We start from the raw sequence: 95,123 nt of genomic DNA on the forward strand, positions 1-95,123 counted from the left end.
CTCTGTGGTGAATATTATTTTATCTTTACGCATAAAAAAACGGCCTCAAAAGAGGCCATTTTTAAAAGGTGAGCAGGATAAGCTACTCACCTACCATGTTGAACTTTTAGTTCGTTCGCGAACAATTCTTTACGAAGCTCGAAGCTTATATTCTGTCGTTAAGTGCAGCAACTATTGGTGATGCATCTAAACCATTCTCAGAAGCCCAAGCTAATACTGTTTTGCCGTCACTTTCTGGTGAGCTTAAGTCACCTTTAGGCATTTTCTTGACCATCAAGGTACCTGTTTCAACTGCGCCGTTAAGCATAGCTGTACGAATAAGGCTGTTACCACCACAAGAAACACCTGTGTAGTAATCTTTAAGTTTAAGTCTAAAGTCAGACTGAACACGTTTCATTTTTTTACGCAGTTCGCCTTTGTCATCTGCTTTAACAATAGTACAGATGTTTTGTAATGCTTCGCCTACATCAGCTTGAGCATTGCCCGCTGTTAATAAAGAGATAGTAGCGATAGCGATAGAAGTTTTAACTATTTTCAACATGGTTAAGTTCCTCGGTTGTTATTGTTTTTTGCAGCCGTTGCTGCGTTTTGATGTAGCTATTAAAAACTATTTGAATTGATTAAAAAATCTGCAAGGTGATACTTAGGTATGGAAAGTGATAACTTTGTGGTTGTTATTCACAGTATTTAGAGGTTAAGCATTTGAATTTAATGTGTTTTTATCATCTCCCATCCTGGTTTTTAAAATGAAATCCCTAGGGAAAAAATGGAGAAATAGCCCAAACTTTATTGCTTATAAAAACCTGAGCTAGGTATATGGAGTCAGTTTAGCTACATTTCCTAACCGGTGCGGTTTTATCAAAAAAGATTGATATCTCGGCTACAGTGACCCCGAATTTTTTCATATAAGAGCGATTCATCATGCGGTTTTTGTCCATTAGAAACATCCAGTCGTCGACAAACAGGTCATATTCTGTGTCATCAACCGGCACGCGCAAGGTGTATTGCCAGTTAAAGGCAGTACCTTGTGAGCCGCCTTTAGCTTGCCCGATAACATCTGCTGCTCCACCTGTAACACTGCCATCGTCGGCAATTTGTAAATCCCAGATACGGATTTGTTGTTCACCATCATGGTAATAAAAAGTTTCGTGTAATTGACCTTGATTGCCTTGCCAGGTACCTACTATATCTACGCAAAAGCGTCTAGTTAGTTTGTTTGAGTAGTCTTGTACTATGCCCCATGCAGTAACTTCTCCATCAAAATAGCGGGGTAAATCGAATTCAGGTGTGGTGTTTTCATAGTCATCTAGCGAACTGCTACATGACAAAATAAAAGGGGTCATCAGCACTAAGAGCCAATATTTAATTATCGTCATTTGTTTAATCCTATGAGTTTGTTGCGCACTTTGGGATAACTGGCCTTTTCGTCTAACCAAATGCGTAAAAAGCTTGAGCCAAAATTTTTGTCAGTAATTTTGCCTATTGTTTTGCCATTAAAGAAAAATTCGCTGTGTTGGTTTTTACTAACATTTAGTAGAAGGGAATCGCCTTTTTTGATATTTGGGAATATCTCTGTCAGTAGGGGGATCCATGGGGTCCATGTTTCTTGTTTAATGCCTAATTTTTGCCACTCTTCTAAGGTTCTTGCAATTAAATCTTCTGAATCAATATCTCTTAAGTAATCGATTCTTAACACTTGTGGAAATAGCTCCGCTTGGTACTCGCCTGTTTGGTTATATAAACTGGCGTTGTAGATATCCCAAAACACAACTTGTAGTTTGGCTTCACCTACTTTTTTTAACTCAAAAAGTGGATTGGCCATGGCAACCCCTGAAAAAGCTACAGTGTTTAATACAACTAAAAGCCAAAAAATGTTGGATTTAGGAGATAGATATTGCATGTTATTCCCAATCTCTAACGACTAATATTGTTTGTGAATGCAGGTTTGCTGATCACCAATTGCACAGTGCTGATGGTGCGCTCTAAAAAGCCGCCTTCGCAGTAACTAAAGTAATAACGCCACATATTCATAAAACGATCGTCGTAACCGTCTTTAGCCAAGGGCTCTTTATTTTCGAGTAGTTTGTGATGCCAATCTTTTAGTGTACGAGCGTAATCAAGCCCGATATCGTGAAGATCGCGGATCATCAAGTCTGTATGTTTTCTCAAATGTTGATTAATTAACAGCTGTGAAGGTAAGAAACCACCAGGAAAAATATGCTTCTGAATGAAGTCGACACTTTTACTGTAGCTGTCTAAACGGTGGTCGCTGATAGTGATCGCTTGCAATACCATCAAACCTTGGTCTTTTAACAGGCTCGAACATTTTTTAAAGAAAGTAGGTAGGTACTCTTTACCTACGGCTTCAATCATTTCAATAGACACTAACTTGTCATACTTTCCTTCGAGTAATCTGTAGTCTTCTTTCAACAGAGTGATCCTGTCTTGTAAACCTTCTTTATTGATTAAATTTTCAGTGTATTGATGTTGTTCTTCTGAAATGGTTGTGGTGGTGACTTTACAGCCATAATTTTTAGCTGCAAATATGGCCAAACCGCCCCAGCCAGTGCCTATTTCGATTAAATGGTCTTCAGGGACCAATTGCAACTTGTCACAAATTGCCCGTAGTTTTGTGGTCTGAGCTTGAGCCAGAGTGCTGTCTTGTGATGGGTAGATAGCCGCAGAATACATCATGCTGTCATCAAGAAATCGGCTATAGAGTTTGTTGCCTAAGTCGTAATGGGCAGCAATGTTTTTCTTTGAACCTGTTGTCGAGTTTTTGTTAGCAAGGTGGCTAATTTTACGAATTGGGAAAGATAACCACTGCATTTTGGCCTCCCAACTATCGAGCAAAGGTAAGTTGCGCGCGAAAACTCGAATGACGTTGGTTAAATTTGGAGTAGTCCATAGGCCTTCTGAAAATGTTTCGCCCGAGGCTATGCTGCCACCAAACAATAAACTTTGGTAAACACTTAAACATTGGATATCAATTTCAGCATGTAAGTCAGAGTCTTTTTGGCCAAAGGTATCCACCAAAACGCCTTGTTCTTTAATCACCATCTGACCTTGTGGCAAGCTGGCAAACACTTTGAGCATAATGGTTCTGCACAGCTTGTGCTGCCACGATAAGCTTGAAGACTCAACTAATATTTGTTCTACGTTTGGCATAGTTATTTTTTACCTTGTACTGAGTGGGAATAAAAAGGCACGCCTTTTATAAATAATTTGAGGGCTTGCCAATAAATACCAAAGACGGTTTTTAACGTCATGCTAGGAATACTAAGTAATACGTTAAAAAGGCTTTTTGAGTTCAGTTCAACTCGTGACAAATTAAGACTAGCAACAAAATGTTTGACGTCTTTGTGGCAAGAAAGAGTGAGTTTTAGTGAGTCATCTGGTTGTGAAATTTTCCACTTATACTGCATATCCATTGGATTAAACGGTGATACATGTAAGGCTTTCGCAGAATCATCTTGTTTGGCTAAATCAACCAAATAACAATGCCTTTCATTCCAAGGTGTATTGCTCACTTCAGCTAATAAGTGACTAAAAGTACCATCATCTTGCTGTAAATAATAAAAATTGACTGGACTAAAGTACAAACCAAAAGTCCGTGTTTGTCCGAGTAAATAAACGCTACCTGTGAGTGGCTCTTGTGCCAGTTCTGACATTTTATGGAGTACTGATTGTTTCAAAGGTATAGCGGCATTACCTAAGTAATCGCTGCGTTTAAAGCGTATTGGCGCCCATGATTTAGATGAAAATCCTTTAACTTGGGTTTCAATTAAATCTATTTCATCAAGGTTTAACCAGAGTAAAAATATCTGATAACTAAAGGCATGTTTTTTAGGTACCAATCGACTGTGAAATACACTTCCTTTATATATAGCGCTTAACATTAGAGCTGCTCGCCAAATGACTTACACACATCTAAAGCACTGCGAACGCCATCTTCGTGGAAACCGTTGTACCAATATGCGCCGCAAAAATGCATCCCTTGTTTGCCTGATATTTCTGCCCATCTTGCTTGGGCTGCAATAGTCTGATGATTAAACTGTGGGTGCGCATATTGGTAGCTGCCGAGTATTTTTGCTGGATCAATATCTTTAGTGTTGTTTAAGGTCACGCAGAAGGTTGTTGTAGATTCTATGTTTTGCAGAATGTTCATGTTGTAGGTTAATACTGCTGGAGCTTGAGATTCACCTTCATGGCCTTTTATCAGATAATTCCAACTTGCCCAGGCCAGTTTTCTGACAGGTAAAACGCTGTCATCAGTATGCAGAACCACTTCATTTTTAGCATAAGGCATGTCCCCTAAAATTTCTGACTGGCTTGAGCTTGGTGTGGCAAGTAAGGCTAAGGCTTGGTTACTATGACAAGCAAAAATAACCTCATCGAACAGATACTCGGTTCCGTCTTGTAAAAGAACTAACTTCTGCTTATCGCTTTCTATTACTGATTTTACTGGGCTATTAAGCTTTATATTATTTTCAAAACCAGCAATAAGAGGTTTAATGTATTCTCTAGAACCACCAATAATGGAGCGCCACTGGGGCCTGTCTGTGATATTAAGTAGTCCATGATTATTGAAAAAGCGCAGAAAAAATGTAAAAGGAAAGGCTTTGATATCCTCTAAACTAGTCGACCAAATAGCGGCACACATGGGCAAAATATAGTTGTAGGTGAAGTCGTCACTGAATTGATGTTGAATTAGAAACTCATGTAATGTTTTTTTGCCATAATCAGTTTTCTCAGTTGCTGCTTTTTTACATATTTTATTAAATTTCAGAATGTCTCTTACTATTCGCCAAAATTTTGGACGAAATACATTTCGCCTTTGAGCAAATAGGCTATTAAGTGTATTACCGTTGTATTCTAGGTTTTGTGAAAGGTTTTTAACGCTAAAGCTCATTTCGGTAGCTTGAGATGGCACCCCAATTTTGTTCATTAATTTAATAAAGTTTGGATAGGTCCAATCATTAAAAACAATAAAGCCCGTGTCTATTGCATAGTGTTTGCCGCTCACTTCCACATCTTTAGTAGCGGTATGGCCACCAATATAGTTATTTGCTTCAAAAATAGTCAGGTCATGATGCTGGTGGAGTAGATGTCCACAAGTAAGCCCTGAAATTCCTGAACCTATTATTGCAATCTTTTTACCCATGTTTGTCCTGTAATTTATTCTGTAGTGGGTCAACGCATTTTAAATACGCTGCGCAATGACGACTCATTTTCTGATGATAATAGATACCTAAATTAGCAAACTAGAGATCACTTAATAGCTGAATTTTATTTTTTATTTTCGATCTAAAACTGATAATCAGAAGTATTAACAACCATTGAACACACAGAACACACAAAGTTAGCCTTTATATGAACTCTTATTTCGAGACCCCTTTATTTCCGCTGTCGGCACATTTATTGCCAGGTGGAAGAATGTTATTGAGAATATTCGAACCTAGATACGTGCGTATGGTGAAAGAAGCATGTGCGGCTGAAACGGGGTTTGGGATGTGTATGTTGAATGCCCAAGGAGACAAAGAGCAAAACCAGCATATATATTCTATAGGCACTTACGTAAAGGTAATAGATTTTGATTTGTTGGATGATGGCTTCTTAGGCGTCATTGTTGAGGGACAAAAATGTTTTGAAATTATGTCTATAACCACCGAAACTGATGAGTTAAGGATAGGTAAATGTATTTGGTTAGCAGAATGGTCTACGCAGTCTACAGAGCAATCCATTGCGCCAATTGATGAAAGGTTAATGGATGTTTTTGATAAGTATCCAGAACTACAAAGCTTATACCAAAATCCCAAATTTAATGATCCCATATGGGTGATTTATCGCTGGTTGGAATTATTACCAGTTGATGCTGAGAAAAAACAACAATTTTTGCAACAAAAAGACTGTGTGAAAGCTTTAGATTTTCTGACACAATTGGTTGAGTGATCCTTTAACCAATCAAACTAGTATTACTTACTATTGTCAATTTTTCGATGGTGTAAGCAAATGTTAGTTGGAATATCTCTGGAAACGAAGCAAATTAATTCCATTAAACCAATAGAATGTGCTGAAGAAATGTCTGGATATTTACGTATAGTAGCGAGTGATCGTTGTAAGCTGTCGTTTTCCAAGATCTTTAGTTACTTTGCACCCCGTTTACGTTCATATGCGCTAAAACAAATGGGTAACGAAGCCCTTGCAATGGAGCTAGTGCAAGACACTATGTCTAATGTATGGCAAAAATCTCATCTGTTTAACTCTGAAAAAGGCTCGCCTTCTACTTGGATTTTCACTATCGCAAGAAATCTTCGATTCGATATGCTCAGGAAGCAGAGAAATCGCAAGGAAGATGTGTGCTCAGATGACCTTTGGCCTATTTTGTGTGAACAAACGCCAGACGCAAATGAGGTATCTTTAGATCATCAAGTGACTATGGATGAGATTGGGGTATTACTTGATACCTTGCCTGAAAAACAAAAGTTGGTGATTGAAGCGATTTATATAGACGGTAAATCCCAGCAAGAAGTTGCGGACGAATTCGATATTCCACTAGGAACAGTAAAATCTAGAACCAGACTTGCATTACAACGTTTAAAAGAGATGTTAAAAGACGATGATTAGTTTTCACCCCAAATACACAGATTTACAAGCATTTTCGGCAGGTAACTGTAATACCGCCATGGCTTTGATGATTTCTGCCCACCTTGATATGTGCCAGCAATGTCATCATGACTGTATTGATATTCAATCTGAATTAGCAGCTGATTTATTTTCTTTGTCGACACCCACTGCTCCTTTAGATAGCCAATATCTTGCTATGATGTCAAATATTACAGATTTACCTGTTGCTAAGTCTATAGTAAATGAGGCCATTAATACCTCGATTGAACTTGATGGCAAGTATTTTGAATTGCCTAGAGTTTTAAGACGGCATGTTAAAAATACTGGTAATTGGTCACGCTTGCTCGGTAAAGTGTGGCAAGCGCCGGTGGAATTAGGCGATATTGGTAAAGCTAATTTTATCTATATGGAAAAGGGTGGTCGTGTACCAGAGCATACCCATAGAGGTTCTGAGATGACTTTAGTGGTTGATGGTCAATACAACGATGGTATTGCAGAATACGACTGTGGTGATTTCACTATTATGAATAACCAACATAAACATTTACCTCACTCTGAGGCAGACGATGGTTGTTTAGTTTTTACTATAGTTGATCAACCGCTACATTTTACCGCGGGAATTGCTCGATTGTTAAATCCCTTTAGCCATTTATTTTTTAAGTAAAGTTATTTCAATCCAAAAAAAAAACGCGCTGAAAGCGCGTTTTTTTATGTTTTGAGCTTATTAACTAATAAAACTGCTTTCTGGATAATTCAGTTTAAGAGTTCTCATTGCATTGTTTTTTAAGTCATCTAGCTTAAGTTGATCGTAACATTCAACCATAATTTCTAGCGCTTCTTGCACATGGCTAGTATCCGGATAATGCTCAATCACAAACCTGCCACGATTAGCTGCTGCGACATAAGCATCGCGTCGCATATAATAACGGGCAATGGAAATTTCGTATTTCGCTAATCGACTTTTGATATGCAACATACGCTTTTGCGCATCTGCTGCGTATTTGCTATTTGGGTATTTCTCAATCAAACGCCTAAAATCGTTAAATGCTTGACGAGAGTTAGTAGGATCTCGGTCAGACCTGTCAATACCTACTAATTCTTGGAACAGGTTACTATCCACTTCCATATTAGTGAGACCACGCATATATATTGCGTAGTCAACATCTGAGTGGTTAGGATTGAGTCGAGTGAATCGGTCAATAGTGGCCAAAGCCTGATCTGTTTTACCCGTTTTATAATAACCGTATATAAGGTCTAATTGGACTTGATTTGACAAAGGTCCAAACGGATAACGTGAATCCAATGCACTTAAGGTTTCAGTTGCTGCGTTAAAGTTTCCAAGACGCATTTTTTCTTTTGCGTCGTCATATAGACTTTGGGCACTTCTGTTGCGTAGGACTAAATCGACATCTTCGTCCTCTGGGGCTGATGAACATCCAGCCACAACAACTAAAACACTGCTTAATATAATATTTCTAAGGTTGATTTTACTGATCATATGCTCTTATTTACTCTCATTTCTAATTCGATTGATGATGCATGATTCATTAGGGGTAAAAATCCGTTAGAATAGTGTTTTACCAAATCGATAACTGCAGCGCATTCTACCCTAGCAAATTGGGCTATGCACATATAAATCGTTACGAAACACATTCAGGATGTTTAATGCATGTCTACCGCACATGAAAAAATACAATTACAGGCAAATGTGCCTGAAAACTTATTTGGCAAACGATTGGATCAAGCTTTGGCCGAAATGTTCCCTGATTATTCAAGATCACGCATAAAAGAATGGATTTTGGCTGATTATGTCAAAGTAGATGGGCAAATTTTAAACAGACCTAGAGAAAAGCTGCTAGGTGAAGAGCTTATTGAGATTGATGCTCAAATTGAAATGCAAGTTCAACATAAAGGCCAAGATATTGATTTAAACATTGTGTTTGAAGATGAACATATCTTGGTGATTAACAAACCCATGAATTTAGTGGTGCATCCTGGAGCTGGCAACAGCGACGGTACTGTTTTGAATGCTTTACTCAATCATGCACCGGAAATTGTTAACGTACCACGTGCTGGCATAGTTCATAGACTGGATAAAGATACGACTGGCTTAATGGTGGTCGCGAAAACAATTCCTGCACAAACCCATTTAGTCGAACAACTGCAGGCCAGAGAAATTAGCAGAGAATATGAGGCCGTGGTTGTAGGTACTATGGTAGCGGGTGGCACGGTTGATGAACCTATTGGCCGTCATCCTACCAAACGCACTAGTATGGCCGTGCGTGAGTCAGGCAAACCTGCCATGACTCATTATCGGGTAAAAGAAAAGTTTCGTGCTCACACCTATATTAGATTAAAGCTGGAATCTGGGCGTACTCATCAAATTCGCGTACATATGTCGCATCTGCGTTATCCATTAGTGGGTGATCAGGCTTATGGCGGGCGCCCAAGACCACCAAAAGCTTGTAATGAAAATATGGTGAACATGTTAAGAATGTTCCGCCGCCAAGCTCTGCATGCTATCCAACTTGAATTGACTCACCCTGTGACGGGAGAATGGTTAAGCTGGCAGGCGCCTCTACCGAAAGATTTTGTGGAACTTTTAGAAGTATTGAGAGAAGACAAATCTGAGCACGGCAGCGGAGAAGTGTAAACTTGCTGCAGCAGAATTATATTCAAGCTGCTTGGCCAGCACCTAAAAATGTCAAAGCCTTTACTAGTTGCAGAAGTGGAGGTTTTAGTCAGCCACCCTACGAATCGTTTAATTTGGCACAACACGTTGGCGACGATCAAGATTTAGTTAATAAAAATCGTCAACTGTTGCCTAATTATCAGAACTTTACCTGGTTAAATCAAACCCACAGTAATATCTGTGTAGATTTAGGACAGAGCGGCAAAGTTACGGATGGGGCACTTCAAGGTGATGCTTGTTTTTCTTCCATAAAAAATCAAGTTTGTGCTGTCATGACTGCAGATTGTTTGCCGATTTTGTTTTGCGATCAGCAAGGTACTTGTGTTGCGGCAGTGCATGCTGGTTGGCGTGGATTAGCGAACGGCGTGATAGAAAATACCGTGTCGAATATGCCGGTTAATTCAAAGTCGCTTATGGCTTGGATGGGGCCGGCTATTAGCCAAAGACATTTTGAAGTCGGAAAAGAGATAAAAGAAACCTTTATTGATTACCCACAAGCTTTTAGTCGCAATAACAAAATGCCTGAAAACAAATATTTTGCTGACCTGTATGCCATAGCTAAGCAGAAAATGATGACTTTAGGGATCTCTCAGGTTTTTGGTGGCGACTATTGTACTTATCAACAGTCTGAGTTGTTTTTCTCCCATCGCCGAGCCACACATCAATCCTCATCAGAGGCAAATCATATAGCCACAACGGGCAGAATAGTCAGTGCTATTTATCTTGTTTGATATTTGTCACTTAAATTTGATCTTCATCATTAAATTTCATTAGTCATCAGTTATTAATACTAATCATTAACTTTTGGTTTATATACGGGGTTTAGTTTGCTTGAGATTATATCCATACAAAATGTAATGTCTTTCTTCAGCAGACTTGATTAGTACGTAAATTGTACCCATAACCAAACTATCAAAACCTCAGTGGAGTAATTTTATGCGCTTAGATAGTTTTACCAGTAAATTTCAGACGGCTCTGTCCGAAGCCCAATCTTTGGCATTGGGACGTGACCATCAATACATAGAACCTGTACATGTAATGACAGCCTTGCTTAATCAGCAAGGCGGCTCAGTTCGCCCGTTATTTGATAATGCCAATATCAACGTTAATAGTTTACGTTCTGCCTTGTCAAACGCTGTGGACAAACTGCCTCGGGTTGAAGGGACAGGTGGAGATGTGCAACTGGGGAAAAGTACCGTTGTATTGCTTAATTTATGCGACAAAATTGCACAAAAGCGTAAAGATGATTACATCACTTCAGAAATATTTGTTTTGGCAGCTTTACAAGATAAAGGCAGTTTAGGAGAGTTACTTAAGCTATCCGGTGCTAATCAAGAAAATATTGAAAAAGCCATTGAGAAAATGCGTGGTGGTCAAAAAGTCACGGATCCTAATGCAGAAGATGTGCGTCAAGCACTCGACAAATTCACAACTGACTTAACTGAGCGAGCCGAGCAAGGAAAGTTAGATCCTGTTATTGGTAGAGACGATGAAATACGTCGTACTATTCAAGTATTACAGCGTCGCACTAAAAATAACCCAGTACTCATTGGTGAGCCAGGCGTAGGTAAAACGGCTATTGCTGAAGGCTTAGCTCAGCGCATTATAAACGGCGAAGTGCCTGAAGGATTAAAAAATAAGCGTGTGTTGTCCCTTGATATGGGCTCATTGATAGCAGGTGCAAAATTTCGTGGTGAGTTTGAAGAACGTTTAAAAGCCGTGCTAAATGAACTCAGCAAGGAAGAAGGTCGAGTCATTTTATTCATCGATGAATTGCACACTATGGTTGGTGCTGGCAAAGGTGAGGGGGCTATGGATGCAGGCAACATGCTTAAGCCGGCCTTGGCTAGAGGAGAGTTACATTGTGTAGGTGCGACCACCTTAAATGAATATCGCCAGTATATTGAGAAAGATGCAGCACTGGAGCGTCGCTTTCAAAAAGTATTAGTAGAAGAACCTAGTGTGGAAGATACCATTGCCATATTACGGGGTTTAAAAGAACGCTATGAATTACATCACTCAGTTGAGATCACCGATCCGGCAATTGTAGCCGCGGCATCTTTATCCCACAGATATATTAGTGATAGGCAACTACCTGATAAAGCTATTGATCTTATTGACGAAGCGGCATCGAGTATTCGATTGCAAATGGACTCAAAACCTGAAGATATGGATAAGCTTGAACGGCGGATCATTCAGCTTAAACTCGAAGAGCAAGCTCTCGCTAAAGAAAAGGATGAGGCGAGTCACAAACGTTTGGAAATCATCGAATTAGAGCGTGAGCAAGCTGAACATAAATTTTCAGAGTTTGAAAAAATCTGGGTAGCAGAAAAGCAAGCTATGCAAGGAACACAGACAATTCGTTCTGAACTCGAACAAGCTAAATTAGATTTGGAAATTGCCCGAAGAGCCTCTGATTTAAGCCGCATGTCTGAATTACAATATGGCAGAATTCCTGAGCTTGAGGCTAAATTAGAATTAGCTACTGAGTCTGAAACTCAAGAAACTACCTTACTGAAAAATAAGGTGACCGAGAGTGAGATTGCCGATGTTCTGTCTCGCTGGACAGGTATACCTGTATCCAAAATGCTTGAAGGCGAAAAAGCGAAATTACTATCAATGGAAAAGGCTTTGCATAAGCGTGTAGTCGGGCAGAGTGAAGCGGTCACTGCAGTATCCAATGCTATTCGTCGCTCACGAGCTGGTCTATCAGATCCTAACCGTCCTATTGGTTCTTTTTTATTTTTAGGTCCAACAGGTGTCGGTAAAACAGAGCTTTGCAAAACCTTGGCTGGATTCTTGTTTGATACTGAAGATGCCATGATCCGTATCGATATGTCGGAATTTATGGAAAAACACTCAGTGGCTCGTATGGTTGGAGCGCCTCCTGGGTATGTGGGTTATGAAGAAGGTGGGTATTTAACCGAAGCTGTTAGACGTAAACCTTATTCAGTCATTTTGCTCGATGAGGTTGAAAAAGCTCATCCAGACGTTTTTAATGTTTTACTGCAGGTTCTCGATGACGGCAGGTTAACTGATGGTCAAGGTCGCACTGTCGACTTTAAGAATACAGTGATCATTATGACCTCAAACCTTGGTTCAGATATTATCCAAGAGGTCAGCGGTGAAAGTAATTATCAACAAATGAAAAGTTTAGTGATGACAGCTGTCAATGACCATTTCAGACCTGAATTTCTTAATCGAGTGGATGATATTGTTGTTTTCCATCCTCTTGGTAAAGAACAGATCACTGCTATAGCTAAGATCCAGCTAAGATCTTTGAAAGAACGCTTGGCAGACAAAGGTTATAAATTGGAATTGAGTCCTGCTGCCTTGGAAAAAATCGCAGATGCAGGTTTTGATCCTGTTTACGGTGCAAGACCCTTAAAACGGGCTATTCAAACAGAAATTGAAAACCCATTAGCTCAAAAAATACTATCTGGGGATCTGGCAAAAGATGGAACAATAAAGATTGATCTGAATAACGATGTGCTGACTATTCAATAAAAAACACTTTTAAAGTTTCACTTCAATTAACATTGGATAATGATCTGAAGGTAAGCGACCGTTTAACGAGTCGCTTACCACTCCAAGTCTCTTTACTTAGAATTCGTGGCTAACAAAATATAATCAATAGGATATTGGGCATTGATATCAAAAGCTGTAAAGGTGAATGCTAGCCTTTAGTTACCCACTAGTTACCCCGAGATCTGGTTATTTAATTACTTGTTCAAGTGTATGCGTGGCTTGCGGCGCGACTTCTTGCCACTGAGTCACGGCTGTTTCCACACATAACATCGTCAGGTAGCTGTCATCTGCCATATCGTCCATGCTGCTGGATTTATCTTGCCAAGGGTTCCATACCACTATGCTGTCATGACCTGAAGATAGTATCCTAGTTTTAATCTGCTTATCGATGATGCTGAGGGTTTTAGGCTGCTCAATATGTACTCTGTCTGTTTCTTCGCTGAAGCAATATGGTTGCGGGGTATCAAACATTTGCAGACTACGAGTTTTATCAGAATATTGCTTAGACAAACCTAACAATTCGCAGTGTTTGATATCAGCAATGGCAAAATAACTATGTAACGCGCAATTAAAAGTGAAAGGTGTATTGCCAAGGTTACTGGTAAGTAATTGAATTCTTAACTGCTGTCCAACATGTACCACTAAAGTAAGTTGTGCGTTACCTTCAAATCCTTCACCTGCAGTTGTTTGCGGTTTGAGGGTTATGGTGGTGCCTGTATCTGATTCTTCGGTATTGAGGATATCCCAGTTTTGTGCACGCACGTAGCCGTGAGCTGGTAAGTCAGTATTGCCTGAATGGCCGCCAAACCAAGGCCAGCAGATAGGTATGCCTCCTCGAATTGGCTTTTTTCCATCGAATAAAGCGTTTTGACTTACCCATAAGCGTTCTCTACCATCATATTTGGGCTTGAAGCTTAAAATATGCCCTCCAAATAAAGATATTTCAGCGCTGGCAAAGGCATTATCAATGTGCAATAGCTGGATATTATCTCGTGTAATAATCTTTGTTGAATCAGTCAGTAACATGTGAACTCTTAATAAGGGCGATAGATCAAAAAAAGGCGACTTAGATAGTCGCCTTTTTAACATATTTTAGTAGTCAAATTACATCTCTAATGAATGTAAATTAGCTAGAATATTTATTTGCTGATGTGGGCAACCAAATCTAATACTTTATTTGAGTAACCGATTTCGTTGTCGTACCAAGAAACCAGTTTCACAAATGTATCAGTTAAAGCGATACCGGCTGTGGCATCAAATATTGAAGTGCGAACATCACCAATAAAGTCTTGTGAAACTACTGCATCTTCGGTGTAACCCATTATGCCTTTCATATCACCTTCTGAAGCGGCTTTCATGGCTGCACAAATTTCTGCGTAGCTAGCGGGTTTCGCTAGATTAACCGTCAAATCAACTACTGATACGTCAGCAGTGGGTACGCGGAATGCCATGCCCGTTAACTTACCGTTTAATGCTGGGATAACTTTACCAACTGCTTTAGCGGCACCTGTTGATGATGGGATGATGTTTTGAGAAGCACCACGACCACCGCGCCAATCTTTGTGAGATGGACCATCTACTGTTTTTTGGGTTGCAGTGGTGGCATGAACTGTCGTCATCAATCCATCAACAATACCGAAGTTATCGTTAAGTACTTTCGCTAAAGGCGCTAAGCAGTTAGTGGTACATGATGCGTTAGATACAATATCTTGACCAGCATACTCATTGTGGTTAACACCCATAACAAACATAGGCGTTGCATCTTTAGATGGAGCAGAAAGTACTACCTTCTTGGCGCCAGCTTCAATATGTTTACGTGCTGTTTCGTCAGTCAAAAATAAACCAGTAGATTCAACCACTACATCTGCACCAATTGCATCCCAAGCTAAATCTGCTGGATTACGTTCGGCAGTCACTCGTATAGTTTTACCATTGACTATTAGTTGACCGTCAGTGACTTCAACCGTACCTTTAAATCTACCATGAGTAGAGTCATACTTAAGCATGTACGCCATGTAGTCTACATCTAATAGATCGTTAATACCGACTACTTCAATGTCGTTACGTTCACATGCTGCACGGAATACAAATCGACCTATTCGGCCAAAGCCATTGATACCTACTTTAATTGTCATGTCTTAATCCCCTATGCTTTTTTTAAACCAATTATTCAAATAAGTTTATTACGAAAGGTGATAACACCCTTCTGAAATATAATTACAAAATTATGGACTAAATCGCCGAATAAGGCAAAATATTCACGGAAATATGTTATTTAATTACAATATGGTCATTGCAAACGTATTCATAGCCACCAATGATAGGTTTTCGCTGATAATGAATTGTAGGTCAATACGTTCTAGTAAGGCGATATACCATTGTTAAATATCACTCCTTAATTCAAGGTAAACATAAAAGGCCAATGGGCCCTAGTCAAATAGCACAGCACAGGAATTAAATTTTAATGACAACTTCGTTACTCGAGCAGTTAGTGGAATATCGTGGTATTGAATCTAACTACAACGATGCTTGGGGCCACCCAACAACCATTGATCCTGCAACAAAAAGTAAATTGTTGGCAGCTATGGGTTATCAGGTTAATGATCCCGATTTGTTACTGCAACAAGTTCAGGAGCAGAGTAACAAGACTTGGTTATCGGTGTTAAATCCTGTGCAGGTTTTACGTATTAAAGAGCAGTCGCAAATTACGGTTCGTCTTCCCATTGAGCTTGTGACAGATGAGTATGTAGCTAAGATTGATACTGAGCTAGGAGAAGCACTAGAGCATCGTTTTGTACCTATAGATGGTCAATTGATTAATGTAGTGCATATTGAAGATATTGAGTTTCAAGAATATCTAATCGATATTCCCCTTGAGTTGCCTTTGGGATATCACACTTTATCTTTGGTGATAGATGACGATGTGTTGGGCAGTATGCGGCTGATTATCGCGCCTACTTCTTGCTTCAACCCTAAGGCACTGACTGAAGGTCAAAAAGTGTGGGGATTAAGTGTTCAGCTATATTGTTTACGTAGTGACAATAATTGGGGAGTAGGGGATTTTACAGACTTATCATTTCTTGTGGAAAAGTTGGCGAAACAAGGGGCGCAATTTGTTGGCCTAAATCCAATTCATGCTCTGTACCCAGCTAACGCCAATTCCTGTAGTCCATATGGACCATCGTCTCGTCGCTGGTTAAACTTTATTTATATCGATGTCACTGCCCTTGATGGCTATCAACAAGCAAGCACCCAAGCTGTGGTCAAAGATGTCGAGTTTCAGCAAAAATTACAGCGGGCTAGGGCCACAGATTTAGTCGATTATGAGCTTGTGACTGAATTAAAGTTACGAGCGTTAGAAGAAGTTTTTGAATATCAAAATAGCCAATATCTAACTAAAAATACTAAATTGAACAAAGCTTTTAAGGCCTTTGTCGCTGAAGGTGGTGATAGTTTGCAGACTTTGGCTGTATACGATGCATTGCAAGAGAGCTTAGCCGCACAAGGAAAAGACTCTTGGGGTTGGCCTGTGTTTCCGCCGGAATTATCAGACTTTCATAATCCAGCAGTCAAAATATTTACAAAAAAACATGCCAAACGAGTGAAGTTTTTCTTATGGCTGCAATGGCATGCAGCGTTACAGCTTGAATTGGCGAATCAAGTCGCACAAAAAAATGAGATGTTAATTGGTTTGTACCGCGACCTTGCCGTCGGAGTCAGTGAAGGTAGTGCGGAAATTTGGGGCAATAAAGACTTATATTGTACTGACGCTAGTGTAGGCGCACCCCCAGATATTTTAGGGCCGTTAGGGCAAAATTGGGGATTGCCCCCTATGGATCCAGAAAAACTTTATGAACAACAATATCAACCTATTATTGAATTGTTCGATGCCAATATGCGAGCCACTGGTGCGCTGCGTATTGATCATGTTATGGCGTTATTGAGATTGTGGTGGGTGGCAAAGGGTGACGATGCTAAAGAAGGTGGATACGTATATTATCCGGTAGATGATTTATTAGCCATTTTGGCTTTGGAAAGTCATAGGCATCAAAGTTTGGTCATTGGTGAAGACTTAGGTACTGTACCCGATGAGATCAGAATTAAATTAGCAGACAATGGCGTGTATTCTTATCGGGTGTTCTTTTTTGAACAGGCAAAAGATGGTGGGTTTTTCTCACCAGCCCATTACCCTGAACAATCTATGTCTACCCTTACCACTCACGACATGCCTACTTTGACCGGTTATTGGCATTGCGATGATTTAGCTTTAGGTAAAGAATTAGGGGTGTATCCTACTGAAGAAATTTTAAGTACTTTATATACCAGTAGACATGAGAATAAGCAGGCGATTTTAGATACTTTACATGGTCATCATTCGGTCAATGACGAAGTTGGCCGTGATGTGCATAATGTGGCTATGAGCAAAGCGTTAAATTTTGGCATGCAGCTACATATGGCTGGTGGTTCAAGTGCATTGCTCAGTTTACAATTAGAAGATTGGTTAGAAATGGATAAACCAGTTAATATTCCAGGTACGTTTAATGAATACCCCAATTGGCGACGCAAATTAACGCGCAATTTACAGGATATTTTTGATGACAATTCATTAAATCATCTTGCGGCTAATTTAACAGAGGCACGAAAACACGCCTCGAAGTAAAATAGACAGTGGCTCACTTATTCAGTGAGCCCCCTACTAAGGCGAAAAAATGCAGCTCGAACAAACACTAAAACAAGCTAAATGTACTTTTCCTTTTGCTCATCTGGGCGCGCAATTTCAGCTCTCAAACTCTATTCTTACTGTTACAACTTGGTTGCCTAATGCTGATAAAGTCAAAGTAATTGACTTAGCATCGGGAAAGCCAATTGGCAGTTTAAAAAAAGTAGCTGACAGTCATTTATTTCGCGGTGAGTTTAAAGTTAAACAAGCACCGCTAGTTTATGCCTTTGAAGTGGGCAATAAACAGGGGCAATATCAAGTTATTGACCCTTATCAGTTTCAAGATCAGGCTTATCACGCGGTGCATTTTATTGATCACAGTGCGCAAAATGTTTATCAACAACTCGGTGCACAACTAGTTGATCTCGATCTGGGTTTAGATGCACCTATTCAAGCTACACGTTTTGCAGTGTTTGCCCCCAATGCCAGTGCCGTTTCCTTAATTGGTGAGTTTAATTACTGGGATGGTTCGTGTTTACCCATGCAAAAAACCGATATAGGTTATTGGGTATTAGTTGTACCTGGTATTGAAGCTGGGGCTAAATACAAATACCAAATTAAAGATGCGGCAGGTAATGAGTTACCTCACAAGGCAGACCCTGTGGGCTTCTACGCTGAGCAATATCCTTCACACACTTCTGTGGTGTACGATCACGAACAATATCAATGGCAAGATAAAACATGGCTTAAAAAAGCCAATAAAGATAAATACCATCAGCCCATGAGTATTTATGAATTGCACTTAGGTTCATGGAAACGCCCAAGTCATGAATCAGGTGACAGGTACTTAAGTTACCGAGAGTTAGCCGAGAGTTTAATTCCATATATTAAAGACATGGGTTATACCCATATTGAACTGTTACCTGTTTCTGAATTTCCTTTTGATGGCTCCTGGGGTTATCAGCCAGTGGGATTGTTTGCACCTACTAGTCGTTTTGGTTCGCCAGATGATTTTAAGTTTTTTGTCGATCAGTGTCATCAGAATGATATAGCCGTCATCATTGACTGGGTGCCTGCGCATTTCCCCGAAGACGGCCACGGTTTGGCTAGGTTTGACGGCACTCACGTTTACGAATACGAAGATCCGCGCAAAGGTTGGCATCCAGATTGGAATTCGTGCATTTACGATTTCGGCAAGGATACTGTGCGGCAGTTTTTGGTCGCCAATGCGTTATTTTGGGTCGATAAATACCATATTGATGGTTTACGAGTCGATGCTGTGGCATCCATGTTGTATTTGGATTATTCCCGAGAAGAAGGCGAGTGGATCCCTAATGTAGATGGCGGTAATCACAATTACGAAGCTATAAGTTTGCTGCAATGGATGAACACAGAAGTATACCAAAAATTCCCCTATGCAATGACAATAGCTGAAGAGTCTACTTCGTTCCCTAAAGTTTCCCGTCCCGTGTCTGAAGGTGGTTTGGGCTTTGGCTTTAAATGGAACATGGGTTGGATGCACGACTCGTTGCATTATATTGCTAAAGATCCGTCTTATCGTCGTTATCACCATAATGAAATTACCTTTTCTATGGTATATGCCTTTGACGAAAATTTTGTGTTGCCTATTTCCCATGACGAAGTGGTGCACGGCAAAGGTTCGTTGCTTCGCAAAATGCCAGGGGATGAATGGCAACAAGCGGCTAACCTTCGGGCTTATGCTGGTTTTATGTATGCCCATCCGGGTAAAAAACTTAATTTTATGGGTAATGAAATTGGTCAAGCGGCAGAATGGAATCATGACAGCTCGATTAATTGGCATTTGCTTGAGTACCCAAAACATCAAGGTATTCAAAACCTATTTCGTGACCTAAATAAGGCATATAGCAAATATCCGGCGTTATATGAATTAGATCACAGTCATGAAGGGTTTGAATGGATTGACCATGGCAATGCCGAACAAAGTATTTTGTCGGTGTTGCGCAAGTCCAGTGGTGCAAAACAGAAAATTTATGTGCTGATTAATTTTACACCTGTGCCTTATGAAAACTTCAAGTTAGGGGTACAGGATGAAGGTGCTTATCAGCTGATTTTGAACTCAGACGATAAAAAGTATTGGGGTAGCGGCTACAAAACCAATAAAAAGATGCTAGCAGTCTCAGAGCCTTGGAATGAGCAGCCATATTCTGTCACCGTTAATCTGCCTCCATTGGCAAGTTTATTTATTTTATTTAAAGGCTGAAAGATGTCCAATTTTCAAGTTTCAGCAGGGCAACCACATCCACTAGGTGCCACTATGGGGGACAATACATGTAATTTTGCGGTGCATTGTCCTAGTGCCGATGGTGTTGAATTATGTTTATTTGATAAAAACACAGAAGAACAGCTGGAAGTCATTTTGATGCCAGCAAAAACAGGAAAAATTTGGCATTGCCAGCTTGATAATATTCAGGCTGGGCAGTTGTATGGGTACAGAGTGATTGGAGAAAACCATGCTCATATGGGGCTGAAATTTGATCACCAAAAGTTACTTATCGATCCCTATGCAAAAGCGTTGAGTAGGCCCGCTGTGTGGAATAAAACACAGTACCAAGGTGATAGCCAATTTATGATCCCTAAGGGCATAGTTCAAAATCCTAAATCTAATATACAACAAAGCGAAAAACCGCAAACGCCTCTTGATCAAACTGTCATTTACGAAGCCCATGTTAAAGGCTTAACGCAACTGCACCCTGATGTACCGGAACAATACAAAGGCAAATTTTTAGGTGTTTGCCAACCAGCCATTGTGAACCATTTAAAAGCTTTAGGTATCAGCGCTATTCAGCTAATGCCTGTGGCTGCCTTTATGCCAGAACCTTATATTACCAATAAAGGACTGACAAATTATTGGGGTTACAATCCGATTAATTACTTTTGTCCAGATCCTAGATATGTAGTTGACGATGCAGTAACTGAATTTAAAACTATGGTAAATACTTTGCATAAAGCCGGTATTGAAGTGATTTTGGACGTGGTATTTAATCATACCGCGGAAGGAGGAAGTGACGGTCAAACTCTATCATTTAAGGGCTTTGATAATTCTTCCTGTTATTTGTTTGATCGCAATGAATATGGTGCAGTTGATTATAATAAATATGTGAATAATTCCGGCTGTGGCAATAGTGTCAATACTGCTTTTCCTTATGTGCTGAAAATGGTCATGGATGCATTGCGTTATTGGACAACAGAAATGGGCGTGGATGGTTTTCGTTTTGACCTAGCAGCCAGTTTAGGTCGTGACCCTTATGAGTTTTCATCATTGTCTGGATTTTTCCGAACTATTCGTCAAGATCCCGTGTTGATCAAGACCAAATTAATTGCTGAACCTTGGGACATAGGTCATGGTGGTTATCGACTTGGGCAATTTCCATCAAATTGGTTAGAGTGCAATGATAAATATCGAGACACTGTACGCGCATATTGGCGTGGCGATAAAGGTCTTGTCAGTGATTTTGCGACTCGGTTATTAGGTTCACGTGATGTGTTCCCTAAAGAGGATCGTTCTATTCTCACTTCAGTCAATAATATCAGTTATCACGACGGTTTTACCTTACACGATCTTGTCAGTTACGCTGAAAAGCATAACGAAGCGAATGGTGAACAAAACCGCGATGGTCATGGGCATAATTTGTCGGCGAATTATGGTGTTGAAGGCGTGACCAAAGATGTAAAGATACTCGCCATGCGAGAACGCCAAAAACGCAATCTTTTTGCCACTTTAATGTTGTCCCAAGGGATCCCTCATGTGCTTGGTGGCGATGAGCTCAGTCGCACTCAACAGGGCAACAACAATGCTTATTGTCAAGACAATGAAATAAACTGGCTTGATTGGACATTAAACCAACCTAAACAAGACTTCTTAACGTTTTGCCAACATGCGATCGCACTGCGTAAAAGTAGTGAAATTCTCAATCATCTTAATTTAAAAGATGACAACTATTCGTTAGGCCACAATGTTGAAAAAATTAATTGGTACCGACCAGATGGCGAGCGCAAGCTAGAAGACGATTGGCAAAATCACAATAATCAATCTTTTGCTGTGGAATTATGCGGGCCAATTAACGAAAGTAAATCACACCACGAACATTGGTTGTTGGTATTTAATGCCAGCAAACAGGATGTACGTTTTCATTTACCCGACTTAGGAGTTAACACGGGCTGGCAAATCATGCTGGATACACGGTATGCGCGATGGGCTGATCAACCTGATGTGACCATCAAACACGTGCATATGCAGGCATTTAGCAGTATCTGCGTGTTTAAGTGCTCGGTTGATGATTGATAAAGAATAAATAACATTAAACATTTGCAGGGACATGGAGAATATGTCGCTTTCAACAACATCTGTTTGTTCGTCCAGCTCACCAATAATTATGTACTCAGACTATTGATTAATACAAATAGCATGCAATAAGTTTGGAAATAGTATGGAAAACTTACTTTTGGTTGGGGTGGATTAAATGCTATTACTCAGTGGTTTTCAAAATTGATGCTGATAAATGCTAGTTTTGGCAATTATTGATGTTTTTTAAGTGAAAGTTAATTTCATGATTACACTAGAAAAAGTCCTAGTTTCTAGTTAAAAACGCAAATTTTTAAAATTAAGCGTCTCCCTCCTAGATTTATTCTCAATAATGAAGATTAATTACCTAAAAATGGAGCCTTTAGTGACTATTTTTAGGTAATTGGTAATTTTTCAACAATTTGGTTCTTTGTCATTCCTTGATTAGAATGCCCGCGAATTTGGTATGACTATCGGGAATTAGGCAACAGTTTATGAATCAGCAGTTAGAGCAAGAACTCAGTAGTAGTTGGCAAGAAAGGCAAGAGTACGCGGAACAAATGCAGCCGGTATTGGGCAAACTTTATCGTAACCGTGCCATTGAAATTTCGGTTTATGGTCGACCTCTACTCGGGGCCAGTGCCATTGAAATCATTAAAGCTCATCGTACTGTTAGGTTAAAAGAACAAAGCAAACTTAGATTAAGAGAGAGCTGGCCGTTGTTACAAGTTCTCAACGAAATGGAGTTGGCTCCAGCCCAAATTGATTTGGGAAAATTGGCTTACGCTTATCACTATGACCCTTCGTTTAAAACACAAACAATTGAAGATTATTTATCTGAGCAACTCAAAAGTATTGTTAATGTTAAAGATCATCAGGCGCCACAAGATGTGGTGTTATATGGTTTTGGGCGTATCGGTAGACTGTTAGCTAGGCTGTTGATAGAAAGACAAGGTACCAATAACAAATTACGCTTAAAAGCGATAGTCGTGCGCGGTGGTAAAGAAGGTGATTTAGAAAAACGTGCCAGTTTATTAAGGCGTGATTCGGTGCATGGACCATTTAATGGCAGCATAACCATAGACTTAGAAAAAAATGCTATCAAGGCTAATGGCTCTTATATCCAAGTTATTTATGCCAATAGTCCAGCTGAGGTAGATTACAGCCAATATGGGATTGAACAGGCAATAGTAGTAGACAACACTGGAATGTGGCGTGATGAAGCAGGGCTTGGCCAACATTTACAGTCTAAAGGTGTTAAAAAGGTATTGTTAACTGCACCTGGAAAAGGCGATATTAAGAATATTGTATACGGGGTAAATGACAATGACATATTGTCGTCAGATTTGATCTTGTCTGCGGCCAGTTGTACCACTAACGCCATCACACCTGTTCTCAAAGCGCTAGATGAAAAATATGTGATTGAAAGTGGCCATGTTGAAACCGTGCACTCCTATACCAATGATCAAAACTTGATTGATAATTTTCATAAGGGTGATCGTAGAGGGCGCAGTGCCCCGTTAAATATGGTGATTACAGAAACAGGCGCTGCTACCGCAGTGGCTAAAGCTTATCCAAAATTAGAGGGTAAATTAACTGGTAGCTCTATTCGAGTGCCAACACCCAACGTTTCTTTAGCCATATTAAACTTACATTTAGGTGAGTCCACAGATAAAATAGCGCTCAATGAATATTTACGGGATATTGCTTTATTTTCGCCGCTGCAACATCAAATTAATTTCACTGCTTCAAAAGAAATTGTATCTACTGACTTAGTGGGGACTCGTGCACCTTCGGTTGTTGATTCCCAAGCGACAATAGTGGCAGGGAAGAGAGCTACTTTATATGTTTGGTATGACAATGAATTTGGCTACAGTTGTCAGGTGATGAAAGTGCTGCAACATATGGCAGGTTTAGTGTATCCCACCTTGCCAGAGTCTTTGCCAAGCAAAATATAATGTTTGTGCAATTATTTGAAAATTAATGTAATACAATCCCGCTTCGGCGGGTTTTTATTACCAAGCACAAAAAGATGTTAATAAGTGTCGTTATTAAGAGTACTTATATTTGAATAAATTACTTAACAAAGTTAAACAAATCAAATGGCATATTTGGCTAAGAGATCTTGGCATACTAGGTGCGATATTTGTTGCAATAAGTGTCTGGCAATCACGTGATATGCTCGATATTGATAGCCATCTGCTGCTCAAAGATCAATTACTGGTGAGTATGGATGGGCAGACTAATACAATATTAAAAGCTGACAAACCTACTCTGATTTATTTTTTTGCTCCTTGGTGCAAAATTTGTTCTCTTAGTATCGGTAATCTTGAGTATCTAGATACCAACAAATTAAATATTGTAAGAATTGCATTAGATTATACAAATGTAGAAGAAGTCCAAGATTTTGCTGATAAACACAATATTTCAAGTCAAATATTGTTGGGTCACAAAGGAATAAAACAACAATTTAAAATTCAAGGTTACCCGACCTACTATATTCTGGATCAACAGCAAAAAGTGCTGGCAAAGTCATATGGCTATTCAACTGCGTTAGGCCTAAAACTAAGGCAGGTTTTTTCAGGATAAACCTTTATCTCTAGTCCTTTTTTGATAGTGATTGTGATAAATTACTGCAGTAAAATTTCCATGGGAACAAAACGTGAGAATCAGTAGCAATTTTGATAGCGGAAATATCCAAATTATCCGTGCAGACGATCCATTAAATATTCAACTTAGTATCCGTAAAGATAACCAATCTGATTTTTATCAGTGGTTTCACTTTAAACTTGAAACTCAAAGTTTTGTTTCTCATCAAATAGCTATCACCGATCTTGAAAAATCTGCTTATCCTGGTGGATGGCAGAACTATGGAGCTGTTGCATCATATGACAGACAAGAGTGGTTTCGAGTAGATTGCGAATTTGATGGTGATACCTTAACCATTCAGCATACGCCTGAATTTGAAAATATCTATTACGCCTATTTTGCTCCATATAGTTATGAACGGCATTTAGACTTACTCAGTTGGGCGCAAAATTCCTCTGCTTGTCGTCAGGAGTATTTAGGAGAAACCTTAGACGGACGGGATATGTCTTTGCTGGTTGTGGGTGAACCCGAAGAAGGCAAAAAAGTGATTTGGGTAACCGCTCGCCAACATCCCGGCGAAACTATGGCCGAGTGGCTCATTGAAGGATTTTTGGAGCGTCTATTAGACGAAGACGATGGATTATCCAGACAATTATTAGATAAAGTCGTTTTTTACATTGTACCCAACATGAATCCAGATGGTTCGGTGCGAGGACATTTACGTACTAATGCCAAAGGTGTGAACTTAAACCGCGAATGGCAAGCCCCCAGTATGGAAAACAGCCCTGAAGTGTATTTAGTAAAACAAAAAATGTTAGACACAGGTGTAGACATGTTTTTGGATGTACATGGGGATGAGGCATTACCTTATAATTTTGTTGCTGGCTGCGAAGGTAATCCTAATTACAATCAACGTTTAAAAGAACTTGAAGATAAGTTCAAAGCTGCATTTATGGTAGCCACTCCAGAATTTCAAGACGAATATGGTTACGATAAAGATGAGCCAGGTAAGAGTAATTTAACAGTTGCAACCAATGCGGTAGGGCATCAATTTGATTGTTTGGCTTACACCTTGGAAATGCCATTTAAAGATAATATTGATTTACCAGACTCTGTTTATGGATGGTCACCAGCTCGCTGTAAGCAACTGGGTGATGATGTATTGATTGCCATGCGCGCAGTAGTTGATATTCTTCGCTAGTAAAAAAAATGTATAAAAAAATAATTATAATAAAACAACTAAAAATTAAGGGGAAAACCGTTGGAAGCTTTTCATAATTTACTGAAATCTATGGATGGCATGTTGGGGGGCGCTTGGTGGTTCCCATACGTGTTATTGGGTACAGGCTTATTTTTTACAATCTACTTAAAATTTCCTCAAGTGCGTTATTTCAAACACGCTTGGAAGGTAGTGACAGGTAAATATGATAAAGCCGACGCACCTGGTGATACCTCACATTTTAGAGCCTTAACTACTGCGCTTTCAGGCACTGTTGGTACAGGTAATATTGGTGGCGTAGCCTTTGCTCTGTTTTTAGGCGGGCCTGCAGCTTTGTTTTGGATGTGGGCAACGGCATTTTTTGGTATGACAACTAAGTTTGTTGAGGTGACGCTGTCACACAAATACCGTGATAAAACCCCAGATGGCACTATGGCTGGTGGCCCCATGTATTACATGGACAAACGTTTGAATATGAAATGGTTAGCCGTTGCTTTTGCGGTTGCCACTGTTATTAGTTCTTTTGGAACAGGTAACCTTCCACAAAGTAATAGTATTGCTACGAGTATTGAATCTACCTTTGGTTTTGATCCTCTAGTCGTAGGTAGTATTCTTGGAATACTTTTGGCATTGGTTATCTTAGGTGGTATCACACGTATTGCGGCTGTTACGTCAAAAATAGTGCCGCTAATGGCCTTAATCTATATTGTTGGTGCCTTTACTGTCATATTTGCCAATTTGGAAAACGTTGGGCCCGCTTTTGTTTCAGTGTTTGCTGATGTGTTTACTGGTTCAGCTGCTACTGGTGGATTTTTAGGTGCAACTATCGCTTACGCCTTTAACCGCGGTGTTAACAGAGGCCTGTTTTCAAACGAAGCCGGGCAGGGTTCTGCCCCTATCGCTCACGCTGCTGCTAAAACTGATGAGCCTGTCGCTGAGGGCATGGTGTCTATTCTTGAGCCGTTCATCGATACCATTCTTATTTGTACTGTCACTGGTTTGGTTATCCTTTCTTCTGGTGTCTGGAAAGAAAAACATCTTAATACCTTCGATCGTACTGATATGTACATATTAGCGGGTGATTATGTTGAATCTGACCCTGCAGATAAACAAACTCTTTTTGCCTATATTAATGGTATTGAAGGTCATGGCGTCAGTGATTTTAATGGTGAGATACAAGTCGTTAATGGCAAGGCTGTGAGTAAAGGTTTTACGATTTTTAATGCGCGCTCCTTTGCAGATAATGTGGTTTTCTCACTAGGGGAACCAGAGGACAACTACACAGGTACATTAAAAGTGGTAGATGGTAACCTACTCAAAGATAGCATTATCGTAAGAGGTGAGTCGTTAATTCATTCCGCGAGTCTTACCGCCCTAGCTTTCACTAAAGGTTTCTTAGGGGAATCCGGCAAATATATAGTATCCATAGGATTATTATTGTTCGCGTTTTCTACTGCGATCGCATGGTCGTATTATGGTGATAGAGCCATGACATATTTGTTTGGTCCGCGCTCAGTAATGCCTTATCGCGTAGTTTACGTTGCTGGCTTTGTATGGGCCGCAGTATCAGATACCACACTTGTATGGACCTTGTCTGCGGTGGCTATAGTGGTGATGACCTTGCCTAACTTGTTTGGTATTTTCTTACTACGTAAAGAAATGAAAGATTCAGTTGCAGAATACTGGACCAAGTTTAATAAAGAAAACAAATAACCTTTGATGGTTTGTGACAGGCGCGGCTAGTAGCCGCGCTTTTCTATTTTGTCCCTATGTTGGATATCAAAGATTGGAGAAAAATATATGGCATTGATAGATTGCCCTAGCTGTAATAAAAAAATATCGGATAAAGCTCAAAGTTGTCAGCACTGCGGTTTTGCCTTAGGCGAAGCTGATGCTGAAGACATCGCCCGTAAACTAAGCTTAAATAAGTATTTGAAAAACCAAAGGATCCAAACCCAATCCATGGTCGCTATGTTGTTATTTGTAGCGGGTTTTGGTTTTATGTATTGGGGTGGGGCAACACCAGGCGATTTACAACATAATCTTGCTATAGGTTTGGCGATAGTTGGCTTTGTTTGGTACATAGTGAACCGTGTGCGTTTGATACTTTTAAAAAGGTCTGATTAAAAAATGGATAGTACTGCGTTATTAACCTCGATGTCTGAGCCCGTTTATCAGAAATTGCTACAAGCAGTAGAAACAGGTAAATGGTTAGACGGTTCGCCGCTAACAGAACAGCAACGAGAAACGTCTATGCAAGCGGTGATGTATTATCAAGCCAAAGTATTAAAGTCTGACCAACACATGACAGTCGGTGCTGACGGTGAAATTGTAGAAAGAAGCCGAGAGTCATTGCAGCAAGAGCTGAAACAAAATTCTAATAACATTCAAACAATAGCGCGGTTTAAACAGGATGATCTTTAAGCACCTTTTTCGTTCCAAACATCAAAATCCTGATCCTCAGGTACGTATTCAAGCAATAGAAAACCTGAATCACCAAGATCCACAACAAAAATCTGTTTTGCATGAACTGGCTTTTAACGACTCCGATGTGGGCGTTAGTTTGGCTGCCTTGCAGAAACTCGACAGTTTTGTGCTTTGGTACAAAATGTCTGAGATTGCAAAAAACGATAGAGTGCAGAAAAAATCACAACAATTTGTTGAAAACACTTTGTTAGATGAGCAAAACCCAGCGTTAACTGTGCAAGAAAAACGTAAGTTTATTCTTGAAACTCGTGACATACGCTTAATCGAAAAACTGCTTGGGCAGCAATGGATACAAAAAGACACCGAACTTGCGATGATGTTGCTGCAAAAAGCTGACAAGCCGCAATTACAAGAAAAACTCTTGATTGATACCCAAAATGAAAGTCTTCAGACTGCCATTTTGCAAACCCTAACAGATACTGCTGCGACCCGTAAATTACTTAATAAAATACAAAAAAAGACATCTTCAAGTGGTTTGAAAGACTTAGCTAGTGAAACGCTTCAAGGCTGGTTGACGGCGGAACAAGCGCCAATTGAAGTTGAACAACAAGTAAAAATGGTGTTGTCTCGCATGTTGGCTCTGAAAGATCAAAGCGATTTATTACGTATTCAACAACAGCAAAAAGAATTAATACTTCAGTACAATCAAATTGCAGAGCGCTTTGTTTGTTTGCCTGAACTTAAACGCATCGAAATTGAACAAAAATATAGCGATATTTGCGTACGTGTTGAACGCACTATCGCGTTATTAACACCACAATGGCAAGCGCAGCAAGCCGAATTGGCGTTAAGCCAAAATATGCAAACCTTGCTGCTTGAGGTTGAGCAAAGCTTGGCTGAATTATCTATACAACTAAGCACACGCATCAGTGAAATTAGTTCATCAGAGGTGGAAACTTTTGTTATCAGGATCAATCAGCACATTGAGAACTTGCAAAGTCTGACCAACCAATTACCCGCCTCTAACCAAACTGCCCACAGACGTTTAGAACAAACAAATAATCAGTTGTTGTCTAGTTTAAATACTTTAACAAACCTTCCAGAATTCCAACAAGCCATTCAACTTGGACAGGCATTGTTAGAAAAATTTGCTAGTTTGGCACTACCAGATGATGCTAGCCAAATTGAAGCCGCAGAAGAGTATCTCAGGGAACAAAAACAACTATGGCGAAATACAGTTGCCAGCTATCAGGCGCATATCCCAGCTACCTTGTCACAGCAGTGGAATGAACGTTTAAAAGGTTGGCATCAGGCAATAAAAGTTTTAAAAAACCAATTAGATGCTGAGCTTTCTCGTTGTAGAAACAAGTTAAAGGCCGTTGAAAGCCTGATTAACCAAGGTAAGTTTAAAGCGGCAATGATGTTGTATCAAAAGGTACAAAAATGGTTCGATGTATTACCTGAGAAACAACAAGGGCAATTAGAACGCACTTTTGTTTCCGTAAAAGAACAAATTGAAAACCTAAAAGACTGGCAAGATTACATTGCAGCTCCTCGTAAACCGGCGCTGCTAAACGAAGTAGAGGCGTTAATCGCTCAGCCTTTAGAAATTGAAGCTCAATCTACAGCTATTAAGTCTTTGCGTTATCAATGGAATAGTTTGGGTAAAATAGACTCTGAGTCTGACCAAGCCTTAAATGAAGCCTTTGAAATAGCCATAGAAAAAGCCTTTGCGCCATGCCGTGAATTTTACGATCAACAACAACAGCAACGTGAACAAAACATGTTGGCTAAGCAACAACTTTTGGCTGAAATTCAAACCTTAGGTGAACAACAAGTAGGTGTTACCGAGCTCGCTAAAGCCTTAAGAAGTGTGCAGCAAAAATGGAAAAATATTGGTGAAGTCGACTTTAAGCAGCGCAATGCGTTATACGATAGTTATCAAAAATTGCTTAATCCACTTAGAGACAAAATATCAGCGTTTTATCAAGACAATGCTGAGCAAAAGCAGGCACTGCTAACAAAAGCGGAAAAACTCTCAGAGTTAGAGTCTGTGGATGAGGCCATAGAACAAGCTAAGAAACTACAGCAGACCTGGAAAACTATCGAGCATGCTGGCAAAAAAGCTGAAGCAAAATTATGGCCAGCATTCAGAAAGGCCAATGATAGTCTGTTTGCCAAAAAATCTGCGGTAAATCAACAACAGATATCCGAACTTAAAGAACAAGTCGCATTAGTCAAAGAACAAGTGACACAGTTCGAAACTTCATTTAATAATGTCGATGATAAAGCTAACCTGCAAAGTGTTATGCAAGATAAACAAGGTGTTATAGATGCAATTAATACTTTGCCTACTCGCGAACGTAGGGCGCTAGAACAAAGAGTACAAAGTGTTGTTGAACAACAGCAAATAAAGTTGGGCGAACTTGCAAAAGCAGCTAAAAGTCAAACCTACTTAGATTTGTTCAGTGCCTTAAAAGAGTGGCAAACGGATAACGAAATACCCGCAAGTGCGACTAGTTTAAACAAACAATGGCAACAATGTTTTCGTGAGTTAGTTGCAGATACCGACCGCCATGATTTAACCATTAAGATGGAAATAGTGGCGCAACAAGATTCTCCTAAAAAAGACTCAGCAAAACGTCAATCTATTCAAATGCAATTGATGGCGCAGAAGTTACAATCTGGAGACAGTCTAGACTTACTGACTTTGCTTAAAGATTGGATTAGAGCAGGTGCCTTAAGTAAAAGCGACATTACTTTGCTGAAGCGAATTGAACCACTGTTTGTGGGTTGAGTTATGAAAGATAAAAGTACATTAATACGCCTAAATAAATTTATCAGCGACTCAGGTTTTAGCTCGCGCCGAGAAGCTGACAAATTAATAGAGCAACAAAGAGTTAGGATCAACGACAGTATCCCAGAATTAGGTACTAAGGTGGCGCCTGGTGATGTGGTGACCGTTGATGGCCAGCTTATTCAAGCCAGTGCAACGGATAAAGCAGATAGGGTGTATATCGCTTATCACAAGCCCGTAGGTATCACTTGTACCACTGAGTTACATATCAAAGGCAATATTGTTGATGCCATAGGCCATAAAGAAAGAATTTTCCCAATAGGTCGTTTAGATAAACCTTCTGAAGGTTTGATTTTTTTGACCAGTGATGGCGATATAGTTAACAAAATTCTAAGGGCTGAAAACGCCCACGATAAAGAGTATGTAGTGACAGTAGATAGGCCGCTAACGGAGCGTTTTATCCAAAAAATGGGCAATGGTGTGCCTATTTTAAACACTGTCACTAAAGCTTGTGAAGTGACCATGCAAAGTAAAATGGTGTTTCGTATAGTGTTGACCCAAGGCTTAAACCGCCAAATCCGCCGGATGTGTGAATATTTAGGCTATGAGGTAGTCAAGCTTAAACGTACTCGCATTATGTCGGTGCGTTTGGCTGGATTGAAAGTAGGGCAGTGGCGAGATTTAACTGCTGCTGAGATGGATGAGATTAATGGGGCGGTAGAAGGGTCTTCTAAAACGGATATTTAATTTTACTGCACTGGCGCTTATTGCCATCTCGATAACAGCTCCTGCGTTATTCTACCTTCCGACATCCATGTCGGTCGCAGGCAGGTTTCTCACAGAATCCCTGGGTTACGACTTACTTTTTGTCAAAGTCGGCAAAAATCATTAATAAATAATAGTTGCAGTATTTTCTTTAGAAAGGCATTAAAAGTGTTCGTAGTGCTGGTTTCAGCGCCAACAAAATAGTGTCTTTTTGAAGTTCGGGGTATAAAGTCGTTCGTAGCAATAAGCCGCCGAACATTGCAAAAAGAACATTGATACGGCCATCTAATTCTTTATCAGTTACATCTTTAATTAAGCTGCGTTCGCCAGTTAATAGTCGGCGCATTTTATCTCTGGCATGGGTATCTGATTGTTGCAATAAAAAGGCAACTTTTGGGTTGCGGGCTGCTTCGGCCAACATCTCTAGTTGTAGTGCTCCTTGTTCTTTGTCCATACTGTGTTCCACACCTTCATCGGCGCCTTCGGTCATCACGGACACCAAATCATCAGGGTGATCTTCAAATTGTTGAAATATCGAAAACATTTCTTCCATATCGCGCTCAATAATAGCTTCGATTATGGCTTCTTTGCTGGCGAAGTAATTGTAGATATGACCTGCGCTCATTTCTGCGGTTTTTGAAATCTCTGCCATTCCGGCGCCATGATACCCTTTACGGCGAAAGCAATCGGCGGCAGCAATCAGAATTTGTCCTCGTCTTGCCTCTGCTAACGCTGGATCAGCATGCCGTTTGGTTATTTTTTCTGCCATTTGATACTCCTTCTCTATAAATTCAGACTGTTGGACTCTATTCAGCTGGGTTTATAGAGTTCTGCCAACCGCCGCCGAGTACTTTATACAAACTAATTTTGCTAGCAAGTACTAATTTCTGACCATTAATGAGTTGCTGCTGCGCAGTATAGGAGTTTCGTTGGGCATCCAATACCTGTAAAAAACTGTCAGCTCCCTGTTTAAAGCGTTGTTCCGATAAATAGAAACTCTGCTGGTTACTGTCGACCAATTCATGTTGTGCCAGTAATTGATTAACATAACCTTGGCGATCGGCCAGACTATCCGATACTTCGCGGAAAGCTTGTTGGATTTTTTGTTGATAACTTGCCAAGGCCATTTGTTGTTGGGCATTAGCAACATCCACGTTGGCCTGTGTGCGGCCCATATTAAAAATGGGTAGGTAAATGGACGGCATTAAGCTCCAACTGCCTGAACCACCTTTAAATAAATTATCTAGTTCAGAGGATGCTGTGCCTGCATTGGCGGTTAAACTGATGCTTGGGAAATATGCAGCTTTGGCAATGCCAATGTTAGCATTAGCCCCTAACAAGTCATGCTCAGCAGCTTTGATATCTGGCCTTTGCTGTAACAAATCAGATGGCAAGCCAACGGGGACTTCAGGTAAATTCAACAACGTTTCTATTGGCTGGTCGGGCAACAAGTCTGCAGAAACCGGCATTCCAACCAGTAAATCTAAGGCATTTTTATCCCGTTGCAACACACGGTTATACCTAGCAACATCAATCTTAGCGGAAGCTACCGTACTCTTAAGTTGCTGCAAGGTTAACGCTGAGGCAGCACCTAAGTTATAGCTCTGTTCAATTAAGGATAAGCTTTGACGCTGGCTGTGTAGCGTATCCTTGGCTAGTGCAAGTAATTGCTGATCGGCAGCATAGGCCAACCAAGCATTGGCTAGCTCAGCTACCAAGCTTATCTGGCTACTACGCTGTGCTTGTTCCGTTGAAAAAAGCTGTTGTAGGGCCTGTTCAGACTGGTTACTTACTTTGCTCCATAAATCCAGTTCGTAGGAGGTGATCCCAACAGTTGCGCTGTATTGCTGATTAATTTGTACATTGCCTGAGCCACTTAAGTCAGCGGGCAAACGTTGTCTACTACCAGCAGCATTTAGTGCAAGTTCTGGGTACAAGCCTGAATCTTCAATTTGGTATAAAGCTCGCACCCGTTGCACGTTAAGTGCCGCAATTTGCATGTCCTTATTGTGTTCCAAACTTTGCTGGATCAATTGTATTAGTTTGTTGTTGGCGAAAAACTGCTGCCAAGGCAATTCTGCGGCGCTACTTTGAGTATTTTCCGATAGGGATGATTGAGTATAAGTATCGGGTACAGGTAGTTCAATCGTCTGTTGTTGTGGTGCTAATTGGCAACCACTTAAGGTTATAGCCGTCATACAGCTCAGAGTGATAGTTATCTGTTTCATTGGGCATTCTCCCCAGTGGTACCTGGTTTAGTCGGGAAAACGCGTTTTACTAATACAAAAAATAAGGGGACAAATAGTATCGCTAAAATAGAGGAGGCTAGCGTTCCACCAATCACTGCGATACCTAAGGCATTCTGGGCACCAGAACCTGCACTAGAAGCAAGAGCCAGTGGTAATACCCCACAAATAAAGGCCATGGATGTCATTAAAATAGGACGTAAACGTAAACGAACCGCTTCAATAGTGGCATCGACTAACTCCACTCCTTGTTCCATTCTGTTGATGGCAAATTCAACCAACAAAATAGAGTTTTTCGAGGCTAAACCTATGGTGGTGAGCAAAGCAACCTGCAGATAAATATCATTAGATAAATTAGCAAACCATGCAGCCATGACGGCACCGACTACCCCTAAAGGCACAATTAGCATAACCGCTGTTGGCACCGACCAGCTTTCATACAAGGCTGCCAAACACAGAAAAACCACCAATAGAGATAAGGAATAGAGTAATGGTGCCTGACCACCGCTGGCGCGTTCCTGGTAGGATAGGCCTGTCCATTCGAAGGCAACTCCCGCTGGTAATTGTTTAACTAAACGTTCCATTTCGTCCATGGCTTGGCCAGTACTGTATCCTGGTGCAGATGAGCCTTGAATTTCCATAGAAGAAAATCCGTTATAACGTTCTAGTCGAGGTGAACCATAAACCCAGTGTGAGCTGGCAAAGGCTGCAAATGGCACCATTTCACCATTGCTGTTACGCACATACCACTTGTTTAAGTCTTCCGGCACCATGCGGCTACTAGCAATGCCTTGCATGTAGACTTTTTTCACACGGCCACGATCAATAAAGTCATTGACGTAACTGCTTCCCCAAGCGGTAGACAAAGTGTTGTTAATGTCAGCCTGACTGACGCCAAATGCAGCAGCTTTAGCCAAGTCAATATCCAAGGATAATTCTGGCATATCATCTTGTCCATTGGGGCGTACACCGGCCAATATTGGACTTGCTCCGGCAAGGCCTAAAAGCATATTTCGCGCTTGCCCCAATTGTTCATGACCCAGGCCAGCTCTGTCTTGCAGGAACATGGTAAAACCATTGGCTACGCCTAACTCAGATACTGCTGGTGGTGCAAAGGCAAAAACAAAGGCTTCTTTGATCGTGGAGAAAAAGCCCATGGACTTGTTCGCGACGGCAACTACTGATAAATCTTCACTTTGGCGAAGATCCCAATGTTTTAAGCTTACAAATCCTAATGCAGCATTTTGTCCAGAACCGGCAAAACTGAAACCAGTGACGGTAAAGATAGAATTAACCGCTTCAGATTGGTCTTGTAAATAATGGTTTTCCATTTTTTTCACAACTTCTAGTGTTTCCCCAGTCGTTGAACCGGCTGGCAAAATCACTTGATTAAGCAAGATACCTTGATCTTCATCTGGTAAAAAAGCCGAGGGCAATTGGCTAAAAATAAACACCATGCCAGCAATCACTAGGACGTAACACAACAAATAACGTTTACTTTGTTTGATCATTCGGCTTGCAAAGCTTTGTGTTCCTTTGTTGGTACGCTCAAAACCACGGTTAAAACCAGAAAAGAACTTACCTATTAAAGAAGTATTGTTATGCACATGACTGGGTTTTAATAAGGTGGCACATAGTGCTGGAGTCAAAATCAAAGCAACTAATACAGATAATCCCATTGCCGAAACCAAGGTAACTGAGAACTGTTGATATATGACGCCGGTTGAGCCTCCAAGGAAAGCCATAGGTACAAATACGGCCGATAACACCATGGCAATACCCACCAAAGCACCTTTGATTTGATCCATTGATTTTCGGGTTGCTTCAAGAGGAGATAATTTTTCTTCGGTCATCACCCGTTCAACGTTCTCAACCACCACTATCGCATCATCTACCAACAAACCTATGGCCAATACCATGGCAAACATTGTTAAAGTGTTAATGGAATAACCAAAGGCCGACAATATTGCAAAGGTTCCTAGTAATACTACTGGCACGGCAATAGTAGGTATTAAAGTAGCGCGGAAGTTCTGTAAAAATAAATACATGACTAGAAATACCAAACCGACAGCTTCAATTAGGGTACTGACCACTTTTTCAATCGACAGTTTCACAAAGGGAGTGGTGTCATAAGGCACTACCGATTTTAATCCTTCAGGGAAGAGCGGTTCTAAGTCGGCTAAGGCTTTTTTTACACCGGCGGCAGTGTCTAGAGCATTAGCACCACTGGCCAGTTTTACCGCCAGGCCCGAGGCGGGCTTGCCGTTAAAGCGAGCAACTACGCCATAGTTTTCACCGCCAAGTTCAACCTTAGCGACATCCTCTAAACGTACAACTGAACCATTTATATTGGTTTTAACCAGAATGGCACGAAACTGCTCGGCAGTTTGTAAACGACTTTGGGCTGTAATAGTAGCGTTTAATTGCTGACCCTCTAAGGCTGGCATGCCACCCAATTGACCGGCCGATACTTGGGCATTTTGAGCGGTAATGGCCGCGCTGATGTCAGAGGGCATCAAATTGTAGTTCTGCAACTTTGCTGGGTCGAGCCAAATACGCATGGCATATTGGGAACCAAACAACTGCACTTCACCCACACCATTGACGCGAGACACATTGTCTACAACGCTAGATGCAACATAGTCACCGATATCGATGTCATTCATGCTGCCGTCTTCAGAAACAAAACCAACAACTAACAAAAAATTGTTAGAAGATTTAGCTACTGATACTCCCAGACGTTGTACTTCTTGTGGTAATAATGGCGTTGCAGATGCTAGTTTATTTTGCACCTGAACCTGAGCTATATCAGGGTTGGTGTCAGCACTGAAGGTTAAAGTAAGCAGCATTGCTCCATTTGATTCGGATGTGGATGACATATAAATCAGGCCATCTAAACCTTTCATTTTTTGTTCAATAACTTGGGTAACAGTATCCTCCAACGTGCGGGCTGATGCACCCGGATAGTTAGCACTGACACTAATAGCAGGTGGCGCAATAGAAGGGTACTGAGCTACGGGCAAGCTGTTAATCGCCAATACACCGGCTAGCATAACTACAATGGCCAGCACCCAGGCAAAAATGGGGCGATCAATAAAATATCGTGACATGAGAATTCTCCGTTTGGTGGCTGTTAGTAGGCTTTAGCAGTAGCTGATTCTGCAGGTACTGCTTGAACTGACGCACCAGGATGTATTTTTTGTAAACCTTCGATTATCACTTGGTCTCCATGAGACAAGCCTTTTTCAACTAACCAGTTGGCACCAATGGTGCGTTCGGCCTGTAAAATCCGAGTTTCGACTTTGCCATCTTTGTTGACAACCATAGTAGTTGCTTGGCCTTTATTATTATGACTAACACCACGCTGTGGCGCTAAAATAGCATCGGTTTTTACCCCTTCTACTATGACTGCTCGAACATACATGCCCGGCAACAATAATTTTTCAGGATTAGCAAATTGCGCCCTTAACGTTACCGAACCAGTACCGGGTTCAACTGTCACTTCAGAGAATTGCAATGTGCCTTTATGTGAATATACCGAACCGTTTTCTAATTTTAATTCAACTTCCGTTTGAACACTTTCATCTGAGCTAATAGCACCTGATTTCAGGGCTAATTTTAATGCCAACAACTCTGAACTGGATTGCACTAAGTCAACATAGATAGGATCCAATTGAGTCACAGTTGCAAGTGGAGTGGTTTGATTGGCGCCCACTAACGCGCCTACTGTCACGCTAGACTTGCTGATCTGACCATTAATCGGTGCTGACACTTTGCTGTAATTCAGATTTATCTGCGCTGTTTTCAACTGTGCTTTGGCAGTTAATAAGTCTGCTTGTGCTTCTTTAAAAGATGCTGCGGCTTCATCAAAATCTTGTTGGCTCACAGCGTTAATCTTTAACAGCTCTGTATAACGAGTGTTTTTGGCATTTTTGCTAGCAATGCTGGCGTGGGCTTTAGCTACCGCTGCTTCAGCACTGGCAACATTTGCTTCAAAGGTAGCGGGATCGATTTGATATAACGTCTGACCAGCTTTTACTTCACTGCCTTCAACAAATAGACGTGACTGAATAATCCCGCTGACTTGTGGCCGGATTTCAGCGATTTGTGATGCAGCTATACGGCCAGGTAATTCTTTGGTCAAGGTCACAGTTTGTTCTTTCATAGTGACAACACCCACTGGCATGGCCTGTGTAGTAGGAGCAGCACTTTGTTGAGGCTCCCCACAACCTGATAAAGCGACTGAAACTGCCAAAGCAGAAAATATGATACTGAAACGTGACATTGATGTACTCTTTATTTGGAATGAACGATCATTCTAAACTAAATTTTTGGTTGTTCAATAATTATTTTTATCAATCTAGTTTGATGTTACAGGGATGTTGCGCTTTTATTAATGGCCTGTGAGGGAGATGATGGAAATGAGTTGTTGATAAATAACATAAAGTACTGCTGGGTTTAGTTGTGAGCGAACGTTCTATTTTCGTGCTGTTGGTGATCCATCTGAACGCTAGTTGTTTTTATATTCTGCAATGAGGGAATAGTAGATGTTGGTTTAGTTGGAAGGGAAAGTTAACCCGCTCTGATAAAAGTAGCGCAAGGCTATTTTAAGGTGATTGTTATACCAATCCGCATAAATAAGTGACCTCTCAGCGAGATTTTAAAAGGGCTTAATCAAGGCGCTTGAATGAAGTAATAGTTATTCTATTGCGAATTCGAGCAACGCAGAGTAAGCCCTTTTAAAACTCGCCCTAAAGGGAAAGCACCAGCCATTCTTGCACTTCGTTCTCACTATTTGAAAGGGCTTGCCATTCCTGCATAGTGACGCCTTGTGCAAAAATGGCTGGTGATTTCTGAGTGGGCACTTCTTTATACGGAATGGTATTGTTGATGAATGTGAATAATAAGGTGATGGAGGGTGTGCTAACTCAAGAATACAAATATTAAGCACCTATAGTGTCTTTGAAATACTTGTTTTGCGGGGTTAAACGTTGGGCCGTGGCGGGATTTAACTGCTGCGGAAATGGATGAGACTAATGGGGCGGTAGAGGGGCTGGTAAAACGGCGGTTTAGGCGCTCTTCTATAATGCGCTGGCGCTTACTGCCATCCGTGGCAGGTTTCTCTCAGAGTCCCTTCTGTGCGACTTACTTTTTTTATTAAATGCATCCTTGCACTTAACCTTTCAGGCCAGCTAAAGCTGTTCCATATTTATCCCAAAATATGGTCAGCAGGCAAAAAAAATAAGCATAAAATTGTCGGGAATCATTTTGAACATCCGAGGGATGGCCCGTAGGGTAAAATACAAGGACGTATTTCATAAAAAAGCCCGCTCGCCAAATTATGTTCTTCATCCAATTATTTTTAATATTTAGCATTCTTTCGAAACCAGTTTCATACACTTTAAGTTAGTCAATTACACGTCCATGATGATCATCACCCAATCTCGACTTCCATGTCGAGCTGTTCAACTGGGCGAAGCTGTGCTTCTAAAAATTCCAGTTTCACCCTACTAAATACCAAAAATAATTGGCGAACATACATGAGAGGGTAGAGTAAAAGACAAAAGCATAGGCTACGTCTATTTTAATCTTTAGCGGCTTCGCTACTGCTTTCTTAAATACCCTATGTATTGTAATAACTTAACCTCTATGCCTAAATAGGCTTGAATTTATACACGACAAAACCCAGAGTTTATACAGGTGCTTTTGAGTCTAATTAACATTGCTATATTTTTAAATGGAATTTATGAAATCTGATAAACCTGTAGATCAAAAAATTAGTGAACCGTGGTATTTTATGGGAGTTACGTTAATCTCCGGTTTTTGTTTATATCTAGCATTTAAATCAATTTCCTCCGGAGAAATGTTTTTAAGGTACTGGGGGGACATTACTAGTGAAAGCCATCCAGCCCTATTTTATTTAGGTATAATATTTGAATTATCTCTATCTTTGTTTTTAATTCGGGGATATGTAAAGTCAAAATATAATAAGCATTTCAAGCAGGACTGCTAACAGTTTTCTCGGTTCCACTAAACGCTTACAAAGGTTAAAAGATACAAGGTATTGGATTGGCTGATTATTAGACATTTTCTTTTTGGCTGAATTACCGTCCAGAACCCAAATACTGCCCAGCAAATGCCATGAACTTCTTCACTGCCGGTCGGCTATAGCTTTCTTTCGAAGCAACTAACCAGAGTTTATGCTTAAGCTTTTCATGTCTAAAGCATTCCACAAGATCAGGTGTGGCATCGCCCGTTGCGCATGGCAGTAAACCAAGTGCATCTCCTGACTGCAGTGCCGCCGCCATGCTAGGAACCGCATTCACATAATAAAGCACCTTAGACTTATCAAGTTTTTCGTTTAACCAGCGAACTGCCTTCATAACTTGAGCTATGTCATCTGAGTACGCAAGAAAATTATGGCCATTTGCCTCGCTTAGACTACCCGGTTTACCATATTTGAGGACGTAGGCCTCGCTACAATAAACAGCAAGGGGAATTTGCGCTATTCGCTTTGTCACAAGTGTATCGCCACTGATTTCATCTAACGGGCGCAGAGCAAGATCAGAATTACCAATTTCAAGTAGTGGCTGGTTCTTGCTCCAAGCGATGTCTATTTGTAGTTCAAAATGTACATTGGGGTTGAGTTCTCGAAATGCGGACACCAGTTTTACTCCAAAATGGTGCATTGCCACAGCATTACCGGAGAAACGGATCACACCTTGGTCGTTACGGGTTAATTGCTGAGCAGAGTTGAGAACGTTTACCGCAGCGTTTTGCATTTGTTTCATTTCTTCAAGCAGAGCAATACCGCTAAAAGTTAATTTATATCCTCGGTTGCTACGTTCGAATAATTCTAACTTCAAAACATGCTCGAGGGCTTCTATTCGCCTGGCAACAGTCGTTTGATTGATCCCAATAACATTTGCTGCAGCTAGCGTAGAGCCTTCTTCTGCAACGGCTAGAAAGACACGAATATCATTCCAATTGAACATGTTTATGTCGCCAAATTCACTCTGCATAATTGCAGAGTGATGCATTATATTTAATCATTTTCACCTAATATGCAATCAGCTAACCTAGATTTCTAATTGCAAAAAAAGGAAACTGACTGATGAGTTTTTTACCTCAAAAAATACGTGATATTCAAAATCATCATCTCGACAGTACAATTTGGGACGAGTTTGAGTTTCGCGATGACGACATCATCATCGCAACTTACGCTAAATCCGGAACAACCTGGATGCAGCAAATAGTAAGTCAGTTAATCTTCAATGGTGAAGAAGGCTTACCCGTTTCAGAAATGAGTCCTTGGGTCGACTTGCGGATCCCACCTAAGGAAGTAAAGCTTCCAATAATTGAGCAACAAACACATCGCAGATTTCTCAAAACACATCTGCCAATAGATGCCCTTGTGTTCTCGGAAAAAGCAAAATATATCTACGTAGTTCGCGATGGTCGTGATGTTGTTTGGTCACTTTACAATCACCACACCAATGCCAACAACGTTTGGTACGATGCGCTAAACAACACGCCGGGGCGAGTTGGGCCAGAAATTGGTCAACCAGATAGTGATCCATTGGTGTATTTTGAGAATTGGCTAGTTAACGATGGAGCACCATTTTGGTCCTACTGGGAAAATGTCCGAACATGGTGGGAAGCAAGAAATTTACCAAACGTAATGCTGATGCACTTCGCTGATCTCAAAGCCGATATTGAAGGCCAAATTCGTAAAATAGCTGACTTTTTGGATATTCAAATCAATGAAGACACAATCGGCGATATAGTGAAACATTGTTCCTTTGATTATATGAAGGCCCATGCAGACCAATCCGCACCGCTGGGCGGGGCTTTTTGGGACGGCGGCGCTAAGACCTTTATCCACAAAGGACTAAACGGACGATGGAAAAAAGATATGCCAAAACATTTGAGTGAGCAGTACGAACAGGCCGCGTTATCGCAACTTGGTAGTGGTTGTTCTACTTGGCTAAAAACTGGAAGTTTATGACTACAAGGAGGATTACCAGATTTAAAACCGCCAAAAGTTGCTTTGCCTAGACTGTAGTGAAAGTCTAGGCTAATGCAGTTTTTGTATCCTGCGTCACTCAATAATTAACCAAATGGATTGTCAATGTTATGACTAGGTTGGGTAAACCATCGCGGACCTTGCTCTGTTATATAAAAGTGATCTTCCAGTCTTACCCCAAATTCTCCAGGTATGCAGATCATGGGTTCATTGCTAAAGCACATACCTGCTTCTAAGGGCTGTAAATTTCCGCCTACTAAATATGGCCACTCATGGATGTCCATGCCGATACCATGCCCTGTTCTGTGGGGTAGGCCGGGAATGGCATAACCAGGGCCGAGGCCATTAGCTTCGAGAGATTGGCGAGCTGCGTTGTCCACGTCCTCACAAGTCACTCCTAACTGTGCTGCGTTAAACGCTGCAGCTTGTGCTTGTTTCTCATATTGCCAAACTTCACGTTGACGTTGACTTGCTTGGCCGTAAACATAAGTACGAGTAATGTCTGAAGTGTAGCCTTGTAGTTTACAGCCAGTGTCTACCAGTACCATGTCGCCGTCTTGCAGCAGTTGAGGATTTTTAACTCCGTGTGGGTAAGCGGTAGCTTCGCCAAACAGTACTATGCAGAAGTACGAGCCGGATGCGCCAACTTTTTGATGGGCTTGGTTGATAAATTGTGCAACTTCTAGCGTGCTTATTCCAGCATATAGGATGCTAGCAACAGCTTTATGCACCTCCAATGTCATGTCCATAGCGCGCTGGATCAGTGTCAACTCATGAGGCGATTTAGTCATGCGGCAATGGGCTGTGACGGCTTTGCCGTTTACTATGGTATGGCCACTTTGCAGTTGATTAATACCGTCAAAGATAAAAAATGGCGAGCTTTCATCCATGGCAATTTTCGCGTGAGTTGTTATTTGTAGCTGTGCTAAAACCTTAATGAACAATTCATAGGGGCATTCATGCTCATGCCAACCATGTACGGGCCCAGTAACTGACATATACTCTTGTAAAGTGGCAATTTCAAATATTGGTACTAAGTATTGCACCTCTCCATAAGCGGGTAATATCGCGCCTACTAATCTTTCGCTGGCGCCCCAATGGGTGCCCGTAAAATATGCCAAATTAGTGCCTGCGTTTAGGTAGATTGCGGCAATTTCATGCTGCTGCATATAGGTTTGTGCCTTGACTAACCTAGCGCGGTATTCTGCTTCTTCAATGGCTGACACATCAGCAGTCATATTGTGTAATGAGTCCAGAGCTTGTTGCGGTGTTTTACCACCTATAACGTGAGTATTCATATTTTATTACCTTGAAATGTAAGTAGTACCTGTGCCTAATTAAAACGGCTGATACTAAAGGGACTTAAGTCGATGCTAGTGGACTCGCCTGCTAATTGCTGGGCGATCAACTTGCCAGTGATTGCCGCTTGGGTCAGGCCTAGGTGTTGATGGCCAAAGGCAAAATACAGATGTTTATGCCGTGGAGCTTCGCCTAAAACAGGCAGAGAATCAGGCAGAGAAGGGCGACAACCCATCCACCGTATTGGATCCTTGCCCACGCTTAAACCACTGTCTGGCAGTAATTTTTGAGCCTGGGCGAGCAAGGAGTCGGCTCGGCGAGGATCCATTGGCGCATCTAGGCCGGCAAATTCCACCGTACCGGCCAAGCGCAAACCACTTTGCATTGGGGTCATAATAAACTTTCGTTCCGCCGAGGCTACGGGGCGGCTAAGAGTATCTAGATTGCTTAGCATCAAATGGTAGCCGCGCTCTGTGTCTAAGGGCAGCTTATATTTCAGGGGCGTGAGTAGTGCCTTGGACCAGGCGCCAGTGGCGATTATGACTTTGGCATAGTTGTAACAACCTCGCCGTTGTTGTAATTCCACCCCACTAACATGAGGATTAATGAGCTCAACCTGGTCCTTTACTAAAGTGCCGCCTCGCATAAAAAAGTACTCGGCAAGGCGCTGGCAAAATTGCTCTGGATCGATAGTGTGAGCTACATCCTCAAAGTAAAAAGATGAGCTCACCTGTTTACATAATTTTGGTTCAAGAGCCAAGGTTTGTTGGTTATCCAACCACTGAAGGTTGACCCCTTCAGCCTTAAAGGCTTCATATTGTTGTTGGATCTGTTTTCGCTTTGTGCGTTCAAAGGTTAATAAGCTGCCATGTTTGAGCAGCATATTTTGCAAACCAGCTGCCTTTAAAAGTGGATGGTAGGCGTCAAGAGCCGCGGCATTTAATAGTTTTAAGGCGGCTTTGTGGGCATCGAATTTACCGTTACGCATGTTTAATACAAAACGACTGAACCAGGGCAGGGCTTTGATTAAATAAGTTGGGCGGATCTTAAAGGGGCCGCTTGGATCCAGTAACATCTTCGGCAGTTGCGGCAACAGGTTTTTATCGGCCAAAGGAAAGATCTGCTCGGTGGCAAAGTGTCCGGCATTGCCTTTGGAACACTGCTGAGCCACGCCATTAGGGTCAATAAGCTCAACATTATAACCCTTTCGCTGCAAATATAAGGCACAACACACCCCCACAATGCCGGCCCCGATAACCGCAATTTTTTGTCCTGTATTTATCTGTGACAATGTCATAACCCTAAAATAATATATTGAATATTGTATACAATAACTGTTAGGATGCAAACATACAGTCACAATAATTTAACAAAAGAAGAACAACCATGACGATCAATTGGAAAGGGGTTTATCCCGCGGTTACCACCCAGTTTAACCCCGACGATTCTATAGACTTCGAATCAACCCAGCGTATGTTGGATAGTCTTATTCAAGAGGGAGTACATGGCATCATAGTCAACGGTACTGTAGGTGAAAATTGCTCCCTAACACAACACGAAAAACGGGCGGTGATGCAGTCAGCTAAAGACGTGGTAAATGGCCGTGTGCCATTACTAAGTGGAGTTGCTGAGACCAGCACAGCTATGGCCATTGAATACTGTAGAGATGCCGAGAAGCAAGGTATAGATGGACTAATGGTGCTGCCGGGTATGGTATATCGTTCAACCGAGCGCGAGGCTATTAACCATTATCAATTGGTTGCCAGAAGCACCTCATTACCAATCATGATCTACAATAATCCGGTAACTTATGGTGTAGATGTGTCTATTGAGGCCATGGGGCAACTGGCCAATGAAAAGAATATTGTGGCGATAAAAGAGTCCACCACCGACACTCGTCGCATTACTGAATTACATAACGCCTTTGAAGAACGTTTTGCAGTGTTTTGTGGGGTGGATGACATCGCTCTGGAGAGCCTTATGTTGGGAGCAATTGGGTGGATTTCGGGGTTAACCAACGTTTTCCCTCGTGAGTCAGTCGCTATATATAATTTAGCTAAGCAAGGTCGTTATCAAGAAGCATTGCAAATCTGGCGTTGGTTTTTACCGCTGTTACGTCTGGATACCATCCCTACACTAGTGCAATGTATTAAGTATGCCGAGCAATTATCTGGTCGTGGCAGTGAGAAAGTACGTGCACCTAGAATGATGTTAACTGACGCAGAAAAGCAAGGGGTACGCAGCTTATACGAGCAGGCATGTGCTACTCGAATCGATCTCAACAAATATAATCTGGATTGAAGCCATGCTCAGAGGCACTTTTTTTTGCATTGATGCCCACACTTGTGGCAATCCCGTCAGGCTGATAACTAGTGGACACCCTGTACTGCAGGGCAATAACATGAGTGAAAAACGTCAGGATTTTTTGCTACATCATGATTGGATCCGCAAAGCCTTGATGTTTGAACCTCGTGGCCATGACATGATGTCGGGGGCGTTTTTATACCCACCCATTGATGCAGCGGCTGACGGGGCAATATTGTTTGTAGAAACCTCAGGTTGTTTACCCATGTGTGGTCACGGCACTATTGGTGTTGTTACAGCGGCTTTGGAAGCGGGGTTTATACACCCCAAACGTCCTGGCTCTCTATTGTTGGACGTGCCTGCTGGGCAAATTAAAATCGACTATGTTATGGAGCAGGGCAAGGTGTTGTGGGTGAAAATCTATAACGTGGCTTCCTATCTGGCATATGAAGATATTATCGTAACTGTACCAGGCTTAGGTGAACTACAAGTGGATATTGCCTATGGCGGCAATTTTTACATTATTGTTGAGCCCCAGATCAACTTCCCTGGAATACAGCACTGGTCTGCAGCGCAAATACTTCATTACAGCCCCCTGGTTCGCTCCTTGATTAATGAGAAAGTTGAGCCTATTCATCCGCAAGATCCTACCGTCAGGGGGGCTTCTCATTTGTTATGGACGGGCAGTGCTAAAAATGCGGATTCAGATGGGGCCAACGCCGTATTTTATGGTGACAAAGCAATAGACCGTTCACCTTGCGGTACCGGCACCAGTGCCAGAATGGCGCAATTGTTTGCCAAAGGGCAGTTGGCTTTACAACAAGACTTTGTCAATGAGAGTTACATAGGCAGTCAGTTTGTTGGACGAGCCGAGTCGGTCTGTCAAGTGGGCAATATAAGCGGTATTTTACCCAGCATTAAAGGTTGGGCCAGAGTAACCGGGCAAAACTGCATAAGGGTCGATGATGACGACCCTTATGCTTTCGGATTTCAAGTGATATAGGATACTTTATGCATAATTCAGGTAAAAGTTTGGTCGCAGGACAGTGGCTTGGTGGTGACGAACAAGGGTGTTTCTATAGTTTTTTTCCTGCTTCAAATGGGTTAGGGGACCAGCCTATATACGCGGTTACACCGGCACAAGTGACCGCGGCAGGCGAGGCTGCAGACGAGGCCTTTAAACAGTATCGGCAAACCAGCGCCAAACAGCGGGCTGAGTTTCTCGTATGTATCGGCGAACAAATAATGGAGCTGGGTGATGAGTTATTAAATGTTACTCACCTAGAGACAGGTTTGCCAATGGCGCGTTTACAAGGGGAAAGAAGCCGTACCGTAAACCAGTTAAAAGCTTTCGCCGATGGTCTATTGAAACCTTTATATGAGCCAATTGAAGAGTCTGCGCAGCCAGAGCGTTTACCCCTGCCTAAACCGGCAACTCGTTTGAGTTCTCTACCTCTTGGACCTGTTGCGGTGTTTGGTGCATCCAATTTTCCCTATGCCTTTTCAACACTAGGAGGGGATACCGCCTCAGCTCTGTCAGCTGGTTGTCCGGTGATTGTCAAAGGCCATCCAGCCCACCCACTTACCAGTGAGATGATGGCTATGGCCATGGAAAAGGCGATTAAACTCTGTCACATGCCAGTTGCTGTGTTTTCCTTGTTGCAAAGTAACAATCCCTCTATAAGCCATGCGTTAGTTGGCCATCCACTCGTAAAGGCCGTAGGTTTTACCGGCTCTTATCAAGTGGCCTCACAACTACAACAGACCATCTATCAGCGCGAAGAAGTGATCCCTTTTTATGGGGAGTTAGGCAGTATAAACCCACAAATTGTGCTGCCAGAAAAGGTTCAACAAGATGGGCCTGAACTGGCACAGCAATTATGTCAGGCTCTATTAATGGGCAATGGACAGTTTTGTACCAGTCCGGGCCTGTGGATAGTACCTTCTCCTGGCACTGAGTTTGTTCATAGCGCACGGGACTTTTTACAACAACAAGGTTCAGATTCAGTGTTAACTCCAGGCATAGCTAATAGTTATGTCTGCGCCGTGGAGGCTTTGGCGATCAATTCACACCTTAAAGATTTGGCCAGCAGCAAGGTGCAACAGGACTTCCATGTACCGGCCCGGCTGTTTCAGCTTAATGCTGCAGATTTTATTAAAAATAAGCAGTTGCATCAGGAAATTTTTGGACCTTGTGCTCTGATTGTCACCTATGATGATCAAAACGAACTGCTAAGTTTGGTGAATTCCTTAAGTGGTCAGCTTACCGCCAGTATTCATGGCACAAACTCTGAGTTGGCAAGCGCTGCAGAATTGGTCGAGAATTTACGATATAAAGTGGGCCGTTTGATTTTTAATCAGATGCCAACGGGTGTTGAGGTGTGTGCCTCAATGAATCACGGTGGGCCTTATCCTGCATCGACAGATGTACGTTCCACTTCTGTAGGTCTGATGGCCATGCAACGTTTCCTTCGACCTATTTGTTATCAAAATTTGCCCGTAGAGCTGTCTGATATTTAAGAAAAAGAATAGAGAAGCTTCTTAGTCATTAATCCCTAGTTGATACTGCTTATTATTGATAAATAAGCAGTGTTTACCGAATTCGCTAAATAGACCTAGTCTCAATTAGGGCTAGAGTTGTGCTTGGATAAAGATATAATGCATACAAAATGCAATTTTATAATCAAGAGCACAGCTTTAAATAGGAACGTTTGAATGGCGATAGTACATAAGACCCGCACCCAATTAGTAGTAGAAGCAATACGTGAAAAAATACTTAGTGGAGAAATAAAAGCGGGTGAAGCGCTGCGACAAGCGGCTTTGGCAGAAGACTTAAATGTCAGTCGCATCCCAGTGCGCGAAGCCTTGTTACAATTAGAAGCAGAAGGTTTAGTGAATTTTGAGGCTCATAAAGGAGCAACTGCATCTGAAGTTTCTTCCAAACAAGTAGATGAAGTGTTTGAATTGCGCGCTCTATTGGAAGCGGAGTTGTTAAAGTATTCTATGAATAACTTAAGCGACGCTGATTTTGCAAGGGCTGAGGAAGTGTTGCTCAAACTCAATGCTGCTGTGGAAGCCGGTGATTCAATGGCCACTACTGGCGAGCTCAATACTCAGTTCCATAATATGCTCTACTGCCGTGCTAATCGGCCGCACACAGCTGACCTAGTTTCTACCCTGAATAAAGTCTCCAATCGTTATGTACGGATGCACATTATGTTAAGCAGCGGCTTTAAAAGAGCACCTTTTGAGCATGGTGAACTGCTGACCTTGTGTCGGCAGGGAAAAATAAAGCCAGCCTGTGATTTTTTGAAAAAACACATACTTGGCGCTAAAGATGATGTGAAAAACTTGTTAATTAAAATGGAAAACGAACAAGCGTTAATCGACTGATATCCTCATTTTCATCTGCTAGCTTCTGTGCTGGCAGATGCCAAAACACCTGCTTTGCCTATTTTTACTAACATTTAAAAATGCATTTTCCTATTAGGCCCCCTACATTTTCCTATTAGGTCCCCTATAGGAGAAATTGTTTCCTTATACGCATAGAGTCAGGAGCGATAGCATATCTTTTGGTAAAACCTTTCCTTTTTCTACGTAGTAAAAACTAACTTATGTTAATATATTGTATACAATATATTGCATATATTATATTTCATGTTCTATTATCTTCATGTGTCGTACAAACAACTAACTATTAATTCTAATTACGGCACTAAAACGGGGAAATAAAGAACAATGAAAAATAATAATTTTAAAAAGACACTGATCGCTGGCTCCTTGCTAGCGGCATTATATGTAACGCCCACTCTGGCAGCTGACAACTTTAGCGGGTCTATCAAAGGGCATGTAATAGCCGGAGCGAATGCCACAGTCACTATTAAACATAATGAGAAAGGTATTGTCCGTACTGTAACTGCAGATGACAAAGGGGAGTATTCTCTACGCAAACTGCCAGTAGGTGAATATACCCTGACCATTAGTAAGCTTGGTTTTGAACCTGAGATAATTGAAAATTTATTGGTGACTTTGGGCGGTCAAGAATTATCAAGTCAATTACGTACTGGTTCAGATGTGGAAGTCATTTCAGTAACTGGAACTAGGCAAGCTCTAGTCGACATGTCAACGTCTACTTCTGGCATCGTAATTACGGCGCAAGATATGGCTCGTCTTCCTATTGATACAAGTTTTAATAGCGTTGTTTTACTGGCTCCAAGTGCCAATGCAACCTCTGGTAGTAACTTTGGCCGTTCGCCAAATATTGGCGGCTCTTCGTCAGCAGAAAATGGTTATTACCTTAACGGTGTTAACATTACCAATATTAGAACCGGCCTTGGTGTAGTTGATATACCTTTTGCAGCGGTTAACCAGACGGCAGTACTAACAGGAGGTATTGCACCTGAATTTGGTAATGCATTGGGTGGTATTGTAAATGCAGTAACAAAATCGGGTACCAATGAATTTGAGTTTGGTGTGTTGTTGCGCCACGACAATGAAAGTTTGCGCTCTCGCCACAATGATATATTGAACCGTGACGGTAGTGTTAGTAATAACTTATCGGGTGATAAAAGTGATTTTACGCGTGTGTCACTCACCGCAAGCGGCCCCATTATTAAAGATACTTTATTTTTCTATGCCATGTATGCACCACAAGAAGACAGTTATTGGAATGCGGGAACATCAACCGTTAGTGTGGGTAAAGAAACGTCTGACCGTTATATGGGAAAGGTAGACTGGTACATTAACGACGAACATTCATTAGAATTTACTTATATTAACTTTGAAAATGAAGACGAGTGGGATACCCACGCCTATGATATAGATAAACATCAAAAACTTGCTCAAACAGGTAAAGGTAAAGCAACAGATGGTGGTTCAGTTGCGGGTATTAAATATACAGGGCTATTGTCTGATAATGTGTCACTGGACGTTATAGCTGGACGCGTTACCGAAATAGATGAGAGCGATGCCGATAACGATTTACCAGGTGTATGGAGTCGTTGGGGCAGCAAAACAGGTCAGTCTATTAGCCAACATAGCTCTAGTACCGTTACCGACAGTGAGTTTACCCGCGACCAGTTACGTGCTGACCTAATGTGGGACCTAGATGAACACCAACTTAAATTCGGTTTTGACTTTTATGATACTCATGTGGACTACACCAGCATTCAAAATGGTACTGGCGAAGGAGGCACTGGATCAAGAGGTTGGTGGGATTTACTGGTCGCTACAGAGGGGAACGCTGCAGTAGTAGGCGTGGACGCAGGTGAAAATTATATTAAACAACGTATCCGTAACGATTTTTCTGATTCTCATGTTAAGTCTCAGGCGTTTTATGTGCAAGATAGTTGGCAGGCAACTGATAACTTGGTGCTAAATCTGGGCGTAAGGCTTGAAAACTTTTCTAATGAACTTTCAACTGGCTCAGCTTACGCCGAAGTGAAAAATCAAATTGCTCCTCGATTACAGGCTATGTATGATTTGACAGGCGATGGTTCAAGCAAAGTATTTGCTACATTTGGACGTTATTTTCAACCGATTTCAGCTAACATGAATATCACTCAGGGTGGCTCACGTCACGATGAACACTGGTATTTTGCTGCAGATCAAGTCGATGCTGATGGTCAGGCGGTTTTAGGTGCTGATGGTTCGCCAAGTCGAGGTGCACAAACAGGATATTTGTTGGCCCAAGACAGTGCTTTAGTTTCCCCCACTTCTGTTGCTCATAACGATCTAGACGCGATGTATAGTGATGAAATTACTTTAGGATTTGAAACTGAAGTTTTCGATGGTGATATGAAAGCCAGTGTACGTTTGATCCACCGTGAGCTTAAAAGCTCTATTGAGGATGCAGATTTAGGTCAGGTAATAGGCGACTGGTACGAAGCTCAGGGCTTGTCTAGAGGTGGTTCATGGGTTGTCTTTAATCCAGGTGAGGGGTTAAATGTCAAAGGTGACTTTAACAGCGATGGAAATGTTGATCATATTGTTTTGTCAGCCGAAGAAATGGGAATGCCTGAACCAAAACGTGAATATGCAGCGATGGAATTTACCCTTAAAGGTAAGGCTACAGAAGATCTGTTTATTGACGCTACTTATACCTGGTCTCATTTATGGGGAAATACCGCAGGTTTGGTTAATCAAAATGATAACCAAGCTGATCCTGGTTGGACAGTGTCTTATGACTATGCGGGATTACAAGATCATGCAACAGGAAATCTGCCAAGTGATCGCCGTCATGTATTTAAGTTAAATGGCTATTATAACCTTACAGATGATCTAGTCTTGGGCTTAGTATCATCTATGTCAACGGGTACACCAATTAACTATATGGGAATTCATCCTGGAGGTGTAGATTCTTGTGCGCCAGGTAAACCTTGGGCCGATTGCCCAAGCCGCACAGAAAGAGGAAATGGTAGTGCTTTCTACGATGAAGATGGCAATCCAAGACCTCGTGGTAGTGCAGGAACAACCGAGTTCTTTACCAATATGGATATGTCACTTACCTACACCATGGAAATGAACGGTAATCCTTTGCAGTTCAAAGGCATTGTTTATAATCTTTTCAATAGTGACACAGCAGTGGGCGTAAACCACACCGGAACTATAGGTGACGGCACAGTCCACAATCCAAATTGGAGACGTGCTACTTCACTTCAGTCACATCGTTACGTGTCTTTAAGTGTTTCTTATCAGTTTTAAGTCTCTACAGTTTAAGAGGGTAAACAGAATAATGTTAAAAGTGACTTGTTAGGGATAATACCGCTTAGTTAAGCTGTCATATTGGAAATACGCTAAGTGGCATTTGACAGGCCTTTACAATCTCATAAAATCCGATGATCTAGGTTATCGGATTTTTTTTTGTAACTTTCAAAGCTTGGAAAGTTGAGTGTTTATAAAATTAGTGTCTCCTCGATTAATTTGACATAACATTTTATTGGAATGTTCATTTTCTCTTGCAACCATTCACTTTTAGCCTGCATATCGGCACTATTTATCAAGGGTATGCCGTCTTTAAATGCGAGTACTATGGTATTTCCACTTTCGACTTTGAAACTCAGAAGTTGCTTTTCAAATTCGAATTCGAGTAATTCATTTATTTCTGCAGTTGAGTTAATGACCGAATTCCAGATGTTGAGAACGAGGATCCCCTGTTTGTTGAGTGCATTTTTACAGTTACGCAAGTAGGATGATGTGACTTGTTTGGGTTCCATGCCTTGTGAGTTGTATAGATCTGAAAAGATAATATCGCTTTTTATTTTGGTTTTTTTTATATAGTTAGCTGCATCGTCTATATGAATAAATAAGTGGTCAGTGTCGGGTAGGTAAAAATGTTCTTTGGCAACATTTGTCACAGCTTCGCGGTATTCAATTGCATGTACGTCCAACTCAGGAAAACTACTGAGCAGGTTCTTGACCATCGAACCTGCACCAAGTCCCATTATGGTTGCAGTGTTAATCTGTGGGATAAAAAGTAAAGCTGTCATCATGGCCTGGGTGTATCCAAGATGTAATCCATTAATGTCATTTAGTTTCATGCTACTTTGATAAATTTTTCCATCAAAGCTAAGGATCCGGCTGGTTCTTGTTTGGTAAACATATATTGGGCCGTGTTCATCTTTCGTTGATGAGATACAACTTCCTTTGATATCCATGTTATTTTAAATCCTCCAAATAAGTACATCTAACATGCAGTGCATCATAACAGTAGAAAATGATCAGCTGAGAGATTGTTATGATTAATTGATTTTTATCTGCACTTTGATCTTTCCTCTGTGTTCTCCGTGATCTCTGTGGTTCAAAATCTTTTTCTTTTAGCTTTTCACTATTTACTGCCTTATTTTGTATATACCAAAACAGCCATTGTAATTGTCGTAATAGAAAGTGAAAAAAGATTGGTGAAAACTGCAATTTTTTGGCGAAAATACCTGACTTAAAATTACACTGCTTACACTATCTATTTGAAATAATTGAATTTTAATTCTGGAACAGTCTTTGCTGTATATGTTTATTCCAACTAGATTTTAACTAAAGTTGGTATCAATTGAGTATTAATTATGTTTGCTTTCTTATGTGGTTTAGTGGTTTTTTTCTTCTGGATAATTCCCATTTTGGCTATTGGTGTTTCTGATCGCACTAGTGGTGGTGAAAAATTAGCATGGCTGCTAGCCGTCATCTTTGTGTCTTGGTTTGCATGGGTTTTTTACTTGCTTTTAGCACCTTTGAAATCCCGCCGTTATAGTGCTTAGTTAATAATCAATCGCGTAAAATTTGTGGGGCGATTTATCAAACAAATATGTTTGTTAGTACAAGGTAGGAATAGATTCGTTATGAAAAATTTAACAATGTTTGTATCAGTATTTTTATCAATGTCATCACTCGCTAATGAAATACCTTTGGTGGAAAAAATGACAGCGCTTGATACAGTGCTTTTTGAAACATTTAATCATTGCCAAGACCCCAAAGAATTGGAAAAACATGCCAGCTATTTTTCTGCTGATGTGGAGTTTTACCATGATAGTGGCGGTGTAACCTGGGATCGTGAGGCTATGATCTCCAATACTCAAAAAAATGTATGTGGTAACTATACTCGTAAACTTGTTGCAGGCTCCTTAAAAGTCCACCCGATTAAAGACTTTGGAGCAATCACTGAAGGGGTACATATTTTTTGCCAGAATAAATCCCAAATATGCGAAGGCAAAGCTGATTTTGTCATGGTGTGGCGTAATACAGATAATAAATGGGAAATTACTCGAGTATTAAGTTACGGACATCGTGAAAATAATGAGTAAGATATAAGATTACAACTCAGTTAAAACTTGGGATACCTCATGGATATAGACGAAGAAAAAATTGATGACGCTGCTTTAGCGATACTTTCAATTAGCATGGATAAAAACCGTAGTGCTTGGAAGCAGGTAGATTGGAGCATTACAAATAGACTTTACGAAAAAGGTTTTATTCATAACCCAGTAGGCACCACTAAATCTATTACTTTTACACAAGAAGGCGAAGCAAAAGCAGCAGAACTGTTTAAAACTCTTTTTTGTAAAAGCAGCCAAAGTTAAAGATAATCTAATCAAACATCACTCTGGGTACAAAGGAATTAAATTTATGGGTTATCTGGTACTTTTCCCCTTTTTGTTTTTTACCTTCACAGTATACGCAATGGAAGGTGAGGAGCTGACAGCAGAATTTACTTCTAAGATTTCAGCTTTAGAAAATAACAGTGGTGGACGGCTTGGTGTCTCGGTTATTTCCGCTAATGGAAGCGCACTTTATACATATCGAGAAAATGAGCGATTTGCGATGTGTAGTACCTTTAAAGCTTTATTAGGGGCTGCTATTTTGTCAAAAGTGGATAGCAATCTTGAGTCACTAGATAGAGCAATACCATATACAACAAAAGATATACTGGACTATGCCCCTATAACAAAACGTAATCTAAGTGTAGGGCGTATGACGGTATCCGAATTGAGCGCTGCATCTATACAGTACAGCGATAATACAGCGGCTAACTTACTACTTGATGCAATAGGTGGCCCGCAAGCACTTACAAGCTATCTACGTTCCATTGGCGATAACCAAACTCGCCTAGATCGAAACGAACCATCATTGAATACTAATATAACGGGGGATTTACGTGATACCAGTACTCCAAATGCTATGGCTGAAACCCTCCATAAAGTTATGTTCGGTGATGATCTTTCGCCCGCCTCTAAAGAACAACTCAAGGCATGGATGTTTGGCAATACAACAGGGGCCAATAAACTAAAAGCAGGTTTTAATAAATTTTGGATCGTTGGTGATAAGACAGGAAGTTGTGGAAATGGCGCCAGCAATGACGTTGCTATTGTATATCCAAGAGGAACCGAAGCATTCATTATTAGCGTGTTTTATACAGGTTCCAGCGCTTCTAATGATATAAAAAATGCTGTTATTGCTGACGTTGCTCAAATTACTTCGAGTGCATTATTAAATAATCACTGAGTGCTCACTTATCAATACTGATTAGCCTGATGGTTAAGACGTGCCGCTTTCCTTACAATAATAGCGGTGCTGGACGGTGTGGCTTATCCGGAGCTCAGGTTGAATAGTATTAAATCTTCACACAGGCAAAAATTGCGTTACCTGAGTTGTTCTCATAAGGCATGATCCTTTCATAGTCATGTTCAAAAATATGTATTTCAAAGTATGGTTTTAATATTTCTATTAAATGATTAAAACTGAACGCCACCATTGCATGTTCGTCATGCCATATTTGGGTTTCTTCAGAGCTATCTTCTGTAGTTCTTTTTTCGATACTGAGTTTCAGAGACTGTTTATCGCCATTGCCAGAGTAATGCCAGCCAGAACTGAAAGTGAACAAATTATCTTGTTGTTTAGCTGTGTGTTTTACAAATAGTGCGTTGCTGATTTTTGTTTTGTCGACCACGTTAAAGCAGAACATTCCATTGGTATTTAATGCACTATGAACGCTAGATATACAGCTTTTGAGTTTTTCAATACCATCGTTGTAATGTATGGAATACAAGAAACAAGTGATTAAATCTACTGGCTCAGTTAGGCTGAATTCACTCATGTTTGCCAAAGAAAATTGCGCTTCTGGACAACGTGCTTTGGCTATGTCGAGCATGGGCTGATTAATATCAAGTCCATTACTGAGGAAGCCAAAGTCGATAAAATGGCGAACATGTGGACCCGTTCCACAAGCAACATCAAGATGGGTATTTCCATGGTTACCAAAAATCTGCTGCAGCCGTCGAATGTGCTGGCTTTGAGCGTGGTAGTCGATATCCACACACATTAAGTCGTAATAGCCTGAAAGGTCTTTATATAGTGCGTTTGTAGACATGTTTGCCTAGTTGTTTAGGTGAACTATTTTGGGAGGCGCATCATAAACTAAGCAGTAGATCTAGCAATCTATTTTCTATCTAAACGTTTAATGAATATATTCTTGACGTATGACTCTGTTGCTTCCAGTATCATTCACAATCTAACATTAGTTTTAAATCACTCAATAGGTATTAGATATGAATATAGAAATTAGTCTACTTGATGGACAGAAACTACAAGCAAACCTTGGCCAGCATCAGATCATCAGTGATCAGAGCATCTCAGCGGGAGGTGAAGAGTCATACCCAGAACCTTTTGATTATTTTCTGGCAAGTATGCCCTTGTGTGCAGGTTTTTATATTCGTAAGTTTTGTGATTCCAGAGGTATCAGTACTGAAGGTATAAAGCTTACTCAAGAACATGCCACTATAGGCGAGGATAAATATCACAAACGTTTCTCTATTTCAGTGACATTGCCACAGGGATTTCCTGACAAGTATAAAAAAGCATTACTGGCTGCTGCCAATACTTGTACTGTCAAAAAAGTGATCCAAGCCATGCCTGAATTTGATATTCAAATTGCTGACTAGTTTGCTGAACGATTAAGATTTTTCCTAGGTAAATTGGATTGCTAATCTAATGTACTTAGGATACTTAAAACTTGTAGCTTTAAAGCCCGTAAGAATACTTCAGTAAGCTTAATACAATAGTCGAATAACACAGCGATATGGGTAAACCAAACTTGATAAAGTGTTTAAATCTATAGTTGCTGGCACTGAATACTAATAGATTGGTTTGGTAGCCATAAGGTGAGATAAAGCTGGCGCTGGCGGCGAAGGCAACCGCTAATGCGAAAGGCATAATTGGAACGCCTAGGGTTTGCACCAGTCCATAGGCTAATGGGAACATTAACGCAGCTGCAGCGTTATTAGTGACTAGCTCGGTGAGTATTAAAGTTAGAACATAGACCAATACTAGTGCCCATATGGGGCTGACACTACTGGCCCATGGGCCAATCAATTGCATAATCTGGGTTATTACTCCTGACTTTTCAAGGGCGGTAGCTAGGCTTAGAGCGCCGACTATCACCACTATTAGATTAATCGGGATATTGCGCTTAATTTCGTTGTTTGAAGTCACCCCACCTATAACCAGTATGGCCATAAAAAACAGTAAACCCGTGGTAAGGTTTAAAACTGAAGTTGCAGCTAAGGCTATTGTGAGTAAAAATCCACCTAGTGTGAGCCATTCTTGAAGACGACTCAGTTTTGTTTCCACCTTTTTTTCCGACAGAATAAAAAAGTTTTTGGTGAGGTTATGCCTCTGCATAAAGTCTGGGCCAGTAGCCAGTAATAAAAAATCCCCTGACTGCAGCTTTATTTCGCCTAGTTTGCCAGATAATGATTCTCCGTCGCGTCTTATGGCCACTACAGCGGCATCAAATAGCGCTCTAAAGCCTAGGGCTTTGAGGGATTTTCCGATGATTTGTGCACGATTTGAAATAATCACTTCAGTAAGGTTTTCGCGCAACAGACCATTGGACTCAGCAAAGAGTTTTAAACCTTTAATATGGCTTAAGTTGCCAACATGTTGAATATTGCCAGAAAATATTAATTTATCGCCAGATTGAATAACTACTTCGGGGGTAACTGGGGTGATAAGTTTTCCGTCACGAGCGATTTCAATTAAAAATAATTCAGGTAAATTTCTGAGATGATTTTCTTCGACACTTTTACCAATTAACTCACAGTCTTGTTCCACGTCAGCTTCGATAAAGTAGCTTTTATATTCAGTGTTTTTATTGGCAATTGCTGGCAATAAAGGGGTCATCAAAAACATCAATAAACCACAACTTAAACCAGCCACTAGGCCGTAGAGTGTAAAATCCCAAAAATTGAAACCCGGATGACCATGTTCAATTAAAAAGCTATCAACAATTAAGTTGGTTGACGTACCGATTAAGGTAACTGTGCCGCCTAAAATCGCTGAATATGACAAGGGGATCAGTAATCGCGAGGCATGGTGATATTGATTTTGTTTCACCGGACCAATCAAACTTGCCACTACTGCTGTGTTATTCAAAAGCGCAGAAGAGAAAAAAGTTAAACCAAATAACCGCCAATAACTAGCGTTAAAACTTGCGGTGACTAATGTTCTGCCTAAACGTTTGATTAATGCAGTTTTATCTACGGCTGAACTAACTAACAGTAGTAATACAAGAGTGATTAAACCTTGGTTGGTGAAGTTGTTAAAAACGTCACCAATCACCAGCTGCTGGCTAGCGATCAAGGCTAAAAGAGAGCTTGAAAAAATGAAAGACGGGCGCTTGTCAGTGACAACAAGCGCCAAAATAGTACCGGCAAAAATAGCTAAAACCAGATACTGATTAATGTCCATATTTTGTTATTCTTTCTAGTTGATTACAGTTTACGAATATCAGTGGCATTCCAATGAGGGAAATGTTTTCTAACTAAGTCATTAAACTCTAATTCAAATTCAGAAAATTTGCCTGCACCAGTATCTTCAGCTACGTCTATGATCATGCCAGCACCCACAGTCCCATTAGTAACCCTATCAATGATGATAAAGGCACCTGTGGCACGGTTTTTCTTGTAGGGGTCGCAAGCAACTGGTTGAGTTAACTTGATTTTGCCTACAGCGATTTCATTTAGCGCCAGACGTACAGTATCTTTATGTTCTAAAGAGTTCACATCAATTTGATATTCCACATCTGTGATACTACCTGGGACAAATTTAGTCGCAAACTTAAAACCATATTGCTTATTAGGCATCATTGGCTCTTCATCCATCCACACTAAATTTGTTCTATAAGTGTTGCTATGCAAAGGTAGGTTGTCACTTTTAACTATCATGTCGCCACGAGAAATATCAATTTCATCTTCTAATGTGATAGTGGTAGTAAGAGGTGCAAAGGCAATCTCTTGCTCACCCTCAAAATTAACTAAGGCTTTAACTCTAGACTGCTTACCCGAGGGTAGGGCAGTAATCTTATCGCCTGGCTTTATCTGACCAGATACCACTGTACCTGCAAAACCTCGGAAGTTTAGATTGGGTCGGGTGACGTATTGCACTGGGAAACGGAAATCGTCTGCGTTGATATCATCATTAATTTCTACGTTTTCTAGCATAGTCATCAAAGTTTCACCCTTATACCAAGGTGTGTTTTCGCTAACGTTGACGACATTGTCACCATCTAAGGCCGACAAGGGGATAAACTGAATATCTGGAATTTCTAATTGTTTAGAAAATTCTAAATATTCTGCTTTTATTTCTTCGTAAACTGTTTCGCTATAGTCTTTTAAGTCCATTTTGTTAACCGCAACTATCACGTGTTTGATGCCTAACAAAGACACTAAAAATGAATGACGACGGGTTTGGGTCTTGACCCCCGCGCGAGCATCAATAAGTATGATGGCTACATCACAATTAGACGCACCTGTCACCATATTGCGGGTGTATTGCTCGTGTCCGGGAGTATCAGCGATGATAAATTTACGTTTGTCTGTGGAGTAATAACGGTAGGCCACATCGATTGTGATGCCTTGCTCTCGTTCAGATTGTAAACCATCTACTAATAATGCCAAATCCACTTTGTCGCCAGTAGTACCGCTTTTTTTACTGTCTTTGGTGATAGCGGCAAGTTGATCTTCAAAAATCATTTTTGAGTCGTGTAACAAACGGCCTATTAAGGTGCTTTTACCGTCATCAACGCTGCCACAGGTTAAAAATCGCAACATGTCTTTCTTTTCATGTTGATCTAGATAGCCCAAAATATCGGACTGTAATAATGTATTTTCGCTATTCATAATTAGCAACTCACCAAAAAATAAGGATTTAAAACGGATTCTTTTTGATTGTATCTAAGAGGTGCAGCATCTGCTTTTAGCGCATCAGTTGCATCTTCAATGATTGTTACCTTGCCGCCCGCGGCTTCTACGACAGCTTGCGCAGCGCCGGTATCCCATTCACATGTTGGGCCTAAGCGTGGATAAAGATGCGCGGCACCTTCTGCGACTAGACATAACTTAAGTGAGCTACCCATAGCAACCAACTCAGTTTCGCCTTCTAAGGAGTCAAGTAAGGCTTGTATCTCCGGGCTTTGATGGGAGCGGCTACCCACTATTTTCCAGGTTTCGCCTTTTATCCTAGCTTTGGGAGTGATATCTGCTTTTTTACCTGCAGTGATCTTAAACGCCCCTTTACCTAAAACGCCTACATAGGTTTGTGCTAAAACGGGGGCATACACCACACCAAAAACTGGTACGCCGTCTTTAATTAGTGCGATATTTACTGTGAATTCACCGTTTTTCTTAATGAATTCTTTGGTACCGTCAAGGGGGTCAACTAACCAATAGGTATCCCAGCTGTTACGTTCTTGCCATGAAATATCTGCGGACTCTTCAGACAAAATAGGAAAATCAGACACTTTGCTTAAGCCATCTACAATACAATTGTGGGCAGCTAAATCGGCTTCAGTTAGAGGGCTTGCATCTGACTTTTCATAGATAGCAAAATCCTTCTGATAGATATCCATGATTTTATCACCCGCTAGGTGACTGATATCGATGATACTTTGAATAAGTTGTTCGGTTAACATTAAGCCACAATTCCTTTTTGTTTTAATAAATCAAAAAGGTGTTCTGCAGACTGTTCAGCCGTTTGCCCTGAAAATGCTAAAGTGATTTCTGCATTTTCTGGTGCTTCGTAAGGTGAATCTATACCAGTAAAGTCTTTAATGTCGCCTTGCCTGGCTTTTTGATATAGCCCTTTAGGATCTCGTTTTTCACATTCTTCTATAGGTGTATCAACAAATATTTCGACAAATTCGCCATCTGCTAATAAATTACGGCAAAAGTCTCTTTCAGTTTTAAAAGGTGAGATAAAAGCTGTTAGCACTATTATGCCTGCATCAACAAAGAGTTTAGATACTTCACCAATACGTCTGATGTTTTCGACTCTGTCTTTATCACTAAAGGTTAAATCACCACATAAGCCATGACGCACGTTATCGCCATCTAACAAATAAGTATGTTTGCCGTGCTCAGCTAATTTTTTTTCTAACAAATTCGCAATAGTAGATTTACCTGAACCGCTCAAGCCGGTTAGCCATAACACACAAGATTTCTGCTTTTTTGCTTCAGCCCTGCGAGCTTTATCCACATCATGCTGATGCCACACTATATTAGTCGCCATTAGAAATACCCCTCCATTTTTTTCTTCTCCATTGAGCCTGAAGAATCATGGTCAATGACTCTGCCTTGGCGCTCTGAAGTTTTGGTCAATAACATTTCTTGAATAACTTCTGGCAAAGTAGCGGCTGTTGACTCTACTGCGCCGGTTAGTGGGTAACACCCTAAGGTTCTAAAACGCACTGAACGCATTTCAGGTGTTTCGCCTTCTTCCAATGGCATACGGTCATCGTCGACCATAAAGAACACGCCGTCGCGTTTAACCACAGGGCGGGGTTTGGCTAAATACAGTGATGGAATTTCGATGTTTTCCATATAAATATATTGCCAAATATCTAGCTCAGTCCAGTTGGACATTGGGAATACACGAATACTCTCGCCTTTATTAATTTGTGCGTTGTAGACGTTCCATAATTCAGGACGTTGATTTTTAGGATCCCATCTGTGATTTTCGTCACGGAAAGAATAAACCCGTTCTTTGGCCCGAGATTTTTCTTCGTCACGCCTTGCTCCACCAAAAGCTGCATCGAATTTATAGTGATTCAGTGCTTGTTTTAAGCCTTGGGTTTTCATGATGTCTGTATGTTTAGAGCTACCATGACTGAATGGCCCAACATTCATTTTTAAACCTTCAGGGTTAATATGTACCAGCAGATTAAGATCATGTTTTTTGGCCATCTCATCCCGAAATGTAATCATTTCATGGAATTTCCAAGTGGTATCTACGTGTAACAATGGAAAAGGAATTTTACCTGGAGCAAAGGCTTTACGTGCTAGATGTAATAACACTGAAGAATCTTTACCGACAGAATACAGCATCACTGGGTTGTCGAATTCAGCCGCCACTTCACGGAAAATATGAATGCTTTCCGCTTCAAGTTGTTTTAAGTGGGACACAGTAGGGATCGAGTTAGACATGGCTTTCTCACGCAAAGTTGGTTGTTTATATTAAATAGTTCTATACCTAGAACAATAACAAAAATCGACTGTGAGCTGTATTCTTATTTGTGCTATCACAGTCTTAAATGACCTGAAGAAACACATAATATCATTAAGCATCAATATTCGTCCTCTCAGCGAGATTTATAGATGCGTAATCTTGGCATTTGAATGCGCTAATATGGTTCTATTTCAAATTCACGCAACGCAGAGTGGGTTTCTTTAAACCTCGTCCTTTGGAAAAGTTGCAACCGATTGTGTACTGCGCTGTCGCTACTTGAAAGGGGAATGCCATTCAAGTAACGACGCCTAGTCCAAATCCGCTTAGGACTTTCTGAGTGCGCTATTATTTATGCTGATTGGTATAGGCAACTAATCAAGTTGCTTTAATGAAAGTTGCACTCTGTCGAATGTGTCTGTTACTAGTTTATCATCTTGGGTACCCAATAAACTGACAACAATAATGGTAATGCTAGAAACCAAGAAGCCCGGGACAATTTCGTAAATCCAAACATTCAACAATTGGCCGTTTATGGTGATAGGGGCGTAAATCCAAACTAATACCGTAATTGCCCCTGACAACATGCCTAATATTGCAGCTAATTTTGTCATTTTTTTCCAGACTAAGCTGATCAGCACCAAAGGACCAAAAGCAGCGCCAAATCCAGCCCAAGCATTACTCACTAAGTCAAGAATAGTGCTTTCACGATCATAGGCTAAGTAAATGGCGACTAACGCCACTAATACCACTGATACTCTTCCAGCTGTGACTAATTCTTTCTGACTGGCATCCTTACGTAAAAATGCTTGATAAAAATCACCTGTCAAAGAGCTTGAAGTGACCAAAAGTTGTGAAGAAATAGTACTCATAATTGCCGCTAAAATAGCACCCAATAAAAAACCACTAATTAAAGGATGAAAAAGTATTTGTGACAGGTAAATAAAGATGGTTTCTGGATCTTGCATATTACCTTGGTTTTTTGTCACGTAGGCAAGACCCAATATTCCGGTGGCAAGAGCACCAGTAATAGAGACCAACATCCAACTAATACCTATTCTGCGAGCCATTTTGATATCTTTTACTGAACGGATCGCCATAAAACGTACAATGATATGGGGTTGACCAAAATAACCTAAGCCCCAAGACAATAACGATATTATGCCAATAACCGACATGGTTTCCCCAGTGGAAGCGTTAACAAAAAAATCTAGATAATCCCCATCATAGGTCGCCAGTTGCGTAGCCGCACCGCTGAAGCCACCTAGGTCAAATAACACCACTACTGGCACTAGTATCAAAGATACAAACATAATACAGCCTTGCACAAAGTCAGTAATACTGACCGCCATAAAGCCACCTAGTAGGGTATAGGCGACTACCACTCCAGCTGTAACATACAAGCCCATTTCATAACTTAAGCCAAATGAAGATTCAAATAATTTACCACCGGCTACTACGCCAGACGAAGTATACAAGGTGAAAAAAATCACAATCACAACAGAAGAAATCAGCCTTAAGCTATGGCTGGTATCATTAAAGCGATTTGCAAAATAATCAGGGATCGTCAGCGCATTTTTTGCCAGTTCGGTATAAACACGTAGACGAGGAGCAACCCATAAATAATTTAGATAAGCTCCAATTGCTAAACCTACAGCAATCCAAGCACTCGAAAGCCCAGATACATACATAGCACCAGGTAAGCCCATTAACATCCAACCGCTCATGTCCGACGCACCAGCAGAAAGGGCTGTGACCTTAGGGCTTAAGCTTCGACCACCCAACATATAACCTTCAACGTCAGTGCTGGATTGTTTAAACGAATACAAACCAATGCCTAGCATGACCAAAAAATATAGGCCAAGGGATACAAAAGTGTAGGGGTCCATTGAAGTTTCCTTTGAAGTGGGGGAAATTAAGTATGACTTTTTTTATGTTATCATAGGCTAACACTGTCTGACTAATTCACCACTAATATCAAGTGCTTGTATGTATCATAAAACCTTTGAAGAACTCACTAAAGATGAACTCTATGCCTTGGCAAAGCTGCGTCAGCAGGTATTTATTGTTGAACAAAATAGTATTTATTGTGACCTTGACGATTGTGATCAAGAGGCAATACATTACATGGAATGTGATCCACAAGACCGCTTAATAGCCTATGCCCGATATAGAAAGGTCTCACAACTCGATGAAGTTAAAATAGAACGAGTGGTGTTGGCTGCGCAGGCTAGGGGGCTTGGCTTGGGTAAATCTTTGATTGTCACTATGCTTCAGGATATTCAGCTTGAATACCCAGTAGCGAAAATCACTTTGTCTTCACAAATTGATGCCAGTGAGTTTTATCAGCGATTGGGATTTGTTGAGTTTGGTGAGGTGTATGATGATGGTGGGATCATGCATGTTGGGATGGTTTATATGCCCTAGCGGGCACCATGCATCTATGCGCTGTCGCTTATCGCCATCCTTGGCTTTTTTCACACAGCCTGAGCGATGAGCGGTCATACGATTAATACCTGCTGACTGTTTCAAAAACTGAATAAGCGGATGGTGACATCCACCTGTATATACCCGTCATTCCCGCGAAGGCGGGAACCTCCAACAACATCTGTGGATGGTAATAAAGTATCTTATTTCCAAAGTTAAAATTGATTGAAATACACTAATATCATACTGTTTTTAAACGATTAAAATTGGCTGCACGGTAAATGTTAGTGGGTTCCCTCCTCCGAGGGAATGACGTGTAATATCTTCAATATCTGCGCCGTCAGCGAGGTGTAATATCTTAAAAATCCTCACCGTCTGTTTACTGCTAATTGGGATCGTTCACTGCGCGGTTCGACTATGATCGCTTCTGGCACTTAGTTTTCATTCAGGTAAGGTTTCATTCTACATTTCAATAATAAAAAAATGCCTCCAACTGGAGGCATTTTTAGTTTGAATTATTAGCAATAGTTAAGCCGAAAAATGGATTTTGCGTTTAAGTTGCTCTTTCACTCCCTGAATATTCGCACCTTCTTCACCAACCACTACAATACTTGCTCGTTGGGCATCCATAGCTTGGCTTTGGTATCCCCGAGCGTAGGCTTCGCTTTTGGCATTGTGAGCATCGTCGTGAGGGATCACAAATACAGATACTTTGCCGTTTTCTCCTTGCATTACCAGATGTAGACTTCTGACATTGTCGAAGTCACAAATACTGGCGTAGTACACTTGGCCTAACTCTTCTGTGAACTCACCACCAAACTGCGCCAATTTGGCATTCACTTGTTGTAGTGAGACATTGTTTTGAGCTTCTAGGGCATAACTGCCTTCTTGATATACATGAGCTATAGCTTGATCGGCTATATTCAAGAGATTATGTTGCTGCCACATGGTAAAACTCACGCCCACCACAAAAGCTACCGACGCAGCCATAGCGAGCTGTATACGATTACGTACTTTACTGGCCCTATGTGATTGCATAGTTTGGCGTAAAATTAATTTGTGCACTAAGTCATCTGGTACTTTTACCTGACTGGCTAGTTGCATGCTTTTATCGAGCTGTTTAAGTTCCTTATGGAACTCTTGCTTTTTAGGATCATCGTTAATGGCTGCCAGTACCCGTTCATCATTACAATTAGGGTCAGCATATAAGGTACGACGAAACTCTAACTCATCCATTTTCACGCCCCCTGTTAACATTGGCTTTTTCTAAGGCTTCTTTAACCTGATTACGCGCTCTAAATAATCGCGTCATCACGGTATTTTTGTTTAAATCAAGCTGCTCGGCAATCTCATCACCGCTATAGCCAAATATTATCTGCAACATTAGTGGTTCTCTGTACTCTTCACTTAACGACCCCATGACGGCGCGAAGTTCTCTATGTTCAATTTCAACTTCATTGGACAATTGGTCATCAATCACCGACACATCATCTATGTCAACTAAATCAAATTGTTTGCGCTCAAATCGCCTAGCATTTTCTCTTCGCAATATAGTAATCAACCAAGACTTCGCCGCTTTTTCATCTTTAAGTGAATCTAAAGATTTCCAGGCGCGAAGAAAAGTCTCCTGCACTATGTCCTCAGCTACTGTTTTGTTTTTCACAAGCCAGCATGCATAACGGAATATGTCAGTATGAAGAGCTAGCACTAACACTTCATATCGTTTTTGTTTATTTGCCATGTCACTAGAGACCGAGGCTTGACTATTTTGCTTTCGCGAAAACATTTAAAATTCCATCGTAGTTTTGGCTAGTGTGTTATTGCGTAACCAAAAGCGCTTTACTGAGAGCTAAAAGTGTCGATTTTTGGCTCTCAGTAGGGAAGCATAAAGACAAAAACTAGCCGTTGTATGCTGCTGAATTTCTACGCAGAAGGATACAGGGGGGACAAGTTATGTTTTATTTGTTTTTGGATAGTGCCGTTTTTACGCAATTTACGCAATATTTGATGCAAATCTTTACTTTGCCATTCACTTTGATTTTTTGAATAACGGCAGGCTAGAAGGTTGTTAACGGCTTCAGATAGTTGCTGATCATCAATGATTTTTAAGCTTTGTTCTAAAGGAGCATTTTTATCTTGGATATAGCTGCCTAGCCATAAATGAAGATATCTTTGAGTATCAAGTGCGGTGTTTTTATTTAACGCTTTTTCAAGACTCTTCCACAACTCCTGTTCACTTTGTGTATTCCTAACCAAGGAGTTATTTGTTTTCTTTGAAGCGCTTTTTAATAGCGAAACGTGTTTCCACCACAGTAATAATGTAATTATCCATAACAGCAACAAACTGGCTGTTAGCCAAATCCAATATTGAGGCACACTCATACTTTGATTGTTTACATCAGATGGCATTGGCTGTTGTGGCTTAATTTCAGGAGCAGCCTGAATACTTGGGCTTAAAGGGATCGCACTGCTTGGTTGAGTGGTTGCTGGCAATATGTTTAATGTTTTTTCGGCTAAAACTGCGTATTCGGTTTTCTTAGTGATGGTATTGAACCAAGGGATCCTCACTTCAGGAATAACCAGTTCACCAGCCTGACTAGGGATGATTGCTATGCTTTCTTTACGCTGAGCGATCAAGTTTTCATCTTTTTCAACCGTAGTTGTTTCAGCTTGATCTGGGTAGGTTTTCACTGAATCTGGATAAGTGCTGGTAATTTGTGGAAGTTGTTCTTCTACTACACCAATTGCGGTTAATGTAATAGTGCGAGTGATAGGCTCACCTGCAATATATTCATGGGTATTACCTTGCCACTCGTCATCTAGTTGCACAAAATCACTGGGCAGCCAATGTTGGTCGTAGTTACTTGGTATAGGCAGCACAGTAATACTCTGGCTAGGGCCGACTCTGTTGACCGCCTTACTACGGTTAAAAAAGCCAAAACTCTGCCGCGAATTATCAGCCACCTCACCTTCAAATAAAGGGCCTTCAATAGTGAAAGTACCACTTTGCTGGGCAATAATCGCAAAGGAGCGTTCGATAATTCGGTAACGACGACCATCAACCACATCGTTATATTCCTTATCTTTACCAATTTGCCTGATGTCGGCATTTTCTAATGTTGGACTAGATAAACTTCCCCTTTGCAGGTCTTTGCCTAAATGTAATTTAACTGTGTAACGAATTTGTTGCTGCAGATAGGCCTGTTCTACGTCTACATCGGTAGTAATATACAGATCCCTTCCGTTAGATGATGTATTGGCTGAGACAGGGATGACTAACACTTCTATGGGTTTTGTAAGAGAGCCGTCAATATCAAAGGACGGGATAGTGAAGCGACCTTTGTTTTTGGGGATTAGAATAGTTGACCAAGAAGTGGTTCTGGTTGTATCGAAGTTAACCATTTTTGTTTGCGAACTGATTGAGGTACGACCCACAACAAAGTCTTTCATCAAAAATGAAGAATCGAATGCGCCTTTATCAACCTCTCCGTTGGCTACCACTGACAGAATAAACGACTCATCCACCATCACCGGATTTTTATCCACAGATGCGGTTACTTCAATTGATTGAGCTCGCAGCATAGTCGTTAGCATTAACAAAGCTAAGCCGATTATTAACTTGGACATTTTTGACATACTCACTATTACCAATTCCCCTGTATATTTGTTGGCAATCTTTCTCTTTTTCGCCGTTGTGACTCAATTTGCATTTTACGTTTTAATAAAAATGCAGGATCGTCTGGGATCCGATTAAGCAGTTTTTGCATACGTTGCATTTGCTCTTTTTCTTCATCGGTCAGCTCTTCTTCACCTTGTTGTAGAGCTTGTTGTTCTTGTTCTGTATTTTGTTTTTCGGCCTCAGCTTTCTGTTGCTGTTCCTCAGCTTCTGCTTGTTCTTGCTGCTCTTGCTCTGATTGACCTTGTTGTTCAGACTCTGACTCACTTTGTTCTGAGTTGTCGCTTTGCTGGGGATCTTGAGACTGTTCACCTTCTTGCTGCTGATCGCTTTTTTGACCATCTTGTTGTTCGCCGTCTTTCTCGCCGTTCTTTTCGCCGTCCTTTTCGCCATCTTCTTCATCTTCCGATTGTTCATCAGACTGATCTTGTTGCTGTTGATCTTTGAGATTTTCAAGTAAAACTTTATTCGCTAAGGCTTCTTCATGTTCTGGTTGTTGCTCTAACACTTGCTCATAGGCGGCAAGCGCTTGGTCTATTTCGCCCAGTTGAGCTAAAGCATTACCCGCATTGTATGTGGCATCCGTATAGTTTTTATCGGTAGGCTTAACTTGAGAAAAAGACTCCAAAGCCGCTTGGTAATCACCATTTTTATAATGAGCAGTGCCTTGCCACAAAGGATCTTCAAAGGTCTTAGCCGCTTGCTCGTACTCGTTTTTATTAAAAGCTTGCATAGCCTGCTGATCAGGTGTTTTCCACATATCCTGCCACCAATCAGCACGAGCCTGAGGAGAATAAGTGGGTAATAAAATGCCAATAAACAGCACTGTTACTATACCGCGTCTAAAACTGTAGGCAGCGAAGGGTAATATGAGTAACAACAAATAAGGTCCCATCTCTTGCCACTTATCACCAAATTTTTCAGGTTCAGCTTCTTCATTTTTATCTGAGTCTTGTTCTATTAGCCTTTGTTCCATTAAATAATTAATATCGCTATCGTCTGCTTGCATTGATGCATAACGCCCGCCGCTACTACGACTTAGAGATTTTAAATTATTAACCGTGAGTTTTGGGACCACAATGGCTCCACGGCTATTTTTTAACAACTCACCATCAATTAGCTGGATGGGCGCACCTTCCTCTGTACCCACACCAAGCACAGATAAGCGAAACATTGAATTGTTGAAAATTTCACTGACTTCTTTCATCTGCTGGTTGTTGATCCCGTCGGTGATCCAAAAAATTTCACCTTGTTGATACCCGGCATTAGTGAGTAACTCAATGGCAGCACGCAAACCTAAAGCAGGATCACTACCTGCAATGGGCATTATTTCTGGCGTTAAGCTGGGAATAAGGGTGGTAAGGTTTTGTGCATCAGTACTCAAAGGACTAATAGTGAATGCATCCCCTGCGTAGGCAACTAATCCAGTTTCTCCCTCGGTGACCGCATTAACTAAATCAATGGCTTTGTATTTGGCGCGAGTGAGTCGATCAGGTTTAACATCTGTTGCTCGCATAGACATAGACATATCAATTAGCACCACTTTACCTGAATTTAACTGATAAACCGGTTGCGGTAATCTTTCCCATGTAGGTCCCGCTAGTGCAAGCGTGGCTATAACCCAGCAAAAACCCAATAAAAATAGCGGAGGTCTGACTTTTTTGATGCCCTCTGTGGTGATCAAATGTTGATACAAGTGACTGGCAAGTACCGACTGCCATCCTGACTGTTGTTTATGTACATAGCGAATTAAGGCGACAATTGTCAACAGTGGAATAATTGCCCATAACCAATGTGGACGAATAAAATGGAATTCGTTTAAGGCTGAAAAAGACTCAATCATTTTGTCGCGCCTCTTTTTTTCCGTTTCGTCCGTTTTGTCGTGGGTTTAACAAAAACTGTTTCATAAGAGAAAAAATACCCATTAAAATTGTAATCAATAACGCTAAACCTAGAGGGTAATAGTATAAGGCTTGTAAAGGCCGCATCTGTTTGCTTTCTCTAGCAATGGGCTCAAGCTCGTCTAATGTGGCATAAATTTGTTTAAGAGATTCAGCATCCCTTGCTCTAAAATATCGACCACCAGTAGAGGTGGCAATGTCGGTTAACATGCCTTCGTCTAAGTCTTGTGAGGGATTAACTTGTCTATTGCCAAAGAAACTTTGAACTAACATTTTGTCAGCACCCACACCTATAGTGTAAACAGTCACACCATTGTTGATGGCTAATTCATTGGCTTGTTCTGGAGTGATATTTCCTGCGGTATTTTGACCATCAGTTAGTAACACCAAAACTTTATTCGACTCTGTGCGCGCTTCAAAGCGTTTAATCGCCAATCCAATTGCATCACCAATTGCAGTTTGCTCTCCGACTAAACCAATTAAAGATTCGTTTAGCAGTTGTTCTACTGTTTCTCTATCGTAGGTCAGTGGAGCTTGTAAATAAGCGGTATCAGCAAACAAAATGAGTCCCAATCTATCGCCTACTCTGCGTTTGATAAAATCGCTGAGTACAAACTTAATCATTTTTAGTCTGTCTACCTGACGACCATTAACTTGCATATCATCAATTTTCATACTGCCAGATAAATCAACCGCTATCATTAAATCTCGGCCTTCGGCAGGAATACTAACGGGCTCACCTAACCACTGAGGTCTTGCTGTTGCTAATACCAGTGCTATCCATGCTAATGTGGCTAAAAACAAACTGAATTTTTTAGTGCCTTTACGTTGGCTTTTAGTTTCTATTCCTGTGGTTAGACTTGGCACCCGTAACGCCGCTTCTTGACCTTGTTTTTTACTGGGCAGCAGTAACGCTAGAAGAGGCAAAGGTAATAGAAATAAGGCCCATATCCATTCAAACTCAAGCATTGTTTTGCTCCAATTTGATAAACATTTTTTTGCTTGGGGGTAGGGCATGTTTAATCCATGTTTCCACAGACTTGTAGTAACTTGGAAACTCAATGTTTTCTGATGTATTTGGTTGATACAATCTTTGTTGCATTAACTCAAAGGATCCAGAAAAGTCTTTAGTTTTGTTATTGGGAAGTGTCTTAATTAAAAATTCTGTCCACTTTTCACTGTGCATTTCTTGCACTTTTTGGTTAGGGAAGTACGTCATGGCGACACGTTTTAACAATTGATTGAGCTGTGACACACAATTTAGGTCTGAGCTATCTATCTGTTGCAGAGATTTCAACGCTTGGCGTTTGGTTAGGGTTACTTTTTGCATTTTAACTAGCCAAATTGTTAGTAGGCATATGCCTATTACAACTAAGATCGCAAGTATCCACCACCCATAGGCAGGTGGCCAGATTTCTATTACAGCTGGTGTGTGAATGTCTTTTAAGTCTTGTAGTGGATTCATTTGTGTTTACTCCCAGAAAATCGATCTAACTGCAATTCTAGGGGTTGCCCAGCGTCAATTTGGAGCACCTGTGCCTTACATTGTTTTAGGGTGTTTTCAATATTATCAAAGTGGGCTTGATGTTGGTTGCTGTACTGCATTTCTGTGTCTTTTTCACCTAACACTATTTGTTGTCTATTGTGGCCATCACTCAAGGTCACTCTTTGACTCATTTTAACTTGTGGTAACTGATGTTCAAAAGGATCACTGATAGGGTAAGCAATGACCTCACAATGTTTACTTAGCTGAGCAATATGTTGTTTAGCCAATTCGTCTAACTGGCTAAAATCGCTCAATATAAAGATTAAACTGCCTGGGTGAGCGAGCCTACGTAATCTAGCGCATGCGTTGCCTAAAGTGATTTGTTCTTGACCTGTGGTATGGGCTCCTTGTTGCACTTTTATCATACTATTTAATAGTGACAACACGGCTTTTTGCCGGGTAAAGGGTTTACATTCGATATGCTGATGTTGATTAAATACCAAGCCTCCGATGCGATCACCGCGCTTTCTGGCTGACCAAGCAATCAGCGCACTTAAATGAGCTGCTTGTACCGATTTGAATAAAAATTGGGTGCCAAACTGCATACTAGATGATAAGTCGGTGAGCACAAATACAGGACGCTCTTTTTCTTCACGATACAGCTTAGTATGGGTTTTTCCAGTACGAGCAGTCACGCGCCAATCTATGGCGCGAATATCATCACCTGCTTGATAATGGCGAGCTTCGTCAAACTCCATGCCACGGCCTTTGGTTTTTGCCAAATATGCCCCAGCTAGTTTAGCTTGCACCGTTTTACGAGGTGACAGGTTTAATAAAGCTGTTTTACCTTGGTAGTGGATAAGTTCTCTTATACCAAGGTTCACACCGTCACTTTGGCATTTAGATAACCACTTTGTTATGTCTTGCATACTGTTTCCTTAACCTAGTTGTTTAAGGAACAGGCACTAGCTGCATAATTCTGTCTAACACTTGATTACTGTTGACACCTTCTGCTTCAGCTTCATAACTGAGTAATAATCTATGGCGTAAAACGTTATGAAATACCGCTTGAATATTATCAGGTCCAACAAAATCTCTACCCATTAACCATGCATGTGCCCGAGCGCATTTGTCTAAAGCGATAGTCGCCCTTGGGCTAGCTCCAAATTCTATCCAGTTGGCTAAGTCAGGGTCATAGCGCTCTGGTTGCCGAGTGGCAATAATTAACTGCACTATATATTGCTCTAAGGCTTCATCTAAATGTATTTTTAATACATCTTGACGGGCATTTAAGATATCTACTTGGCTTAAGCTAGGCGGGCTAACCACTTCTGCATGCATTGCTTCATTGCGAGTTAAACGCAATATTTCCAATTCAGTTTCAGCTCCTGGGTAATCTATTTCTAAATGCATCAAAAAGCGATCAAGCTGAGCCTCTGGAAGTGGATAGGTGCCTTCCTGTTCGATAGGGTTTTGTGTAGCCATAACCAAAAATAATTCTGGCAGTGCATAAGTAGTATTGCCAACTGTGATTTGTCTTTCGGCCATAGCTTCAAGCAGAGCAGACTGAACTTTAGCTGGCGCACGATTGATCTCATCGGCCAATACTAGATTATGAAAAAGTGGGCCTTTTTGAAATACAAAACTACCATTTTCGGGACGATAGATATCGGTTCCGGTTAAATCAGCGGGTAATAAATCTGGAGTAAACTGGACACGATGAAAATCACCTTCTAATCCATTTGCTAGGGCATTAACCGCTCGGGTTTTTGCCAAACCTGGAGGACCTTCCACTAATAAGTGTCCATCAGCTAATAGCGCCACTAAAATATTTTGCGTCAGTGTTTGTTGACCCACCACTTGGCTGTCTAAATATGCTTGTAATTGTCTAAATTGTGCGGCTGCCATAGTGTTAAATACTTCCTTCTAATTTGCGAATACTTAGATGTTTTTTAGTTTAATTCGAATCAATATAGGGTTGTGTTATCTGCGATATGTAGATCCATGACCCAGACTACTGACTATGCTAACCGATATAAGGTTCCCATTTAGAAAAACAATGTTACAAAATGCCTTAACTGTGGATTAATTAAAAATTTCGCACCGGTTTACACAAGATAGGGCAACTCATCGCCTAATATGTGAATATTGGAGTCCCAATATTCCATCTACACCTGAAGCGCGTTGCTTTTATACCTTTGGTATACCAAAGTAATAACTGGTTCCCCAGTCGCAGGATTTAAAGGTGTCTTGAAGTCATAATAGTAACTAGGTACAATCAGTTATACTTTACAGGTCAGACCACTGGGTTTGAACATTTATAAGGGCAGAAAATGACAGCTAAGCAGATAGTCAAAACGAGAGAAGGCGATAGGATCGCTATTGTTGCAGGTCTAAGAACACCATTTGCCAAAATGGCCACTTACTTTCATGGCGTGCCGGCTGTCGATTTAGGAAAAATGGTCGTCAACGAAATGTTAGTGCGCAATAACGTTGATCCTATGATTATCGAACAATTGGTCTATGGCCAAGTGGTGCAAATGCCAGAAGCGCCGAATATTGCTCGTGAGATTGTATTAGGCACTGGTATGAATGTGCACACTGATGCCTTTAGTGTTTCTAGGGCCTGTGCTACCAGTTTTCAATCTACTGTCAGTATTGCTGAGTCGATGATGGCCGGAAATATTAGTGTTGGTGTGGCTGGTGGAGCTGATTCAACATCTGTTGCACCTATAGGTGTTTCGAAAAAGTTAGCCAGAGCCTTAACTGATTTGCAAAAAACCAAAACGGTCGCACAAAAATGGCAAGTGCTTAAAAAATTAGGTCTTAAAGATTTAATGCCTGTGCCTCCTGCCGTAGCCGAATATTCCACGGGTTTGTCAATGGGACAAACCGCAGAACAAATGGCTAAAACTCATAACATCAGTCGTCAAGATCAAGATGCATTGGCACATCGTTCACATACCTTAGCCGCACAAAGTTGGAACGACGGTAAATTAGCCAACGAAGTAATGACTGCTTATGCTGAACCTTTTAAAGGAGCATTAGAAAAAGACAATAATGTGCGTTTCGACTCAACGATTGAAGGTTATGCGAAACTGCGCCCAGTGTTTGATAAAAAACATGGCACAGTAACCGCGGCGAATGCGACACCTCTTACCGATGGTGGCTCTGCGATATTAATGATGACAGAAAGTCGCGCCAAAGAATTAGGCTATACCCCACTGGGATATATTAAAAGTTATGCTTGGGCGGCAATAGATGTGTGGCAAGACATGTTAATAGGGCCTTCTTATGCCTCACCTATGGCATTAGATAGAGCAGGCATGACCCTGAACGACTTAACCTTAATTGAAATGCATGAAGCATTCGCTGCACAAACCCTAGCCAACATCAAAATGTTCGGCAGTGATAAGTTTGCTCAGGAAAAGTTGGGCCGCAGCAAGGCAACAGGCGAAATTGATATGGATAAATTTAATGTTATGGGCAGTTCTTTGGCCTATGGGCATCCATTTGCCGCAACAGGCACACGTATGATTACGCAAATGTTAAATGAATTGAATCGCAGGGGAGGTGGCTCAGGCCTTCTTACCGCATGTGCTGCTGGTGGATTAGCCGCAGCCATGATAGTTGAAACAGAATAGGGTGACTGACATGACAACAGAAGACAAAACAACACAAACAAACAGCGCCTTTACTCTGAATGTACGTGATGATGGCGTGGCCATTCTTTCTATGGACGTACCCGGCGAAAGTATGAACACACTTAAAGTGGAATTCGCTGAGCAAATAGATGCCGTACTTGAGCAAATTAAGGCAGATAGCAGCATTAAAGGTGTGGTGGTGATTAGCGGCAAAGAAAACTCCTTTGTGGCTGGTGCCGATATCAGCATGTTGGCTGCCTGTGGATCTGCAGAAGATGCCACTACTATTGCTAAAGGCGGTCAGGATATGTTTCAACGTATCGAAGATATGTCTGTGACCTTTGTAGCCGCAATTCATGGCCCTGCTTTAGGTGGCGGATTAGAGCTTGCTCTGGCATGTCATTATCGCGTGTGTAGTGACGATGCAAAAACTCAATTGGGTTTGCCTGAAGTACAGCTTGGTCTATTGCCTGGTAGCGGTGGCACTCAGCGTTTACCTAAACTGATCAGTGTGCAACAAGCCATGAAAATGATGTTAACTGGTGCGTCTGTACGAGCAAAACAAGCTAAAAAGTACGGCATTGTTGACGATATGGTACCTCAGTCCATTTTGTTAGATGTGGCCATTGAAATGGCCAAAAAACCTAAGCCTAAGCGTAACGGCCCTAAGCTAGATCTAATGGGTAAATTTTTAGAGAACACTTCGGTTGGTCGCAACCTAATGTTTAATCAGGCCCGTAAACAAACCGCTAGCAAAACTCAAGGAAATTACCCCTCACCAGAGCTTATCATTGATTGTATTGAAACTGGCCTGAGCCAAGGTTTTAGAAAGGGTTTAGAGGTCGAAGCTAAACATTTTGGTAACTTGGTTATGAGCTCGGAATCTGCAGCCCTTAGAAGTTTGTTTTTTGCCACCACCGATATGAAAAAAGAAACTGGTGTACAAGGGGTGCAACCAGCAAGGCTAAAAAAAGTGGGGGTTTTAGGTGGGGGATTAATGGGAGGCGGTATTGCCTTTGTTACCGCAACTAAAGCCGGGCTTCCAGCCCGTATTAAAGATATTCGTTCTGAAGGTATTGCCAATGCTATTAAGTACAGTTTTGATATTCTGAACAAAAAAGTAAAGCGTGGTTTTATGCAAAAAATGGCAATGCAAAAACAAATGGCGCTATTGACAGGTTCAATTGATTATTCTGGTTTTAGTGATGCTGATGTAGTGATTGAAGCAGTGTTTGAAGACTTAACATTGAAACAAAATATGGTTGCTGAAGTTGAGGAAAATTGTGCCGAACATACAATTTTCGCATCTAATACGTCTTCTATCCCTATTTCACAAATCGCCGCGAAAGCCAAAAGACCAGAACAAGTGATCGGCCTGCATTATTTCTCTCCAGTGGATAAAATGCCTCTGGCTGAGGTTATTGCCCACGAAAAAACCTCCGACCAAACTATTTCAACTACTGTTGAGTTGGCCAAGAAACAAGGTAAAACCCCCATAGTAGTCAAAGACGGCGCCGGATTTTACGTTAACCGTATTTTAGCGCCCTATATGAATGAGGCTGCGGAAGTATTACTCAGTGGAGAGCCTATTGATCACATAGATAAATCTCTTGTGAAATTTGGTTTCCCCGTAGGTCCTGTTAAATTATTGGACGAAGTTGGCATTGATGTTGGTACTAAGATTGGTCCTATTTTACAGGCTCAGTTCGGTGACCGTTTTGCATCTAACCCAGGATTTGACAAAATTTTGGCTGATGATCGAAAAGGTAAGAAAAACAAACGTGGGTTTTATGATTATTCAGGTAAAAACCCCGGCAAAGAAGTCGATGCCTCTGTATATACTTTGTTAGGGATTACGCCAGCAAGCAAAATGAGTCATGAACAAATAGCCGAACGTTGTGTGTTATTGATGTTGAATGAAGCTGCTATGTGTTTGGATGAAGGCGTAGTTCGCAATGCTCGTGATGGTGATATTGGGGCTATATTCGGGATCGGTTTCCCTCCATTCTTGGGCGGGCCTTTCCGTTATATGCATACTTTAGGCATCACTCATGTAGTGGCTAGATTAGAACATTATCAAGGATTACTTGGTGATAAGTTCACACCAGCAGAAAGTTTGAAAAAAATGGTCGAGGAAGGACACTCTTTTTATTAAAAGAAAATAATGTAAGCAATCTTTTTATACTATGCCCAACTTACATATAGCTAGGTTGGGCTTTTTTATGTGTGTTATTTTGATAAAATGAACCTTCGAAATTAAAAAACAATAGCAGTTTGTTGACCAAATTTAAGGTCACATTTTAAGTTAACTAAACAGGGGGCAGTATTAGATGTGGATGTTTTTTATAAGCTCGGTGCTTTTTAGTCTGATGTACTATGTTCAGTCTGTTAAAACAGGACTGACCGCTAAGAGGTGGGCATTGGCTGGATTATTTTTTGGTCCAACTATATATCCACTATTTAGATCTAGACAAAGAATAAAACTGCTCAAGGCTAGAGGATTAGGGAATACCTTATTTGGGGCATAAACAAAAGAGATCCCTCTCTTTAGATTTTTAAGTCAATTCAGTTACAAATATACTGAATTAGATTTTTTATCTAAAAGCTATGGTAATTTTTGATTAACCATTCGCTATCGATAACTCAGTTATTTTCTATTGCTAGATAATAACTTGATATTACCTATTTTTTCTTACCAATGCTTACCAGTTTTCACACCGTTTTTACTAGTATCTGCAGTTGTTGTAGTGGCAGTCTGACTTTTAACAGGTGCTTGTACACTTACTTCAGATTTAATGGCTACCGGAGTAGTTGTGGCTAGTACTAGTGCTACTGCATAAGATTTTAACATTGTTCATTTCCTCGTTATTTTATTGACGTTTATGCCGACATTTTTTTGCCGGTCACGATAATAAAAGCGAGAAGTGTGCCAACATTAACGGGAGAATAATATTTACCATGAAAAATCACTTGTTTTTGCAAGTTAGGGTATATAAATAGCCTGCATGTTATATTTAATAAGGGATGGCGAGGAGGTGTTAAAATTAAATTAAATGCTAGATTTTTGCATGACTTTTTGTAATTGGTGATTTTCTTTGAGTAAACGTTCAAATTTGGCGGCATTTAATGGCTTACTATAGAGGTAGCCCTGCAACATTTCGCACTTAAAGCGTCGTAAAATTGACAGTTGATTCTCATGCTCAACGCCTTCTGCAACCACTTTTAATCCTAAATTATGTGCAATGGTAATAATTGCTTGAGTCATATGCCGGTCTTCGGCGCTAGTCGCTATGTCGTCGATAAAGGCTTTGTCAATTTTTAATGTGTTGATTGGGAAGCGTTTTAAATACGCAAGAGATGAGTAGCCTGTACCAAAATCATCTAACGCTAAGTGTATGCCACGCTCACGCAAACGTTGCATCATTCTGAGAGCATTTTCAGGATTCTGCATCAAGGTGCCTTCAGTTATTTCACATTCTAAATGTAAGGCAGACAAACCTGATTTCTGTAAAATAGTTGTAATACGTTCATCTAAATCTGGGATCTCAAACTGTCTCGCTGCAATATTGACAGCAACACGCCCAGTAAAGAGACCAGCGTCCACCCAACGTTTAGTATCTTCACAGGCTTTTCTAAGTACTACTTCACCAATTTCAATGATTTGGCCGGTTTGTTCCGCTAAGGGAATAAATTGGGCTGGGCTCACTAGTCCTTTTTCAGGATGCTCGTATCGTACTAAGGCTTCCATGCTGACTAACTTACCGCTAGCGATATCTACCTTAGGTTGATAAAAAACCCTAAATAAATCTTCTTTTAAGCCATGTCTAATAAGGTTTTCTATTTGTAATTGCCGCACTGCATTTTGATTCATTTCTCCGCTAAAGAATTGATACTTATTGCCCCCAGCGTTTTTAGCAAAATACATTGCCGTGTCGGCATTTTTTAGTAATTCTTGAGTGTTGCTGCCATCTTCCGGATAAAAGGCAATACCTAAGCTAGCACCTAATACAAACTCTTGTTTATTTATAATAAAAGGACGAGCCATATTATCTAATATGGTTTGTGCAAAGTGAGTGATGTGATGGATATCAGTAGAGTTATCAATCAATATACTAAATTCATCGCCACCTAATCGGTAACATGTGGCTTTAGTACCTGCAATTTTTTGTAAGCGTTTAGCGATTTGTTTGATTAAAATATCGCCTGTTTGGTGCCCTAAAGAGTCATTAATTTTCTTGAAATTATCCATATCCAAACATATTAACGCGTGGTGTGTGTCTCTACGTACAATATTGCTATGACTCGCTTGAAAGAATGAACGGTTAGGCAAATCGGTTAAGGGGTCGGTATTGGATAATTTGAGCAGTTCTTTTTCTGTGATTTTACGGGATGTTATATCTGAGAAAACCCCTACATAATGGCTGATTTTACCATCTTCATCGGTGATGGCATCGATGTTCAATTCCATTTCATATTTTTCTCCCGCCGAACGACGGGACTCAACTTCACCAAACCAATTGCCTTTTTGTTGCAATGATTTTTTGACTTCTTCGGTGAAGGCTCCAGGATATTGATGAAAAGTTAAATAACTGACTAAAGCTTGTTCACGGGTTTCGCCAGTGTAATTACAATAGGAATTATTCACTGATATATATTTAAAAGAAGTGTCGGTGATAAATACACCATCGGATATAGTTTCGATTGAACGCTTAAACAATTTAAGTTGTTCTTCTGCCTCTTTTAAATGGCTAATATTTTTTAAAGTACCAGTCATCCTTTGTGCTTGATGATTGTTGTCTCTGGCTACCACTTTGCCGCGATCGAGCACCCAGATCCAATCACCTTTGTAGGTTTTAGCTCGATAAGTCATTTCGTAATGTTCAGTTTTTTCGCTTAGGTGTTCATTTAAAGACTGCTGGACTCGTTGAATATCGTTAGGATGGATATTAGCTTCGTAGGAGCTGTTTACTCTAATATTATCTTGAGGAAAGTCTAATGTACCCCATGTATTGGAACGAAATACTTGTCCCTGATAGATATCCCAATCCCAGAGTTCATCGCCACTGCTCCAAAGGGTTAACTTCAATCGTTCTTCATTCTCTAGTATGGACTGGCGTATCGCATTTCGAGAGCGGATTTGTTTGAACCAATAAAGTAAAATCAAAATGCTCAGTAGAGCATATAAAATTAGGGCATTTTGCTGTAGCCAGAATGGTGGCGCTATGTTGATCTGCAAAATTTTTGAATCTGACCAAGGAGATAACGGATTTTTACTCTGTACATCAAATTTATAACTACCAAACTCTAAATAAGAAAATTCCGCACGTCTTAAGGATTCCGCATCGGTCTCTATCCATGTGTCTGATAAACCTAGAAGCCTGTACCGATATTTAACTGCTTCAGGGTTAACAGGGTTCACTTGAGCAAACTTAATGCTTAGCATTGTTGATTCATTCGGCAAATCAATACTATTCGATAAATTGACCGGTTTTAAAAGTGGCGAATTATCCGAGTGAACAGAGATTGGCAAATTAAACAAACGTAGTTGGGTAATAGTGGGGGGGCGACTTTTTTGTAATTGGTTTTCAGATGGTTTTTGATTATTGGCTTGGATAGATAACTTTGCTTCAATAGACGACTTATCCGGATCGAACATCAAAAAGCCATCAGTGCCTCCAAATAATATCTTGCCTGCTTTTGAAAGCATTCCAGAATCTTCATTCAGTTCGTTGTATCCAAAGCGTCCAGATGCAATGTTTTGTAAGAACTCCCCTGTTTTTAATGATACTTCATCAATCCCGCCATTTACGTGTGACACCCATAAACTATCTTTAAACTTAATTGACTTGAGGATTTGATTACTTGCTAATCCATTTTCTTCATTAAGTATTTTTGTTATGCGGTATGAGGTTTTTTCTAGTTTGATAATGCCTTGTCTTAATGATGATAACCAATAGCCATCATCTACTTCAATTACAGAATTAAAGTGCCTTACAGATGTATCCAATTCTATAACTAGCTGCTTCACTATTTTGCGATCGAGATTATAGAGTACCATTCCCAAATTTGTATTTAGCCAAAGGTTTTTATCGACGTCCACAAAAAGTGGTTCAATGTAATTTATTTTATTGTCTGTTAAATTAATATTGTGGATTTGTAAGCTTTTTGGGTCAATCCAACTAACTATGCCATTTTCAGTTGTTAGCCACATACGCCCGAAAAAATAGGATAATCTCATAATATCTTTTCCAAGGAAAAGGGTTTTAACAAGTACTAATTCAGAGTCGCTTGATTGACGATAGATAAATATTCCACCAGAGCTAGCGATCCAAATTTGATCAAATTCATCGATTTTGAGCGCCCAAATATTGTGTTCAAAATCACTCAGAAATTGTTTAAATACAAAATTTTCAGTATCAAGTTGGTTCAGTCCATTAGATTGAGTACCTACCCATATTTTTCCATTAGAATCTTCGGTGAGTCCCCAAACTATTTTGCCTGAAAGTCCAGAAACGTTTGATTGCTTAGGTATTGCAGTAACTTCATTAGGCTCAATTGTAGCCTTGCTAAAAATCTTTATTTCTGAGCTATCCGCGTTATATCGATATAGTCCGCCTGAATAGGTACCTACCCATATTGAATTATTTGAGTCCATAAAGAGACTTAAAATGTGTGAACTTTCTAAGCCAAAATTAATATTGTTTTGAGCATCGTACGAGAATAATAGTTTATTTTCAGGGCTTAAAATGCTGATCCCTGTTGTTGTTCCAAGCCAGACATTACCATTGTAATTTTGTAAAATACTCCATACTTCGTTGCCAATAATAGACGGTGTACTTTGAGTATTTAAACGTGTCACTGATGAGAGATTAGTGTCAATCTTGTAGGCTCCATCTTCAGTGGCAAGCCAATAATTATCATCTATTTTCTTAAAATCAAATATAAAGTTGGATTTTATCTCGATATTCCATGGATTAGTTTTTTTCAAACTAAATAAGGTATTGGAGTTATGTTCAAGTATAAAAATGCCACTTGCCAAACTGCCAAGCCAGGTTTTATCTGATTCACTAAATATCACTTTGATGTCTGCAGGTAGTTTTTCACCATTGACTGTAAAAGGTAAAAACGAGTTAGCTAAATGATCGTAGAGGTAAAGGTTTTCAGCGGTAGATACCAACAAATTACCATCTTCATTAAGGGCGATAGCAAAAATGTCATTACTGCTTAACTGACTATTGTCTTTGTTATAATTGGTAAAGTTGTCTTTTAATGGATTGTATTTAGCCAGTCCATTTTGAGTGGCAACCCAAAGGTTTTCAGAAGAATCTAAAAGTAGCTTTTTGGTGAAATTATTGGGTAAGGAGTGAGGGTCTTTACTAGAATGTCTATAATTTTTAAATTCGTAACCATCAAAACGGCTCAAACCTTCAAAAGTACTGAACCACATAAACCCGCTAGGATCTTCTAGGCTATTGGTTACTGTGTTTTGTACTAAACCTTCAGACTTAGAATACTTAACGAAAACATTGTTTGCGGCATGGGAATAATGAACCGAAAAAAGTCCCAGTAGTAGAGACAATAAAAAACTGCGGAATGTTAATAAATAGCGAATATGCACTTCTCACCTAGAGGTAGTTATCTACCCTCTTATAATAATTAGATTTCATTGGCGGCATATCCATATCGCCCAACCTTAAATATGCCTAATTTATTGGGCTGCTACAAGTATTAATCTTGTTAAAATGAATGACTTAATGATAAAAGTGTTTGATTGTAGGTTTTTTCGCTAATTTATGCAGCGTTCAGAGATATAAGCTGTTGGATTTAAAACTCTTTATATCTGTAATGACTTCGGTTTGAACTGATAATGGAACATGATGTGGCTCTGCGCTGTACAAAATGGCCTCCCCAAACCCTTGTCGAGATACCAGTAAAGTTAGGTAAGCTTTGAGTTCATAAAAATCGATATCTAAGATTGTTTGGGTCATTCGATAGCTATAGGTAAATGTACTATCTTGATTCCCGATCGCCATCCACAACCTTTGACTTTTCATACTTAAATTGGTGTCTTTCTCCATCAATTGTTTCATTACACCTTTTTTGAGTGATTCCCATAAATGACTGAACTGGTTAATATTTTCAACAGTTTGTTGCAAAAATAGATGAATTGCATCAATTAGGAATTTAGCAGGGTGATGAGGTGACTGAATATAGAAACCAATTCCAGGATGCTGGTTGTAGGGTATGTAGCCACTACCCACTAAGTAACCTAGTTGTTGCTCAGTGCGTAATTGATTGAAAAAAGGCGTGGCTAATAACTGTTCTGTGAGAATAGTTAATGCGATGTTTTTTAGACTTGCATCGGGTGCTTGAAAATAGATGACAACTGCTGGATCACTATGTTGACACTCTACCTGATAAGAAATGGCTTTAGTGCGCCTAATATCTGCGATACCTCTATGAATTCTGGCACATGTAGCATACTTCATCCTGAAATTTTTAATATCAGCACTGATCCTGTATGCCTCTTCTGGAGTCCAATTACCGTACATCATTCCTTCTAAATGAAATTGACTGAGTAACTTTTCTTTAGTTACTGGAATATCATCAAGGGTTAAATTTTCCATGGCTTGAGCCACATCTGACGGGTCGTTATTTTGTTGTTGCATAATCACCGAAAGTTTAGAAAAAAGTCGGTTGATGGGTTTATTCAATAAAGAATTGGACAAGCCCTGAGATTGTTTGGCTTTTATCTGGGAGAAACTATCGGAAAAATCTTCATGTGCAACAATTTGAGTCAAAAGATTGCTACAGAATTCTAGTTGGTTTGCACTAAAACCATTAGTTTGTAGAGAAAATCCACCTTGATGTGGATAGAAATGAAAATGCATGCCAGCAAGATTAGCTTGATAATACTTTTGGTTAAGTTTCTCGTTTAGTAACGCAACCCATAATCTTTTCGCTGTTGTAAGTTGAATTCCTTCATTCACTGCTTGGCAATCAAAGGATAAAAAACAATCCCCCTTGGGTTGCTTAAATTTATCGTCTTGCCCATACCAAATGTCTAATCCATTTTCTTTAATAATTTGTTTAGGCAAAACAAACTCATTAACAATCGGATTTAATGGTTGGCATGGGGGTAAATATTGATTGGCTTTTGGTAATGCAAAGCTTGATCGCCAACTACCACTTAAAAAAGACTGCATGCGGGTCGCTGCAATTGGCTGGACGCTATATGGCGTATGATACCACTTAGCTTTATGGGTTGTTTTGACAAAGGGAGTCACTGTTTTTATGCGCATATTTTCGGGGCAGAAAAACTCTAACATTTGTAAAACTAAATGCACTTCTGGTTTATCCAGAATATAGTCGCCTGCAATCAGGTGGTGTGGCGGATATTCGAACATTGCCTGACTATAGTGGCATGCTTCGTCAATCGCCTTAGCTTGTTCGGGAAAGTCCCAGATGAGTTGATTGAGGGTGGCGGTTTCTTCGATTCGCCAAGTTTCAATACCATTCTCTTTGATCAATTGAATATACGAGAAAATTGCTGTTATCACCTCGTCGGTGTATTTAATTCCTTCATCTGTTAACTGCAGGTTGATGTTGAAATCTTTGAAAGTACTGCCTTCTATACCACCACCGGCACTTAAGCTAGTCGCCCAGTTTTTGGTTTTAAAGAAATGTAATAATCCCCCTCCACCTTCATCACCTAAAATATGGCTCAGAACACTTAAGGGTTTACTCCTGTAATGAGAGTGCTGCTGGGGAAGGGCAAAGGTTAAAATCATTCTTCTGGCTTTTTGCAAAGGCAATATATTGATTTGTATACCTAAGTTATGTTCCAGATAAAGTGCTGGTAGAGGTTCCTCAGATAATTCATTATTTGATGGCCAGTCGCTAAATTGTTGGCGAACAAGCTTTTCGCTGACTGAGAGTGGTTGCTGGCTAACTAAACACAAACAGGCATTTTGAGGTTGGTAATAACGTTCAAATATCCGTAGCAATTTTTGTTTGAGTTGCAATGGACTGAAAGGAGCAAAGGTTTGCTGATTACCCACCGAAAATTGGCTAAAAGGGTGGGCTGGGTTACATGTCTCTTTATGAACTTGGTAAAGACGTCTTAAGTCATCTTTTTGTTTTAATAAAAACTCTGCGTTGATAGCATTTATTTCTTTCTCAATTAACACCTCCCTGAACAGAGGTTTACTGAGCATTGCGAATAAATGCGTTAAAGCTTGTTGTTCATATTCAGATGCAACGTCGTAAAAATAACTGCTGTATTCTGTTCCTGTTAATGCATTAATACTGCCCCCGTGTGTGGCAATAAAATCATTAAATGCATTGGCTTCAGTGAACTTATGGTTGCCCAAAAATAGCATGTGCTCCAATAAGTGATTAATGCCATGGCAATCCTTATCATCATTGAAATGACCCACGTTAAAGGTAACAGAGCAGGCGCTTTTTACACTGTTGGGGTCTTGCACTAACAAAATTCGCAGGCCGTTAGCCAATTCTATATGGTTAAATTGACGGTTGTCGAAGGCACTTTTAAGCAAAATTCTGTTTTCCTAAGTAGAGAGACTTTTCAAGCATAAACTAATTTTTTAAAGGTGCAGATTTTTAATTATGTTTTTTGCTATATTAGTCGCAATCGGCTCTAATGTTCCAAATACAAATTCCGCGAGTTTTATGAAATTAATTATTATGCGTCATGGCGAAGCTGAAACGTTTCGTGGGCAAGACAAGGCGCGCAGCTTAACCCGTCACGGTGAAAAACAAGCGACAGAGGCGGGGAGGTGGTTGGCTAGTTATCTAGGTGCAGATACGCCTATTGATCTAGCGTTAACAAGCAGCTATGTCCGTGCTCAGCAAACAAACCAGCAACTTAGTTCTAAAGTGACTGTGACAAAAACACTGATTTGTGATGATGTAGTACCTGAGGGCGACCCTAAAGTGGCCCACGACTTTGTTAATGTGCTCATTGAAGATCTGCCATCAAGCAAGATCATACTGATTATCAGCCACATGCCGTTTGTTAGTTACTTTCTAGAAGAGGTGCATAAAGACAAACAAACTATGTTGTTTGACACTTCAACTATGGTGGTGCTTGATTATGATCCTGAGCGAGGTACTGGTGTCATAGAAAATATCTATCACCCTGTATAAATTAGCTTAAGAAAACCTAGTGTGAACCGATATCTTGAATATGATCAGCAAAAGTTTACCGGCTGTTTTACGACAGTCGTTGGAATATCATGTAAATGAATCACAACTGACTCACGATGATGAGCTTCAGGGGATTTATGATCGCCTGACAAACTTGAACGAAAAAGTAGAATTTTTAAAAAATAAAATCAAAAGTAACCGTCAAAATTCTAATGTTTGAATTATTCTGAAGAATTTGATTCCTCACTACGATAGAACTCAGGCATCACTCGTACGGTTTTCACCATATTGTCTTTCATCTCTATTATTTCAATAGGATAACCAGCAAGACGTAAACTGATATTTGCTTCTGGAATATCTTCTAAATACTCCAAGATTAATCCGTTTAATGTTTTAGGCCCTTCAGTTGGGAATTGCCACTCTAGTTCTTTGTTGATTTCACGAATGTTGGCGCTGCCATCTATTATCACACTACCATCTTGTTGCAAATTGGCTTCTTTACTATGGTCAGGCAAAAAACTGGTGGTGAAGTCACCAATAATTTCTTCCAAAATATCTTCTAGCGTGACTAATCCTTGAATGTCACCATATTCATCTACTACTAAGCCAATTCGTTCTTTTTCTTCTTGAAATTTGTACATCAAAGTATGCAAAGGCGTGGATTCAGGAGTGAAATAGATTTCACGTACTGCTCTGAGCAATGTGGCTTTGCTAAATTCATCTTTAGAAAGTAGTCTCAATGCATCACGAACATGCACAAAACCAACTGCGTCATCTATGCTATCTCGATATAACAAAACTCTAGTGTGCTGGGAGTTAACCAATCTTTTTTGAATATCTTTCCATTCGTCATTTATGTCAATAGCCACAATGTCACCGCGGGGCACCATAATATCTTCTGCTGTGACATTTTCGAGATCTAAAATACCCATTAACATGTCTTGGTGTTTTTGCGGGATCATGGCACCTGCTTCATGTACAACAGTCCGCAGTTCTTCGCGGCTAAGACTATTACCATCATCACCAGTAGGTCGCACTCGTATAAGCGCTAATAAGCCATTACAAATACCATTAACCAAGAATACAAATGGGTAAAGCAAGGTAAGTAACGGCAGTAAAATAAACGAGCTAGGAAAGGAAATCTTTTCTGGATATAAAGCGGCCAGTGTTTTTGGTGTGACCTCAGCAAAGATTAAAATGATTAAGGTTAAAGAAAGTGTTGTTATGGCAGTCGCTACGCCAAGTCCTAAATGCCCGAATAAGCGCATGCAAATAATGGTGGCTATAGAAGAGGCGGCGATATTGACCAGATTGTTACCAATTAGAATTAATCCAATCAGCCGATCTGGACGTTGTAACAGTTTTTGCACTCTCAGAGCACCTTTATGCCCTTCATTTTCAAGATGTTTGAGACGATATCGATTAATCGACATCATGCCCGTTTCTGAGCTAGAGAAGTATGCAGAGAGTAAAATCAAAACACCTAGAATTATGAATAAACTACTAGTGGCGATGTCTTCCAACTATGGAAATCCTATGGTAAAAATGAAACGGCACTTTAAGGGCAATTTAGCTGCTATTCAAGCGTTAAGTATTACTTCTCTGACAAAACGGCTGCCAAAATAAGCGAGAGTAAGTAATATACCGCCAATAATAGTTGACCATATTATCGGTTTTCCGCGCCACCCAAAGGTAGAGTGACCGATTAATATAATAGTATACAGTCCCCATGCTACTAGAGATAGAGCAGTTTTATGAGCTTGTTCTTTAGCAAACATATTATCCAAAAACATGAAACCACTGACTAAGGATAAGGTCAGTAAAACAGTGCCTACTAACAATAATTTAAATAGAATATTCTCTACTGCCATTAGAGGTGGTAACGATGAATGTAATAGGGAAGCATTTTTTTCTTTTAGACGTAAGTTTATATACGACAATTGTACCGCGTACAGAGATGCAATTGCCAAACACGCATAAGCAAACAATGCCAAGGTAATATGGATTAATAAATTAGGTTGTACGCTAATTTGCATAACATGGGCGTTGGGTATCAAACCGTTAAGTAGCACCAACAGGCCAGTAAAACTATATACGACAGGCAGTAAAATAGTGTTGGGTAGTCTAAAGGATGCTAACAACATGGTGATGCTGATTAACCAGCCAACCAATGATGCAACATTTAGCATACTCATATTCTGTCCCATCTCAGGCTCAATGAGTATGCCGCTTCTTAAAATAGTAATGTGTAACCCCATAGCAACTAAAACACTAATAATAGCCGCAAGTTTATTCGGTCCTTTTTCTTGAAACATACCAGTGACAATAATGCCTGACGCAAGCATATAAAAAACAAAACAAATGGTATTCATCAACATGACAGAGTACCTGAAACAACATTTGGGAGGATTGAGTTAAACATTCGCTTACTGAATTTTCCATACACAAAGTAACAACACATTAAGCATGAAAATAACACTTATTCTCAATACATAACATAGCTCAACACAGTTTTAAGCATTAACTGATAAAATCTCTGGTTAGAAATGCTTTTGAGCATTCTTATCTGCTAGCATCTTCTATATAATAACCCCATAGAAAATTGTAGGTAGCACAATACATGTTTGAAAATCTTAGCGAACGCTTAGGCAAAACCCTTAAAAATATTAGCGGAAAAGGGCGACTCACCGAAGATAATATCAAGGATACCTTACGCGAAGTGCGTATGGCGTTGCTTGAAGCTGATGTTGCATTGCCAGTTGTAAGAGATTTTATAGGCCAAGTCAAAGACCGTGCAGTAGGTACTGAAGTCAGCAAAAGTCTGAATCCAGGCCAAGTTTTCATAAAAATTGTGCAATCCGAGCTAGAGTCGGTCATGGGGCAGGTCAACGAATCACTGAATTTAGCTGCCCAACCCCCTGCCGTAGTGTTAATGGCGGGTTTGCAAGGCGCGGGTAAAACCACCAGTGTAGGTAAGTTAGCTGCATTATTAAAACAACGTGAAAATAAGAAAGTGTTAGTGGTAAGTGCTGATGTGTATCGTCCAGCAGCCATTAAACAACTTGAAACACTTGCCTCTGAGGTTGGTGTGGAGTTTTTCCCGTCATCTGAAGATCAAAAACCCATTGATATTGCTAATGCAGCCATAGATTTTGCTCGTAAACATTTTTTCGATGTATTACTAGTGGATACAGCTGGTCGTTTACATGTTGATGGCGAAATGATGGGGGAAATCCAAGCATTACACAAAGCTATCAACCCCATTGAAACCTTGTTTGTGGTAGATGCCATGACGGGCCAAGATGCGGCCAATACTGCCAAAGCCTTCAACGACGCTTTGCCTTTAACGGGCGTGATTTTAACTAAAGCTGATGGTGATGCTCGAGGTGGGGCGGCGTTATCAGTCAGGCATATCACCGGTAAACCTATTAAATTTATGGGGATGGGCGAAAAACTTGATGCATTAGAGGCCTTCCATCCAGAACGTATTGCTTCACGTATTTTGGGTATGGGTGATGTTCTCACCTTAATCGAAGAAGTTGAACGCAAAGTTGATAAAGATAAGGCCCAAAAGCTAGCCAAAAAAGTACAAAAAGGTAAAGGTTTTGACTTACAAGATTTCAAAGAGCAACTAGAGCAAATGCGTAACATGGGCGGCATGACGTCTATGATGGATAAAATGCCGGGTATGGGTAATATGTCCGCGCAAATTAAAGAAAAAGCTAACGATAAATCTTTTATTCAAATGGAATCTATCATCAATTCGATGACTCCTGGTGAACGTACACGTCCAGACGTAATAAAGGGCGGACGTAAACGCCGCATAGCCGCAGGCTCAGGCACTCAAATTCAAGATGTGAATAGGTTACTAAAACAATTCACTCAGATGCAAAAAATGATGAAAAAGATGTCGGGTGGCGGCATGAAAAAAATGATGCGTAATATGAAAGGCATGATGCCACCGGGTGGGCCAGGAGGAATGGGAGGTTTACCTCCTCCCCGTTAGAATGTTAACTGATTGTTTGGGCAACCTATAAATATTTGGTTTTGTTGTTATGTTGCCTTATCAGTACACCCAAACATAAATGATAGCTTAATAGGTTTTTTGCATTGTCGATTAATATTGTCAACCAGCTGTCCCTTAAACGTATAAACGTTATTTTTGCCCTAGTGCTGGTTTTAGGTATTGCTGTTAGCGCTGTGGTTTATTATAAGGGTGATTATATCGCCAAGAAAACTGGCGACCTGATCGCTCAACAAGTTCCTGCCTACGATTTACTCCGAAAATTGAATAATAGTCTAATTGAACAAGAACGTTTTTTGTATGAGTTCTATGTTGCAGAAGATAAGGAGCATTTCGAACGAGGTTATTCCCAAAGCAATCATCAAGCACAAGATGCGTTGGATGAATTAATTGTTCGATTTGGTGAAATTCCTCCATTGCAGGTCACAAAAGCGAGTTTGTATGAGTTAAACATTTATGCCGATGAGTTTGTTCAAAATATTACTGCCTCGCCAACTAATTGGAATTTGGCCCGTCAACAATTACGCACTATTACTGATGTACGACGAGCGACTAGCCCTCAAATTCAGCAATTAATTACCCTTACAGAAAATAAAGTTGAGCAATCAGAACAGGTTATTTTGAATGGTCTGGAGCTAGTGCGTTTTTTTGTGGTGTTATATGGTTTAGCGACATTATTAGTGGCTTATATAGTGGCTAAGGCTATTAAAGCTTACCTGTCCACAGCGGTTTATAATCAACGTCTTTCACTATTTTCAACTCGTAATCCCAATCCTGTTATCAGTCTTGATAGCCACAATGTTGTGACTTATTGTAATCCAGCGACTGAAAACTTACTCAAAACATTAGGTCTAGGAGCGGGCAAAGCTGAGTTGTTATTGGCCAAAGACATTGAAGTGCATCAAAAACAATTATTGCTTGAGGGGAAAACAGACTCAAAGCAATTTGAATATCAAATTGAACAATTGTATTTTCAATGTGATCTACATTGGTTAGAAGATTTAGGTCAATGGGATATGCATTTAACTGATATAACTGAGCGTAAAAAGTTCGAGCAAGAATTGCAATATAGAGCCAGTTTTCACCCACAAACGGGCCTGCTAAATCGTTATGAATTAAAAAAAACGGTCACGGAATTATGCCAAACTGAACAGAAGTTCACATTTGGACTAATCGAAATTCGCTCCTTTAGTCAGTTAATTTCGGGGCAAGGGGTAACTGTTGCTTCGACTGTGTTTAAGGAAGTCGCCACCTCTTTAGACAATATCATGAACACCATAGATAAGGCTGCTTGCCGTATTTTTCATATTGGCGAAAAAAGCTTTGCTTTAGTGTGCACGAGAGATTTGAACAACAAACAGATAGATAGTTTGGTTGAGCAAATAGATCAAAGAATAGGTTCAACAATTTTCCATTGCCAATACCAAGTGCAACTTGATTTCGGCTTTGCCAATTATCCGCAGCATGGCAATGACTATAGTCAATTACATAAAAATGCACTTGCAGCATTAGACAAGTCGGCTCGCAGCGGAGATAAAAGCCATGTGTTGTTTAATATTCAATTGGGCGATAAATTGTACTATGAGCAACAATTGATCGAAGATATGCGAATAGCGATTGAAAAGGCTCAGTTTGAGTTATATTTTCAACCACAGTTGGCACTTTCGAGCCAAAAAATAATTGGCGCTGAGGCGCTTATTCGTTGGCACAGAAATGGTCAATGGATTACACCTAGCGAGTTTATCCCCTTGGCTGAAAGTGCTGGACTTATTGACTCTCTAGGCGATTGGATTTTGCACACAGCATGTCAGAAAGCCCAAAACCTAGTCAGTTTAGGTTGGAGTGACTTAGTCATGGCCGTTAATATTTCGCCGCTGCAATTTGGCCGTAAAGATTTTCTGAGTAAAGTTAAAAAAGTATTGAAAGATACTGGACTGGAAGCAAAAAATTTAGAATTAGAAGTGACTGAAGGAGTCATTATCTATAACGTACAGGAGGCCATTGAAACCTTAGCGCAACTCAAAAAATTGGGTGTGCACTTGGCCATCGATGATTTTGGTACAGGTTATTCGTCGCTCAGTTACCTTCGAAAATTCAATATAGATAAACTCAAAATAGACCAGTCTTTTATCCGCGATATACAACATCAAGCAGCTGATCAGTCAATTGTACGTACTATTATCGAATTAGGACGCAACTTAGACTTAAAGGTCATTGCTGAAGGTGTTGAAGGCCTTGAGCAGCAACAAATCCTCACTTCTATGGGCTGTGACGAAATCCAAGGGTTTTATTTTAGTCATCCACTGCCTGAACAAAAATTTATTGATTTTGTGCGACTCCATAAAGCGATCTAATGGAGCGTTTTTTAGCCATAGTACAAGATAGGCTGATTTTCAGACTAAACTATCTTCCAATACTATAGATGCCGAAAATTGATAAAACATATTGCGATAAATACAAATGTCGGTGATATCTTCAGGGGTATTTTGTGGCACTGCCCTGTAATTGGTAGATAAACGATAAGCACTTTTGATAGGCAAAACACTGTGCCATGTATTATGACCAAGGTACCTTTTTTAGGTGTTAAGGTTACTTGTTCTGAAAAATCTTCATTAACCTATTTTTCAAGTTGCGTAGTTGTTCCGTGTTCAGTAGGAATGAGGCATAACCTGTAATAGTGGACAAAGTGCAGTGTTTTACCAAGTTAAAGTCATTAGTAAAACACTGCCAAATTTAGATATTCTTAGCCTTAGTTCTCGTCAAGGTTTACCACCAAGTTGCATATAACGCCGTCAAAATAATCACTATTCCAATGGCAAGAATGTTAAAGGAACCTTTAGTATCGAAATTTACTTTATCTAACGAAACCACTCCCGGGCCTCCCGCAACATAGTTTTTGCGGGTCGCAATAGAGGCCAATACTGCTAGTGCTATACAGGCTAAAAATACTATGCCTACTCTGTCCATAAAGGGTAACGAGGGTAAGGCAATTTTAAACACTATTGATAAAACTGCAGAACCTACCGCAGCTGTTATGGCACCCACTGAATTCATGGTTTTCCAGAACATGCCTAATAAGAAAATAACTACAATTCCGGGTGTAAAGAATCCAGTAAATTCTTGAATATATTGAAACGCCTGTTCAAATTGTCCGAGTAATGGTTTGGCGCATATCATCGCAATAATTAGCGCTACAATGCTCACAGTACGGCCAACCTTCACATAGTGGGTTTGGCTTTTATCTTTTTTGAAATGAGAGTAAATGTCCATAGTAAATATGGTCGATATACTGTTACACATAGATGCTAACGAAGACACTATCGCAGCAAACAATGCAGCAAATACTAGGCCTTTTAAACCAATTGGCATCAAATTCATCAAACTTGGATAAGCTTGGTCCGCACGATCTAAATCAGTGAACAGTATCGATGCTGCAATGCCCGGAACAACCACAAAAAATGGTACTAAGATTTTCAGATAAGCCGCAAAAGCGATGCCTTTTTGTGCCTCTGCTAAGTCTTTAGCGGCTAATGCGCGCTGAATAATGTATTGGTTAAAACCCCAGTAAGAAATGTTCATCACCCACATGCCGCCAATCAATACTGACAAGCCTGGTAGACTAATATAGTGGGGGCTATCAGCAGCGAATATCATGTCAAATTTTTCAGGTGCTTGCTCTGTTAAAATCGAGAATCCTGCTAACACTCCATTGCCATCTGAAACTAAATCTAAACTAATATATGTCAGTACTAGCCCACCAAATACTAATAACACAACTTGGATAATGTCGGTGTAGGCGACCGCTTTTAGGCCGCCGTATGATGAATAAGCAATAGAGAATAAACCAAGAAAAATCATACCGTATGCTAAGTCCACACCGGTAATTGTGGTAATGGCCAAACCTCCTAACCATAAAACAGCGGTCAAATTAACAAACACATAAACCGCCAACCAGAACACCGCCATAATGGTTTTAACTCGTCCATCAAAGCGTTGCTGCAAATATTGCGGCATAGTATAAATTTCATTTTTAAGGAAAATGGGTAAAAAGTATTTACCCACTATGATCAGAGTGATTGCCGCCATCCATTCGTATGAAGCTATACCTAACCCCAGTATGTAACCTGAGCCCGACATACCAATGATTTGCTCGGCAGAGATATTTGCCGCAATAAGTGATGCACCTATGGCCCACCAAGGCAGAGATTTACTGGCTAAGAAATAATCTTTGGTATCACGTTCGTGATTTTTTTCTGCTCGGGAAATATATAAGGCAAGGGCTAAAAGCCCTACTACGTAAACCACAAAAA

73 protein-coding genes are annotated in these 95,123 nt (G+C 40.5%); 34 read left to right on the plus strand and 39 right to left on the minus strand.

Annotated features, from left to right (window positions below):
* Window positions 1-145: 145 nt before the first annotated feature.
* The 6 genes from GARC_RS08870 to GARC_RS08895 all read right to left on the minus strand — a co-directional run bounded on the left by GARC_RS08870 (window position 146) and on the right by GARC_RS08895 (window position 5,164).
* Complete coding sequence (locus GARC_RS08870; RefSeq protein ID WP_007619026.1) at window positions 146-541, minus strand: DUF3718 domain-containing protein; 396 nt, start codon at window positions 539-541, stop codon at window positions 146-148.
* 286 nt (window positions 542-827) lie between these two features.
* Window positions 828-1,376 (minus strand): DUF3833 domain-containing protein, encoded by a 549-nt coding sequence (locus GARC_RS08875; RefSeq protein ID WP_007619027.1) that lies wholly within the window; start codon window positions 1,374-1,376, stop codon window positions 828-830.
* Window positions 1,373-1,900 (minus strand): chalcone isomerase family protein, encoded by a 528-nt coding sequence (locus tag GARC_RS08880; protein ID WP_007619028.1) that lies wholly within the window; start codon window positions 1,898-1,900, stop codon window positions 1,373-1,375. The genes GARC_RS08875 and GARC_RS08880 overlap by 4 nt, the downstream gene beginning before the upstream one ends.
* Before the next feature lie 14 nt (window positions 1,901-1,914).
* Complete coding sequence (locus GARC_RS08885; RefSeq protein WP_007619029.1) at window positions 1,915-3,168, minus strand: SAM-dependent methyltransferase; 1,254 nt, start codon at window positions 3,166-3,168, stop codon at window positions 1,915-1,917.
* Window positions 3,169-3,170: 2 nt separating this feature from the next.
* Window positions 3,171-3,899, minus strand: coding sequence for a DUF1365 domain-containing protein (locus GARC_RS08890; protein WP_007619030.1), 729 nt, complete (start codon window positions 3,897-3,899; stop codon window positions 3,171-3,173).
* On the minus strand, window positions 3,899-5,164 hold the full coding sequence (locus GARC_RS08895; RefSeq protein WP_007619031.1) for an NAD(P)/FAD-dependent oxidoreductase: 1,266 nt from the start codon (window positions 5,162-5,164) through the stop codon (window positions 3,899-3,901). The genes GARC_RS08890 and GARC_RS08895 overlap by 1 nt, the downstream gene beginning before the upstream one ends.
* A 209-nt stretch (window positions 5,165-5,373) precedes the next feature.
* On the opposite strand from GARC_RS08895, the gene GARC_RS08900 reads away from it, so the two are divergent.
* From GARC_RS08900 to GARC_RS08910, 3 genes are read left to right on the plus strand one after another with little or no spacing between them, the layout of a single operon-like run.
* On the plus strand, window positions 5,374-5,952 hold the full coding sequence (locus GARC_RS08900) for an LON peptidase substrate-binding domain-containing protein (protein WP_007619032.1): 579 nt from the start codon (window positions 5,374-5,376) through the stop codon (window positions 5,950-5,952).
* 60 nt (window positions 5,953-6,012) lie between these two features.
* Entirely contained in the window at window positions 6,013-6,627 is a 615-nt protein-coding gene (locus GARC_RS08905; protein WP_007619035.1) for a sigma-70 family RNA polymerase sigma factor, read from the plus strand.
* A complete protein-coding gene (locus tag GARC_RS08910) occupies window positions 6,620-7,291 on the plus strand; it encodes a ChrR family anti-sigma-E factor (RefSeq protein WP_007619037.1) in 672 nt (223 codons plus the stop codon). The genes GARC_RS08905 and GARC_RS08910 overlap by 8 nt, the downstream gene beginning before the upstream one ends.
* Window positions 7,292-7,351: 60 nt before the next feature.
* On the opposite strand, the gene GARC_RS08915 is transcribed toward GARC_RS08910, so the two are convergent.
* Window positions 7,352-8,125, minus strand: coding sequence for an outer membrane protein assembly factor BamD (locus GARC_RS08915; RefSeq protein ID WP_007619039.1), 774 nt, complete (start codon window positions 8,123-8,125; stop codon window positions 7,352-7,354).
* 171 nt (window positions 8,126-8,296) lie between these two features.
* On the opposite strand from GARC_RS08915, the gene rluD reads away from it, so the two are divergent.
* The 3 genes from rluD (at window position 8,297) to clpB (ending at window position 12,826) form a co-directional block, all read left to right on the plus strand.
* Window positions 8,297-9,280, plus strand: a complete 984-nt coding sequence (rluD, locus tag GARC_RS08920) for a 23S rRNA pseudouridine(1911/1915/1917) synthase RluD (protein ID WP_007619041.1) — start codon at window positions 8,297-8,299, stop codon at window positions 9,278-9,280.
* 2 nt (window positions 9,281-9,282) lie between these two features.
* Window positions 9,283-10,050: a peptidoglycan editing factor PgeF gene (pgeF, locus tag GARC_RS08925; protein WP_007619043.1), complete on the plus strand. Its 768-nt coding sequence runs from the start codon at window positions 9,283-9,285 to the stop codon at window positions 10,048-10,050.
* 205 nt (window positions 10,051-10,255) lie between these two features.
* Window positions 10,256-12,826 carry an ATP-dependent chaperone ClpB gene (clpB, locus tag GARC_RS08930; protein WP_007619052.1) on the plus strand — a complete coding sequence of 857 codons (2,571 nt, stop codon included), beginning with the start codon at window positions 10,256-10,258 and terminating at the stop codon, window positions 12,824-12,826.
* 207 nt (window positions 12,827-13,033) lie between these two features.
* On the opposite strand, the gene GARC_RS08935 is transcribed toward clpB, so the two are convergent.
* A complete protein-coding gene (locus tag GARC_RS08935; protein WP_007619054.1) occupies window positions 13,034-13,873 on the minus strand; it encodes a D-hexose-6-phosphate mutarotase in 840 nt (279 codons plus the stop codon).
* Between the two features lie 113 nt (window positions 13,874-13,986).
* Window positions 13,987-14,982, minus strand: a complete 996-nt coding sequence (gene gap, locus GARC_RS08940) for a type I glyceraldehyde-3-phosphate dehydrogenase (protein WP_007619056.1) — start codon at window positions 14,980-14,982, stop codon at window positions 13,987-13,989.
* A 329-nt stretch (window positions 14,983-15,311) separates the two neighbouring features.
* Here gap and malQ point away from each other — a divergent pair, with 329 nt between their 5' ends.
* The 11 genes from malQ to rluF all read left to right on the plus strand — a co-directional run bounded on the left by malQ (window position 15,312) and on the right by rluF (window position 31,610).
* Window positions 15,312-17,507, plus strand: coding sequence for a 4-alpha-glucanotransferase (gene malQ, locus GARC_RS08945; protein WP_007619058.1), 2,196 nt, complete (start codon window positions 15,312-15,314; stop codon window positions 17,505-17,507).
* 49 nt (window positions 17,508-17,556) lie between these two features.
* Window positions 17,557-19,749, plus strand: a complete 2,193-nt coding sequence (gene glgB / locus GARC_RS08950) for a 1,4-alpha-glucan branching protein GlgB (RefSeq protein WP_007619060.1) — start codon at window positions 17,557-17,559, stop codon at window positions 19,747-19,749.
* Window positions 19,750-19,752: 3 nt separating this feature from the next.
* Window positions 19,753-21,831 (plus strand): glycogen debranching protein GlgX, encoded by a 2,079-nt coding sequence (gene glgX, locus GARC_RS08955; protein ID WP_007619061.1) that lies wholly within the window; start codon window positions 19,753-19,755, stop codon window positions 21,829-21,831.
* A gap of 494 nt (window positions 21,832-22,325) precedes the next feature.
* Window positions 22,326-23,789, plus strand: coding sequence for a glyceraldehyde-3-phosphate dehydrogenase (locus GARC_RS08960; protein ID WP_007619063.1), 1,464 nt, complete (start codon window positions 22,326-22,328; stop codon window positions 23,787-23,789).
* 109 nt (window positions 23,790-23,898) lie between these two features.
* Window positions 23,899-24,420 carry a TlpA family protein disulfide reductase gene (locus GARC_RS08965; protein WP_007619065.1) on the plus strand — a complete coding sequence of 174 codons (522 nt, stop codon included), beginning with the start codon at window positions 23,899-23,901 and terminating at the stop codon, window positions 24,418-24,420.
* Between the two features lie 73 nt (window positions 24,421-24,493).
* Window positions 24,494-25,621 (plus strand): M14 family metallopeptidase, encoded by a 1,128-nt coding sequence (locus GARC_RS08970; protein ID WP_007619067.1) that lies wholly within the window; start codon window positions 24,494-24,496, stop codon window positions 25,619-25,621.
* Window positions 25,622-25,681: 60 nt separating this feature from the next.
* The gene (locus tag GARC_RS08975; protein ID WP_007619069.1) at window positions 25,682-27,352 is read left to right on the plus strand and encodes an alanine/glycine:cation symporter family protein; all 1,671 of its coding nucleotides are present in this window, start codon (window positions 25,682-25,684) and stop codon (window positions 27,350-27,352) included.
* Window positions 27,353-27,439: 87 nt separating this feature from the next.
* Window positions 27,440-27,766, plus strand: coding sequence for a zinc-ribbon domain-containing protein (locus GARC_RS08980; RefSeq protein WP_007619070.1), 327 nt, complete (start codon window positions 27,440-27,442; stop codon window positions 27,764-27,766).
* A 3-nt stretch (window positions 27,767-27,769) separates the two neighbouring features.
* Window positions 27,770-28,063: a YeaC family protein gene (locus GARC_RS08985; protein ID WP_007619071.1), complete on the plus strand. Its 294-nt coding sequence runs from the start codon at window positions 27,770-27,772 to the stop codon at window positions 28,061-28,063.
* Entirely contained in the window at window positions 28,053-30,863 is a 2,811-nt protein-coding gene (locus GARC_RS08990) for a DUF349 domain-containing protein (protein ID WP_007619072.1), read from the plus strand. The genes GARC_RS08985 and GARC_RS08990 overlap by 11 nt, the downstream gene beginning before the upstream one ends.
* A gap of 3 nt (window positions 30,864-30,866) precedes the next feature.
* Window positions 30,867-31,610, plus strand: coding sequence for a 23S rRNA pseudouridine(2604) synthase RluF (rluF, locus tag GARC_RS08995; protein WP_007619073.1), 744 nt, complete (start codon window positions 30,867-30,869; stop codon window positions 31,608-31,610).
* Between the two features lie 169 nt (window positions 31,611-31,779).
* Here the strand turns inward: rluF and GARC_RS09000 are convergent, their stop codons facing one another.
* The 5 genes from GARC_RS09000 to GARC_RS25905 all read right to left on the minus strand — a co-directional run bounded on the left by GARC_RS09000 (window position 31,780) and on the right by GARC_RS25905 (window position 40,914).
* Window positions 31,780-32,397, minus strand: a complete 618-nt coding sequence (locus GARC_RS09000) for a TetR/AcrR family transcriptional regulator (protein ID WP_007619074.1) — start codon at window positions 32,395-32,397, stop codon at window positions 31,780-31,782.
* A gap of 37 nt (window positions 32,398-32,434) precedes the next feature.
* A complete protein-coding gene (locus tag GARC_RS09005; RefSeq protein ID WP_007619076.1) occupies window positions 32,435-33,856 on the minus strand; it encodes an efflux transporter outer membrane subunit in 1,422 nt (473 codons plus the stop codon).
* Complete coding sequence (locus GARC_RS09010) at window positions 33,853-36,984, minus strand: efflux RND transporter permease subunit (RefSeq protein WP_007619079.1); 3,132 nt, start codon at window positions 36,982-36,984, stop codon at window positions 33,853-33,855. Before GARC_RS09010 ends, GARC_RS09005 begins: the two co-directional genes overlap by 4 nt.
* 23 nt (window positions 36,985-37,007) lie before the next feature.
* Window positions 37,008-38,159 carry an efflux RND transporter periplasmic adaptor subunit gene (locus GARC_RS09015; protein WP_007619081.1) on the minus strand — a complete coding sequence of 384 codons (1,152 nt, stop codon included), beginning with the start codon at window positions 38,157-38,159 and terminating at the stop codon, window positions 37,008-37,010.
* Between the two features lie 1,819 nt (window positions 38,160-39,978).
* Entirely contained in the window at window positions 39,979-40,914 is a 936-nt protein-coding gene (locus tag GARC_RS25905) for a LysR family transcriptional regulator (RefSeq protein WP_007619085.1), read from the minus strand.
* A gap of 74 nt (window positions 40,915-40,988) precedes the next feature.
* Here GARC_RS25905 and GARC_RS09035 point away from each other — a divergent pair, with 74 nt between their 5' ends.
* Window positions 40,989-41,882 (plus strand): sulfotransferase domain-containing protein, encoded by an 894-nt coding sequence (locus GARC_RS09035; RefSeq protein WP_007619087.1) that lies wholly within the window; start codon window positions 40,989-40,991, stop codon window positions 41,880-41,882.
* Between the two features lie 104 nt (window positions 41,883-41,986).
* Here the strand turns inward: GARC_RS09035 and GARC_RS09040 are convergent, their stop codons facing one another.
* Both GARC_RS09040 and GARC_RS09045 read right to left on the minus strand, forming a co-directional pair.
* On the minus strand, window positions 41,987-43,198 hold the full coding sequence (locus tag GARC_RS09040; protein WP_007619089.1) for a M24 family metallopeptidase: 1,212 nt from the start codon (window positions 43,196-43,198) through the stop codon (window positions 41,987-41,989).
* Window positions 43,199-43,233: 35 nt separating this feature from the next.
* On the minus strand, window positions 43,234-44,496 hold the full coding sequence (locus GARC_RS09045; RefSeq protein WP_007619090.1) for an NAD(P)/FAD-dependent oxidoreductase: 1,263 nt from the start codon (window positions 44,494-44,496) through the stop codon (window positions 43,234-43,236).
* 89 nt (window positions 44,497-44,585) lie between these two features.
* Here GARC_RS09045 and dapA point away from each other — a divergent pair, with 89 nt between their 5' ends.
* From dapA to GARC_RS09070, 5 genes are all read left to right on the plus strand, one after another.
* Window positions 44,586-45,500 carry a 4-hydroxy-tetrahydrodipicolinate synthase gene (dapA, locus tag GARC_RS09050; protein ID WP_007619094.1) on the plus strand — a complete coding sequence of 305 codons (915 nt, stop codon included), beginning with the start codon at window positions 44,586-44,588 and terminating at the stop codon, window positions 45,498-45,500.
* A 4-nt stretch (window positions 45,501-45,504) separates the two neighbouring features.
* On the plus strand, window positions 45,505-46,506 hold the full coding sequence (locus GARC_RS09055) for a 4-hydroxyproline epimerase (protein WP_039989220.1): 1,002 nt from the start codon (window positions 45,505-45,507) through the stop codon (window positions 46,504-46,506).
* An 8-nt stretch (window positions 46,507-46,514) separates the two neighbouring features.
* Window positions 46,515-48,023, plus strand: a complete 1,509-nt coding sequence (locus GARC_RS09060) for an aldehyde dehydrogenase (NADP(+)) (protein ID WP_007619096.1) — start codon at window positions 46,515-46,517, stop codon at window positions 48,021-48,023.
* Between the two features lie 195 nt (window positions 48,024-48,218).
* Complete coding sequence (locus tag GARC_RS09065) at window positions 48,219-48,896, plus strand: GntR family transcriptional regulator (RefSeq protein ID WP_007619097.1); 678 nt, start codon at window positions 48,219-48,221, stop codon at window positions 48,894-48,896.
* 345 nt (window positions 48,897-49,241) lie between these two features.
* Window positions 49,242-52,205 carry a TonB-dependent receptor gene (locus GARC_RS09070; protein ID WP_007619099.1) on the plus strand — a complete coding sequence of 988 codons (2,964 nt, stop codon included), beginning with the start codon at window positions 49,242-49,244 and terminating at the stop codon, window positions 52,203-52,205.
* A gap of 191 nt (window positions 52,206-52,396) precedes the next feature.
* On the opposite strand, the gene GARC_RS09075 is transcribed toward GARC_RS09070, so the two are convergent.
* Window positions 52,397-53,158 (minus strand): spermidine synthase, encoded by a 762-nt coding sequence (locus GARC_RS09075; protein ID WP_007619101.1) that lies wholly within the window; start codon window positions 53,156-53,158, stop codon window positions 52,397-52,399.
* 402 nt (window positions 53,159-53,560) lie between these two features.
* Here GARC_RS09075 and GARC_RS09085 point away from each other — a divergent pair, with 402 nt between their 5' ends.
* The 4 genes from GARC_RS09085 (at window position 53,561) to bla (ending at window position 55,493) form a co-directional block, all read left to right on the plus strand.
* The gene (locus GARC_RS09085; RefSeq protein ID WP_007619103.1) at window positions 53,561-53,752 is read left to right on the plus strand and encodes a hypothetical protein; all 192 of its coding nucleotides are present in this window, start codon (window positions 53,561-53,563) and stop codon (window positions 53,750-53,752) included.
* Between the two features lie 81 nt (window positions 53,753-53,833).
* On the plus strand, window positions 53,834-54,295 hold the full coding sequence (locus GARC_RS09090; RefSeq protein ID WP_007619105.1) for a nuclear transport factor 2 family protein: 462 nt from the start codon (window positions 53,834-53,836) through the stop codon (window positions 54,293-54,295).
* Window positions 54,296-54,334: 39 nt separating this feature from the next.
* Entirely contained in the window at window positions 54,335-54,571 is a 237-nt protein-coding gene (locus GARC_RS09095; RefSeq protein WP_007619107.1) for a DUF6429 family protein, read from the plus strand.
* 46 nt (window positions 54,572-54,617) lie between these two features.
* Complete coding sequence (gene bla / locus GARC_RS09100) at window positions 54,618-55,493, plus strand: class A beta-lactamase (protein WP_007619110.1); 876 nt, start codon at window positions 54,618-54,620, stop codon at window positions 55,491-55,493.
* A gap of 109 nt (window positions 55,494-55,602) precedes the next feature.
* On the opposite strand, the gene GARC_RS09105 is transcribed toward bla, so the two are convergent.
* Entirely contained in the window at window positions 55,603-56,358 is a 756-nt protein-coding gene (locus tag GARC_RS09105) for a class I SAM-dependent DNA methyltransferase (protein ID WP_039989225.1), read from the minus strand.
* 178 nt (window positions 56,359-56,536) lie between these two features.
* Between GARC_RS09105 and GARC_RS09110 the strand changes: the two genes are divergently transcribed.
* The gene (locus GARC_RS09110; RefSeq protein WP_007619115.1) at window positions 56,537-56,929 is read left to right on the plus strand and encodes an OsmC family protein; all 393 of its coding nucleotides are present in this window, start codon (window positions 56,537-56,539) and stop codon (window positions 56,927-56,929) included.
* A 79-nt stretch (window positions 56,930-57,008) separates the two neighbouring features.
* On the opposite strand, the gene GARC_RS09115 is transcribed toward GARC_RS09110, so the two are convergent.
* The 6 genes from GARC_RS09115 to putP form a co-directional block, all read right to left on the minus strand.
* Window positions 57,009-58,736, minus strand: a complete 1,728-nt coding sequence (locus GARC_RS09115; RefSeq protein ID WP_007619116.1) for an SLC13 family permease — start codon at window positions 58,734-58,736, stop codon at window positions 57,009-57,011.
* 23 nt (window positions 58,737-58,759) lie between these two features.
* Window positions 58,760-60,166, minus strand: coding sequence for a sulfate adenylyltransferase subunit CysN (gene cysN / locus GARC_RS09120; RefSeq protein ID WP_007619117.1), 1,407 nt, complete (start codon window positions 60,164-60,166; stop codon window positions 58,760-58,762).
* A 2-nt stretch (window positions 60,167-60,168) separates the two neighbouring features.
* Window positions 60,169-60,957, minus strand: a complete 789-nt coding sequence (gene cysQ, locus GARC_RS09125) for a 3'(2'),5'-bisphosphate nucleotidase CysQ (protein ID WP_007619118.1) — start codon at window positions 60,955-60,957, stop codon at window positions 60,169-60,171.
* Complete coding sequence (cysC, locus tag GARC_RS09130) at window positions 60,957-61,553, minus strand: adenylyl-sulfate kinase (protein ID WP_007619119.1); 597 nt, start codon at window positions 61,551-61,553, stop codon at window positions 60,957-60,959. The genes cysQ and cysC overlap by 1 nt, the downstream gene beginning before the upstream one ends.
* Entirely contained in the window at window positions 61,553-62,467 is a 915-nt protein-coding gene (cysD, locus tag GARC_RS09135) for a sulfate adenylyltransferase subunit CysD (protein WP_007619120.1), read from the minus strand. The genes cysC and cysD overlap by 1 nt, the downstream gene beginning before the upstream one ends.
* Before the next feature lie 393 nt (window positions 62,468-62,860).
* A complete protein-coding gene (putP, locus tag GARC_RS09140) occupies window positions 62,861-64,375 on the minus strand; it encodes a sodium/proline symporter PutP (RefSeq protein WP_007619122.1) in 1,515 nt (504 codons plus the stop codon).
* A 100-nt stretch (window positions 64,376-64,475) separates the two neighbouring features.
* Between putP and GARC_RS09145 the strand changes: the two genes are divergently transcribed.
* Window positions 64,476-64,913 (plus strand): GNAT family N-acetyltransferase, encoded by a 438-nt coding sequence (locus GARC_RS09145; RefSeq protein WP_007619124.1) that lies wholly within the window; start codon window positions 64,476-64,478, stop codon window positions 64,911-64,913.
* A gap of 528 nt (window positions 64,914-65,441) precedes the next feature.
* On the opposite strand, the gene GARC_RS09150 is transcribed toward GARC_RS09145, so the two are convergent.
* From GARC_RS09150 to GARC_RS09185, 8 genes are all read right to left on the minus strand, one after another.
* Window positions 65,442-66,149, minus strand: coding sequence for a DUF3379 domain-containing protein (locus GARC_RS09150; RefSeq protein WP_007619126.1), 708 nt, complete (start codon window positions 66,147-66,149; stop codon window positions 65,442-65,444).
* Window positions 66,142-66,699, minus strand: a complete 558-nt coding sequence (locus GARC_RS09155) for a sigma-70 family RNA polymerase sigma factor (RefSeq protein WP_007619128.1) — start codon at window positions 66,697-66,699, stop codon at window positions 66,142-66,144. Before GARC_RS09155 ends, GARC_RS09150 begins: the two co-directional genes overlap by 8 nt.
* Window positions 66,700-66,836: 137 nt before the next feature.
* Entirely contained in the window at window positions 66,837-68,540 is a 1,704-nt protein-coding gene (locus tag GARC_RS09160; protein WP_226989089.1) for a BatD family protein, read from the minus strand.
* A 17-nt stretch (window positions 68,541-68,557) separates the two neighbouring features.
* Window positions 68,558-70,432 (minus strand): VWA domain-containing protein, encoded by a 1,875-nt coding sequence (locus GARC_RS09165; protein ID WP_007619131.1) that lies wholly within the window; start codon window positions 70,430-70,432, stop codon window positions 68,558-68,560.
* The gene (locus GARC_RS09170) at window positions 70,425-71,459 is read right to left on the minus strand and encodes a vWA domain-containing protein (RefSeq protein WP_007619132.1); all 1,035 of its coding nucleotides are present in this window, start codon (window positions 71,457-71,459) and stop codon (window positions 70,425-70,427) included. Before GARC_RS09170 ends, GARC_RS09165 begins: the two co-directional genes overlap by 8 nt.
* Entirely contained in the window at window positions 71,452-71,955 is a 504-nt protein-coding gene (locus GARC_RS09175) for a DUF4381 domain-containing protein (RefSeq protein ID WP_007619133.1), read from the minus strand. Before GARC_RS09175 ends, GARC_RS09170 begins: the two co-directional genes overlap by 8 nt.
* A complete protein-coding gene (locus GARC_RS09180; protein ID WP_007619134.1) occupies window positions 71,952-72,905 on the minus strand; it encodes a DUF58 domain-containing protein in 954 nt (317 codons plus the stop codon). The genes GARC_RS09175 and GARC_RS09180 overlap by 4 nt, the downstream gene beginning before the upstream one ends.
* Window positions 72,906-72,927: 22 nt before the next feature.
* Complete coding sequence (locus tag GARC_RS09185) at window positions 72,928-73,884, minus strand: AAA family ATPase (RefSeq protein WP_007619136.1); 957 nt, start codon at window positions 73,882-73,884, stop codon at window positions 72,928-72,930.
* A 425-nt stretch (window positions 73,885-74,309) separates the two neighbouring features.
* Here GARC_RS09185 and fadI point away from each other — a divergent pair, with 425 nt between their 5' ends.
* Together fadI and fadJ are read left to right on the plus strand one after the other, a co-directional pair.
* Window positions 74,310-75,620, plus strand: coding sequence for an acetyl-CoA C-acyltransferase FadI (gene fadI / locus GARC_RS09190; RefSeq protein WP_007619138.1), 1,311 nt, complete (start codon window positions 74,310-74,312; stop codon window positions 75,618-75,620).
* 10 nt (window positions 75,621-75,630) lie between these two features.
* Window positions 75,631-77,775 (plus strand): fatty acid oxidation complex subunit alpha FadJ, encoded by a 2,145-nt coding sequence (fadJ, locus tag GARC_RS09195; protein WP_007619139.1) that lies wholly within the window; start codon window positions 75,631-75,633, stop codon window positions 77,773-77,775.
* Between the two features lie 537 nt (window positions 77,776-78,312).
* Here fadJ and GARC_RS26995 read toward each other — a convergent pair.
* From GARC_RS26995 to GARC_RS09210, 3 genes are all read right to left on the minus strand, one after another.
* The gene (locus tag GARC_RS26995; protein WP_007619140.1) at window positions 78,313-78,471 is read right to left on the minus strand and encodes a hypothetical protein; all 159 of its coding nucleotides are present in this window, start codon (window positions 78,469-78,471) and stop codon (window positions 78,313-78,315) included.
* A gap of 198 nt (window positions 78,472-78,669) precedes the next feature.
* On the minus strand, window positions 78,670-83,238 hold the full coding sequence (locus tag GARC_RS09205; RefSeq protein WP_007619141.1) for an EAL domain-containing protein: 4,569 nt from the start codon (window positions 83,236-83,238) through the stop codon (window positions 78,670-78,672).
* 184 nt (window positions 83,239-83,422) lie between these two features.
* A complete protein-coding gene (locus GARC_RS09210) occupies window positions 83,423-86,179 on the minus strand; it encodes an insulinase family protein (protein WP_007619142.1) in 2,757 nt (918 codons plus the stop codon).
* Between the two features lie 133 nt (window positions 86,180-86,312).
* Between GARC_RS09210 and sixA the strand changes: the two genes are divergently transcribed.
* Window positions 86,313-86,789 carry a phosphohistidine phosphatase SixA gene (gene sixA / locus GARC_RS09215; RefSeq protein ID WP_153810899.1) on the plus strand — a complete coding sequence of 159 codons (477 nt, stop codon included), beginning with the start codon at window positions 86,313-86,315 and terminating at the stop codon, window positions 86,787-86,789.
* A 221-nt stretch (window positions 86,790-87,010) separates the two neighbouring features.
* On the opposite strand, the gene GARC_RS09225 is transcribed toward sixA, so the two are convergent.
* Together GARC_RS09225 and GARC_RS09230 are read right to left on the minus strand one after the other, a co-directional pair.
* The gene (locus tag GARC_RS09225) at window positions 87,011-88,312 is read right to left on the minus strand and encodes an HlyC/CorC family transporter (protein WP_007619157.1); all 1,302 of its coding nucleotides are present in this window, start codon (window positions 88,310-88,312) and stop codon (window positions 87,011-87,013) included.
* 57 nt (window positions 88,313-88,369) lie between these two features.
* Window positions 88,370-89,167 carry a cytochrome C assembly family protein gene (locus tag GARC_RS09230; RefSeq protein WP_007619160.1) on the minus strand — a complete coding sequence of 266 codons (798 nt, stop codon included), beginning with the start codon at window positions 89,165-89,167 and terminating at the stop codon, window positions 88,370-88,372.
* Between the two features lie 242 nt (window positions 89,168-89,409).
* Between GARC_RS09230 and ffh the strand changes: the two genes are divergently transcribed.
* Together ffh and GARC_RS09240 are read left to right on the plus strand one after the other, a co-directional pair.
* A complete protein-coding gene (ffh, locus tag GARC_RS09235) occupies window positions 89,410-90,795 on the plus strand; it encodes a signal recognition particle protein (protein WP_007619162.1) in 1,386 nt (461 codons plus the stop codon).
* A gap of 104 nt (window positions 90,796-90,899) precedes the next feature.
* The gene (locus GARC_RS09240) at window positions 90,900-93,167 is read left to right on the plus strand and encodes a putative bifunctional diguanylate cyclase/phosphodiesterase (RefSeq protein WP_007619164.1); all 2,268 of its coding nucleotides are present in this window, start codon (window positions 90,900-90,902) and stop codon (window positions 93,165-93,167) included.
* Between the two features lie 39 nt (window positions 93,168-93,206).
* Here GARC_RS09240 and GARC_RS26300 read toward each other — a convergent pair whose 3' ends face one another.
* Together GARC_RS26300 and GARC_RS09245 are read right to left on the minus strand one after the other, a co-directional pair.
* On the minus strand, window positions 93,207-93,353 hold the full coding sequence (locus GARC_RS26300) for a hypothetical protein (protein WP_007619165.1): 147 nt from the start codon (window positions 93,351-93,353) through the stop codon (window positions 93,207-93,209).
* Between the two features lie 226 nt (window positions 93,354-93,579).
* Window positions 93,580-95,123, minus strand: a 1,544-nt coding sequence (locus tag GARC_RS09245; RefSeq protein ID WP_039989241.1) for a sodium/sugar symporter, incomplete at its 5' end; no start/stop codon positions are given.

The organism is Paraglaciecola arctica BSs20135, assembly GCF_000314995.1.
GTDB lineage: Bacteria > Pseudomonadota > Gammaproteobacteria > Enterobacterales > Alteromonadaceae > Paraglaciecola > Paraglaciecola arctica.

What these genes read in the sequence shown, in the direction of transcription:
- GARC_RS09165 (WP_007619131.1), bottom strand. Translation starts at nt 70,432, where the DNA reads ATGATTGAGTCTTTTTCAGCCTTAAACGAATTCCATTTTATTCGTCCA.
- GARC_RS08895 (WP_007619031.1), bottom strand. Translation starts at nt 5,164, where the DNA reads ATGGGTAAAAAGATTGCAATAATAGGTTCAGGAATTTCAGGGCTTACT.
- GARC_RS09045 (WP_007619090.1), bottom strand. Translation starts at nt 44,496, where the DNA reads ATGACATTGTCACAGATAAATACAGGACAAAAAATTGCGGTTATCGGG.
- GARC_RS08875 (WP_007619027.1), bottom strand. Translation starts at nt 1,376, where the DNA reads ATGACGATAATTAAATATTGGCTCTTAGTGCTGATGACCCCTTTTATT.
- rluF (WP_007619073.1), top strand. Translation starts at nt 30,867, where the DNA reads ATGAAAGATAAAAGTACATTAATACGCCTAAATAAATTTATCAGCGAC.
- sixA (WP_153810899.1), top strand. Translation starts at nt 86,313, where the DNA reads ATGAAATTAATTATTATGCGTCATGGCGAAGCTGAAACGTTTCGTGGG.
- GARC_RS09150 (WP_007619126.1), bottom strand. Translation starts at nt 66,149, where the DNA reads ATGGATGAGTTAGAGTTTCGTCGTACCTTATATGCTGACCCTAATTGT.
- gap (WP_007619056.1), bottom strand. Translation starts at nt 14,982, where the DNA reads ATGACAATTAAAGTAGGTATCAATGGCTTTGGCCGAATAGGTCGATTT.
- GARC_RS26995 (WP_007619140.1), bottom strand. Translation starts at nt 78,471, where the DNA reads ATGTTAAAATCTTATGCAGTAGCACTAGTACTAGCCACAACTACTCCG.
- GARC_RS09055 (WP_039989220.1), top strand. Translation starts at nt 45,505, where the DNA reads ATGCTCAGAGGCACTTTTTTTTGCATTGATGCCCACACTTGTGGCAAT.
- fadI (WP_007619138.1), top strand. Translation starts at nt 74,310, where the DNA reads ATGACAGCTAAGCAGATAGTCAAAACGAGAGAAGGCGATAGGATCGCT.
- GARC_RS08915 (WP_007619039.1), bottom strand. Translation starts at nt 8,125, where the DNA reads ATGATCAGTAAAATCAACCTTAGAAATATTATATTAAGCAGTGTTTTA.
- cysD (WP_007619120.1), bottom strand. Translation starts at nt 62,467, where the DNA reads ATGTCTAACTCGATCCCTACTGTGTCCCACTTAAAACAACTTGAAGCG.
- GARC_RS08910 (WP_007619037.1), top strand. Translation starts at nt 6,620, where the DNA reads ATGATTAGTTTTCACCCCAAATACACAGATTTACAAGCATTTTCGGCA.
- GARC_RS09230 (WP_007619160.1), bottom strand. Translation starts at nt 89,167, where the DNA reads ATGTTGATGAATACCATTTGTTTTGTTTTTTATATGCTTGCGTCAGGC.
- GARC_RS09145 (WP_007619124.1), top strand. Translation starts at nt 64,476, where the DNA reads ATGTATCATAAAACCTTTGAAGAACTCACTAAAGATGAACTCTATGCC.
- GARC_RS09180 (WP_007619134.1), bottom strand. Translation starts at nt 72,905, where the DNA reads ATGCAAGACATAACAAAGTGGTTATCTAAATGCCAAAGTGACGGTGTG.
- GARC_RS08985 (WP_007619071.1), top strand. Translation starts at nt 27,770, where the DNA reads ATGGATAGTACTGCGTTATTAACCTCGATGTCTGAGCCCGTTTATCAG.
- GARC_RS08880 (WP_007619028.1), bottom strand. Translation starts at nt 1,900, where the DNA reads ATGCAATATCTATCTCCTAAATCCAACATTTTTTGGCTTTTAGTTGTA.
- GARC_RS09075 (WP_007619101.1), bottom strand. Translation starts at nt 53,158, where the DNA reads ATGGATATCAAAGGAAGTTGTATCTCATCAACGAAAGATGAACACGGC.
- dapA (WP_007619094.1), top strand. Translation starts at nt 44,586, where the DNA reads ATGACGATCAATTGGAAAGGGGTTTATCCCGCGGTTACCACCCAGTTT.
- GARC_RS09160 (WP_226989089.1), bottom strand. Translation starts at nt 68,540, where the DNA reads ATGTCCAAGTTAATAATCGGCTTAGCTTTGTTAATGCTAACGACTATG.
- GARC_RS08960 (WP_007619063.1), top strand. Translation starts at nt 22,326, where the DNA reads ATGAATCAGCAGTTAGAGCAAGAACTCAGTAGTAGTTGGCAAGAAAGG.
- GARC_RS09155 (WP_007619128.1), bottom strand. Translation starts at nt 66,699, where the DNA reads ATGTTTTCGCGAAAGCAAAATAGTCAAGCCTCGGTCTCTAGTGACATG.
- cysQ (WP_007619118.1), bottom strand. Translation starts at nt 60,957, where the DNA reads ATGTTAACCGAACAACTTATTCAAAGTATCATCGATATCAGTCACCTA.
- cysN (WP_007619117.1), bottom strand. Translation starts at nt 60,166, where the DNA reads ATGAATAGCGAAAATACATTATTACAGTCCGATATTTTGGGCTATCTA.
- GARC_RS09010 (WP_007619079.1), bottom strand. Translation starts at nt 36,984, where the DNA reads ATGTCACGATATTTTATTGATCGCCCCATTTTTGCCTGGGTGCTGGCC.
- GARC_RS09070 (WP_007619099.1), top strand. Translation starts at nt 49,242, where the DNA reads ATGAAAAATAATAATTTTAAAAAGACACTGATCGCTGGCTCCTTGCTA.
- GARC_RS08905 (WP_007619035.1), top strand. Translation starts at nt 6,013, where the DNA reads ATGTTAGTTGGAATATCTCTGGAAACGAAGCAAATTAATTCCATTAAA.
- GARC_RS09115 (WP_007619116.1), bottom strand. Translation starts at nt 58,736, where the DNA reads ATGGACATTAATCAGTATCTGGTTTTAGCTATTTTTGCCGGTACTATT.
- fadJ (WP_007619139.1), top strand. Translation starts at nt 75,631, where the DNA reads ATGACAACAGAAGACAAAACAACACAAACAAACAGCGCCTTTACTCTG.
- GARC_RS08980 (WP_007619070.1), top strand. Translation starts at nt 27,440, where the DNA reads ATGGCATTGATAGATTGCCCTAGCTGTAATAAAAAAATATCGGATAAA.
- GARC_RS09085 (WP_007619103.1), top strand. Translation starts at nt 53,561, where the DNA reads ATGTTTGCTTTCTTATGTGGTTTAGTGGTTTTTTTCTTCTGGATAATT.
- malQ (WP_007619058.1), top strand. Translation starts at nt 15,312, where the DNA reads ATGACAACTTCGTTACTCGAGCAGTTAGTGGAATATCGTGGTATTGAA.
- GARC_RS09065 (WP_007619097.1), top strand. Translation starts at nt 48,219, where the DNA reads ATGGCGATAGTACATAAGACCCGCACCCAATTAGTAGTAGAAGCAATA.
- GARC_RS08990 (WP_007619072.1), top strand. Translation starts at nt 28,053, where the DNA reads ATGATCTTTAAGCACCTTTTTCGTTCCAAACATCAAAATCCTGATCCT.
- bla (WP_007619110.1), top strand. Translation starts at nt 54,618, where the DNA reads ATGGGTTATCTGGTACTTTTCCCCTTTTTGTTTTTTACCTTCACAGTA.
- GARC_RS09185 (WP_007619136.1), bottom strand. Translation starts at nt 73,884, where the DNA reads ATGGCAGCCGCACAATTTAGACAATTACAAGCATATTTAGACAGCCAA.
- GARC_RS09175 (WP_007619133.1), bottom strand. Translation starts at nt 71,955, where the DNA reads ATGAATCCACTACAAGACTTAAAAGACATTCACACACCAGCTGTAATA.
- clpB (WP_007619052.1), top strand. Translation starts at nt 10,256, where the DNA reads ATGCGCTTAGATAGTTTTACCAGTAAATTTCAGACGGCTCTGTCCGAA.
- GARC_RS08870 (WP_007619026.1), bottom strand. Translation starts at nt 541, where the DNA reads ATGTTGAAAATAGTTAAAACTTCTATCGCTATCGCTACTATCTCTTTA.
- rluD (WP_007619041.1), top strand. Translation starts at nt 8,297, where the DNA reads ATGTCTACCGCACATGAAAAAATACAATTACAGGCAAATGTGCCTGAA.
- GARC_RS09040 (WP_007619089.1), bottom strand. Translation starts at nt 43,198, where the DNA reads ATGAATACTCACGTTATAGGTGGTAAAACACCGCAACAAGCTCTGGAC.
- GARC_RS09095 (WP_007619107.1), top strand. Translation starts at nt 54,335, where the DNA reads ATGGATATAGACGAAGAAAAAATTGATGACGCTGCTTTAGCGATACTT.
- putP (WP_007619122.1), bottom strand. Translation starts at nt 64,375, where the DNA reads ATGGACCCCTACACTTTTGTATCCCTTGGCCTATATTTTTTGGTCATG.
- GARC_RS08900 (WP_007619032.1), top strand. Translation starts at nt 5,374, where the DNA reads ATGAACTCTTATTTCGAGACCCCTTTATTTCCGCTGTCGGCACATTTA.
- GARC_RS09090 (WP_007619105.1), top strand. Translation starts at nt 53,834, where the DNA reads ATGAAAAATTTAACAATGTTTGTATCAGTATTTTTATCAATGTCATCA.
- glgB (WP_007619060.1), top strand. Translation starts at nt 17,557, where the DNA reads ATGCAGCTCGAACAAACACTAAAACAAGCTAAATGTACTTTTCCTTTT.
- GARC_RS09170 (WP_007619132.1), bottom strand. Translation starts at nt 71,459, where the DNA reads ATGCTTGAGTTTGAATGGATATGGGCCTTATTTCTATTACCTTTGCCT.
- GARC_RS08890 (WP_007619030.1), bottom strand. Translation starts at nt 3,899, where the DNA reads ATGTTAAGCGCTATATATAAAGGAAGTGTATTTCACAGTCGATTGGTA.
- glgX (WP_007619061.1), top strand. Translation starts at nt 19,753, where the DNA reads ATGTCCAATTTTCAAGTTTCAGCAGGGCAACCACATCCACTAGGTGCC.
- GARC_RS08885 (WP_007619029.1), bottom strand. Translation starts at nt 3,168, where the DNA reads ATGCCAAACGTAGAACAAATATTAGTTGAGTCTTCAAGCTTATCGTGG.
- GARC_RS08935 (WP_007619054.1), bottom strand. Translation starts at nt 13,873, where the DNA reads ATGTTACTGACTGATTCAACAAAGATTATTACACGAGATAATATCCAG.
- GARC_RS09035 (WP_007619087.1), top strand. Translation starts at nt 40,989, where the DNA reads ATGAGTTTTTTACCTCAAAAAATACGTGATATTCAAAATCATCATCTC.
- GARC_RS25905 (WP_007619085.1), bottom strand. Translation starts at nt 40,914, where the DNA reads ATGCATCACTCTGCAATTATGCAGAGTGAATTTGGCGACATAAACATG.
- GARC_RS09060 (WP_007619096.1), top strand. Translation starts at nt 46,515, where the DNA reads ATGCATAATTCAGGTAAAAGTTTGGTCGCAGGACAGTGGCTTGGTGGT.
- GARC_RS09015 (WP_007619081.1), bottom strand. Translation starts at nt 38,159, where the DNA reads ATGTCACGTTTCAGTATCATATTTTCTGCTTTGGCAGTTTCAGTCGCT.
- GARC_RS09110 (WP_007619115.1), top strand. Translation starts at nt 56,537, where the DNA reads ATGAATATAGAAATTAGTCTACTTGATGGACAGAAACTACAAGCAAAC.
- GARC_RS09005 (WP_007619076.1), bottom strand. Translation starts at nt 33,856, where the DNA reads ATGAAACAGATAACTATCACTCTGAGCTGTATGACGGCTATAACCTTA.
- ffh (WP_007619162.1), top strand. Translation starts at nt 89,410, where the DNA reads ATGTTTGAAAATCTTAGCGAACGCTTAGGCAAAACCCTTAAAAATATT.
- GARC_RS09000 (WP_007619074.1), bottom strand. Translation starts at nt 32,397, where the DNA reads ATGGCAGAAAAAATAACCAAACGGCATGCTGATCCAGCGTTAGCAGAG.
- GARC_RS09105 (WP_039989225.1), bottom strand. Translation starts at nt 56,358, where the DNA reads ATGTCTACAAACGCACTATATAAAGACCTTTCAGGCTATTACGACTTA.
- cysC (WP_007619119.1), bottom strand. Translation starts at nt 61,553, where the DNA reads ATGGCGACTAATATAGTGTGGCATCAGCATGATGTGGATAAAGCTCGC.